The sequence below is a fragment of the Corynebacterium sp. 20-84 genome, from assembly GCF_053479455.1.
Genome location: NZ_JBRBCB010000009.1, coordinates 1 through 112,480, shown reverse-complemented (window position 1 = coordinate 112,480; position 112,480 = coordinate 1). Strand labels below are relative to the sequence as shown.

At 63.6% G+C, this 112,480-nt stretch carries 108 protein-coding genes, 6 tRNA genes and 3 pseudogenes (1 of these 117 cut by a window edge); 81 read left to right on the top strand and 36 right to left on the bottom strand.

Annotated features, from left to right (window positions below; genetic code table 11):
* The 5 genes from ACUY2Y_RS08375 to ACUY2Y_RS08355 form a co-directional block, all read left to right on the top strand.
* A protein-coding gene (locus ACUY2Y_RS08375; RefSeq protein ID WP_448325670.1) for a CshA/CshB family fibrillar adhesin-related protein crosses the window boundary here: on the top strand, positions 1-2,489 show its end. Its footprint begins 3,706 nt before the window's first position; 2,489 of the gene's 6,195 nt are visible here — the last part of the coding sequence; its start codon lies off the left edge, out of view; the stop codon is at positions 2,487-2,489.
* A gap of 228 nt (positions 2,490-2,717) precedes the next feature.
* Positions 2,718-4,229 (top strand): SpaH/EbpB family LPXTG-anchored major pilin, encoded by a 1,512-nt coding sequence (locus ACUY2Y_RS08370; protein ID WP_448325668.1) that lies wholly within the window; start codon positions 2,718-2,720, stop codon positions 4,227-4,229.
* 103 nt (positions 4,230-4,332) lie between these two features.
* Positions 4,333-5,856, top strand: coding sequence for an LPXTG cell wall anchor domain-containing protein (locus ACUY2Y_RS08365; RefSeq protein ID WP_448325666.1), 1,524 nt, complete (start codon positions 4,333-4,335; stop codon positions 5,854-5,856).
* 30 nt (positions 5,857-5,886) lie between these two features.
* Positions 5,887-6,801 carry a class C sortase gene (locus ACUY2Y_RS08360; RefSeq protein ID WP_448325664.1) on the top strand — a complete coding sequence of 305 codons (915 nt, stop codon included), beginning with the start codon at positions 5,887-5,889 and terminating at the stop codon, positions 6,799-6,801.
* Between the two features lie 301 nt (positions 6,802-7,102).
* Entirely contained in the window at positions 7,103-8,020 is a 918-nt protein-coding gene (locus ACUY2Y_RS08355) for a hypothetical protein (protein ID WP_448325662.1), read from the top strand.
* Positions 8,021-8,135: 115 nt separating this feature from the next.
* Here ACUY2Y_RS08355 and ACUY2Y_RS08350 read toward each other — a convergent pair whose 3' ends face one another.
* Both ACUY2Y_RS08350 and ACUY2Y_RS08345 read right to left on the bottom strand, forming a co-directional pair.
* Positions 8,136-8,624, bottom strand: a complete 489-nt coding sequence (locus tag ACUY2Y_RS08350) for a MarR family winged helix-turn-helix transcriptional regulator (RefSeq protein WP_448325660.1) — start codon at positions 8,622-8,624, stop codon at positions 8,136-8,138.
* A 117-nt stretch (positions 8,625-8,741) separates the two neighbouring features.
* Positions 8,742-9,032, bottom strand: coding sequence for a rhodanese-like domain-containing protein (locus ACUY2Y_RS08345; protein WP_448325658.1), 291 nt, complete (start codon positions 9,030-9,032; stop codon positions 8,742-8,744).
* A gap of 32 nt (positions 9,033-9,064) precedes the next feature.
* Between ACUY2Y_RS08345 and ACUY2Y_RS08340 the strand changes: the two genes are divergently transcribed.
* From ACUY2Y_RS08340 to ACUY2Y_RS08320, 5 genes are all read left to right on the top strand, one after another.
* Positions 9,065-9,877: a hypothetical protein gene (locus ACUY2Y_RS08340; RefSeq protein ID WP_448325657.1), complete on the top strand. Its 813-nt coding sequence runs from the start codon at positions 9,065-9,067 to the stop codon at positions 9,875-9,877.
* A gap of 439 nt (positions 9,878-10,316) precedes the next feature.
* Positions 10,317-11,786, top strand: a complete 1,470-nt coding sequence (locus ACUY2Y_RS08335) for a SpaH/EbpB family LPXTG-anchored major pilin (protein ID WP_448325656.1) — start codon at positions 10,317-10,319, stop codon at positions 11,784-11,786.
* A gap of 172 nt (positions 11,787-11,958) precedes the next feature.
* The gene (locus ACUY2Y_RS08330; protein ID WP_448325689.1) at positions 11,959-12,894 is read left to right on the top strand and encodes a class C sortase; all 936 of its coding nucleotides are present in this window, start codon (positions 11,959-11,961) and stop codon (positions 12,892-12,894) included.
* The gene (locus ACUY2Y_RS08325; RefSeq protein WP_448325655.1) at positions 12,887-13,723 is read left to right on the top strand and encodes a SpaA isopeptide-forming pilin-related protein; all 837 of its coding nucleotides are present in this window, start codon (positions 12,887-12,889) and stop codon (positions 13,721-13,723) included. Before ACUY2Y_RS08330 ends, ACUY2Y_RS08325 begins: the two co-directional genes overlap by 8 nt.
* Positions 13,724-13,750: 27 nt before the next feature.
* Complete coding sequence (locus ACUY2Y_RS08320) at positions 13,751-16,858, top strand: DUF6923 family protein (protein ID WP_448325653.1); 3,108 nt, start codon at positions 13,751-13,753, stop codon at positions 16,856-16,858.
* A 165-nt stretch (positions 16,859-17,023) separates the two neighbouring features.
* Here the strand turns inward: ACUY2Y_RS08320 and ACUY2Y_RS08315 are convergent, their stop codons facing one another.
* Entirely contained in the window at positions 17,024-17,560 is a 537-nt protein-coding gene (locus tag ACUY2Y_RS08315) for an inorganic diphosphatase (RefSeq protein WP_448325651.1), read from the bottom strand.
* Positions 17,561-17,755: 195 nt separating this feature from the next.
* Positions 17,756-18,984, bottom strand: a protein-coding gene (locus ACUY2Y_RS08310; RefSeq protein WP_448325649.1) for an IS3 family transposase whose coding sequence is annotated in 2 segments (ribosomal slippage) — positions 17,756-18,708 and positions 18,708-18,984 — 1,230 coding nt in all. Because the reading frame shifts where the segments join, the coding sequence is not laid out codon by codon here.
* Positions 18,985-19,296: 312 nt separating this feature from the next.
* Between ACUY2Y_RS08310 and ACUY2Y_RS08305 the strand changes: the two genes are divergently transcribed.
* The 5 genes from ACUY2Y_RS08305 (at position 19,297) to ACUY2Y_RS08285 (ending at position 23,670) form a co-directional block, all read left to right on the top strand.
* Complete coding sequence (locus ACUY2Y_RS08305; protein ID WP_259797545.1) at positions 19,297-19,605, top strand: BrnA antitoxin family protein; 309 nt, start codon at positions 19,297-19,299, stop codon at positions 19,603-19,605.
* A 365-nt stretch (positions 19,606-19,970) separates the two neighbouring features.
* On the top strand, positions 19,971-21,227 hold the full coding sequence (gene dacB, locus ACUY2Y_RS08300; RefSeq protein WP_448325647.1) for a D-alanyl-D-alanine carboxypeptidase/D-alanyl-D-alanine endopeptidase: 1,257 nt from the start codon (positions 19,971-19,973) through the stop codon (positions 21,225-21,227).
* A 5-nt stretch (positions 21,228-21,232) separates the two neighbouring features.
* Positions 21,233-22,159: a tRNA lysidine(34) synthetase TilS gene (gene tilS, locus ACUY2Y_RS08295; protein WP_448325645.1), complete on the top strand. Its 927-nt coding sequence runs from the start codon at positions 21,233-21,235 to the stop codon at positions 22,157-22,159.
* A 97-nt stretch (positions 22,160-22,256) separates the two neighbouring features.
* Complete coding sequence (locus ACUY2Y_RS08290; protein WP_448325643.1) at positions 22,257-22,808, top strand: type IV toxin-antitoxin system AbiEi family antitoxin domain-containing protein; 552 nt, start codon at positions 22,257-22,259, stop codon at positions 22,806-22,808.
* Entirely contained in the window at positions 22,801-23,670 is an 870-nt protein-coding gene (locus ACUY2Y_RS08285) for a nucleotidyl transferase AbiEii/AbiGii toxin family protein (RefSeq protein WP_448325641.1), read from the top strand. Before ACUY2Y_RS08290 ends, ACUY2Y_RS08285 begins: the two co-directional genes overlap by 8 nt.
* 107 nt (positions 23,671-23,777) lie before the next feature.
* On the opposite strand, the gene ACUY2Y_RS08280 is transcribed toward ACUY2Y_RS08285, so the two are convergent.
* Positions 23,778-24,701, bottom strand: coding sequence for a hypothetical protein (locus tag ACUY2Y_RS08280; protein WP_448325639.1), 924 nt, complete (start codon positions 24,699-24,701; stop codon positions 23,778-23,780).
* Between the two features lie 198 nt (positions 24,702-24,899).
* Here ACUY2Y_RS08280 and ACUY2Y_RS08275 point away from each other — a divergent pair, with 198 nt between their 5' ends.
* From ACUY2Y_RS08275 to ACUY2Y_RS08190, 18 genes are all read left to right on the top strand, one after another.
* Positions 24,900-25,133 (top strand): antitoxin, encoded by a 234-nt coding sequence (locus ACUY2Y_RS08275; protein WP_448325637.1) that lies wholly within the window; start codon positions 24,900-24,902, stop codon positions 25,131-25,133.
* Positions 25,120-25,470 carry a type II toxin-antitoxin system PemK/MazF family toxin gene (locus ACUY2Y_RS08270; RefSeq protein ID WP_448325635.1) on the top strand — a complete coding sequence of 117 codons (351 nt, stop codon included), beginning with the start codon at positions 25,120-25,122 and terminating at the stop codon, positions 25,468-25,470. The genes ACUY2Y_RS08275 and ACUY2Y_RS08270 overlap by 14 nt, the downstream gene beginning before the upstream one ends.
* Before the next feature lie 54 nt (positions 25,471-25,524).
* Positions 25,525-26,184: a hypoxanthine phosphoribosyltransferase gene (gene hpt, locus ACUY2Y_RS08265; RefSeq protein WP_448325633.1), complete on the top strand. Its 660-nt coding sequence runs from the start codon at positions 25,525-25,527 to the stop codon at positions 26,182-26,184.
* A 101-nt stretch (positions 26,185-26,285) separates the two neighbouring features.
* Positions 26,286-28,844: an ATP-dependent zinc metalloprotease FtsH gene (gene ftsH / locus ACUY2Y_RS08260; RefSeq protein WP_448325631.1), complete on the top strand. Its 2,559-nt coding sequence runs from the start codon at positions 26,286-26,288 to the stop codon at positions 28,842-28,844.
* Positions 28,837-29,427: a GTP cyclohydrolase I FolE gene (gene folE, locus ACUY2Y_RS08255; protein ID WP_210575984.1), complete on the top strand. Its 591-nt coding sequence runs from the start codon at positions 28,837-28,839 to the stop codon at positions 29,425-29,427. The genes ftsH and folE overlap by 8 nt, the downstream gene beginning before the upstream one ends.
* A 2-nt stretch (positions 29,428-29,429) precedes the next feature.
* Complete coding sequence (gene folP, locus ACUY2Y_RS08250; RefSeq protein ID WP_448325630.1) at positions 29,430-30,290, top strand: dihydropteroate synthase; 861 nt, start codon at positions 29,430-29,432, stop codon at positions 30,288-30,290.
* Entirely contained in the window at positions 30,291-30,686 is a 396-nt protein-coding gene (gene folB / locus ACUY2Y_RS08245; RefSeq protein ID WP_448325629.1) for a dihydroneopterin aldolase, read from the top strand. It begins immediately after the preceding gene.
* Positions 30,687-30,694: 8 nt separating this feature from the next.
* The gene (gene folK / locus ACUY2Y_RS08240; RefSeq protein ID WP_448325627.1) at positions 30,695-31,165 is read left to right on the top strand and encodes a 2-amino-4-hydroxy-6-hydroxymethyldihydropteridine diphosphokinase; all 471 of its coding nucleotides are present in this window, start codon (positions 30,695-30,697) and stop codon (positions 31,163-31,165) included.
* On the top strand, positions 31,162-31,629 hold the full coding sequence (locus ACUY2Y_RS08235; RefSeq protein ID WP_448325626.1) for a DUF3180 domain-containing protein: 468 nt from the start codon (positions 31,162-31,164) through the stop codon (positions 31,627-31,629). The genes folK and ACUY2Y_RS08235 overlap by 4 nt, the downstream gene beginning before the upstream one ends.
* Before the next feature lie 10 nt (positions 31,630-31,639).
* On the top strand, positions 31,640-32,962 hold the full coding sequence (locus tag ACUY2Y_RS08230; RefSeq protein ID WP_448325624.1) for a DUF6779 domain-containing protein: 1,323 nt from the start codon (positions 31,640-31,642) through the stop codon (positions 32,960-32,962).
* Positions 32,962-33,612 (top strand): hypothetical protein, encoded by a 651-nt coding sequence (locus ACUY2Y_RS08225; RefSeq protein ID WP_448325622.1) that lies wholly within the window; start codon positions 32,962-32,964, stop codon positions 33,610-33,612. The genes ACUY2Y_RS08230 and ACUY2Y_RS08225 overlap by 1 nt, the downstream gene beginning before the upstream one ends.
* A 4-nt stretch (positions 33,613-33,616) precedes the next feature.
* Complete coding sequence (locus ACUY2Y_RS08220) at positions 33,617-34,420, top strand: pantoate--beta-alanine ligase (protein ID WP_448325621.1); 804 nt, start codon at positions 33,617-33,619, stop codon at positions 34,418-34,420.
* A gap of 71 nt (positions 34,421-34,491) precedes the next feature.
* Entirely contained in the window at positions 34,492-35,712 is a 1,221-nt protein-coding gene (locus ACUY2Y_RS08215; RefSeq protein WP_448325620.1) for a hypothetical protein, read from the top strand.
* Positions 35,705-36,298 carry a hypothetical protein gene (locus tag ACUY2Y_RS08210; protein WP_448325619.1) on the top strand — a complete coding sequence of 198 codons (594 nt, stop codon included), beginning with the start codon at positions 35,705-35,707 and terminating at the stop codon, positions 36,296-36,298. Before ACUY2Y_RS08215 ends, ACUY2Y_RS08210 begins: the two co-directional genes overlap by 8 nt.
* Before the next feature lie 25 nt (positions 36,299-36,323).
* Positions 36,324-37,862, top strand: a complete 1,539-nt coding sequence (gene lysS / locus ACUY2Y_RS08205) for a lysine--tRNA ligase (RefSeq protein WP_448325618.1) — start codon at positions 36,324-36,326, stop codon at positions 37,860-37,862.
* A gap of 92 nt (positions 37,863-37,954) precedes the next feature.
* Complete coding sequence (locus ACUY2Y_RS08200) at positions 37,955-38,422, top strand: NINE protein (RefSeq protein ID WP_448325617.1); 468 nt, start codon at positions 37,955-37,957, stop codon at positions 38,420-38,422.
* A 109-nt stretch (positions 38,423-38,531) separates the two neighbouring features.
* Positions 38,532-40,226, top strand: a complete 1,695-nt coding sequence (gene ptsP, locus ACUY2Y_RS08195) for a phosphoenolpyruvate--protein phosphotransferase (protein WP_448325615.1) — start codon at positions 38,532-38,534, stop codon at positions 40,224-40,226.
* Positions 40,227-40,318: 92 nt separating this feature from the next.
* Positions 40,319-41,389, top strand: coding sequence for an HNH endonuclease signature motif containing protein (locus tag ACUY2Y_RS08190; protein WP_448325613.1), 1,071 nt, complete (start codon positions 40,319-40,321; stop codon positions 41,387-41,389).
* Positions 41,390-41,533: 144 nt separating this feature from the next.
* Here the strand turns inward: ACUY2Y_RS08190 and ACUY2Y_RS08185 are convergent, their stop codons facing one another.
* Together ACUY2Y_RS08185 and argF are read right to left on the bottom strand one after the other, a co-directional pair.
* Positions 41,534-42,067: a hypothetical protein gene (locus tag ACUY2Y_RS08185; RefSeq protein ID WP_448325611.1), complete on the bottom strand. Its 534-nt coding sequence runs from the start codon at positions 42,065-42,067 to the stop codon at positions 41,534-41,536.
* Positions 42,068-42,207: 140 nt separating this feature from the next.
* Complete coding sequence (gene argF / locus ACUY2Y_RS08180) at positions 42,208-43,197, bottom strand: ornithine carbamoyltransferase (protein WP_448325609.1); 990 nt, start codon at positions 43,195-43,197, stop codon at positions 42,208-42,210.
* A 206-nt stretch (positions 43,198-43,403) separates the two neighbouring features.
* On the opposite strand from argF, the gene ACUY2Y_RS08175 reads away from it, so the two are divergent.
* Positions 43,404-46,232: an ATP-dependent Clp protease ATP-binding subunit gene (locus ACUY2Y_RS08175; protein WP_448325608.1), complete on the top strand. Its 2,829-nt coding sequence runs from the start codon at positions 43,404-43,406 to the stop codon at positions 46,230-46,232.
* Between the two features lie 48 nt (positions 46,233-46,280).
* Here the strand turns inward: ACUY2Y_RS08175 and ACUY2Y_RS08170 are convergent, their stop codons facing one another.
* Both ACUY2Y_RS08170 and ACUY2Y_RS08165 read right to left on the bottom strand, forming a co-directional pair.
* The gene (locus ACUY2Y_RS08170; protein WP_448325606.1) at positions 46,281-47,597 is read right to left on the bottom strand and encodes an alpha/beta fold hydrolase; all 1,317 of its coding nucleotides are present in this window, start codon (positions 47,595-47,597) and stop codon (positions 46,281-46,283) included.
* 37 nt (positions 47,598-47,634) lie between these two features.
* Positions 47,635-49,074 carry a lipase family protein gene (locus ACUY2Y_RS08165; RefSeq protein ID WP_448325604.1) on the bottom strand — a complete coding sequence of 480 codons (1,440 nt, stop codon included), beginning with the start codon at positions 49,072-49,074 and terminating at the stop codon, positions 47,635-47,637.
* 93 nt (positions 49,075-49,167) lie between these two features.
* Between ACUY2Y_RS08165 and ACUY2Y_RS08160 the strand changes: the two genes are divergently transcribed.
* Complete coding sequence (locus ACUY2Y_RS08160) at positions 49,168-49,338, top strand: DUF4236 domain-containing protein (protein WP_210574312.1); 171 nt, start codon at positions 49,168-49,170, stop codon at positions 49,336-49,338.
* A 34-nt stretch (positions 49,339-49,372) separates the two neighbouring features.
* On the opposite strand, the gene ACUY2Y_RS08155 is transcribed toward ACUY2Y_RS08160, so the two are convergent.
* Positions 49,373-50,257: an A/G-specific adenine glycosylase gene (locus ACUY2Y_RS08155; RefSeq protein WP_448325602.1), complete on the bottom strand. Its 885-nt coding sequence runs from the start codon at positions 50,255-50,257 to the stop codon at positions 49,373-49,375.
* Between the two features lie 22 nt (positions 50,258-50,279).
* On the opposite strand from ACUY2Y_RS08155, the gene ACUY2Y_RS08150 reads away from it, so the two are divergent.
* Positions 50,280-50,894 carry a carbonic anhydrase gene (locus ACUY2Y_RS08150; protein WP_448325601.1) on the top strand — a complete coding sequence of 205 codons (615 nt, stop codon included), beginning with the start codon at positions 50,280-50,282 and terminating at the stop codon, positions 50,892-50,894.
* 9 nt (positions 50,895-50,903) lie between these two features.
* On the top strand, positions 50,904-51,773 hold the full coding sequence (locus tag ACUY2Y_RS08145; RefSeq protein ID WP_448325600.1) for a hypothetical protein: 870 nt from the start codon (positions 50,904-50,906) through the stop codon (positions 51,771-51,773).
* A 34-nt stretch (positions 51,774-51,807) separates the two neighbouring features.
* Here ACUY2Y_RS08145 and disA read toward each other — a convergent pair whose 3' ends face one another.
* Genes disA through ACUY2Y_RS08130 form a run of 3 tightly spaced genes read right to left on the bottom strand, consistent with a single transcriptional unit; the run spans position 51,808 to position 54,881 of the window.
* The gene (disA, locus tag ACUY2Y_RS08140) at positions 51,808-52,848 is read right to left on the bottom strand and encodes a DNA integrity scanning diadenylate cyclase DisA (protein WP_448325599.1); all 1,041 of its coding nucleotides are present in this window, start codon (positions 52,846-52,848) and stop codon (positions 51,808-51,810) included.
* Positions 52,849-52,860: 12 nt separating this feature from the next.
* Complete coding sequence (radA, locus tag ACUY2Y_RS08135; RefSeq protein ID WP_448325598.1) at positions 52,861-54,285, bottom strand: DNA repair protein RadA; 1,425 nt, start codon at positions 54,283-54,285, stop codon at positions 52,861-52,863.
* A 29-nt stretch (positions 54,286-54,314) separates the two neighbouring features.
* On the bottom strand, positions 54,315-54,881 hold the full coding sequence (locus tag ACUY2Y_RS08130) for a hypothetical protein (protein WP_448325596.1): 567 nt from the start codon (positions 54,879-54,881) through the stop codon (positions 54,315-54,317).
* A 240-nt stretch (positions 54,882-55,121) separates the two neighbouring features.
* Here ACUY2Y_RS08130 and ACUY2Y_RS08125 point away from each other — a divergent pair, with 240 nt between their 5' ends.
* Together ACUY2Y_RS08125 and ispD are read left to right on the top strand one after the other, a co-directional pair.
* A complete protein-coding gene (locus tag ACUY2Y_RS08125) occupies positions 55,122-55,715 on the top strand; it encodes a CarD family transcriptional regulator (protein WP_210574324.1) in 594 nt (197 codons plus the stop codon).
* Positions 55,699-56,487, top strand: coding sequence for a 2-C-methyl-D-erythritol 4-phosphate cytidylyltransferase (gene ispD / locus ACUY2Y_RS08120; RefSeq protein WP_448325594.1), 789 nt, complete (start codon positions 55,699-55,701; stop codon positions 56,485-56,487). Before ACUY2Y_RS08125 ends, ispD begins: the two co-directional genes overlap by 17 nt.
* Before the next feature lie 70 nt (positions 56,488-56,557).
* On the opposite strand, the gene ACUY2Y_RS08115 is transcribed toward ispD, so the two are convergent.
* Both ACUY2Y_RS08115 and ACUY2Y_RS08110 read right to left on the bottom strand, forming a co-directional pair.
* The gene (locus ACUY2Y_RS08115; protein ID WP_448325593.1) at positions 56,558-57,289 is read right to left on the bottom strand and encodes a Fic/DOC family protein; all 732 of its coding nucleotides are present in this window, start codon (positions 57,287-57,289) and stop codon (positions 56,558-56,560) included.
* A 3-nt stretch (positions 57,290-57,292) separates the two neighbouring features.
* A complete protein-coding gene (locus ACUY2Y_RS08110; protein ID WP_448325591.1) occupies positions 57,293-57,556 on the bottom strand; it encodes an antitoxin VbhA family protein in 264 nt (87 codons plus the stop codon).
* 86 nt (positions 57,557-57,642) lie between these two features.
* Here ACUY2Y_RS08110 and ispF point away from each other — a divergent pair, with 86 nt between their 5' ends.
* The 6 genes from ispF to rlmB all read left to right on the top strand — a co-directional run bounded on the left by ispF (position 57,643) and on the right by rlmB (position 63,004).
* On the top strand, positions 57,643-58,125 hold the full coding sequence (gene ispF, locus ACUY2Y_RS08105; protein WP_448325589.1) for a 2-C-methyl-D-erythritol 2,4-cyclodiphosphate synthase: 483 nt from the start codon (positions 57,643-57,645) through the stop codon (positions 58,123-58,125).
* 74 nt (positions 58,126-58,199) lie between these two features.
* Positions 58,200-59,450 (top strand): hypothetical protein, encoded by a 1,251-nt coding sequence (locus ACUY2Y_RS08100; protein WP_448325588.1) that lies wholly within the window; start codon positions 58,200-58,202, stop codon positions 59,448-59,450.
* A 26-nt stretch (positions 59,451-59,476) separates the two neighbouring features.
* A complete protein-coding gene (locus tag ACUY2Y_RS08095; RefSeq protein WP_448325587.1) occupies positions 59,477-60,034 on the top strand; it encodes a hypothetical protein in 558 nt (185 codons plus the stop codon).
* On the top strand, positions 60,035-60,625 hold the full coding sequence (locus tag ACUY2Y_RS08090) for a hypothetical protein (protein ID WP_448325585.1): 591 nt from the start codon (positions 60,035-60,037) through the stop codon (positions 60,623-60,625).
* Positions 60,626-60,634: 9 nt separating this feature from the next.
* Positions 60,635-62,059, top strand: coding sequence for a cysteine--tRNA ligase (cysS, locus tag ACUY2Y_RS08085; protein ID WP_448325583.1), 1,425 nt, complete (start codon positions 60,635-60,637; stop codon positions 62,057-62,059).
* 3 nt (positions 62,060-62,062) lie between these two features.
* On the top strand, positions 62,063-63,004 hold the full coding sequence (gene rlmB / locus ACUY2Y_RS08080; RefSeq protein WP_448325581.1) for a 23S rRNA (guanosine(2251)-2'-O)-methyltransferase RlmB: 942 nt from the start codon (positions 62,063-62,065) through the stop codon (positions 63,002-63,004).
* On the opposite strand, the gene ACUY2Y_RS08075 is transcribed toward rlmB, so the two are convergent.
* A complete protein-coding gene (locus ACUY2Y_RS08075; protein ID WP_448325580.1) occupies positions 63,001-63,837 on the bottom strand; it encodes an alpha/beta hydrolase family esterase in 837 nt (278 codons plus the stop codon). The two genes, rlmB and ACUY2Y_RS08075, sit on opposite strands and share 4 nt — an antisense overlap.
* An 18-nt stretch (positions 63,838-63,855) precedes the next feature.
* Between ACUY2Y_RS08075 and ACUY2Y_RS08070 the strand changes: the two genes are divergently transcribed.
* Positions 63,856-64,959: a LacI family DNA-binding transcriptional regulator gene (locus ACUY2Y_RS08070; RefSeq protein ID WP_448325578.1), complete on the top strand. Its 1,104-nt coding sequence runs from the start codon at positions 63,856-63,858 to the stop codon at positions 64,957-64,959.
* Here ACUY2Y_RS08070 and otsB read toward each other — a convergent pair.
* The 5 genes from otsB to thrE are packed head-to-tail and all read right to left on the bottom strand — an operon-like array spanning position 64,919 to position 69,536.
* A complete protein-coding gene (gene otsB / locus ACUY2Y_RS08065) occupies positions 64,919-65,695 on the bottom strand; it encodes a trehalose-phosphatase (RefSeq protein ID WP_448325575.1) in 777 nt (258 codons plus the stop codon). The genes ACUY2Y_RS08070 and otsB overlap by 41 nt on opposite strands.
* Entirely contained in the window at positions 65,692-66,129 is a 438-nt protein-coding gene (locus ACUY2Y_RS08060; RefSeq protein WP_448325573.1) for a hypothetical protein, read from the bottom strand. Before ACUY2Y_RS08060 ends, otsB begins: the two co-directional genes overlap by 4 nt.
* Positions 66,126-67,448: an alpha,alpha-trehalose-phosphate synthase (UDP-forming) gene (locus tag ACUY2Y_RS08055; protein ID WP_448325571.1), complete on the bottom strand. Its 1,323-nt coding sequence runs from the start codon at positions 67,446-67,448 to the stop codon at positions 66,126-66,128. The genes ACUY2Y_RS08060 and ACUY2Y_RS08055 overlap by 4 nt, the downstream gene beginning before the upstream one ends.
* On the bottom strand, positions 67,438-67,866 hold the full coding sequence (locus tag ACUY2Y_RS08050) for a histone (RefSeq protein WP_448325569.1): 429 nt from the start codon (positions 67,864-67,866) through the stop codon (positions 67,438-67,440). Before ACUY2Y_RS08050 ends, ACUY2Y_RS08055 begins: the two co-directional genes overlap by 11 nt.
* Before the next feature lie 47 nt (positions 67,867-67,913).
* The gene (gene thrE, locus ACUY2Y_RS08045) at positions 67,914-69,536 is read right to left on the bottom strand and encodes a threonine/serine exporter ThrE (RefSeq protein WP_448325688.1); all 1,623 of its coding nucleotides are present in this window, start codon (positions 69,534-69,536) and stop codon (positions 67,914-67,916) included.
* Between the two features lie 121 nt (positions 69,537-69,657).
* On the opposite strand from thrE, the gene ACUY2Y_RS08040 reads away from it, so the two are divergent.
* The 3 genes from ACUY2Y_RS08040 (at position 69,658) to ACUY2Y_RS08030 (ending at position 72,140) form a co-directional block, all read left to right on the top strand.
* Positions 69,658-69,730 (top strand) — tRNA-Thr (locus tag ACUY2Y_RS08040).
* A 224-nt stretch (positions 69,731-69,954) separates the two neighbouring features.
* Positions 69,955-70,668: a response regulator transcription factor gene (locus ACUY2Y_RS08035; RefSeq protein WP_448325567.1), complete on the top strand. Its 714-nt coding sequence runs from the start codon at positions 69,955-69,957 to the stop codon at positions 70,666-70,668.
* 44 nt (positions 70,669-70,712) lie between these two features.
* Positions 70,713-72,140 carry a sensor histidine kinase gene (locus tag ACUY2Y_RS08030; protein WP_448325565.1) on the top strand — a complete coding sequence of 476 codons (1,428 nt, stop codon included), beginning with the start codon at positions 70,713-70,715 and terminating at the stop codon, positions 72,138-72,140.
* Here ACUY2Y_RS08030 and ACUY2Y_RS08025 read toward each other — a convergent pair.
* On the bottom strand, positions 72,137-72,562 hold the full coding sequence (locus tag ACUY2Y_RS08025) for an HIT family protein (protein ID WP_296149292.1): 426 nt from the start codon (positions 72,560-72,562) through the stop codon (positions 72,137-72,139). The genes ACUY2Y_RS08030 and ACUY2Y_RS08025 overlap by 4 nt on opposite strands.
* Before the next feature lie 31 nt (positions 72,563-72,593).
* On the opposite strand from ACUY2Y_RS08025, the gene purD reads away from it, so the two are divergent.
* Positions 72,594-73,886, top strand: coding sequence for a phosphoribosylamine--glycine ligase (purD, locus tag ACUY2Y_RS08020; protein ID WP_448325563.1), 1,293 nt, complete (start codon positions 72,594-72,596; stop codon positions 73,884-73,886).
* Positions 73,887-74,083: 197 nt separating this feature from the next.
* A complete protein-coding gene (gene purB, locus ACUY2Y_RS08015; RefSeq protein WP_448325562.1) occupies positions 74,084-75,526 on the top strand; it encodes an adenylosuccinate lyase in 1,443 nt (480 codons plus the stop codon).
* A gap of 61 nt (positions 75,527-75,587) precedes the next feature.
* On the opposite strand, the gene ACUY2Y_RS08010 is transcribed toward purB, so the two are convergent.
* Positions 75,588-76,334, bottom strand: a complete 747-nt coding sequence (locus ACUY2Y_RS08010; protein WP_448325560.1) for a hypothetical protein — start codon at positions 76,332-76,334, stop codon at positions 75,588-75,590.
* 91 nt (positions 76,335-76,425) lie between these two features.
* Here ACUY2Y_RS08010 and ACUY2Y_RS08005 point away from each other — a divergent pair, with 91 nt between their 5' ends.
* The 3 genes from ACUY2Y_RS08005 to ACUY2Y_RS07995 are packed head-to-tail and all read left to right on the top strand — an operon-like array spanning position 76,426 to position 80,180.
* Entirely contained in the window at positions 76,426-77,301 is an 876-nt protein-coding gene (locus ACUY2Y_RS08005) for a phosphoribosylaminoimidazolesuccinocarboxamide synthase (RefSeq protein WP_296148223.1), read from the top strand.
* Positions 77,302-77,327: 26 nt separating this feature from the next.
* Positions 77,328-79,463: a S9 family peptidase gene (locus ACUY2Y_RS08000; protein ID WP_448325558.1), complete on the top strand. Its 2,136-nt coding sequence runs from the start codon at positions 77,328-77,330 to the stop codon at positions 79,461-79,463.
* A gap of 42 nt (positions 79,464-79,505) precedes the next feature.
* Positions 79,506-80,180: a DUF2334 domain-containing protein gene (locus ACUY2Y_RS07995; protein WP_448325556.1), complete on the top strand. Its 675-nt coding sequence runs from the start codon at positions 79,506-79,508 to the stop codon at positions 80,178-80,180.
* Between the two features lie 103 nt (positions 80,181-80,283).
* On the opposite strand, the gene ACUY2Y_RS07990 is transcribed toward ACUY2Y_RS07995, so the two are convergent.
* The 4 genes and pseudogenes from ACUY2Y_RS07990 to ACUY2Y_RS07975 form a co-directional block, all read right to left on the bottom strand.
* On the bottom strand, positions 80,284-80,502 hold the full coding sequence (locus tag ACUY2Y_RS07990; RefSeq protein WP_108871150.1) for a hypothetical protein: 219 nt from the start codon (positions 80,500-80,502) through the stop codon (positions 80,284-80,286).
* A gap of 162 nt (positions 80,503-80,664) precedes the next feature.
* Positions 80,665-81,069 (bottom strand): annotated as a pseudogene (locus ACUY2Y_RS07985) (ATP-binding cassette domain-containing protein); the annotation flags it as partial.
* Positions 81,070-81,077: 8 nt separating this feature from the next.
* Positions 81,078-81,209: pseudogene (locus ACUY2Y_RS07980) on the bottom strand (metal ABC transporter permease); the annotation flags it as partial.
* Entirely contained in the window at positions 81,172-81,705 is a 534-nt protein-coding gene (locus tag ACUY2Y_RS07975; RefSeq protein ID WP_259902641.1) for a metal ABC transporter solute-binding protein, Zn/Mn family, read from the bottom strand. The pseudogene ACUY2Y_RS07980 and the gene ACUY2Y_RS07975, both read right to left, overlap by 38 nt.
* Positions 81,706-81,896: 191 nt before the next feature.
* Here ACUY2Y_RS07975 and purS point away from each other — a divergent pair, with 191 nt between their 5' ends.
* The 3 genes from purS to purL are packed head-to-tail and all read left to right on the top strand — an operon-like array spanning position 81,897 to position 85,177.
* Positions 81,897-82,139, top strand: coding sequence for a phosphoribosylformylglycinamidine synthase subunit PurS (purS, locus tag ACUY2Y_RS07970; protein ID WP_210574370.1), 243 nt, complete (start codon positions 81,897-81,899; stop codon positions 82,137-82,139).
* 3 nt (positions 82,140-82,142) lie between these two features.
* Positions 82,143-82,823, top strand: a complete 681-nt coding sequence (gene purQ, locus ACUY2Y_RS07965; RefSeq protein WP_448325553.1) for a phosphoribosylformylglycinamidine synthase subunit PurQ — start codon at positions 82,143-82,145, stop codon at positions 82,821-82,823.
* Positions 82,820-85,177, top strand: coding sequence for a phosphoribosylformylglycinamidine synthase subunit PurL (gene purL / locus ACUY2Y_RS07960; protein WP_448325551.1), 2,358 nt, complete (start codon positions 82,820-82,822; stop codon positions 85,175-85,177). Before purQ ends, purL begins: the two co-directional genes overlap by 4 nt.
* A gap of 82 nt (positions 85,178-85,259) precedes the next feature.
* Here purL and ACUY2Y_RS07955 read toward each other — a convergent pair whose 3' ends face one another.
* Positions 85,260-86,267: an acyl-CoA thioesterase gene (locus tag ACUY2Y_RS07955; RefSeq protein ID WP_210574374.1), complete on the bottom strand. Its 1,008-nt coding sequence runs from the start codon at positions 86,265-86,267 to the stop codon at positions 85,260-85,262.
* A 30-nt stretch (positions 86,268-86,297) separates the two neighbouring features.
* Between ACUY2Y_RS07955 and ACUY2Y_RS07950 the strand changes: the two genes are divergently transcribed.
* The 4 genes from ACUY2Y_RS07950 to ACUY2Y_RS07935 all read left to right on the top strand — a co-directional run bounded on the left by ACUY2Y_RS07950 (position 86,298) and on the right by ACUY2Y_RS07935 (position 89,750).
* The gene (locus ACUY2Y_RS07950) at positions 86,298-86,681 is read left to right on the top strand and encodes a sterol carrier family protein (RefSeq protein ID WP_448325549.1); all 384 of its coding nucleotides are present in this window, start codon (positions 86,298-86,300) and stop codon (positions 86,679-86,681) included.
* A gap of 105 nt (positions 86,682-86,786) precedes the next feature.
* Positions 86,787-88,253: an amidophosphoribosyltransferase gene (gene purF, locus ACUY2Y_RS07945; protein WP_448325687.1), complete on the top strand. Its 1,467-nt coding sequence runs from the start codon at positions 86,787-86,789 to the stop codon at positions 88,251-88,253.
* A 5-nt stretch (positions 88,254-88,258) separates the two neighbouring features.
* Entirely contained in the window at positions 88,259-89,362 is a 1,104-nt protein-coding gene (gene purM / locus ACUY2Y_RS07940; RefSeq protein WP_448325547.1) for a phosphoribosylformylglycinamidine cyclo-ligase, read from the top strand.
* A 169-nt stretch (positions 89,363-89,531) separates the two neighbouring features.
* Positions 89,532-89,750, top strand: a complete 219-nt coding sequence (locus tag ACUY2Y_RS07935; RefSeq protein WP_210574380.1) for a DUF3073 domain-containing protein — start codon at positions 89,532-89,534, stop codon at positions 89,748-89,750.
* A gap of 3 nt (positions 89,751-89,753) precedes the next feature.
* Here the strand turns inward: ACUY2Y_RS07935 and ygfZ are convergent, their stop codons facing one another.
* Positions 89,754-90,914 carry a CAF17-like 4Fe-4S cluster assembly/insertion protein YgfZ gene (ygfZ, locus tag ACUY2Y_RS07930; protein ID WP_448325685.1) on the bottom strand — a complete coding sequence of 387 codons (1,161 nt, stop codon included), beginning with the start codon at positions 90,912-90,914 and terminating at the stop codon, positions 89,754-89,756.
* Here ygfZ and ACUY2Y_RS07925 point away from each other — a divergent pair.
* Positions 90,913-91,812 carry an aminodeoxychorismate lyase gene (locus tag ACUY2Y_RS07925; RefSeq protein WP_448325545.1) on the top strand — a complete coding sequence of 300 codons (900 nt, stop codon included), beginning with the start codon at positions 90,913-90,915 and terminating at the stop codon, positions 91,810-91,812. The two genes, ygfZ and ACUY2Y_RS07925, sit on opposite strands and share 2 nt — an antisense overlap.
* Here ACUY2Y_RS07925 and ACUY2Y_RS07920 read toward each other — a convergent pair.
* Both ACUY2Y_RS07920 and ACUY2Y_RS07915 read right to left on the bottom strand, forming a co-directional pair.
* The gene (locus tag ACUY2Y_RS07920) at positions 91,809-92,504 is read right to left on the bottom strand and encodes an FABP family protein (RefSeq protein WP_448325543.1); all 696 of its coding nucleotides are present in this window, start codon (positions 92,502-92,504) and stop codon (positions 91,809-91,811) included. The two genes, ACUY2Y_RS07925 and ACUY2Y_RS07920, sit on opposite strands and share 4 nt — an antisense overlap.
* Before the next feature lie 15 nt (positions 92,505-92,519).
* Entirely contained in the window at positions 92,520-93,260 is a 741-nt protein-coding gene (locus ACUY2Y_RS07915; RefSeq protein ID WP_448325541.1) for an LmeA family phospholipid-binding protein, read from the bottom strand.
* Positions 93,261-93,282: 22 nt separating this feature from the next.
* Between ACUY2Y_RS07915 and mshD the strand changes: the two genes are divergently transcribed.
* The 5 genes from mshD to pstB all read left to right on the top strand — a co-directional run bounded on the left by mshD (position 93,283) and on the right by pstB (position 98,717).
* On the top strand, positions 93,283-94,257 hold the full coding sequence (gene mshD / locus ACUY2Y_RS07910) for a mycothiol synthase (RefSeq protein WP_448325539.1): 975 nt from the start codon (positions 93,283-93,285) through the stop codon (positions 94,255-94,257).
* A 205-nt stretch (positions 94,258-94,462) separates the two neighbouring features.
* Complete coding sequence (gene pstS, locus ACUY2Y_RS07905) at positions 94,463-95,608, top strand: phosphate ABC transporter substrate-binding protein PstS (protein WP_448325537.1); 1,146 nt, start codon at positions 94,463-94,465, stop codon at positions 95,606-95,608.
* A 202-nt stretch (positions 95,609-95,810) separates the two neighbouring features.
* Positions 95,811-96,875, top strand: coding sequence for a phosphate ABC transporter permease subunit PstC (gene pstC, locus ACUY2Y_RS07900; protein ID WP_448325536.1), 1,065 nt, complete (start codon positions 95,811-95,813; stop codon positions 96,873-96,875).
* Positions 96,876-97,064: 189 nt separating this feature from the next.
* The gene (gene pstA, locus ACUY2Y_RS07895) at positions 97,065-97,904 is read left to right on the top strand and encodes a phosphate ABC transporter permease PstA (RefSeq protein ID WP_448325683.1); all 840 of its coding nucleotides are present in this window, start codon (positions 97,065-97,067) and stop codon (positions 97,902-97,904) included.
* A gap of 36 nt (positions 97,905-97,940) precedes the next feature.
* Positions 97,941-98,717, top strand: a complete 777-nt coding sequence (gene pstB, locus ACUY2Y_RS07890) for a phosphate ABC transporter ATP-binding protein PstB (RefSeq protein WP_448325535.1) — start codon at positions 97,941-97,943, stop codon at positions 98,715-98,717.
* Between the two features lie 76 nt (positions 98,718-98,793).
* Here the strand turns inward: pstB and ACUY2Y_RS07885 are convergent, their stop codons facing one another.
* Both ACUY2Y_RS07885 and dusB read right to left on the bottom strand, forming a co-directional pair.
* Positions 98,794-99,528, bottom strand: a complete 735-nt coding sequence (locus tag ACUY2Y_RS07885; RefSeq protein ID WP_448325534.1) for a phosphate signaling complex PhoU family protein — start codon at positions 99,526-99,528, stop codon at positions 98,794-98,796.
* A gap of 15 nt (positions 99,529-99,543) precedes the next feature.
* A complete protein-coding gene (dusB, locus tag ACUY2Y_RS07880) occupies positions 99,544-100,713 on the bottom strand; it encodes a tRNA dihydrouridine synthase DusB (RefSeq protein ID WP_448325533.1) in 1,170 nt (389 codons plus the stop codon).
* A 102-nt stretch (positions 100,714-100,815) separates the two neighbouring features.
* Between dusB and ACUY2Y_RS07875 the strand changes: the two genes are divergently transcribed.
* Positions 100,816-100,888 (top strand) — tRNA-Lys (locus ACUY2Y_RS07875).
* 80 nt (positions 100,889-100,968) lie between these two features.
* On the top strand, positions 100,969-102,702 hold the full coding sequence (locus ACUY2Y_RS07870) for a long-chain-fatty-acid--CoA ligase (protein WP_448325532.1): 1,734 nt from the start codon (positions 100,969-100,971) through the stop codon (positions 102,700-102,702).
* On the opposite strand, the gene ACUY2Y_RS07865 is transcribed toward ACUY2Y_RS07870, so the two are convergent.
* Positions 102,699-103,280 (bottom strand): CG0192 family protein, encoded by a 582-nt coding sequence (locus tag ACUY2Y_RS07865; protein WP_448325531.1) that lies wholly within the window; start codon positions 103,278-103,280, stop codon positions 102,699-102,701. The genes ACUY2Y_RS07870 and ACUY2Y_RS07865 overlap by 4 nt on opposite strands.
* Before the next feature lie 23 nt (positions 103,281-103,303).
* Between ACUY2Y_RS07865 and zupT the strand changes: the two are divergent.
* The 10 genes and pseudogenes from zupT to ACUY2Y_RS07815 all read left to right on the top strand — a co-directional run bounded on the left by zupT (position 103,304) and on the right by ACUY2Y_RS07815 (position 108,197).
* Positions 103,304-104,072 (top strand): annotated as a pseudogene (gene zupT / locus ACUY2Y_RS07860) (zinc transporter ZupT).
* Between the two features lie 9 nt (positions 104,073-104,081).
* Positions 104,082-104,930, top strand: a complete 849-nt coding sequence (locus tag ACUY2Y_RS07855) for an SDR family oxidoreductase (protein ID WP_448325530.1) — start codon at positions 104,082-104,084, stop codon at positions 104,928-104,930.
* Positions 104,931-104,951: 21 nt separating this feature from the next.
* Positions 104,952-105,368, top strand: coding sequence for a YccF domain-containing protein (locus tag ACUY2Y_RS07850; protein WP_210574403.1), 417 nt, complete (start codon positions 104,952-104,954; stop codon positions 105,366-105,368).
* 9 nt (positions 105,369-105,377) lie between these two features.
* On the top strand, positions 105,378-106,064 hold the full coding sequence (locus tag ACUY2Y_RS07845) for a DUF1345 domain-containing protein (RefSeq protein WP_448325529.1): 687 nt from the start codon (positions 105,378-105,380) through the stop codon (positions 106,062-106,064).
* A gap of 62 nt (positions 106,065-106,126) precedes the next feature.
* Positions 106,127-106,202 (top strand) — tRNA-Glu (locus ACUY2Y_RS07840).
* 1 nt (position 106,203) lies between these two features.
* Positions 106,204-106,280 (top strand) — tRNA-Asp (locus tag ACUY2Y_RS07835).
* Between the two features lie 98 nt (positions 106,281-106,378).
* Positions 106,379-107,449, top strand: a complete 1,071-nt coding sequence (locus ACUY2Y_RS07830) for an HNH endonuclease signature motif containing protein (RefSeq protein WP_448325528.1) — start codon at positions 106,379-106,381, stop codon at positions 107,447-107,449.
* A 153-nt stretch (positions 107,450-107,602) separates the two neighbouring features.
* Positions 107,603-107,676, top strand: a tRNA-Asp gene (locus ACUY2Y_RS07825).
* A 41-nt stretch (positions 107,677-107,717) separates the two neighbouring features.
* Positions 107,718-107,790 (top strand) — tRNA-Phe (locus tag ACUY2Y_RS07820).
* 116 nt (positions 107,791-107,906) lie between these two features.
* Positions 107,907-108,197: a GNAT family N-acetyltransferase gene (locus ACUY2Y_RS07815; RefSeq protein WP_448325527.1), complete on the top strand. Its 291-nt coding sequence runs from the start codon at positions 107,907-107,909 to the stop codon at positions 108,195-108,197.
* Positions 108,198-108,205: 8 nt separating this feature from the next.
* On the opposite strand, the gene epsC is transcribed toward ACUY2Y_RS07815, so the two are convergent.
* The gene (epsC, locus tag ACUY2Y_RS07810) at positions 108,206-108,796 is read right to left on the bottom strand and encodes a serine O-acetyltransferase EpsC (RefSeq protein ID WP_448325526.1); all 591 of its coding nucleotides are present in this window, start codon (positions 108,794-108,796) and stop codon (positions 108,206-108,208) included.
* Positions 108,797-108,887: 91 nt separating this feature from the next.
* Positions 108,888-109,832: a cysteine synthase A gene (gene cysK, locus ACUY2Y_RS07805; protein ID WP_448325525.1), complete on the bottom strand. Its 945-nt coding sequence runs from the start codon at positions 109,830-109,832 to the stop codon at positions 108,888-108,890.
* Between the two features lie 361 nt (positions 109,833-110,193).
* On the opposite strand from cysK, the gene ramA reads away from it, so the two are divergent.
* Positions 110,194-111,033, top strand: a complete 840-nt coding sequence (ramA, locus tag ACUY2Y_RS07800) for an acetate metabolism transcriptional regulator RamA (protein ID WP_259902664.1) — start codon at positions 110,194-110,196, stop codon at positions 111,031-111,033.
* Between the two features lie 31 nt (positions 111,034-111,064).
* Positions 111,065-112,318: a UDP-N-acetylglucosamine 1-carboxyvinyltransferase gene (gene murA / locus ACUY2Y_RS07795; RefSeq protein ID WP_448325524.1), complete on the top strand. Its 1,254-nt coding sequence runs from the start codon at positions 111,065-111,067 to the stop codon at positions 112,316-112,318.
* The last annotated feature ends 162 nt before the right edge of the window (positions 112,319-112,480 follow it).

The window sequence follows — 112,480 nt, the reverse complement described above, 5'->3', positions numbered from 1 at the left end:
TCTTCAATAACTCCTACACCCGTCGCACCACCGAGATGACGGTGAAGAAGATCGCCGACCTGCCTGGCTCCATTCGCGAGAAGGTTAGCGCCGAAGAGCTGCAGAGCAAGCTCCACGACCACACCATCACTATGGTGTGCCGCGACCCAGAGGCCCGGGACAGCGAGGGCAATGAGGTGCCGTTGTTCGAAGCGCCGAACGGCTCCATTCACGGTGAAGGCGAGCACACCTTCACTAATGTTCCGGTCGGATCTGATTGCGAGTTCACCGGCGATAATTTCGGATCCCTGAAACTTGAAGCGAATGGCTTGTCGGCGTACCTGCGCCCGCAGCACGTCAGCTGGAGCGCACTGGGTTCCGGTGGTGACGTGACTGCTGATAGCGAGCTCAAGAATGAAGTCGCGTCATCGCCACTGTTCACCAGCGTGGACGACGCGAAACGCAACGTGGTCGGCCTGGAAAACCACTACCGCTACGAGATGGCCCCTGTGACCCTGACCAAGGATGTGGTGGGCGAGCAGGCGGATATTGAGACGCTGACGAAGGATCAAACGAAGTTCAACTTCGCGATGTCGTGCCGCGCACTCGGTTACGAGTCCAGCACCATCGGCGGCCAGCGCAACTCGATCGGTTATGGCTACAACAACGACAGTGGCGAACCGTATGTCCTGCCGCGCACCGTGGTGTGGGGCACCGGCGAGGGCCGGTTCACCCGCCAAGAGGACCAGAACGGAATGCAGGTCTGGCGCTTCACATCAGATGAGGCTTATGTTCCGGCGGGGTCCGATTGCTCCTTCACCGAGCTCAGTCCTGAAGGGGTCGACCCGGTGCTGAGCTTTGAGCCGCGCGAGAAGGATGTGCAGAAGGCTGTCGCCGCCCCGGCGGCACCACCGGAGCAACCGGCGGCGACTGATCTGGCGTTCACCAACGATGTCGACCGCCGCACCGCGACCGTTCGCTTCGTCGCCTACGAGTCGGGCTATGTCGAGGGCGAGGCCAGCCCGTACACCGCCGAGGTCAAGTGCACCTTCGGCACTGAGACCAAGGCACACAGGACCTACACCGTCAACATCGAGCGTGGTGCTGTCTCGGTGGGCTCCTTGCCTACATCTGATCTTGCGCCCGCCGGTGGCGTGGAATTGGAGCTTCCCGCTGGCGGCGACTGCTCGATCGATTACGGTGATTCGCCTTCGCTGCAGGCCCGCCCAGTCATCGATGTCACCGGCATCGGCGACAGCAAGAACCGCCGCCCGTACACCCAGTTCGCGACCTGGACCGACGGCACCCGTGAGGGGCCGACCACGAGTTTGGCCGCGACGGACCTGGAGACCATCGGGGAGAAGAATTACGCCCATTCCTTCACCGTCCCGCAGTCCAGTGATGCTCAGACTGGCATCCGCCAGGTCATCGGTGTCGAGGCCTTCCACCCGCGCGCTCGCGTGGACGTGGAGGTGAACAAGACTGCCGCGGGCGGTGACAGTGCCAATGCGACCTTCAAGTTCAACCAGTCCTGCACCAGTAGTAACCAGGACTTCACGCTGAAAAACGGTGGTAAGCACATCATCGAAAATGTCTACGTGGGCAACAGCTGCCTGATCACGGAGTCTAATGACGGAGACGGCGAAATCTCATCGATCCTGGATGTCACCGGGCAGGGCTCCCGCATCTCCGACCTTGCCGTTTCAGAAGGCTCAGCTAGTGCCGGCGAAGAATCGGCGATCGTCCACCAGGACGTTCGTTTCACCGCGCTACCGGTGGCGGACGCGAGCGATTTCCGAATCCGCGATTCCCGCCTGTGGCGCCTGGATCTGCGGAACCGCTTCCCGTCGCTGAAGGTGACCAAGTCCATCGACGGCACTCCGCTCGGCGACGCCACCGGTGCTCTCACCGGCGTGACCCTTTTGCCCAGCGACGCGAAGTCCATGCGCGTGACCTACACCGCGAAAAATGACGGCGCCTTCCCGCTTTCGGGCATGACGCTTAACGACGCTTCCCTGGCCGGCCGCACCCTCACCCCCGTAAAGGACGGCGCTCAGGCCGGCGACCCAGTGACGGTGGGCGAGGACGGGACAATCCCGGCTGGAGTCTGCACTCCGCCTGCGACCCTTCCGGCAGGCGAGGAGTACGCATGCACCTTCGACGTGGACATTTCCGACAAGTCCTACGAAGAGGATTACCGCTATCCCGACGATGGTGGTGAAGCTCCAGTGACGGTCACCGCCACGATGGAGGGCGCCAACGGACAGAAGGTCACGGCCACCGATAGTCAGGGCGCACTGCGTCCGTCCGGCTTGCTGGGCTTCCTGCTGCCGGAAACCGGCATGCAGACTCTTGTCTGGTTCCTCATTCTCGGCCTGATCCTCTTCGGTATCGGCGCGTGGCGAGTCCTGCGCCGTGACGATGACGACGACGAAGACATTCACAACGGCAACGGTCCATCCGATGGAGGACCCGCACGTGGAGAGGAGGCCACGGTGCCTGCGCCGTAGATCAATGTGGCGGCGCCGCTACCGCGCTAGGTAGTCGCTCCGCCACGTGAACCCCCTGTCCACCCATCCGCGCGGTAGAGCAGTGAAGCGGTCTAGCAAGCCCGCCTCACGCGGGCACTGCCGCACCGCAACCGAGACACAATTCGAATCGCTGACACGTCACTACCTCGCAGGCGTGCGAGACACCCTCAAGCGCCGCGAACTACCACTTCATAGAGAGGAAGAACAATGTCCCGTCTCGCACACAAAACCCTGGCCATTGCAACGGCCGCAGCTATCTCCATCGCAGGCCCGGTCGGCGCGTCCATGACGCTCTCCCCGGTCGCCCAGGCACAGGAGCAGAACGCCCCCATCAACCTCGATGCGAAAACCACCCTGACCATCGCCAAGCAGGAGGGCGTTCCTGGCGACGCCACCCCAGCTAAGGAAGGGTTCAAGTTCAAAGCAGAGAAGATCACCACGAAGCCGCTGAACACCTCCGAGGGCTGGGCTGAAGTCCGCGACATCATGGCCAAGGGCGCCGAGAATGCCCCTGTGGACACCTCTTTCAATGCCGTGGAGAAGACCACCGACGCATCCGGCAAGGCTGTCTTCGACACCCTTGGTGTCGGCCTGTTCCGCATCACGGAGCTCCGTAACGGTAACTACACCGTTGCCCGCCCGTTCCTGGTCACCCTCCCGCTGACCCAGGATGGTGCGTACAATTACGAACCGACGGTGTCCCCGAAGAACCAGCTCATCGAGCCGACCAAGGAAGCGGATGACACGGGCGTGACCGTGGGCAAGAACATCCACTACACCATTGAGGCACCGGTTCCGGTAGCCGAGAAGACCGTCGAGGGCACCAACGATCTGACCAAGTTCACCATCACCGATAACCTCCCGGACGAGCTGAACTACGACTCGAACGCCGCAGTGAAGATCGGCAACGTCGGCACCGACGGCGCGTTCACCGAGGTGAGCAACGACATTGCCTCTGGCACTGATTACACCCTGACTGCTGAAGGCAAGCAGGTGAAGGTCGTGTTCACTGAGTCCGGACTGAAGAAGCTCCAGGAACTTCGTGATGAGAACCCGAACTTGAACGTGCAGCTCGCTTTCGATGCCAAGGTCGTGAAGATTCCGGCCGACGGCAAGATCGAGAACACCGCTCAGATCGGCACCCCGAACTCCGAAGAAGACATTGACACCAAGCCGAAGAACCCGAGTGAGGGTGATAACGAAGGCCCGAAGGTGACCCAGTTCGCCAACGTGGAGATCACCAAGACCGTCTCCGGCGGTGCTGAGGATGCCACCGGTAACGGCGCCCAGTTCCAGGTGTTCAAGTGCACCCAGGACGGCGATAAGTGGAAGGTCGAGGGCGAGTCCCTGCCGTTCACCAACGAGGAGGGCACCGAAGCTCTGACCGACAAGAACATCACCGCTGAAGGCGGCGCTGCCGGAACCAACGCGGTGGCTAAGGGCTTCGGCTTCCAGGTCGACCAGGGTGCCGAGTACTGCGCAGTGGAGACCAAGGCACCGGCCGGCTTCGTGGCCAACCCGGATCCGTTCCACCTGACGGTCACTCCGGCTGCGGAAAACACCCGTGCCGTGTACAAGGGCCAGATCGACAACGTGAAGGACAGCATCTGGGGCAACCTGCCTGCTACCGGTGAGCGCACCATGCTCATCCTGCTCGGCCTGGGTGCTCTGCTGTTCGCCAGCGGCGCCGCTTACCAGCTGAACCGCCGCAACGCCTAAGGGCATTGACGCCGCCGCAGGAGGTCTACTCCGCGGCGGCACCCCACACCACCCCCACCGAAATGGAACCCCGTTAGGGGTTCGTCGAGATCAGGAGACACACGTGAACGTCAAACGAAGTGCTGCGGGCGCACTTGCCGCCGTCGCCTTCACGGTCGGTGCGGCTGTCGCGCCAGTGGTGTCCCCTGCACTGCACCCGGTGCCTGCCTACGCGCAAGCGACGGCGGGGAATGTTTCAGTGAACCTCGTTGAGTCGGTGGGGAAAGAGTGGTTCGACAGGATCGGCGACCGCACAGTCACCCTCGAACGGGTCGCTGACGTCGACCCGAATGATCCCAAGCAGTTGAAGGACCTGGATATCCCGAAGCTGAAGAACGAGGACCCCGGGAAGTTCACGGAGGCTGCGTCGGGTCGCACCTCTGGGGGTTCGGTGACGCTCAATGCGGATCCGGGCGTGTACCTGCTCACCGTCGCCGACGATACAAACGTCACCGGGGACGACGCGGATCGTCGGGTGTTCTACTCGCCGATTGTCGTGGTGGTCCCCTCAGGCGGCGGAAGCCAGACCGTCACGCCGAAAGCTCAGGTGTTGGGCATCAAAGTGGACCCGTTGACCGCGTGCGAAACACCTCAGTGGAGTGAGGCGGCCGCGCCGGGAACGTATCTCGAGTACGACTTCACCGCATCTGTGCCGAACCTCAGCACAGATGGAACCATCGGTTCTTATTCTCTCGACGTGACTTTGTCCCCCGGCCACACTGTTCTGTGGGAAGCGGGGGACCCAGCGACGGAGCTCACCGCGGCTGGCCCGACCCGACCCAAGGTGCAGGCAGCGCCGCCCGCTGGTGGGGAAGGGGAAGTAAGGGTATTCACGGCCGTCGATAAGCGAAATGTTTTCGTGCTCGCTGCGGACCGAGCGAAGGAACCCGTGAACAAACTTGAAGCGCCCAAGGTGTTTGTGCGTGGCGCGGGGGAGACCCTTGAGCTCGAACTGAAGCGTGATTACACGCTGAAGAAATCCGGTGCTGATTCCGCGACCGTCACGCTGACCGACGGAGGGCTAAAGGAGCTTGCGCGACTGCGCGCCGCCGACGCTGGGACGCAGGTGGATGTGTGGATGCCGGTTCGTGCCAATGAGAAGGGGCCCTGGGGAGGCGGGCCCGTGCGCGACGTCGTGCTCGGCGATCTCGCGGCTACCGTGCGTCTGACCACCGACGGCATGGACCACAACCGCGCGCCCGTCACTGTCGAGCACGTGAATCACGTGAATGTGGTCAAACGTGAAGCCTGCTTCAAAGCGGGTGCATCTCCGTCCACGACCCCGACCGAGAAGTCGCCGTCGACTCCCGGTTCCGGTGACGGACCTACCTCCACAGTGACAACGACCGTCCAGGCTCCCGGAGGGTCAACCGTGGGCGAGCCAGGTGCGCCCGGCAGCGATTCGGGCAAGAAAGGCGAGTCCGGATCATCGAACGGATCGCAGGACACACCCCGAGGTCTCGCATCGACCGGTGCGGCAGTCATAGGAGTGTCCCTCGCCGGCGCCCTGTTCATTCTTCTAGGTCTGTTCATGCAGCGTCGACGCCGCGAAGAGGACGAGGAAAAGGAACTTAAACAGCGCGATTAGAACGCAGACAAGCATCAAGGATTCAACCTAGTGGGCACACCCAAATCTGAGCGACGGAAAAAGACGAACAATATCGTCTCCATCATCATCCTCATCCTTGGTGCGTTGCTGCTGCTCTATCCAGTCGCGTCGACCTTGTCGTACCAGTACCGAACCGTCAAGCAGAACGAGGCGTACGCAACGGATATCGAGGCTTTGGACGCCGGCGCGAAGGCCGAGCAATTACGCAAAGCCCACGAATACAACGACCGTCTCCTCGCGGCCGGACCGCATGCACGCGCGCCTATCGACGGCGACCCCGGCTTCGCCGACTACATGACTCAGCTGACCCTGCCGGAGCAGTACCACATCATGGCCCGCATCAGGGTGCCCGCGATCAATGTGGACCTGCCGGTGTACCACACCACCCAACCCAAGGTGCTTTACGACGGAGCCGGCCACATGTACGGCTCCACCCTCCCCGTTGGCGGGATGGGCACGAACGCGGTGATTTCCGCCCACACTGGCATGGTCAACGCCGCCATGTTCGACCAGCTGCCCATGCTCAAAGAGGGCGATGACATCTTCATCGAGGTCATGGGGGAGACGCTGCGCTACAAAATGACATCCCGTGAAGTAGTCAAACCTGACCGCTACGACGCTGTCACGTATGAGCCGAATCTCGACCAAGTCACCCTCATTACTTGCACTCCCTACGGCCTGAACACCGACCGTCTTCTAGTCCACGCCGTGCGCGTACCTCTCGAACCGGGGCAGGAGATCCCCGAAGCCGGCATCGGCTGGTCCTGGTGGATGATCGTGGTGGTACTTGTCGTTTTCATTGTGCTCCTCCTGATTTGGTGGAAGCGCCGCCGCGACCGGAAGCGTCGCCGTGCCCGCGAGGCTCGTCGAGGCGCCAAAATGACAGCCGGGGCCGACGAGGCCGCGCATGTTGAAAATATTTAAAGATTTGCGCAGGTGACAGTGCGCAAAATCGGGCGTTCGAACAGCCGCTGCTGGAATCGTTGTTGAACTGGCAAGTTTGAGATGCTATTCGAACGCTAAGCGGTTTTTCCGCCATTTTCGCAGCGTATGGGGCGCGATAAAGATGGTGTGTTGCCTGTGTTGTTCTTGTGATTAGTGTGACTCTCGCCTACAGTGAGGTCTAACCCTGAAGTACGGGTCGAGACTTGTCGCTTGGCTGCGCGGTCCATCACCTTGCTTTTGGGACTCTTTTCCTTTTCCTACTTCCCCAAGGAGAGAATCTATGAAGCGCTTCAACAAGACCGCGATTGCCATTGCGCTGTCCGGTGCCCTCGCACTCGGCGTTGCACCGACCGCAGACGCTCAGGAGGCTCCGGCTGCCACCGTCAACCATGAGGGTGCTACCTGGTACCTGCACAGCAACGGCCAGTTCTACGTCAACGACGCAGCACTCGTCTTCACCCCGGCCGACCAGATCAAGGACGATGCGAAGATCGGCCTCGATGCTGTTAACGCCGAGGGCGAAGAGGCTGCCCCGGCTGCTGACGAGCAGGGGCTGCCGCTGCCGGCCGAGATCACCATCGACGGCGCGACCTGGTACCTGCACAACGACAAGATCCACTACGTCAAGAATCGCGACCAGTGGAACACCCCGGTCGCCGAGATCGCTGAAGGCGACAAGATTGCCATCGGCGACATCGACGCTGCTGGCGAGATCGCAGGCGACCAGACCCAGGGCGACCCCAACCAGGGCGGCAACCAGGGTGACAACCCTCAGGGCGACAGCTCCTCGAGCGACACTGAGCTGACCCCGGGCCAGATCGCCGGCATCGTTGCTGGCGTGCTGGCTGGCACCCTGGTCATCGGTGGCGTCGTGTACAAGCTGGTCATGGACAAGAACGGCAAGCCGGTCTACGTGCCGGAAGACAAGGCTGGCAAGGAGCCGTCCGCCGAGGATAAGGCTGCTTCCGACAAGCTGATCTCCGAGAACGCTGACGAGATCAAGCGCCAGACCGCTACCGCCGAGAAGATGGGCGAAGAGGTTGTGAAGGTCGGGGGCGACGCTGCTGGCGCCGACTCCGAGCGTGGCGTCAACGCCGAGACCGGTAACAACACCATCGCGAAGGGCCTGGTTGGCCTGCTGATCGCATCCATCATGGGTGCTGCAATCTTCGCGTTCGGCCGTCGTCGCCTGGTCTAAGGCACTGGCTTAAACTCCCAATAGGCCTAAAACTCCCCATCCGCTGCTGGCAACTGGCCGGCGGCAGGTGGGGAGTTTTGTCGTTTGGATCCAGATTGCGTAGACCGAAGACCGACTACTTGGAATCCGACTCCGAACCGCTGCCTGCATCTGAGTCGGACTGGCCCTGCGGAGAAGACATGATCGCCTGGGACAGTTTCCGGAGCTGCTTGAGCTGCTTGGTGGTGGTGGCGTCGAGGGCGCGGTCTTCAGCTTCTCCGACGGCGGTGGCGAGCTGGGCCTGAGCCTTGGAACCCTTCTTGGTGGGGATGATGATCTGGCGGCGGCGGTCCTTGGGGTCGCGTTCGCGGGTGACCCAGCCGTGGGATTCGAGGGAGTCGACGAGGCGCACCATGTCGGAGGCGTCGATAGCGAGGAGCTCAGAGAGCTGGGTCTGGCTCGCGGCGTGCTCGAGGGTGCAGGTGAGGACCCAGAATTCGCGCATGGTGGTGCCCAGCTTGGACAGGGCTTTTTCGACCTCGTCTTTGGTGGCGCGGCGGACGCGCTCGATCTGGAACGAGGGGGATTGGGTTAGCGCGGTGGGGTGTTCCAAGGATTCAGCCATGGGCATCAATGTATCAGCCGTGGGGGAATCCTATGGTTGGGTGTTAGTGAAGGTTTGATGCCCCATGCGCAGTCTGCGGGGTGAGCTGGGGCAAAGGGGGATAATTGGGAGCGTCAACTACTCCGTCGGCAGTCCGGCATTCACCCACGCTTGGGTGCCGCCTTCAACATTGATGGCTTCAGTGCCACGGACAGTCTCGAGGAACTGGGAAGCTTCGGCGGAGCGGCCGCCGGATTTGCAGATGACGTAGATGGGCTGCTCGTAATCGATCTTCTCGGAAAGAGCTGCGAAGTTGGACAGGGGAAGGTTCACAGCGTTCTTTGCGTGGACTTCGGAGAATTCGTCGGGCTCGCGGACGTCGATAAGCTGGGCGTTTTCGGGCACTTCGTTGACCTGTACTGACTTCATGGCGCCAGTCTAGATGAACTATTGTTTTTGCTATGGCTGGCGACGACGCACGCGGGTACACACCGCGGACAACACCGCAGGTGCCGCGCTCGACGCGCGACGCTTATCGACGTCCCCCCGCCCCGCGCCCCGCCGGCCCGCCGCGCCGGTTCAAACGGCAGCCGCCGTGGGTATACAAAATGCGCCGCACGGTGGCCGTGCTGCTGATGATCGTGCTCGTCGTGGGGTTCATCCGCGCCTGCGTGCCCAGCGAACACGACCGCGAGATGAAGGCGTGGAAGGAGCAGGCGAACCAGGCGGTGGAGCAACCCCTGGATGTCGGTGAGGCGGACATCCCGCCGTCGCGCCCAGTGGAGATGCGCATCCCCGGCCTGGACCTCACGGCCCCCTTCGAGGAGGGCGACTGCCGTTTCAAAGACGGCGCGATCGACCCCGACACGTTGAGCGAGGCCTGCGCGTTCACCGCCAAGGACAAGCCGTACGTCCTGCCCGGCACCACGAGCGAGGACATCGTTGTCATCTCCGGTCACGCGGCCGCCGGCGTACCGGCCGTCTTCGACAAGCTTTACGACGTCAAAGAACAGCGCCACACCGTCAAAACCGGCGATGTCATGTACCTGAAAACCCAGGAATCGGGCGACCGCTGGCTCAAATACCAGGCCACCGACCTGCACGAGCCCGACAAGAAAGGCCTGTCCCAGTCCGCCGAGATCTGGGGCAACGTCCCCATGCCCGGTCGCCTTTTGACCATCTCCTGCATCCAGCCCGCCAACCCCTTCGAAGACGCCGTGCGCAACGCCGTCATCGGGTGGCAGCTGCAGGGGGTTGTGGATCAGCCGGAGTAGGGCAACAGCAACGCCCCGGGGGATCGCTGGGCGCGACGGTTGGCCACACGATTCAGACCGTGAGCAATTTATACCGTGTCCTCGCGTGAGCGAGCGCCTGTGTTTGGGCCTAAAACGGGGGTGCTTTGGGCCCACATTCCGAAAATGTAATCTAACTCACAACTCATTTTGTATCACGCGCTTGTCACATTCTATTTCGCGGGGGGGGGGGCAAATCCCCAGCTTGTATATACAGCGAACGCACAGAATGGGCGTGAACCTATATTTCTTCACTTTCAGCTCCTAATACTCCCGTTTTACTGAATTTTTTAAGGCATTTTCAGGTTGCTTGCCATCGAACCTGCGCCTTTAATCAGGGGTATCCGCAGGCTGCAGGGCCTTTCAAATTGGCAACTCGGCCCAGCGGTTCGAGCCCCAATCCCCTTTGAAAGGAACTCCAATGGCCAACGCCATCAAGAAGACCGCAGCTATTGCGCTGGCTGCGGGACTGTCTTTCGCCGGCTCTGCTGGCTTCGCTGCACAGGATGCATTTGCGCAGGACCCTGCGACCCCTGTTGTTCATGAGCAGGGATCCAACTTCTCGCTGACCGTCCAGAAGCGTGAAGGTGCATGGAAGCAGAACGACAACTACGAGGGTGGCGAACTTGCAACACCTCCGGGCGAGGCGCTCGCAGCTGGGTTCAAGTTCAAGATCGAGCAGGTAACCCCGGCCGCCGATGACATCAACAATGCTTCCAAGGCGACACCGGTTCAGGGTGGCGCCACTAAGGAAGGCGAAACCGACGCGTCCGGTTCCATCAAGTTCGATAACCTCCCTGAGGGCGTGTACCGCGTAACGGAGACTGGCGTTCCGGAAGGCAGCAACTATGTTCCTGGCCCGGCTTTCTTGGTTACTGTCCCGGTAACCAAGAAGGACGGCACCGGAGTCATCAATGACGTCGTTGTCTACCCGAAGAACACCGAGACCACCGTTGAGAAGTCCGTCAAGGATGCTGATAAGAACTCGGGCGACACCGTCGAGTACACCATTAGCGCAAATGCCCCGGTCGTGCCGGAGGGCAATGTTCTGACCTCTTTTGAGGTGCAGGATGCGTTCAAGAAGAGCGAGCTCACTGGCGTCAAGGTCACCAAGGTTGAGGTTGACGGCGTTGCTCTGGACGCTTCTTCCGACTACAAGGTTGTTGATGGCGAGATCACCGATGGCCCGGCTGATGCTGACACGACCAAGACTGTCGAGTTCACCGAAGCAGGCCTGCAGAAGATCAGTAAGCAGCAGGGCGCCAAGGTCAAGGTCTACCTCACCGCAACTCTGGAGCAGGTTGGCGACGGCGAGGTTGTGAACAACGCTCGCACCATCGTTCGTGGTCCGAACTCCAAGTCGACTGATGAGCCGAAGGAAACCCCGTGGGACGAGGTTAAGACCTACCTCGGCAAGCTGCGTCTGCTGAAGACCGATGGTGGCGAGCAGAAGCTTGCTGGCGCCACCTTCGACCTGTTCCGCTGTGATGCTGATGGCAACAAGCAGGGCGATGCCATTGAGACCGGTGTTGTTTCCGGTCAGGACGGTCTGGTCAACTTCAACAAGTCTCTCCACGTTACCGACTACGAAGACGACGCTGAGGTAGCAGAAGTCACCAAGCGTTACTGCGCAGTCGAGACCAAGGCGCCGGAGGGCTACCAGAAGCTGAGCAAGCCGATCGTCATTGAGTTCACTCGTGCAGACCGCACTGAGAACCTGACCGTCGGCGACGTTACTTACGAGAAGGTCCAGAAGACCGAGACCGTCGTCAACACCAAGCCGCTGCTGCCGTCCACCGGTGGCATGGGTATCTTGATCGTCGCCCTTGCTGGCCTCGCGATCATCGGTGGCGGTGCTTACGCAGCACGCCGCAACTCCCAGTCCGCGTAAGTGGATAACTCCACAGTGCTAGCTAGCACTGCTGGGTAGGGGCACCAGGGGCTAGACCGGCCCTGGGTGACAACGCCTGCCGGCGGGAAGGCGTAAAATTCCCGCCCCAGTTTTCAATAAGTAGGCCCGTAAGTAACCGGGCCACGTTCGAGAGGATCGCGCAGTGACCACGGTGGCATCAGCGAAGCACCGGCGACAGCCGCAGCCACGGCAGAAGTCTGTGTTCCAGCGTGTTGTCCTGCCGGTCCTCATCATTTTGGTCGGTATTGCCGTGCTCATGTACCCGGTCGTTGCCACGCAGGTGAACAACCGAGTCCAAGAGCAAGCAGCAAAGCAGTACGAAGATGATTTGTCCGCCATGACATCTGAGCAGGTGAACACGGCATACGAAGCGGCACTCACGTACAACCGGTCGCACACGGACGGGCCGATTCTTGACCCGTGGCTTGCGCGCATCAGCGAGGACAACGCCGAATACAAACTGTACGAAAGCCATCTCTCAGGTGTTGCTGCAATGTCGCAGCTAGTGATTCCATCGATTGATGTGCGCCTGCCGGTTTACCACGGCACGCGCGAGGACACCCTGCAGAAAGGGCTCGGGCACCTGTACGGATCCGCGCTGCCGACAGGCGGGGAGGGCTTCCACTCCGTCATTACCGGGCACACAGGACTGACCACAGCAACGCTTTTCGACGACCTTGTCGACGTCAAGGAAGGCGATGCCATCTACATCTCCACCTTCGGCAAGAGGATGAAGTACGAGGTGTACGACATCGAAGTGGTCCTTCCTGACCAGACCGAGAGTTTGGCCGCTCAGGAGGGGAAGGACCTTCTCACCCTGATCACGTGTACGCCGTACGGGATCAACACCCACCGCCTGCTGGTTCACGCGGAGCGCGTGCCGATGGATCCGGATGAAGGAGGCGTTCTCGATGAATCGACCTCCACGATTCAGTGGTGGATGTGGTTGCTCGGAGGCCTGTCCCTGCTGATCCTCCTGGCGCTCATCTGGTGGGTCCTGCGTGAACGGAAGAAAGACCAGAAGGAAGCTGAAGCGGCGGAAAACGCAGCAGATGCAGCAGAAGAGGAGCTCGCAGACAATGCGTAAGAGTTACAGGTTCGCAGCACTGGTCGCCGCATCGTTGATGCTCGGCTCCAGCTTTAGTGCTGGTCTCGCGGACGCAAAGGTCATCAGTGGCAACGACTCGAGGTTGGCTGCGGAGGACGTCGATACGCAACGCCTCATGACTCTTACTGTGCGTAAGGTACAGAAGAACCCATACGACGAAGTCCCCGCGGGCCAGAAACCCGCCGCTATCGCTGGCGCTGAGTTCACCCTGTCACGCGTGAACGGAGTCGACGTGACCACCAGTGCTGGGCGCAAGGAAGCGAAAGAATTCACACTTGAGAAAGCGCGCGAGAACGGCCTGACTCAAGTGGCGAAACAGACCACTGATAAGCAAGGCGTCGCTGAATTTACCGACCTGAAGCCAGGGCTGTACCTCCTCGAGGAATCTGCTCCAAACGGCGATTACGACTACCACTTGTCCAGCCCCAAGTTGATCATTATGCCGCTTGGCAATGTGACCGGAGAGGAATTCGATTACGAGAACGTCATCGTGACTAAGCCGGATAATCAGGTGCCACCGCCGGACACACCGCCGACGACATCAACAACGTCGACGACGACTACCACGACGACGTCGCCCAATACGCCTCCGCCCCCGGGTGGAAACCCGCCCCCGACGACAACGTCGGTGCCACCGGAGACCACCTCTGCCACTCCGCCGCCGGGGGACACTCCGGCCGATGGGGGCTCACGCTCACCGTTGGCATCTACTGGTGCCAACGTCCTCTGGGCGCTCGGGTTGGGCGGACTTTTGATCATCGCCGGATTCTTCCTGGCGCGACGCAACAACGGAAAACAGACGCAGTAAACGGAACGGATAGAGAAAGAGAACACAATGCGAAACTTTTTCAAGCCGACGACACGGGGCGACAGCACTCGCTCCCGCCGGCCGCTGCGCGGTGTTGCTGCTGCCGTTGCGTCCGTTGCTCTCGTTGCGGGGCTCGGCTCGTACCCAGGAGATGCTGTCGCGCAGGAGACCACCACCTCGACCACTACTGAAGTAACTGCGACGGAAACAACGTCTGAGCAGGTCACACCGACACCTAAGGTTATGACCTCTCAGCCGGTGACCGTTGATCGTTCCGGTAACGTCGACCACATCGTCGTCGACGATACTGACGTCAATGTGTGGGACAGTGGCCGAAAAGCCTCGGACGAAGACATCATTGCGCTGAAGCGGACTGGTGGCGGCACTATTGAGGAGATCATCAAGATCGTTGCTGACGGCAAGGTTCTCGATCCGCAAAACTACGGGTTTGTCAACGATGAAAATGGCGGTTATATCGCCGTCGACCTGGATGGGTTGAACGTCACCCCGCCCATGCACATCGAATACGACGTTCGTACTACTAAGTCCGCTGACTACGACGTCGCCGAAAGCGGCGAGGTACCGACCGCTCGGGAGCTCTCCGCATCCGGCTTTGGCAAGACGGAGAACGCCGGGGCGACCGTGGACCCTGATGGTGTGGGGACGGTCCGCGCGGCCCCGCCTGGGGACATTTATGAGCTTCCGGGCTGGAAGGACCAGGAACTCAACGTTTCAAAACCATCCCTGACCACTGTCAACAACAACCCCGAACTCAAGTTCACGGTGAACGAGTCTGGCGATTGGCAGATGACTCGATTCGCAATCAAAAAAGACCAAAATTCGTCGAATACGAGACCGATTACCGGGCCTGTACGAGTGCGAGTCATTCGCAACGGCAAGACTGTAGTCGACCGAAAGATCGAAGAATTGAATGAATACACGTGGGGAAACAACGGTGCGCCCCACAATGTCTCCAACAACACGGAATTTCAGCTCGTGCCGACAACCACGGATCTGTATTTCAAAGGCGGAGACACCATTATTCTCAACCCACAAGGTCCGCCGAATGGTACCTACCAAGTCCAATTGTGGGGCAGAACGGGTGAGACGAAGCCTGGGTGCGGTAGCGAAAGCGCGATTCAGACGCCTTTGCCACCGCGTGAGATTTCTGAGGCCGAAAAAGCTAGTGGCACCCGAAAATTTGTTTCCACCTCTGAAGACGCATCTGGCGGCACCGGTGATCGTGGGAAGATGGTTCGCACAGTTCTGAATCTCCAAGATCAAGGTTTGGGATCTTTTCGACAATTGGGCAAAAGTAACTGGATATACAATGCTCTCGCATACAACCCGGACGACAATTGGCTTTACGCTGTCAGTCAGTTTCGCGGGGACCAGCCAGGTTGCTATCCGTCGGCGCACCTACTCCAAATTGATCCGACTAACGGATCGGTTCGTAACCTCGGTCCTCTGACGGGTGTCACGCTTCCAAGGGAATCGGAAACTAGGAATAACGATCGTGATCTGCTCAACAGCGGCGTGATTCATAACGGCACTCTCTACGTGTCTAACTCAGCTACGTCGGGAACCCGCCAAATGTACAAAATCCCTCTGCCTGGATCGGCCGGTTTCCAGACGGGTCTTCCGAGCATTGAGAAGATGACATTCAATGGAAGCCCGACGTTGGCGCGCTCCGAAGACTACGCGCAGATCCGCGCCGATGAGAAATACGCATGGGGATTGGTCAGTAAATACGCTTTCGACCCAGCGTGGAAATTGGATGGCGCGAAGGATATCGTCATGGAGAGAATCAATCTCGAGACGGGTGAAACTGCTTATTACATCATCAAAGGCGCAAGAGCTACCGCAGTCAATGGCCAGAAGCTTGAACAGCAGACAACCTGGGGTAAAGCATGGACCTACGGAAACGGAAACTTAGGCTTCGGTGTTGGCGGCCAATCGAGTGCAGGCTACTCTACGGTGCAAATCAGCATCGTTAATCCCGACAACCCGGTCATCAGGGTAGAGCAGCTCCTACCCAAAGCGCCATTTTCTTACAATACTGACGCGGCAAGTGACGGTCTCCGAAATCCGGTGCCGAAGAGCGACTTGAAGATCACAAAGAAAACGATCACCCCGGACGATCCGGATTGGGCGCAGCTGAGCCAATTGCGAGACTTCAACGAATATTCCACTTATTGGAAAGTCGTGATGAAAAACGGCAACTCGTTCAACTCCGGTAGCACGCTCCGAGAGTACTTGCCCGCCACCTATGATCCTGACTCTTTCCAGCTGGTGGGAACATCTGCCTCACCGGGACAAAGCCAGGAGATTTATAACCCAAAGAATTACAGCAGAAATGACAATGGCTCTGTTTTTCAGATTGGTATGCCGGTGATGCCGGCCAACTCGACCCTGACCACGTACTGGCGAGCGAAGGCTTACACGCCCAACGCATTTGATCCAAATAGGCAATTTGCGGCACAAGGGTGTGCTTCAAACGGCGTGGAGTTGATCAACAATGACGAAGAGGGAAACCCTGGCGACAACAGTTCGGAAGCGGGTTGTCCTCTTGATTTCGGGATCAATAAGGTCGACGCCTCCGGTGGAAAGACTCCACTGACCGGCGCCGAATTCGTTCTTTTCAACGTGGGGTCAGAAACGGGCGAGGTTGCTCCTGCGGGAGAAAATGACCTTGACCGCGGTACATGGGAAAACAATAAAAAGGTTATTCAGCTAGCTGAAGGGACTGGGAATGCGAAGGGCACGTACAAGCCAGTCAAGCAGCTCGAGCCAGGAACTCCGTACCGTCTCTACGAAACTAGGTCACCGCTAGGCGCGGACGGACGTCGATACAGATTGCTGCTCGCACCGGTTGTTTTCCGTGTGAAGGCAGAGCAGGGCCCGAAGTACTCTTTAGAGTTTTACGACGAGGAGAAAAAGACTTGGTCCGCCAATACACCAGTCGAGGTAGCTGGCATCGACATCGTTGGAAACAAGGTCACCATGAGCGTAGCCAACGTCCTCCAAGGCGACCTCCCCAAGACCGGCGGCCGCGGCGTGGGCGTAACCACGGCGATAGGGCTGTTGATCGCGGCGGCTGGTGCGCTAATGGCCAATAACCGCCGACGCGTCTAGACGTTCGACTGAAACCGGGTGTTCACGGGTAAACCGTGGGGCCCGGTTTTGCTTTGTGCGGAGTGCAGCGCCGGGTAGTGATCTAGTGCTGCACGCACAGCAACGCCCCGGGGCGCACCGGTGGTTGAGGGTGCGCGCGGGGCGTCGTCGATAAGCGGGAAAGCTTTAGTTCTCGGTCTTGGCGTCCTTGGTCTCTTCGAGGTTCTCGCGGGAGTTCTCCTCGCCCTGGGCGTTGAAGTTCTTCAGGGAGTCCTCGAGGATCTTCTCGGCCTCGGCCTTGTCGCCCCAGCCCGAACCGGAGACTTCCTTGTTGGGCTCGAGGTCCTTGTAGTGGACGAAGAAGTGCTCGATCTCGTCTTTGACGAAGTCGGAAACATCGTCGATGTCCTGGTAGGACTCGTAGCGGACGTCATCGAGGACGCAGAGGAGCTTGTCGTCGCCGCCGGCCTCATCGGTCATCTTGAACACTCCGATCGGGCGAGCAATGACCGTCACGCCCGGGAAGACCGGCTCCGGGGTGATCACGAGGGCGTCCAGCGGGTCGCCATCGTCAGCGAGCGTGTTGTCGATGAAGCCGTAATCCGCCGGGTACGCCATCGGCGTGAACAGGTAACGGTCCAGGAAGACGCGGCCGGACTCGTGGTCGACCTCGTACTTGTTGCGGGAACCCTTCGGGATCTCAATGATGACCTCAATAGCCATGTGGCGCTCCTTTTCTGTAGCGGTGTCAGTCTGGGCACCATCGTAGCCTGCGGGCTGGGGCGGTGGGTTCGCCTGGGGTTTCGGGGCGGTTTCTGGGGGTTGCGGGGTGGTTTCGGGTCTGCCCGCTTGGTCCGGTTAGTCCCGTTTGAATTTCGAATCCCACCAGAAACTGAAGCGTCCTGGTTTTCGTTCCGCTTATTTAACGCCCAGCGTTTGAGCGCCTGATCGTTGATAGTAGGCGTCCTCCATCTCCTGTGGAGTGATATATCCCAGGGATTGATGAAGTCGCTGGTTGTTCCACCAATGCACCCAGCGAAGGGTGGCGATCTCGACTTCACCGACCGATGCCCACGGCCGGTGGGGATAAATCAGCTCTGTTTTGTAGAGCCCGTTGACCGTTTCAGCCAACGCGTTGTCATAGGAGTCGCCAACGGTGCCGACAGACGGATCGATACCCGCCTGGGCGAGCGCTTCACCGTAACGGATCGACACATACTGCGAGCCGCGGTCACTGTGGTGGACAAGCCCTTCTGAACGAAGATCACCAGCGTGATACAGGGCGTGCTCAAAGGCCTCTAACGGCAGTTCATCGGTACGCATGCTCGCCCGAGTCGCCACACCGACGATCTTCCTGGAGTACACATCGGTGATAAACGCGGTGTAGGCAAAACCAGACAAGGTGCGCACATAGGTGATGTCAGCGACCCACAACCGGTGCGGCGCGGGGGCAGTGAAGTCACGGTTGACCAGGTCAGGGCGGCAATCCGGCACGTTGGCCCGAAGCGTTGTCATCGGTGTGCGGCCACGCCTGCGGCCGTGAATACCAGCTTGCTTCATCATACGTGCGGTCTGATCACGACCGATGTTCCAGCCGGCGCGCTGCATAGCCTTCCACATCTTGCGGACCCCGTAGACGCTGAAGTTGTCCTCGTAGACCCTCACCAATTCAGGAATGAGCAGCGCATCCGACAAACTCCTCGCCGACGGCGCGCGTGTTTTCGCTGCTCGGTAGCCACGAGAGGTGATGAACCCACATTCTGTCTCTTTCAATGTGCGACAGATAGCCTCGACCCCGAAGCGATCGCGATACGCATCGATGTATTCGATCATCTTCTGGTGGGACGGTCGAGTTCCGCCGCGAAAAAAGCTGACGCGGTTTTCAAGATCTCATTAGCCCTGCGTAGCTCCTTAATCTCTTTCCGGAGCCGCTTCAGCTCGTCAGCCGTTGACTCGCCGGCGCCAACCTCAACATCGGACGAGACCATATTCGGCTTCAACCAATCGTTAAGCGTGTGCGCTGGAATGCCGAGCTTTTCACCGATCTCTACGGCTGCACCCCATTTCGAGCACCCTTCGAGCTCAACGAGGTCCTCAGCCAAACGCACTGCCTTGGCCTTGAACTCGTCACTGTACTTCCTTGGCATGATTCCAATCCTTCTCTAGAAATGATCGGAACTAAACCCAGGACACTTCAAACATGTGCAACATTTCACCTGCGGTTTTGCAAGGCGGTTCCAAACGCGACTAACCGGGGGTGGAGCAAGCAGCCGGGCGGAGGGGGTCCAACACCGGGGAGGCGTGTACGATACGTACACAAGGGGGCGGGGATGTGAAGAATGTTGAACTGAAATGGACCGATTCGGAGGACGGACGAAAATTTGTCGTCACGTCGTGGGATATGACGGTGAAAGAAGCCCGCACATTCAAGGCGAGAATATAGGGGGAAGCGAACAGCTATGCACAGCGAGGATGTTTCGAAGTTGCGCGATTTCTACGACAACACCGACACCTCAGAGTTTGTCGAGCGTGCGACGCCGGCAGATTTCGGTGACCGGTCAGGTGCGGACGCGATGAGTGCTTTCACTGTGCGTCTGCCCACGGCGGTGCTGGAGGCGGTGCGCGAGATTGCGCGCGAGGAAAACGTGGCTACCGGCGTCGTGCTCCGACGCTTCATCGAAGCGGGGGTTGCCGAGACGGTTGCCGATGACGCGGTCATCCGAGTCCGGGATGTACGCAGTCTGATTGCCGGTGCCCGGGGAGCTTAGCGGTGTTTCCCGTGCGAGATATTCTTTTGCGAGGTGTCCGCTTGACGTATGCGAGAAAAGATTCGCTCTTGGGAGGTCGAATCCCAGTGCGCTCGTAAAAGTTTTGTGGAAGTGGCTCGCCAGTCTGCTCGCTAGCTTTGACCGCAAGTTTGGCCCACTCCCGTCGTCTATCTTCCTTGGTCATTTTCGAAGTCATCGTCGTCCCTCCTCTCTCTGCCACCATTATCCCCGCTGATTTCCTTGATGGAGTTCTCCGAAACGGTGACCAGGCACGATCAGAAACAATGATTGATCATTATTCCTGATTGCCGATTGTGGCTCGTTGGCGAAGGTGTCTTGAATCGCCCAAGGTACCCTTAACCCTGATGAGTAAACGAGTGTGGACGTGGGCCGTGGGCGCCGTGGCGGTAGTGGCTGTCGCGGGTGCCGCGGGCACCGGCGTGATGGTGCAAAAAGAGCTGGGTGAGCTGAACCATGCGCCGGCGTACGCGATGGAGGAGCCGGAACCGCTGGCGGTGGAGCCGGCGTCGGCGGAACCGATCGACGAAGCGAAGCTGAAAGAAGCGCTCGGGGCGCAGGCGGCGAATCCGGCGTTCGGGAAATTGCACGTGCGGGTGAGCAACGGCACGACGGGGGCGACGGTCTTCGAGCAGGCAGCGGGCGATCCGTTGCAGCCGGCGAGTTCGACGAAGTTGCTCACCGCGGCGGCCGCGCTGTACACGCTCGAGCCGGACGCGACGCTGAAAACCGAGGTCGTGCGAAAAGGCGACGCGGTGACCATCAAAGCCGCGGGGGATGTGTGGCTGACGCCGTCGCTTATCGACGACCTCGCCGCCCAAGTCGGCGATGCCTCCGCCGTGCACATCGACACGTCGGTGTGGCCTGAAGAGACCCAGATGCCGGGCTGGGATCCGCTGGATATTGACGGCGGGTTCATCGCCCCCATGGAACCCGCGATGATCAACGGCGCGCGTCTCGGCGGTGAGCCCAGCGGCGATGTGCCGCGTTCGCACACCCCGGCGTTGGACGTGGCGCAGGCACTCGCAGACAAGGTCGGTGCGCAGACCGTCGGTTTCGGGCCCGCGCCGGAAGACGGCGAGGTCGTTGCCAGCGTCGAGTCGCCACCGCTGACCGAGCGTATGCGCGAGATGGTCAAGGAATCTGACAATGTCATGGCGGAAGCCATCGGCCGTGAGGTCGCGCGCGCCCGCGGCGGCACATCGCCGCAGTCCACGCTGGATACGCTCACCGAGCACGGCTTCGACATCAGCGGAGTGACATTGGCGGACAGCAGCGGGCTGTCGCGCTTCGACCTCATCCCGCCGCGCCTTCTCGACGACATCATGCTCCGCGCCACCTCCACCGACGAGCTCCGCGACCTGCTGCCCACGCTGGCGATCGCGGGCGGCGACGGCACGCTTTATGACCGATACGGTGATCTCCCCGGCAAGGCCTGGGTCCGCGCGAAGACGGGCACGCTGACGGGGACGTCGGCGCTCGTCGGCACGGTCACGTCCGAGGTCGGCAACGTCTACACCTTCGCCATGATCAGCAACGACAGCGATATCCTCACCGCGCGCCGCCTCATGGACGAATTCACGTCGACGCTCCGCCAGTACTAGTGCCCATGTCGCACGCTCCGTTCTGGCCGCGCCAGTCACCGCATTTTCTCGCTTGTCGACGCGCCGTCCGCCCCTTCACTTCCCCCGCCCTCATCGGACTCTCCGGCGGCCCCGACTCACTGGCTCTCGTCGCCGCAGCTGCCGCTGAGGGCAAAGACGTCCGCGCTCTCGTTGTTGACCACGGTCTGCAGCCGGGCTCAGCTGATGTGGCCGCCCGCGCTGTCGCCCACGCTTCTAGTCTCGGCGTTCCTGTCGATATCGTCCGCGTGTCCGTCGGCGCCGCGCCGGGTGAGAGCGTCGAGGCCGCTGCGCGCACTGCCCGCTACGCCGCGCTTTCAGGCGCCGCCAGCGATGACAGCCGCGATATCTGGGTCGCCCACACCCTCGACGACCAGGCCGAAACACTCCTGCTCGGTGCCTTGCGCGGCAACCCCGCCGGCATGGCGCCGGTCTCTGCCTTAGACGCCGGCCCGCGCCTCGTCCGACCCTTTCTGTCCGTCCGCCGCGCAGATACCGTCGGCGCCTGCGACGAGCTCGGCCTGGACCCCTGGCACGACCCGATGAATGATGATCCCGCCTACCGCCGCGTTGCCGTGCGCACGTCAGTCATTCCGGGGCTGAGTGATCTCATCGGCGGCGATGCCGTGCCCGCGCTCGCCCGCGCTGCTGAGCGCGTCGCCGCAGATCAGGCTCTCCTCGCGTCATTAGCTGACCTGAGTCCGACTAACGACTGCGCGGTCTTAGCCGCCGATCCCGCACCTGTCCGCCAGCGCCGGATTCTCGCCTGGCTGCGCAGTGAAGGGCAGAGTGCCACCGGCTCCCAGCTCGCGGATATTGAGCGCCTCTGCACCGACTGGCACGGCCAGGGCCCGGTGACGATCGGCGGTGGCCACAGCGTTGCCCGCATCGACGGTAGGCTCACGCTGACCTAGAGCAGGGGTGCGGAGCAGGTACTTTTCTGGATCGATTTCGGGCGATCATTCGTGAACGCCGAGGCTTAAACCGTACTGAAAATGGTACGGTTTAAGTATGTGGAGAGATGGCTCTGGTACATACCGCGAAGCGCTGCGTTACGCAGCCGGGGAGAATCACGGTTACCTCACACCGGAACTGGCTGAGCACTATGGAGTGCCGAAAGTCGAATTAAGGAAGCTTGCAAGCCGGGGGGCCTTCGTGAAAATCGCGCGTGGCGTCTATAGGGACCCGTTTTTCCCGGCAGGAGAGCATGATCAGCTCAGGGAGCTGTTGCTCATGGTTGGGGAGGGGGCGTACTTGGCGGGAGACTCCGTGTTGGCCCTGCTTGAGTTGGCTGACGTGAATCCGCAGAAAGTCACTATTGCTTCCCCTCGCCGTCACCAGCGTGAGTTTCCAGCTGTGCTGGACGTGATTAAAGCCCAGCCTGGCGACGAGCCGCGCTTGTACCACGGCTTGCTCTGTCAGTCGGTGGCCCAGGCGATCAGACTTTCCGCGCCCGGATTAATGCGCGAGCGCGTTGAAGAAGCAATCTTTGATGCCCGGGAAAACGGCTATCTTCTACGTAGAGAGCATAACGCGCTTCTTGAGGAATTTGCTCATGTCTAAAGGTGTGAAGAAGTACGAGAACCCGCCTAGCAACAAAGCATCGCTAGAACAACGGGTGCGAAATCTAAACCGTACGGATGAAAAAGCTTCAGCACGTCAATCTTTCTTCATCGCCATGACTGTGGTTGCGCAAATGCTTCCTCCGGGTGTTGTGAAAGGCGGCGGTGGGATGATCTTTCGCTATGGGCCCGGCGTGCGAACAACAAAGGATCTCGACGCAGCCAGACGGAACTCTGAGGAAAGTTACCTCGAAGAGTTTGAGGAGAGGTTAGCTGCTGGGTGGTCCGGATTCACGGGCGTGCTAAAGGAAAAGAAGTCGCCTCAGCCGAAGGATGTACCCGAGCAATACGTGGCAAAAAGACTGAAAGTCAGCTTGTCTTACAAAGGCGAGCTTTGGCGATCAGTGCAGATTGATCTAGCGCACAATGAAATCGGCATTGCGGACGAGTATGTGGAGGAATTGTCTGCAGATCTTGCGGATTATGTGACAGCTGTTGGGCTGCCGACTCCGCGGCCGATTCCCCTTGTCGTTGTCGAGTATCAGATCGCGCAGAAAATACACGCTCTGACTTTGCCTGGAGCAGACAGGAGTCACGATCTCATCGATCTTCAATTGCTCATGGCGGAGGACTGCGCAAATCTAGGCTGGGTCAACGAGCTGTGCCGTCGGATCTTTGCTTTTCGGAATGCCCATGCGTGGCCCCCGGTTCTTGTGGCTGGCGAAAATTGGGCAGAAAAGTACGACAAAGCAAAGAATGAATTGGACGAGGCTGCGGGAGTGCGCGATTTCGAAGAGGCGCTCGTGTGGGGGCGGGAGTTGATCGAAAGGATCGATAGAGCTCGCATTGGGACTGAGGGGTAACGGCGAGACCACAGCTCTCGTTGAAACAAGAGAGAACGGGGCGTCAGGCTCACGCTTGCACGGGAAAAGGAGCGCGGGGGTGCCGCGCTCCTTCAGGTGCTGGAAGCCTAGATCAGGCCCAGCTGACGTGCGATGCTCGCCACCACGCCGAGCAGGCTGAGAATGCCGAAGACGATTCCGATGATGTTGTTGATGTCCTCGCTGGAGCCACCGAGTCCAGTGCTGATACCTGCCGAATCACCCGGAACCTTCTTCACCGGACCCGGAGTGCCCTGCTTCACGCCGGTCGGATTTTCACCCGGTTTGGCGGGGCGGTAGAGCCATGCACGCTGCATGCCCGTGGCCATGGGTGCGCTGTTGCCCGGGGTCTCGCTCGTGGCCGCAGCCGTGTAGGTACCCCACTTTGTGCCGGGGAGGAAGACCTCGCCGAAGCCGTAGTACTTGTTCTTCGGGTTGATCATCATGTGAAGGTGGCCGTTGCCGGGAGCGTATGCTCCGCGGTTGCTATTCAATTTAGCTAGTTCGCCGTGGCCCCAGCCCTGCATGATGGAATACTCCAGGGAGGCTCCTCCGCCCAAGGACTCCGCCCAGGTCTGCTGGCCGTCCACCTTTGCGCCCCAGAGAAGCGATCCGTCCGGGCGCTGGTGGTTCAATTCCCCGTACTGTTCGCCGGCGCGCTGGATGGCGATGCGGGTCAGGCCGTCGTCGATGGCAACGGCGTTGACGTACGCCCCTTTAGTCTCAAGGCCGTGCTGACGTGCGACGTCCTGCAGGCGTGTGGAGCCGGGCTGCGAAGAGTCGTTGAAATACGGGTTGAGATCCCATATCTGGCCGCGCAGCTTCCTCAGGGCCGGCAGACCCGTTTCGCGGGCGGCACCGTAGTCGAAGGTGGCATCGACGGCGACGGAGTTTGCAACCGTGGTGTTCAGCTCAACACCGGTGAGCGGAGAGGGTGCGGCGTCGGCGACAGCGGGGGCGAGGGACAGTGCAAGCGAGGCCGCGACGGCGGCCGTGAGGAGGCGGTGACGCATGGGGCTTCTTTCTATCGAAGGGTGGAGGGAGAGGAACTTCCACACATATAAACTCTCGACCATTCAGTTTTGTTACAGCTTATGCCAAGGCTCCTTTAATTCGGGGGTAGGGGAAGTTTCAAGCGGGCTCGGAACCTTCTGACGTGTGGAGAAGTTTAAGTAGTAGTAAGAATAAGCGGCTTCGGTAGCATTGGAGGTATGAAAATTAGTATCAGCGTCGAGGAGAAAGACCTGGACTTTCTCGATAAGTACGCGAGCGACCACAGTCTGGGGACGAGGTCGGCAGCCATACGAAAGGCTATTGATGCGCTGCGCAAAGAAGAGCTTGCGTGGCAATACGAGCAGGCTTTCTCTGAATGGGAAGGCAGTGAGGGTCAGGAATTCTGGGAACGGTTCAGCGGCGACGGGATTGATGGCGATGAGACGTGGTGAAATTCGGCTTGTCGAGCTAGATCCGGTGGTTGGGGCCGAGGCGAAAAAACGGCGACCAGCTGTCATTGTCAGTAACGATCAAGCCGTGCGCCAAGTAGCTGTATTGAACAGAGGTGTAGTGGCCGTTGTGCCGCTCACCAGCAACACGGAAAAGGTCTATCTTTTTCAAACTCTGTTGCCGAAGGACCGAACTGGCTTGAACAGGGATTCAAAAGCTCAGTCGGAGCAGATTCGTGCTGTCGATGTGAGCCGGATTGGGCCGCACCTGGGCATCGTCCCGCCGGATCTTTTGAGAGAGATGGACGAAACGCTTCGACTGCACCTTGGATTGGGGTGAGAAATGAGGGGGCGGGGGAGTCGTCGATAAGCGATCTTCTGGCAAGATAGCGGTATGGCTGAAGGAACGAGGCTGAGCGAAAGCAAAGATTTCGATGTCCCCGCGCACCGCTACGGCGATGACGTGGAAGCGATCCTCATCCCGGAGGACGAGCTGAAAGACCGCATCCAGGAGATGGCGGACAAAGTCTCCGAGCTCTACCGCGACGCGGGCGACGACCTCATCCTCGTGTGCGTGCTCAAGGGCGCGGTGTACTTCCTCACGGACTTCGCGCGTGCGCTGTCCATCCCGTCCGAGGTCGAGTTCATGGCGGTGTCCAGCTACGGCAACTCGACGACGAGCTCCGGCGTCGTGCGCATTATGAAGGACCTGGACAAGGAGATCTCCGGCCGCGACGTGCTCGTCGTGGAGGACATCATCGACTCGGGTCTGACGCTGTCGTGGCTGCTGAAGAACCTGTCCGGCCGCCAGCCGAAGAGCCTGAATGTGATCACGCTGCTGCGCAAGCCGGAGGTGCAGACGGCGAAGATCGACCTGCTCGACGTGGGCTTCGACATCCCCAACGAGTTCGTCATCGGCTACGGCCTCGACTACGCCGAGCGCTATCGCGACCTGCCGTACGTGGGCACGCTGCACCCGCGGGTGTATTCCGATGTCGGTGAGGGGCAACCGGTGCCGTCGCGCGACGAGGGGCCGGAAACCGTCGAAATCTAGGCCGCGCGGTTAGGATGCGCCCCGCCGCTGGGGCGCAACTTGCCACGGTGAGTAGGCTGTAAGAACTACAACTTCCGGCTAATCACCCATTACAGGACTAGATGAATAACAAGACTGTCGCGCGCTACGGCATCATCGGTGCCGTCCTGCTGATTCTGCTGTACCTGCTCACGCTGATCGGCGATGATTCGCGCAATTTCGCCGAGGTGGATACCTCGGTCGCCCTGCAACAGCTCGCCGACAAGAATGTCGAAGAAGCGCAGATCGACGACCGCGAGCAGCGCGTCCGCCTCACACTGCGCGAGCCGATCACCGTCGAGGAACGCGAAGGGATCGAAGAGATCCAGGCGCAGTACCCGGCACGCACCACTCCGGACATTTTCAACGCGGTCAAAGGCGCGGAAGCAGATAAGTACACCACGAACGTGACGCAGGAGTCCTTCCTGCTGTCCATGCTGGGCTTCATGCTGCCGATGCTGTTGGTCTTCGGCCTGATCTTCTTCTTCATGTCCCGCATGCAGTCCGGTGGCGGCATGTTCGGCATCGGCGGGTCGCGGGCGAAGAAGCTGACCAAGGACATGCCGACGAATACATTCGCGGATGTCGCCGGCGCCGACGAAGCAGTCGACGAGCTGCAGGAGATCAAGGATTTCTTGCAGGACCCGGAGATCTACGAGCAGCTGGGCGCGAAGATTCCGCGCGGCGTGCTGCTTTACGGCCCGCCGGGCACCGGTAAGACCTTGCTCGCCCGCGCCGTGGCCGGCGAGGCAGGTGTGCCGTTCTACTCCATCTCGGGCTCCGACTTTGTGGAGATGTTCGTCGGTGTGGGTGCATCCCGCGTCCGCGACCTGTTCAAGCAGGCGCGCGAGAACAGCCCGTGCATCATCTTCGTCGACGAGATCGACGCGGTCGGCCGTCAGCGCGGCTCCGGCACCGGCGGCGGTCACGACGAGCGCGAGCAGACCCTCAACCAGCTGCTCGTGGAGATGGACGGCTTTGGCGACCGCGAGGGCGTCATCCTCATTGCCGCGACCAACCGCCCGGACATTCTGGACCCGGCGCTTTTGCGCCCGGGCCGTTTCGACCGTCAGATCCCGGTGACCAACCCGGATCTCGCCGGCCGCGAGATGATCCTCAACGTGCACGCCAAGGGCAAGCCGTTGGGCCCCGATGTCGACCTGAAGTCGCTGGCCAAGCGCACCGCCGGCATGTCGGGCGCGGATCTCGCGAACGTGCTCAACGAGGCTGCGCTGCTCACCGCCCGCATCGGCGGCAACGTGATCACGGCCGATGCGCTCGAGGAAGCGTCCGACCGCGTCATCGGCGGCCCGCGCCGCTCGTCGAAGATCATCTCCGAAAAGGAGAAGAAGGTCACTGCGTACCACGAGGGCGGCCACACGCTCGCCGCGTGGGCGCTCAAAGACATCGAGCGCGTGTACAAGGTCACCATCCTCGCGCGCGGGCGCACCGGCGGCCACGCCATGACCGCCGCCGAGGACGACAAGGGCATGTACAACCGCGACGAGCTCTTCGCCCGCCTCGTCTTCGCCATGGGCGGCCGCGCGGCCGAGGAACTCGTCTTCGGCGAGCCCACCACGGGCGCATCCGCCGACATCGAGCAGGCCACCAAGATCGCGCGCGGCATGGTCATGGAATACGGCATGAGTTCCGTGCTCGGCACCGTCAAGTACGGCGACGAGGACGGCGACCCGTTCGCGCGCGCAATGGGCGGCGGCAGCCTCGACTATTCGCCCGCTGTCGCCGAGACGATCGACCGCGAGGTGCATGAGCTTATCGACGTCGCCCACCAGCGCGCCTACTCCATCCTCGCCGAAAATCGCGACTACCTCGACACACTCGCCTCCAAGCTGCTGGAGAAGGAGACGCTGCGCCGCGGCGACCTCGAGGCGATCTTCGACGGCATCGAACCGGCCGGCTCCGGCCTTGAGCTTGTCGACGCCCGCTTCCCCCGCCAAGCCAACCGCGAACCCGTCAAGACCCCGGTCGAGTTGGCCGAGGAACGCGGCGAAGAACCGCCGAAGAAATTCTCCCTGCTCGAGGCATCCCAGCAGGCCCGCGCCCGCCGCCAGGCCCAGCGCGAGGCCGAACTGAACCAGCGCTGGATGCCGCAGGACCAGCCCGGCGCCCCCGCCAACGGCTCCACCCGCTGGCAGCCAGGCCAGCCTGTTCCGCCCGCGCAGGTTCCGCCGCAGGTGCAGGGCCAGAACCAGCCGCGTTACGACGGCCCTCAGCCGCCCGCCGACTGGTCCTTTACCGGCGACGGTCACATCCAGCAGCAGCCCGCGCAGCCGCAGCCACAGCCGCACCCGCAGCACCCGAACCAGCATCCGGGCCAGGCGCAGTACCCGGTGAACCCGGCGCAGCAGCCAGCCCCGCAGCAGGCACCACCGACCGAGGTGATCGGTTTCCGCCTGCCGGAAAACGAGCAGCCGGACCATGTTTGGGACGACCGTGCCGAGGACATGAAAAAGTCCGGCGAGAAGGTGACGGGCCAGCAGGATTCAGGTGAGCAGGCACCGCGCGCGGATGCGGCCGGTGTCGCGGAACCGACACTGCGAGAGGGATCCGAACCGACGGAACAGCTCCCGCGCCCGGATGCCGATCACGACGCGCGACACAGGAGGCCCGAGCATGAGTGAGACCGCTAGCGACCGTCCGACATTCGACCGCGAGCGCGCGGAAGCCGCCGTGCGCGAACTGCTCTTGGCGGTAGGGGAGAACCCGGATCGGGAGGGACTGCTGGACACCCCGGCGCGTGTTGCGCGGGCCTACGAGGAAGTCTTCGCGGGCCTGCACACGGACCCGACGACGGTGCTGGAGAAGACCTTCGCGGAAAACCACGAAGAGCTCGTGCTGGTGCGAGACGTACCGATCTACTCCACCTGCGAACACCACCTCGTGCCCTTCTACGGGGTGGCGCACATCGGGTATATCCCCGGTGAGGACGGCCACGTTACCGGTCTGTCCAAGCTAGCGCGGCTGGCGGATATGTACGCCAAGCGGCCGCAGGTGCAGGAAAGGTTGACGAGTCAGATCGCGGATGCGCTCGTCGATAAGCTTCATGCGCAATCTGTGATTGTCGTGATCGAATGCGAGCACCTGTGCATGGCGATGCGGGGCATCCGCAAGCCGGGCGCGACCACGACGACATCGGCCGTGCGCGGCGGATTCAAACGCAATGCCGCCTCCCGCGCGGAGGTATTGAGCCTGATCAGGGGGTAGAAATGGTCACCGTTTCTGATTTGACTGCGCCCGGCCGCACGATGGTCATGGGCATCCTCAACGTCACCGAAGACAGCTTTTCCGACGGTGGAAAGTGGCTCGACCGCGATGACGCCATCGCGCACGCAAAGGAACTCGTGGCCCAGGGCGCGGACATGATCGACGTCGGCGCGGAATCCACGCGACCAGGCGCAACGCGTGTCGACCCAGCCTTAGAGGTCGAGCGCGTCCGCCCCGTCATCGAAGCGCTGCACGCGGAAGGAATCCGCACGTCGGTGGACACGATGCGCGCGGCGACCGCACGCGCCGCAGCCGAGGCCGGCGTGGACATGATCAACGACGTCTCCGGCGGACTCGCCGACCCGGACATGTACGCCGTCATGGCGGAGACCGGACTGCCGGTATGCCTCATGCACTGGCGGACCGTTGAATTCGGCGATGCCGCTGGCTCCGCAGACCACGGCGGCGATGTCGTCGCCGATGTCCGCGACACCTTAAAACGCCTGACCGACAACGCCGTCGCCGCGGGAGTGGAGCACTCGCAGATCGTGCTGGACCCGGGCCTCGGGTTCGCGAAGACCGCCGCCGACAACTGGGCGCTGCTGCACGCTTTGCCGGAATTCATCTCTGGCGACCTGCCTGTTCTCGTCGGCGCGTCTCGCAAGCGCTTCCTCACTGAGATCCGCGCGAACCGCGGACTGGAGGCGAACCCGTCGCTCGCGGACCCCGCTACGGCCGCTGTCACCGCGGTCAGCGCGCACCTCGGCGCGTGGGGCGTGCGCGTCCACGAGGTCGACGTCTCCCGCGATGCCGTCGATGTTGCCGCGGCATGGCATCGCGGCGCCGATTATGGAGGCGCGTAGATGGCCGATCGCATTCAGCTCACCGGCATCCGCGTCCACGCGGACCACGGCGTCCTTCCGCACGAGGCGGAGTACGGCCAGCCGTTCATCGTGGATATCACCGCTTGGCTCGACTTCGCCGATGCTGCGCGCGATGACGACCTCACGAAAACGGTCAACTACGCGGAGTTGGCGCAGCTCGCCGCGGACACGGTCACAGGCACGCGCCGCGCGCTCGTGGAAACCGTGGCCACGCAGATCGCCGAAGAAGCAATGACCACATTTGCGCAGCTCCACGCCGTCGAGGTCACCGTGCACAAGCCGCATGCGCCAGTGGGGCTCGTGCTTGACGACGTCGCCGTCACCGCCCGCCGCTCCCGCAAATCCCCCGGCCTGCGCGCCGCGGACGGAAAGTAGGCCCCCGCATGCGTGCTGTGCTGTCGACCGGATCGAATATGGAGGACTCCCGCGCGCATCTCGCCTCCGTCGAAACCGATTTCGCTGACGAGCTCGTCGCCGCGTCCCGCATCTACCGCACCGCGCCGTGGGGCGGGGTGGAACAGCCTGACTTCTACAACCAGATCCTCATCGTCGACGTCGCACAATCCCCGCACGAGCTCCTCACGCGCTGCCAACGCCTCGAACACAACGCCCACCGCGTCCGCGACATTCGCTGGGGTCCGCGCACCCTCGACGTCGACATCATCGCGCTTTACGACGGCACCGGTGCCGAACTCACCCTCGACACCCCCGATCTGACCGTCCCGCACCCACGCGCCCACGGACGCGCCTTCGTCCTCGTCCCGTGGCTCGAGGTGGATGGGAAGGCACGGTTGGGTGGACGGGGCGTCGATAAGCTTGCTTTGACGCTTGACGACGAGGTGACCCCCGCATGACCCGCACCAACGTGACCGCCCTAGTCGGTGCCGCCGGCTTCTTCGCCGCCGCCACCCTGATTTTGGCCCGGCGGTTCTACGGCGCGTGGCAAACCATCTCCCCACTGTGGTCTCTGCCCGTCTGGGGTGTTGCCGCGCTGTGCGTCTTTTTGATCGTGATGGTGCGCCGCCGCCGCGAGGAAGGCCGCATTGGTCTCGACCGCTCCCAAATCAACCCCATGATGATGGCTAATTTCATGGTCATCGGCAAAGCTAGCGCCTGGTCCGGTGCCATTCTCGGTGGAATCTTCCTCGGCCTCGCAGTCTGGGTGCTTCCCCGCCTGAGCACCCTCAGCGCCGCGCAAGCCGACCTTCCCGGCGTGATCTCCGGCGCCCTCGCTACCGTCGCCTTGGCCGTTGCTGGTGTGATTCTTGAACGCTCCTGCGAAGTGTCGCCACCCGCCGAAGGCGAACCAGCGGGTTAGAGTATTGGACATGACTGCGGAAAACCGGTCGCGCGACGGCGGCAATGTGTGGATGATCGTCCTGATCGCTCTGGCACTCATCGCCACAGTGATCATGCTGTTCAGCGATTCCGCCGTGTGGCTACAAATCGCCCTCCTGGCCGCCCTGTGGGCCGCCATCTGCGGCTTCCTCCTCGTCACCCGCACCCGCAACGACCGTGACCGCGCCCGCGCCGAACTCGACGCCCGCGAACGCGAATACCGCGCCGAACTCGATGCCCTCCGCGCACGCAACGTCGCCGACCGCAACGCCCTCGAAGCCGCCCGCGCCGGCGAAGGCCTCCCGCCCGCCGTCGACACCGAGGTCCTCCGCGAGATCCGCGCCGAACTCGCCACCCTCCGCGCCCAGCTCGAAGACCTCTCCGGCCGCGAATTCGGCTACGAGCCCGCCGCCCTCCAAGCCGAGGCCCGCCGCGTCAAGGAGATCGAGGCCCGCGCCAGCCGCGTCGCCCCGCAGCCTGAGCCGCAGGCACCGCAGCCGCAACCGGCCCAGCCCGCTCACCAGCTGCAGCATGAGCAGCAGGCACCGCAGCCACAGCCGCAGCAGCGACCCCAGCAGCCGGCGCAGCCTGCACAGCCTGCACAGCCTGCCCCGGAGCCGACCCGCCAGCAGCAGCCGCAGCCGCAGCAAGCTCAGCCGCAGCCGGCCCCGGCACCCGAGTGGCCGAAGCAGTGGCCCGAGCAGCCGCAGCACGGCGAGTCCACGCGTTGGGGCGCGCCCAACGAGAACGAAGTCACCTCCCGCATCACGCCGGTGCGCGACGCTGATGAGAAGCAAGCGATCAACGCGCTGACCAAGCAGCCCGGCCAGCAGCAGCCGACACCGCAGCCGCAGCAGGAACCGGCGCCGCACGTCCACCGCGGCCCGTCGTCGGACGCAGTCGCAGGTCGCGTCGGCTCGCACCGCGCGCCGGAGGGACGCAACCCGCTGACGGATCTCATCCGCGAGCGCCAGGAAGAGCTCGACCGCGAGCGTGCCGAGCGCGAGCTCCAGCAGCGCCAGGAGCAGGAAGCGCAGCAGCGCCGCGAACGTGAAGCACGCGAACGCGCGGAGCGTGAGCGCCGCGAGGAAGAAGCTCGTCGCGCAGAGGAAGCCCGCATTGCGGAGCAGGAGCGCCGGGAGCAGGAGCGCCGGGAGCAAGAGCGCTGGGAGCAAGAGCGCCGGGAGGAAGAGGCCCGCCGTCGCGAGGCGGAGTTGGAGGCCGAATCCCGCGGCCGCCGCCGCGCGGATGAGAACCGCGACGGTGCGCTGACGGTCGCTGAGCTGCTCGCACGCAGCAAGAAGGGACGCTAGTGGGGGGACCGCGGCTGCGGGTGTGGGCGTCGGAAAGCGGAAAACTCGCGAGCGAACTCGCGCGCGTCGGGCATACGGTCACCGTCGACACGCCCGTTTCGGAGGCGGCGAACAACGATCTTTTGCTTATCGACGCCACCCCCTCCCTCATTTCCTCCCTCGAACCCCACGTCCGCCACGGGCAGATGGTGCTGCACACCTCGCTGCGTGACGGTGTGCAGGTGCTCGACCCGCTGGAGGTCCGTGGCGCGGTGGTGATGGCTGCGCACCACATTTTCGACGATTTCTGGGTCACCGCCGCCGCCGACGAACTTGGCGACGCAACCGTGAACCTGCTCATCAGTGAGATCGGCGGCTCGCCTGTCCCGGTCGCCGACGAGCAGCGGCCCACGCTCATGGCTGTGCAGCGCCTGCGCGCGCTCGAGTACGAAGTGCGCCTCGACGCCTATAACCTGCTGCGCGGCGTGATTCCCGGCCTTGCGGTGAAGGCCGATGATTTCATTCACGGAGCAGACCGCCCCTACGCGTACCCCGAAGATGCCGCGACGCTGGAGACGATCCGCGCCGCCATCGCGGATCCGGCGGCGCGGGAGCTGTACGAGGGGTTGGAGGGGCGTCGTCGAGCGCGAACCGGTCGGCCGTACCCTTGAAGATATGAGTTTTGAACCTGGTAAAGCTGTCGTGGTCGACGACCCCGCGCAGCTGGCGACATACGGCCGCGCGTTCCGCAAGACCGGCAAGCGCGTGGTGCTCGTGCCGCTCGGCACAGGCCTGCACGCAGGCCACATCGCGCTGATCCGCGCCGCGAAATCGCTGCTCGGTGGCGTCGTCATGGTGACCTACAGCGGCGACGAGGTCCCCGATGACTTCGCCCGCGAGGGCGTCGATGTCGTCTTCCACGGCGACCTGCCCACCGACGTCCGCGTCGTTCCGCAGCTTGACCACCTCGAAGACCCGGCGATTATCGCGCGGGCTGTCACGCGCACGATCGCCGCGATCAACGCCACCCACGCCACTGATGTCGTGGTGGGGGAGAAGGACTTCGAAGAGCTCGTCGCCCTCCAGCAAGCAGTCAGTGGCCTGCGCATGGAGGTGCTGCTGCATAGCCTGCCGACCGTGCGCGCGGCGGGCGGCGTGGCCATGTCGCTGCGCAACGCCGACGTGCCCGAGCAATTCCAGGACGACGCCCTCGCCCTGTCCGCCGCGCTCACCGCCGGCGCGCACGCCGCCGAGCGCGGCCCCGACGCTGTTCTCGAAACTGCCCGCGGCGTCCTTGAAGCCGCCGGCATCACCCCCGACTACCTCGCGCTGCGCTCCCTGTCGTTCGGTAACGCGCCCGCCGTCGGCGATGCACGCCTCCTCGCTGCCGCACGCTTCGGCGACGTGCGACTCATCGACAACGTCGGGGTGCCCGTCGGGGTCGGTTTCAAGCACATCGGCGAGCAGCTTGAGCCTTAAAATAAACCGCGCGATATGTTTAATACAGCAGATATTCCGTCATTTCCCGGCCATGCTTAAGGACCCCCGCTTTGGCACACCACAATTTCTACGACTCGCTCGGACTCGACCGCGGCAAGGACGCGGAAACGCTGGGCAAAATCATCGACGAGCGCCTCAATTCGCAATCGCTTAACGACGCCACCCGCGACGAACTCCAACTCGCCCGCCTCATCCTCGGTGACACCGGCCGCCGGAAAACCTACGACACGCGTCTCGACGACCCCACCGCCCCCACCATCGACGTCCCCGCCCTCCGGGAGATGGCCGCCGCCCCGTCATCGGCCTCTTCCTCAGACTCTTCGCCGAAGCCTTCCTCGCAGTTCGGCTCGGCTGCAGCAGGCTCCACTTCTATTGCCGGTTCCGCTTCCAAGGCCGCGGCCGCTTCGAAACGCAACAAGCCGAAGCAGTATTTCCCGGACACGGACCCGGAGGCTGAGGCGGTGCGTCCCGGTCAGACTGAGCAGTCCCAGTCCACTCCGGGCGCGGCCCCGAACTGGAGCTCCTTCCCGACGACGACCAACATCCCCCTTTACCAGGGTCCGAACACGGGATCGTTCCCGGGGCAGTACGGTTTTCAAAGCCAGAGCCAGCCGCAGTACGGCTACCCGGGGCAGGCCCAACAGCCCCAGCAAGTCCAGCAGGGTCAGGTCCAGCCCGCGCAGCAGCCGACGCAACAGCCCGTGCAGCAGCCGGTGCAGCCCGCAGAACCCGCGCAGCCAGCGCAGGACACGCAGTCCGAGGTAGCGACGAAGGCCGAGAAGAAGGGCGCATCGCCGTGGCTCGTCGGGGCGATCGTGCTGGTGCTCCTCGCGATCGCAGCGGGCGGCTGGTGGCTGTGGAGCAACAGCGGCGAGGACTGGAACGCCACGGAAGAAAAGATGGCGGATACCTTCCCGCAGATCATCTCCGAAAAGAGCGGCCAAAAGGGCTGGCTGGGCATGAAGTGCAAGTCGATGACGCCGAATAGCGGCGAGGACGCGCGTATTCGTTGCTCGGATAAGAGTCTCGGAGTGAGCATCATCGACTACGGCACGGAGGCGAACCGCGACGCGCAGCTGCCGGAGGGAGACGCGGAGGTCATCGGCAACAACGTGTGCTCGGCGCGCTCCTACAAGATGGAGGGAGTGACTCCGACGGCGTACCGCATCGCACCGGAAAAGGAGGATGCGCAGTACTTGCTCGTCGTCAATGGCGGCGAGGCGGAGAGCAAGCGCATGTACTTGAACCTCTGCGAGAAGACGCGTGGCTAGAAGCCGGCGCACCGCACTTACCGCGGCGGCGGCAGCGGCGCTGACGCTTGCCGGGTGCTCGCAGAACCTGGAGGAGGCGCAGGGGCCGGTGCTGGAGACGGTGTCGCAAATAAGCGAAAGCCCGGAAAGCGAAACGGCGACGGTGACCACGACACGCGCCGTGGACCGCCCCGTGGACCCGGAGGATTACGAACGCGCGGGCATGAGTATCTTCACCTACCACCTCGGCGCGCACACAGGCACGTGCGCCATCAGCCCGCACGGCGCGACATGCCAAGGCACCACGCCTAACGACGCCCCCACCGTCACCGCCGTCCCCCTGCCCCCGCGCAAAGCCGACGCGATCTACGCGGGTACTGACGGCATGCACTACACCGTGTTCGAAGGCATCGGACCCAGCCAGGGCGACCTGCGCCCCGGCCAATCGATTCGCGTCAACGAGAACCACTGCTCCTACCCGGACGACGACACCTTGCGGTGCGCATCCGGCGACGCGCTGAGCTACACCATCGACAGCGACGGCACGATCACCCCGCACGGACACCTCGACGACCCGCCTGTGTGGACCCTTCCTGACTATTGGTGAGCAGAAGCGACTACGGTAGAGCATCGTGACTACCCAGGACCTTTCAGAGCAGCAACAGATCCGCCGCGCAAAGCGCGAAAAACTCCTCGAGCAGGGCAAGGACGCGTACCCGGTGGAGGTGGACCGGACGACGTCGTTAAGCGAATTGCGCGAGAAATACTCTGTCGTTGAATCTGGCGCTGACGGGGTGACCACCCTGGAAGCTGGCCAGGAGACGCAGGACGAGGTCGCGGTCGCAGGCCGCATCATGTTCCAGCGCAACACAGGCAAGCTGTGCTTTGCGACGCTTCAAGAAGGCGACGGCACCCAACTCCAGGTCATGCTCTCCCTGGCTGAAGTCGGCGAAGAAGCTCTCGCTGACTGGAAGTCCGACACCGACTTGGGCGATATCGTCTCCGTGCGCGGCCGCGTCATCGCGTCTAAGCGCGGCGAGCTGTCCGTCATGGCGAAGTCCTGGCACATGGCCTCCAAGGCGCTGCGGCCGCTGCCCGTCGCGTTCGCCGACATGAACGAAGAGCAGCGTGTGCGCTACCGCTACACCGACCTCATTATGCGCGAGGACGCCCGTAGGAACGCGCTGACCCGCATCAAGGTGATTGCCGCGCTGCGCAAGTACCTCACGGGCCTGGACTTCGTCGAGGTGGAAACCCCGATGCTGCAGACCCTCCACGGCGGTGCCGCCGCGCGCCCGTTCGAGACGCACTCCAACGCCCTCGACATCGACCTGTTCCTGCGCATCGCGCCCGAGCTCTATCTCAAGCGCTGCGTCGTCGGCGGCCTCGAGCGCGTCTTCGAGATCAACCGCAACTTCCGCAACGAAGGCGTCGATTCCTCCCACAGCCCGGAATTCACCATGATGGAGACCTACCAGGCATGGGGCACCTACAAAGAGGGCGCCGAAACCATCAAGGGCGCCGTCCAGTTCTGCGCCCAGGAAGTCTTCGGGTCCACCACCGTCACGCTTGCCGACGGCACCTCCTACGACCTCGGCGGCGAATGGAAAGTCATGGAGATGTACCCGTCCCTCAATGAAGCGCTGGCGCGCAAATTCCCCGGCCAGCCCGAGGTGACCATCGACTCCACCGTCGACGAACTCAAGGCCATCGCCGCCGAAATCGGCCTCAAGGTGCCTGAAAACGCCGGCTGGGGCCACGGCAAACTCGTCGAGGAGATCTGGGAAGAGCTCTGCTCCGACCAGCTCTACGAACCGACCTTCGTGATCAACTTCCCCGTTGAGACCTCCCCGCTCACCCGCGACCACCGTGAAAAGCCGCGCGTGACCGAGAAGTGGGACCTCTACGTCCGCGGCTTCGAGTTGGCCACCGGCTACTCCGAGCTCGTCGACCCGGTCATCCAGCGCGAACGCTTCGAAGACCAAGCCCGCCTCGCCGCGGACGGCGACGACGAAGCCATGGTCCTCGACGAAGACTTCCTCGCCGCCATGGAACAGGGCATGCCGCCCACAGCCGGCACAGGCATGGGCATCGACCGCCTGCTCATGGCCCTGACCGGCCTCGGCATCCGCGAGACCGTTCTCTTCCCGATGGTGCGCCCCGAAGCGTAGCCGCGCAAAAAACATTCCCGCGACCTCGCATTTTTCCTGGCTGCACGATACAGTCTGACTTGTTATTCGAATAGTCGAAAGGACCCACTTCGATGAGCACTTCCTGGCAGGGCAACTCCTACGGCCAGCAGTACGACGGGGACGGCATGCCCGTGAATAATTCCGGTGCAGGTTCCAGCAACTACTACGCGGCGTTTGCACAGCCGGGTCAGCAGCCTGTCCAGCAGCCGCAGCAGCCGGCAGCGGTGCCGGCTCAGTACGCACAGCCGCAGCCGTACAATCAGTACCCGCCGATGATGAACCCGCCGAAGAGTAAGGCCGTTGCGGCTTTGTTGTTCTTCTTCCTGGGCGGTTTCGGTGCCGGTAACTTCTACTTGGGACAGAACAACCTGGGTGTCACGAAGCTGATACTGATGTTCTTTGGTTTCATCACGTCGTTCTTCATCATCGGCCTTTTTGTGATGATGGCGGTCGGCTTGTGGGCGCTGGTGGAGATGATCATGGTGCTCACCGGTGGCGGCGGCTACGACCGTGACGCGAACGGCGTGCCGCTGCAGTAGCTGCAGTCACCACGTTTGAGGACCTGGGCGCTCCTAGCTGAGCGGTGCCCAGGTCTTTTTGTTTGGGCGTAGGCTCGATGGCTAGCTACGTCCACGGAAAGGTTCGCGAATGACTGACAGGGTGGTTTTCCACGGCATCGGTGTCTCGTCGGGGATAGCGTCAGGGCCTGCGGTGGTGGTCGCGTCGGCGGTGGGAATCGACCTGGATGAGCCGGCATCGGCGGACGCGGAGGTCGACGGGCAGCGTGTGCGCGAAGCGCTCGACCAGGTCGCTGCCGGGTTGTCGGAGAGTGCGGCGCATGCAGAGGGCGACGCCAAGGAGATCCTCGAAGCCACCGCCGCATTGGCGAAGGACCGCGGCCTGATCAAGAGCATCGACAAGGAGCTGAAGAACGGCAAAGGCGTCACGGCTGCTGTGCACGCCGCCGTGGAGGTCTACGCGAAGAAGCTGCGCAAGATCGGCGGCTACATGGCCGAGCGTGTGACCGACCTCTACGACATTCGCGATCGCACGACGGCGCGTCTCCGCGGACTGCCGGAGCCCGGCATTCCCGATCTCACGGAGCCCAGCATCATCGTCGCGCACGATCTCGCGCCTGCGGAAACGGCGACGCTCGACCGCAGCAAAGTCCTGGGCATCGTCACGGAAGCGGGCGGCGCGACGTCGCACACGGCGATTCTCGCAGCGCAGCTCGACATTCCAGCCGTCGTCAAGGTCGAAGGAATCACCGAGTCGCTTATCGACGCCACCCCCCTCGCCCTCGATTCCTCCCTCTCCCTCGTCATCCTCGCGCCGACCCCTGAAGACATCGCGGAACTTGAAAAGCGCTTCCGTCGCCGCGCACAAGCCCTCGCCGGTTCTGCCGGTCCGGGTACCACCAAGGACGGTCATCCGGTGAAGCTGCTGGCCAATATCGGCACCGCCGCTGATGCCGTCTCCGCCGCCGACTTGGATCTGGAAGGTTCCGGGCTGTTCCGCACTGAGTTTCTCTTCCTGGGACGCGAGGAAGCACCCACCGTCGAGGAGCAGACAGCGACATACACCGCTGTCCTGGAAGCATTCGGTGACCGTCGCGTTGTCGTCCGCACCCTTGACGCGGGTGCCGACAAGCCGCTTGCCTTCGCCGACCTCGGCCCTGAGAAAAACCCGGCCCTCGGCAAGCGCGGCGTTCGCCTGACCCAGGTCCGGGAAGACCTCATGGACAACCAGCTCGTTGCCCTCGCCGCTGCACAGAAAGCTGTTCCGTCGTCCGACCTGTGGGTCATGGCTCCGATGGTGGGGACGAGGGAGGAGGTCGAGTGGTTCGTCGATAGGTGCCGTTCTGTTGGCTTGCAGAGAGCCGGAATAATGGTGGAAACCCCCGCCGCGGCAATCCGCTCCGCTGATTTGCTCGCGCTTGCCGACTTCGCCTCCATCGGCACCAACGACCTCTCCCAGTACACAATGGCCGCCGACCGACTGCAGGGCGACCTCGCCTCGCTACTGTCCCCGTGGCAGCCCGCCGTTCTCTCCATGATCCGCGAGACGTGCCGCGGCGGCGGCGCGACCGGCAGCGATATCGGCGTGTGCGGTGAAGCCGGCGGCGACCCGCTGCTCGCCCTTGTCCTCGTAGGCCTCGGCGTGTCGTCGTTGTCCATGGCTCCGTCGAAGGTTCCCGCCGTCCGCGTTGCCCTCGCGCTTCACGACCTCGCCACCTGCCGCGAAATCGCCTCCCGAGCCCTCGCCGCCACCACCGCCGATGCCGCTCGCGCCGGTGCCCTTGAACTCGCGGACCCAGTTGTCCGCGACCTTTTCGCCCGTTAGCACCCCCTTGTGACCTGCTTGTTTAGGCGATGTCTACTGAAGTAGACATTGTTTGGTGGATTGCGGGTTGCGGGGCGTTTAACGTTTGTGCTGTGAACGATTTTGACGCGTTTCTAACAACACTCGGCAGTCCGATGGACATCCTGGCCGGTTTCGACCGCCAGGCTGCTCAGGCTGCTGGCGTCAAACCCACCACGTATATCGAGTGGGAAAAAGCCCACGAGACCTACTTCGGCACCACCCGCTCCACCCGCAAGCAAACCCAGGCAGTGCGCATCGCCCGTGAGACGGGGAAGTCGTTGGACCAGATCTTGTTCATCGAACAGCAAGTCCGTCCGTTGGGCTCGGAGAAGGAGAAGTGGAAGATCCGCCTGGCGTTGTTGTCGGTGCGTGGGAACTATGAGACGTTGAAGCGCCGCGCCAAAGACATCGTTCCTGAGGTGGACACACCTGCCCCTGAATCATCGGTCCGGTTCGGTAAGGAGCGGAAAGGTAAGCGCACTTTTAGTGCTACTGGTGATGCGAGTGATATCGCCGCTCTTGAGTACGCGCTGCGCCGAAAACTCGACGCTAATCGTCCTGAGGGTCCGCAGATGTATGAGGCATTCCACGACCTGCTGCACAAGGATGGTGCTGTTGCTGATGCTGTTCCACGCCCGCTGGTGCAGATCCCGCTGGCGGATTGCATCTCGATCCTCGGCGGCGAAGGTGATGACACCATCCTGGGGTTGTCTGATGGCACGACGATGACTGGTGCGGAGTACCTCACTCGGTTCCACGGGTCCGACTTGGAAGTCGCACTGTTCCACCCGCAGGCAGGTCCGGTGAACCTGTACAGCACGAAACGGTTCGCTAATAAGAAACAACGCGACCTTGCCCGGGCAACACTGACGACGTGTCCTGTGCCGGATTGTCGGCATGCTGCTGATAACTGCGAAGTCCACCACATTGAACCCTGGTCCCGCGGTGGACAGACGAATATGAGCAACTTGTCGGTGTTGTGCAGGTATCACAACCGGACCAACGATGATGACCCCGGCAGACACAGCAGGGGTCGAATACAGGTGCGTGATGGGACACCGATATGGGTTTCACCGCGCGGAACACCAGTACCAAACCGGACACACCAATACGGTGCGATGCACCTGTTGTTCGGGAAATAGCGAAAAGGCCGCAGACACAGTCTGATCACGCTCATCGCGTGAGTCAGGCATGTCCACGGCCAGTTCGGCGCGCCCGAAAAACTAGCGCATGAGGTCGCGGCCGTACAAGTGCGCCCGAAGGCCGACCCGAGGATCACTGTTGGTTCAACTCGGAGGCCTTGGGGCCGGCGGGGCTTGGTTTGAGCTCTGATTCGTGATTCGGGCTGGAGTCTCGGCCGGGAAGTTGTCCGCGTCCTGGGTGAGGCGGAGCTTGCGGGGGAGTTTCCCTTTCTTCCACAGGGCATACCCGATGATTCGGCGCAGCAGGAGCGAAAGACCCACCACCGCGAAAACGGTGGAGAAGAGGGCAAGGAGGGAGGAAGACCCGCCGGCACGCAATTCGATCACGATCGGCAGGACGATTCCGGCGACGATGAACGCCACGTCTCCCACGAAGTTCGTCACGCGCAGAAAAAGCAGCGGAAATGACAGCATGAAGACGAACAACAGGGCCACCACCAACGGCACGAAGACAAAATAGGAGTCGAATCCTGCGTCAGTCCCGGTGCCCGAGGTGTCCTCAACTACGGCCGCGATGAGATAAACAAGCGCGACGATCTCCAGCAGGGGCACGATGAGTGCCGGGTAATCCCATAGCCGGGGGACCTGGCGAGCCTTGGGCGGGCGCGAGTTCGTCATGCCTAGAAAGTCTAGATACCTCACCGCGGCTGCGCCGAGCTGAAACTTGGCGGATTCAGCCGGGGCGAGCTGGAGCGATTGCTGTCGGGTGCGCGGTGCAGAATTGGGCGCCCCGCAGCCGAGCCGACGTGGGCAAACGGCTACGAGAGCGTCGCGTACATGATGGCCTTGATGGTGTGCATGCGGTTTTCGGCTTCGTTGAAGACCTTTGACTGGGGGGATTCGAAGACGTCGTTGGTGACTTCCATTTCGGTGATGCCAAATTTTTGGGCGATATCAGCGCCGATTTCGGTGTTGGTGTCGTGGTAGGACGGCAGGCAGTGCATGAAGATGGCGTCGGGGGAGGCTTTGGCCATGACGGCGGAGGTGACGCGGTAGGGCTCGAGAAGCCGGATGCGTTCTTCCCAGATGTCGTCGGGTTCGCCCATGGAGACCCAGATGTCGGTGTAGACGACGTGGGCGCCGGTGACAGCTTCGTCGACGTTATCGGTGAGGGTGATGGGGGCGGAGGTGGGGAGGGCAGAGCAGGCGTCGATAAGCTCTTGCTCTGGCATTTGCTCCTTCGGGCCGCACGCGACGAAATGGATGCCGAGTTTGGCGCAGACGACCATGAGGGAATTGGCGACGTTGTTGCGCGCGTCGCCCATGTAGACGAGCTTGAGGCCGCGCAGACCTTGCGGGAAATTCTCCTCGATGGTGAGCATGTCGGCGATCATTTGGGTGGGGTGGAATTCCGTGGTCAGGCCGTTCCAGACGGGGACGCCGGCGTTTTCGGCGAGCTCCTCGACGATCTCTTGACCGAAACCGCGGTATTCGATGCCGTCGAACATGCGGCCCAAAACGCGCGCGGTGTCGGCGATGGATTCCTTCTTGCCCATCTGCGACGACCCGGGTTCGAGGTACGTGACGCCCATGCCGAGGTCGTGACCAGCGACTTCGAACGAGCAGCGTGTGCGCGTCGACGTTTTCTCGAAGAGAAGCACGATATTTTTGCCCTCGAGGTAGCGGTGCGGCGTGCCGGCGAGCTTGAGGTTCTTGAACTGCCGCGACAGGTCGATGAGATACCGGATTTCATCGGGCGTGAAATCGAGCAGCTTCAGAAAATTGCGGCCGGACAGACTGATAGGCATTGGGTAGCTCCTTTTCGTTTCCATCCAATTTACGCATTTCGCTTAACGACGCCCACCCCCCGTTCGCTACCAGCGAACAGCCCCAGGAGCTGCTGTTTTACGGTGTTTTTCTGATTTGTCCTTTCGAGGCGGGATTGCCTCGTGTACGTGCGCGTTATGGTGGGTGGAACTTAAATTTAGAGACTTAGCCAAAAAGGGGTTGCCACATGTTCGAGCGGTTTACTGACCGTGCACGTCGAGTGATCGTGCTGGCCCAGCAGGAAGCTCGCGACCTGAACCACAATTACATCGGCACCGAGCACATTCTGCTCGGTCTGATTCAGGAGGGCGAGGGCGTTGCTGCCAAGGCTCTAGAGTCGATGGGGATCAACCTCGAGGACGTGCGCCGCGAGGTCATCGACATTATCGGCCGCGGTTCGCAGCCGCACACGGGTCACGTGCCGTTCACGCCGCGCGCGAAGAAGGTGCTGGAGCTCGCTCTGCGCGAAGGACTGCAGATGGGTCACAAGTACATCGGCACCGAATTCCTGCTGCTCGGCCTGATCCGCGAAGGTGAGGGTGTTGCTGCTCAGGTGCTGATCAAGCTCGGCGCGGATCTGCCGCGTGTGCGCCAGCAGGTCATCCAGCTGCTCTCGGGTTACGAGGGCGGCGACGGCCAGAATCCCGAGGTCGCCGAAGGCCAGGGCAGCGGCCCGAGCCTTGCCGGTGCCGGTTCTAGCCAGGGCGGCATGGGCGGCCCGCGCGGTGGCGGCGGCGAGCGTTCCAACTCGCTCGTGCTCGACCAGTTCGGCCGCAACCTGACCGCCGCGGCGAAGGAAGGCAAGCTCGACCCGGTCGTGGGGCGCGACAAGGAGATCGAGCGCATCATGCAGGTTCTCTCGCGCCGCACCAAGAACAACCCGGTGCTGATCGGCGAGCCCGGCGTGGGCAAGACCGCTGTCGTCGAGGGCTTGGCGTTGGACATCGCCAACGGCAAGGTCCCGGAGACGCTGAAGGACAAGCAGGTCTACTCGCTCGACCTGGGCTCCCTCGTCGCCGGTTCCCGTTACCGCGGCGACTTCGAGGAGCGCCTGAAGAAGGTGCTCAAGGAGATCAACCAGCGCGGCGACATCATCCTGTTCATCGACGAGATCCACACCCTCGTCGGTGCCGGCGCTGCCGAGGGCGCCATCGACGCGGCTTCCCTACTGAAGCCGAAGCTGGCCCGCGGCGAGCTCCAGACCATCGGTGCGACCACGCTCGACGAGTACCGCAAGCACATCGAGAAGGACGCCGCCCTCGAGCGCCGCTTCCAGCCCGTGCAGGTCGACGAGCCGAGCATCGACGACACCATCTTGATCCTCAAGGGTTTGCGCGATCGCTACGAGGCGCACCACCGCGTGTCCTACACCGACGACGCGCTGGCTGCTGCCGCGAACCTGTCCGACCGCTACATCAACGATCGCTTCCTGCCGGACAAGGCCGTCGACCTTCTCGACGAGGCCGGTGCCCGCATGCGCATCAAGCGCATGACCGCGCCGAAGGGCCTGCGCGATGTCGACGACCGCATCGCCGACGTCCGCAAGGAAAAGGAAGCGGCGATCGACGCCCAGGACTTCGAGAAGGCTGCTGGCCTGCGCGACACCGAGCGCAAGCTGGGCGAAGAGCGCGCCGAGAAGGAGAAGCAGTGGCGCTCCGGCGAGCTCGAGGACATCGCCGAGGTCGGCGAGGAGCAGATCGCCGACGTGCTGGCCCACTGGACCGGCATTCCGGTGTTCAAGCTCACCGAGTCCGAGTCGTCGCGCCTGCTCAACATGGAAGAAGAGCTGCACAAGCGCATCATCGGCCAGGACGACGCAGTCAAGGCGGTCTCCCGCGCCATCCGCCGCACCCGCGCCGGTCTGAAGGATCCGCGTCGCCCGTCCGGCTCGTTCATCTTCGCCGGTCCGTCCGGTGTGGGTAAGACCGAGCTGTCGAAGGCGCTCGCGGAGTTCCTCTTCGGCGAAGAGGACGCCCTCATCCAGGTCGACATGGGCGAATTCCACGACCGCTTCACCGCCTCCCGCCTGTTCGGCGCGCCTCCGGGGTACGTCGGCTACGAGGAGGGCGGCCAGCTCACCGAGAAGGTGCGTCGCAAGCCGTTCTCCGTCGTGCTTTTCGACGAGATCGAGAAGGCCCACAAGGAGATCTACAACACCCTGTTGCAGGTGCTCGAAGAAGGCCGGCTTACCGACGGCCAGGGTCGCAATGTCGACTTCAAGAACACCGTGTTGATCTTCACCTCCAACCTGGGCACCTCCGACATCTCGAAGGCTGTCGGAATCGGCTTCACCGGCGACAGCTCCACGGATGCCGACGCCCAGTACGAGCGCATGAAGAATAAGGTTCACGACGAGCTGAAGAAGCACTTCCGCCCCGAGTTCTTGAACCGTATCGACGAGATCGTCGTCTTCCACCAGCTCACCCAGGAGCAGATCGTGGAGATGGTCGAGCTGCTCACGCAGCGCCTCGAGAAGAACCTCGCTGCCCAGGACATGGGCATCGAGCTTTCCGACGCCGCCAAGAACCTCCTCGCCGCCCGCGGCTTCGACCCCGTTCTCGGCGCCCGCCCGCTCCGCCGCACCCTGCAGCGCGAAATCGAGGATGTTCTCTCCGAAAAGATCCTCTTCGGCGAGATCGGTGCCGGCGAGATCATCGAGGTCGACGTCACGAACTGGGACGGCAAGACCGACAGCCCGCGTGACTACGAGAAGGCCGAGTTCACCTTCAGCCCGAAGCCGAAGCCTCTGCCTGAGGAGACCTTCGGTGACCTCGACGAGGACGATGTCCGCGACATCGCCCCAGAGGACGGCCAGGAGGACGTGCAGATTCGCGCGACCACTCCGCCGGAATCCACGGACCCGGAGAACGGCCCTGACGCTTCTGGCAGCGACTCCGTCGTTGACGCCGACGCCGACGCCGATGCCGATGCCGACACCGGCGGCGCAGCAGGCACAGACACGCTTGAGCCCCCGCGCGGAGACGAGAGCGACGGCGACGACGGCGAGAAAGCCTAAGCTCTAGCTACGGCGCCCTGCGCACCCGAATCTCGGGTGTGCGGGGCGTTAGTCGTTGAAGCGCTCGTTCATCCAGCGGATGACTTCGCCGGATTGAGTGATCGCGGGGGCGACGTGGCCGAGGCCGGCGCGGGAGGAGGCGTCGGAAAGCGGAATGCTCAGGAAGGTGACGGGGGAGCCGAGGGAGCGGTAGTCGTCGGCAAGCTGTTTGCCCTGGTCGTACGGGACGACGTTGTCTTGCGGCGATTGCGCGATGAGGATTGGAGCTTTGACGGGCACGGTGCCGAGGCGGTTGAGGCGAAGGGTGCGGAGGATGCGGTCGTCGGAAAGCGCGAGCTCGTCCAGTGACGGCGCATCCGGCGCGAGGTCCTCGATCGACGCAGACGAACCCGCGGTCTCAGCGACACAGCTCGCCGCGACAGCCGTGAGATAGCGATTCGCCGCGGCCGTCGTGTGCGCGCCGACCGCCTCCCGGAACTCCGGGTACGAATACGCGTAACTGGCGATCACCATGGCCATCACCGGCTCCAACGTCGCCGGATTACCCTGCTTGAGCATCGTCTCCGGATTCGCCGGCGGCGCGCCCGCGAAAACCCCCACGAGGTGAAGATCCGGCGCGTACTCCGGCTGCAACTCACCAGCTGCCGCTACCGCCCCGCCGCCCTGGCTGTAGCCGTAGAAAAAGACCTTCTCGTCCGGTTCCGCCGCCGCGCGCGCCGCGTCGATGACCGCATGCCCCTGGTCGATCCTGTTCAGATACGTGTGGACTCCCGGCGTACCCAACCCGATGTAATCCGTGACGACGACCTGATACCCCTCGTCCGCCAACCTCTGCGCCACCGGCGCTTCGTAGTTGACGTTCACGGAGGAGCCATCCACGCCGACCAGCATTGATGAGCCTGCCGACGGCGCGCACTGGTCACCCATTCCCCGCGTTCCCGGAGCCAGCACCACTGTGCCCTTGCGCGTGTTCTCGCCGCGCGACTTCGCCGGGTAAATCGCACCCGAGACCGGGACGATCTGACCGCGTTCATTGGTGGACGTGTAGAGAATCCGCTCGTTGCGCGAGCTGCCGACGCGCTCACGTGCCACCAGCTTGCCCGGCTCGTCAGGAAGTGGCTGGTTTGTTTTCAGGGTGGTGGAGCTCAGCTCGGAAGAGCCCTTAGAAGAGCCGCTGCTGCTCGCTGAACTGAGTGTTTCCCCGAGCGCTGAGCTTAAGGGGCCGAACCAAGGCGCGGTGGAACTGGAACTCAGACCCGAAGATTGCGCATGAGCTTCCGGTGCGTCGAGGACGCAGGTGCTGGCAAGGCAGATTGCGATTGCGGCGGGGATGGTGCGGAAAACAGAAGGGGAGAAGCGGGGCATGATCGAAAACCTCAGTTCGGTGGAGTGTTCAGTGGGGTCAGAAAGTGCCGCAGTTGGATTGGGTGGGGACGCCGTCGAAACGGTCTGCCATCCATTTCATGGAGGGAGCCAGATGGGAATAGATGCCGACGCCGTGGTTGACAGCAGTCTTGATGCCGGGGGTGAGGGGAGGAAGGGCACTGTCATAGAAAGTGACGTCGGCGCCGAGAGAGCAGTGATCGCGGGCGAGTTGGGCGACTTGGTCGGAGGGGACGACATCGTCGTGACCTGCAGTAGAAATCATGATGGGGGAGGAGGGGGAGGTGCGGCCGAGCTTTTGGGCGTCGATAAGCGTGCTCATTTCGGAGTTCGTCGTCACTGCTTCGCTGAGCTTCTGCCCGCTCGCCGTGAATGCGCGTGAGTCGCGCAAACCCCAACGGACGGCACTATCCGCAATGCACGTATCGGCCGTGGAAGCCAGGAATTCGCGGCCGCGATCCGTGAACAGCGGCGCGAGCGATTCCTTAAGTCCCGGGTAACGGTCCTGCCAGCCGTTCAGCGCGTAGCCCATGACCGCGGAAATCGTGGAATCGTCGACGCCGTGCATCGACTTCAGCAGATCCGCCGGCGGCGCGCCCGCGAACGTCCCCTTCACGTCCAGCTCCGGCGCGTAGCTCGCCGCCTGTTCGGCTGCCGACGCCGCAGCCCCGCCACCCTGCGAGTACCCCCAGAAACCGACCGGCCCGCCGTTCGGTAGGGCAGCGCGAGCGGCATCGAGCATGGCGTGGCCTTCTTCCTCGTGGAGCATGTACGTGTGCGCGCCCGGCGTGCCGAGGCCGATGTAATCAGTGACCACCACCCGCATACCCAGCAGCGCCGCCGCGTGATAACTCGGCAGCTCATAGTTCGTGCCGAGCGAACCGGTCTGAAGATTGACCTGCCCCATCATCCAGGTTCCCCGCGATGGGGCGCACGCATCGCCGATTCCGCGGGTGCCTGGGCCGAACACCACAGTCGGGCGAGGTCCCTTACCGCGCCATGGGTTCGCCGGCTCCATGATCACGCCGCTGACCGGGACGATATCGCCGTGCACCGTCGTGGAGGTGTAGAGAATGCGCTTCGCGTGGCCGTAGAATTCCGGGCCCAGGATATTCAGCAGGTGCGGCGCGGGCTGGGTTCGCAGGATCTTGCCCGGGCGGTCGAGCTGATCGGCCGGAACCGGGTCGTCGTAAAACGCGTCGTAGCCGTGGACCGGGTCGCCGCCCGGCGTCGTGGCGGCGTGGTGGATGCCGTCGCGGATCTCCTCGACAGTTTGCGCGCTTGCCGACGCCGGCGTGACGACCCCAGCCACAGTGACGGTGGTTATCGCGGCGGTGATGGCAGTGGCGAAGGCGGTAGCGGTAGCGGTGGCGAGGGCAGTTGCAGCCGAACGCAGCGAACGGGGAAAGGTGCAGGAAAAGTGGGCTGCGGGGGAGCGTCGATAAGAGGTGTGGGGCATGCGTTGAATGTTAAGCGAAGTTTTGCGACCTTACGTGTTTTAGAAAGAAAAGTAGGGAGCGCGGTGCGTCGCGTCGCCGTAGAATGAACCGCTATGGGTCTGCTGTACAGGGATAAGAAGAAGGTCGGCAAGAATTCGTGGATCAACGTGTCCAAATCGGGGGCGTCGATGTCGACCAAAATGGGGCCGATGACGGTGAATTCGCGCGGCGGCTTGTGGATCAACCTGCCCGGCGGTCTGACGTACCGCGGGCGCTGGAAGTAGCGCGCGGCAGCCGAGCCGACCTGCGGGCTTAGCGCTAGGGGAGGCGGAATCGCCCGTCGGCGTCTTGGGCTGCGAGGCCGTCCTCAAGGAGCGAGTAGAGGGCGCGTGAACGTTGAGCGTCGTCGGGCCAGACGACGTCGATGGATGATTGGGGAACGGGTGCGTCGGCGTCGCGGAGCACCTTCATGATCTTGCCGCGGACCTGCCGGTCGGTGCCCTCGAATTTTTGGACTTTACGACGAGCCAGCTCTTCCTCTGTCGGCGCCGGGTAGCCGGCCGCGACCCAGGCGCAGTCGTCGAGGAGTGGGCAGGTGTCGCACGCGGGGTTGGTCGCGGTGCAGACGAGGGCGCCGAGTTCCATGAGGCCGGCGGAGAAGACGGCGGAGTCGGCTTCGGCGGCAGAGTCAGACGCAGCCCCGGGCAGCAGCTCCGCAACCCACGCGAGCTCGGCTTTTTGCGGCCGAGCAAGCGGGCGGCCGAGGACGGCGCGGGCGTAGACGCGGCGGACGTTGGTGTCGACGACGGGGACGGCTTTCCCGTAGGCGAAGGCGGCGACGGCGCGGGCTGTGTAGTCGCCGATGCCGGGTAGCGCGAGCAAGGAATCGACGGATCGGGGGACGGCACCGTCCCAGGCGTCGATAAGCGTTTGTGCGCATTCTTTGAGGCGGAGCGCGCGGCGCGGGTAGCCGAGGGTGCCCCATGCGCGGAGGACCTCGTCGGTGGGGGCGGCGGCGAGGTCGGCGGGCGTGGGCCAGCGGGCGATCCATTCTTCCCAGATGGGTGCGACGCGGGCGACGGGGGTTTGGTGGCTCATCACTTCGGACAGCAGGATGCCCCATGGGGTGGTGCCGGGGCGTCGCCAGGGCAGGTCGCGGGCGTTGTCGCGGTACCAGGCGGTGACTTTCGCGGGATCAATCACAATGCATGCAACAATAGTGGCTATGCCTTTCAGGAAGATTCCGCGGGATGCGTGGGCGCACCTTGAAGCGGGTAACGCGAGGTTCGCCAGCGAGCGCCCGGAGCACCCAAACACCAACGCTTATCGACGCGCCGAGCTCCGCTCCGGCCAAGCCCCCTTCGCCGCCGTACTGGCGTGCTCGGATTCGCGGGTGCCCGTTGAGATGCTTTTCGACGTCGGCTTGGGCGACCTTTTCGTCATCCGCACCGCCGGTGGCTGTGTCGACGCGGCAGTGACTGGTTCGCTGGAGTATGCGGTGAAGTCGCTGGGTGTGTCGCTTATCGTGGTGCTGAGCCACGAGAGCTGTGGTGCGATCGGTGCCGCCGCGTCGTCGTTTGAGGAGGGGGATTTGCCGGCGGATCTGACGCGTGTGTTCGTCGAGAAGATCGCCCCGAGTGTTCTTGCCGCTAAGCGCGCGGGTCGCGACGACCGCGCCGGGATCGAGGAAGTCCACGCCGAAGTCACCGCCGAGCACATCATGGCCCGCATCCCAACCCTGGAGAGCAAGGTCGCTGAGGGCAGACTCGGTGTCGTCGCCGCAAGATACAGGCTCGAAGATGGCCGCGTCACAAGCGTTCAGGAGCATTTCGAGGGTTAGGATCACGGTGTGACACACCAACCGCCCCGCCGACCTGACCGCTCCGACTTCGGCTCCAGCCGTGCTGACCGTGCCGACCGTGCAGACCGTGCTGAACGCGCCAGCCACGCTGACGCTAGGCCGCTGCCACAGGAGATCTACACCCGGCGACGCGTCGCCGCAGTCGCGGTGATTCTCGCTGTCGCGGCACTCGTGGTGTGGGCGCTGACGGCGTTCGCTCGCTCCGGCGGAGATGACGAAGCTCCGGAAACCCCGGCCCCTGTGTCGTCGACGTTGGTGACCACCCCGACTGAGCCGAACCCCGAAGGCTCCGACGCCGCGAGCAGCGAAACCGACGCGACCGCAGCCGAGACGACCAGCACCGACGCGAACGCGAAGTCGAGCGATGCTGCCGCGACGGAAGACGGAGAGCCGAGCAAGGGCGCGTCCGAGACTGACAAGCCCGATGCCGAGGCGCTCGCCGCGAAGAAGACATGCGAGCTTGAAGATCTCCAGCTGACCACCGAACTGAACAAGACGGCGTTTGCGCAGGATGATTCCGCGGACAACCGGAAATTCAGCGTCCTGATCCACAACCCGACGGGTGGTGACTGCGTCATCGACACGGACGACAACCAGCTCCGCTTCGCGGCGTTCTCAATCGCCCGCGAGGGGTACCAGCAGATCTGGAGCGACACCGACTGCAACAAGCCGATGATCACCGGCGAGCAAGTCTTCCCGGCGGGCGAGACGAGGAAGTTCACGGCGGCGTGGTCGGGGCTGGATTCGGCACCCGAGCGTTGCGACGCACGCCAGCCCGCCGCCCCCGGCGCCTACGCCGCCGTCGGCTTCCTGGGAGAGAACAGCTCCGCGCCGGTGACTTTCAACGTCACGGGCTAACGGAACCGCAGCTCGGCAGGGCTGCGAGCAACAGCTAGGTGAAGCGCCGCAGCCCTTCCACGATGTGCCGCGCCCACAGCGGCGAGACATTCTCGGCCGCGGCGATCTCGTCGGCGTCGGCGGCGCGAATGGCATCCAGGTCGCCTAGCTCGGCGACGATGCGGTCGATGAGGAATTTCTGCACGCGCGGGATACGGGACAGCGCGCGGTAGCCGCGTGGGGTGACATCCTCCATGAGGTTCTCTTCGGTGGCCGGCAGCCCCAGAATGCTGGCGAGTGCGGGGGTGTTCAGCAGTTCGGAGTCGGGGAGGGCGTCGAGGGCGTCGATGGTGTCGTCGATAAGCGAATTGCTTGGGGCCCCGTCGGCGACGACGTAATCGCACACCAGCATGGCAATGTCGTGGTAAATATTGCCGCGCAGCTCGATGAGCTGGAGGCGCAGTTGGCGCGCATCGGTGCCGAGCTCGAGGATCTGGTCGTCGACGTCGCGCGCCGCGCGGTGCAGCAGAAGCTGGCGTTGGAGAAGGTGCAGGACGTCCTCGACCGTGGCGTAGCGGTTCACCTCGGCGACGTTGAGGCGCTGGTTGGCTTTGTCGACGCGGGAGCGGTACTGCTCCACAGTCGCGATGGCCTGGCGGGCGCGCGTCATCATCACGCCGGGTTCTTCGATCGCGTGGCGCTTGCCGTCGGCGTACACCGTGACGATGCTCATCGACGCCGACACGGACACCACCGGCACCCCTGTGTGCAGCGCCGTGCGCTCGGCCGCGCGGTGGCGGGTGCCCGTTTCCGATGTCGGGAAGGTCGGCGACGGCACCAGCTGCACGTTCGCGCGTGTGATGCGGGTTACGTCGTCGGACAAAATGACGGCGCCGTCCATCTTCGCTAGCTCGCGCAGCAGCGTCGGCGTGAATGGCACGTCGAATTCGATACCGCCGTCGCATACCTCTGCGACTTCTGGGCCGTCGCCAAGCACGATGAGCGCGCCCGTGCGGCCGCGTTTGATGCGCTCAAGCCCGTCACGCAGCTGCGTCCCGGGCGCGAGACGCTGGAGCGTTTCTCGCATGAAGGTCATAAGCAACGCAGTCTAGTTGCGCTTATCGACGCACGCGATTGCCTCCCCCAGCGTTCCCACCTCCGCGATTCGCATGCCGGGGACATCGAGTGCGCCTTGGCCGCTGCCCGCGGGGACGATGGCGCGTTTGTAGCCCAGGCGCGCTGCTTCCGTGAGCCGGCGCTCGAGGTTGGGGACGCGCCGCAGCTCCCCCGCGAGGCCGACCTCTCCGATGACGACGGTTTTCGGCGGCAGCGGCTGGTTGTGCAGGCTCGACCAGGTCGCGAGGGCTACAGCGAGGTCTGTTGCGGTTTCCGTGATGCGCATGCCGCCGACGGTGGCGACGTATGCGTCCTTGTCGTTCGTCCGCTCCCCGCACCGTGCTTGGAGGACGGCGAGGACCATGGGAACGCGGTTGAAATCGAGGCCCGTGACGACGCGGCGCGGTGACTTGTTCACCGGGTCGACCGTGAGCGCCTGGACTTCGGCGAGGATGGGGCGCACGCCGTCCATCGCGACGGTGACCGCCGACCCGTCGGGAGTTTGCCCGCGGTGGGAGAGGAATAGTCCGGAGGGGTCGGAGACTTCGCGGATGCCATCGGCGGTCTGCTCGAAGCAGCCGACCTCATCGGTGGCGCCGAAGCGGTTCTTCATGCCGCGCAGCATCCGTAGGCTGGTTTGGCGGTCGCCTTCGAAGGTGAGGACGACGTCGACAAGATGCTCCAGCACCCGCGGCCCCGCGACGTTGCCGTCCTTCGTCACATGGCCGACGAGAAGAATCGGGAGGTTGGTCGTCTTCGCCAAGGTCGTCAGGGCTGCGGTCACCGCGCGCGATTGCGCGACGCCGCCCGCGACACCCTCGACACCGGGCGCCTGCATCGTTTGCACGGAGTCGACAATGAGCAAGCTTGGCTTAACGACGCCCACGTGCCCCATCACCACATCCAAGTTCGACTCCGAAGCCAGATAGAGGTTGTCGTGGAGTCCACCTGTGCGCTCAGCTCGGCCGCGGACTTGCGCCGCGGATTCCTCGGCGGTGACGTAGAGCGCGGTGCGACCGGATGCGGAGTCGGAGGAGTCGGCGGTGTCGGCGGAGTCGGATGTGGTGTCGGCGGCAGCCCAGCGACTGGCTACCTCGAGCAGCAGCGTGGATTTTCCGACACCGGGCTCACCGGAGAGGAGAACCACTGACCCGGGGACAACGCCGCCACCGAGGACGCGGTCGAGCTCGGAGATGCCGGAGGGGCGTCGATAAGCGGCGTGAGCTGCGATTTTCGTGATCGGCTGAGCGGCGCTCGTGGGCGTAAGACCTGTCGACGAGGGGCGCGCAGCAGACGTGGAAGGCGCGTTGGCTTGCTCTTGGAGCGTGCCCCAGGCACCGCATTCAGGGCAGCGGCCGAGCCATTTCGGCGACGAGTAGCCGCACTCGGAACACGTGTGGACGGTGCGTTTCTTCATCGCGTGCCCGTGCGGGGGCGCTGGAGGGTTTAGTGCTCAGCTTCCGGCTGACGGTGGGACTCGCCGGACTTGGCGGTCGGCGCCGAGATGGTCGCCAGCGTCTCAATTTTTCCGGAGTCGAACGTGAACGTGACCGGCAGGTTGCCGCCGTACGCGAAATCCTCGTTGTCGAGCTCGGTCTCGACGTACTGGATCTTGTCCATGTCAGCTTCCGGCATGTTGCGCAGGCCGTCCGCGGAATCGCCGACGATCACGGTGTTGTACGGCATCACGTCCACGGAGCCGAGCTCCACGGACTGGCCGTCGACCTCCACGGACTGCAGCTTGTGCTCGCGCATGTCGTAGTCCTGGTTGGTGGCGGTGAATTTGAGGGCGGCCTGGCCCGTTTCGTCGAGAAGCACGGTCACGTCGCGGACGGCGACGGAACCGTCCTCGGTCTGGGCGCTGGCACCGTTGACTGCCGCGACCTGAGAAGAGGTCTGGGTGATCTGGCCTGCCGAGCAAGCAGCGAGCAGCAAAGCGGATGCGGCAGCGACCGAAACGGCGCCACCGCGGCGTGCGACCGACTTCAGGGACTTCACGTCGATGTCCTCCATAGAGAGTTCTTTAAGGCGTATCAACGATTCACTTTAGCCTTTCGGCAGCCCCGATACACAGTTTGGGGACCGCGCGGAGATGCGCCCCACGCCAAAACGGGGGTCATCCGGGGGTATCCGGGCGCAAGGGGCGGGAAGGCGAAGGGGGAGCGCAGCCGGGCGCGACGGTGGCCGGGCGGCGGGAAGATCGCAGGTGCTAGAATCGTCACGTTGCTTTGAACCCCCGAAAGAGGAGACTTCATGGATTTCACAGTCGGAGAAGTGGTCGTCTACCCGCACCACGGTGCGGCCCGTATCGCCGACATTGAAAAGCGTGAGATGGGCGGGGAGGAGCTCGACTTCCTGGTCCTGAATATCTTGCAGTCTGATCTTTCGGTGCGTGTGCCGGTGAAGAACGCGGAGCTGGTGGGTGTCCGCGACGTGGTGGGGGAAGATGGCCTGCGGAAGGTCTTCTCGGTGCTGCGTGAGACGGACGTGGAGGAGGCCGGCAACTGGTCCCGCCGCTACAAGGCGAATCAGGAGCGTTTGGCATCGGGCGATATCAATAAGGTCGCTGAGGTGGTGCGCGATCTGTGGCGCCGTGACCAGGGCAAGGGTTTGTCGGCGGGCGAGAAGCGCATGTTGGGCAAGGCGCGCCAGATCCTGGTGGGTGAGTTGGCGCTGGCGGAGCCGGTGGATGAGAAGAAGGCCGACGGCATGGAGAAGGAAATCCAGTCGGTGATTGCGCGGCATGTGGAGCAGGGGCTCGTCGATAAGCCGCGCGATGATTTCGATCCTGAGGATGACGTCGATTTGGACGACCTCAGCTTCGACGACGATGACAGCGAGGACTAGCTCCCCGGTTGTCGCGCTTGTCGCGGCCGCGGGGCGCGGCACGAGGCTCGGCGCGGAGATCCCGAAGGCGTATGTGCAGCTGCGCGGACGTTCGCTGCTGGAGCGCTCGGTCACGGCGATGGAGACATCGGAGATCGTCGACCAGATCGGGGTGATTGTCAGCCCGGACATGGAGCCGCTCGCGCGCAGGCTGCTGCGCGGCCACGACGTCCAGTTCATCCACGGCGCGGGGGAACGCGCGGACTCCGTGTGGGAAGGGCTTAAAGCACTTTCGCTTATCGACGCCACCGTGCTCATCCACGACGCCGCCCGCGCCCTGACCCCGCCCGGAATGATCGCCCGCGTGGCACGCGCGGTCTTAGACGGGGCTCCGGCGGTCGTGCCAGTTGTGCCGGTCGCGGACACCATCAAGCGCGTTTCCGACGACGGCGCGACGGTTCTCGGCACGCCCGACCGCGCCACCCTGCGCGCTGTTCAGACGCCGCAGGGTTTCGACCTAGCCACGTTGCGCGCCGCGAACGAGAAGTATTTCTCGCAGGTCGGCTCGGCTGCGGCGGGCGCAACCTCGGCAGCTCCCGCAGCTTCCGCGGCCGGGCACCCCGGTTTCACTGCCACCGACGACGCGAGCCTCATGGAGTGGTTCGGCGTCCCCGTGACGACGGTGCAGGGCGACCCGATGGCGTTCAAGATCACCACCCCGATCGACCTCGTGCTGGCCGAGCGCATCACGGAGGAGGCGGAGCCGACGGTCTTCGACGTCCCGGACAGCTAGCGTCCCGGGCAGCTAGTCGCGAGCCCCGAGCATTGCGACAGAAAGTCGCGGGGGAGCAATATTGTGCCGATCATTTATTCCACGGTTGGCCGGGGTAGGCGCGTTTGTGCGCCATCATCGCCCGGAAGATGTCGGCCGCGGCACGTGGTTCCCGTTCACCTGCGGTGTCCGCGAGCGTGCCCGCTGCGATTTCGTCCATCGGCGCGACTCCGGGCAGCAGGACCTCGGCGAGGAAAGAGGAGTCTGCTGTGGCCGCCCCGACATAGCGTGCAGCGTGGACTTCATTCGCGTCGATTGCGGTCCAGTCGACACCCCAACCTGCCGAGCGCAGGAGCTGGTCGAAAAAGAAGCGCTGCGTCCGCGAATTCCCGTCGCGGAAAGGATGGACGAGAGTGAGTTCGCACCAGTGGTCGGCGACTGTCGAAACAGCGCCCAGTAGGTTGGTCGCATCACCGGCGTGAGTGGTGTTTCGGAATTCCTCGGCTCCTGAGGCCGGTGGTGTGCGCCGAGCAATGTCGCGCATGACGCGGTCGAGCTCCTGGTCGACGAATTGTGCGCGGCACATCGGCAGCCCCATCGCACCGACTTCTACGGTGCGGATCTGGCCGGCCCAGGGGTAGATGTCTTGGAGAAGATACCGGTGTACCCAGCATAGGTCGGCACGGGTGAAGGTTGTGAGGGGTTCGCCGTGTTCGAGTTCGAATAAGCGGAGGGCGGCGAGTTCGCCAGCGATCTCGTCGAGAGCGCGAGGATCCGAGATGCCGAAGTAGTTTTCTGGCGCTGAGCTCGCCTGATGCGCCATGCCCTATGTGCTGGCAGCGATTCGGCGGCGAAGCTCACGGGCCCGTGGCGTGTCCCCGAGACCGTGGGCTTCGAGAACGTGGAGGACTGCTTGGTCCCCAGAGAGTTCGCCGCGGAGGATTCGCCGGCCTTGGCGTTCAGCGCCGGGGGACAAGGGCTGTCCGGCCATGGTCATGGAAGCATCCACGGCGGCCACCTTCTGGTCTTCGGTGCGATGGTCGTCGGTGCTGCGACCGAAAGCACGACGGTGAGCGTGCGAGTCCTTCACAGGGGTGGCCTCCTTCCTGCGGCAGGTTCGCAGTTGCAAGTAGTGGCCATTCTAGCAGGCTGGAATGCCTAGTAGAGTCGGGGAGCATGACAGATTTGCGCGTCGGAACTGCGTTTGATGCCCACCAGATCGAGGAGGGCAAGCCGTGCTGGATCGCGGGCCTGCTCTTTAAGGACACACCGGGGTGCGAGGGGCACTCGGACGGCGATGTGGTGTCCCACGCGATCGTGGATGCGGTGCTGTCGGCGGCGGGCCTCGGGGACCTGGGCAGCTTCGTGGGTGTGGGCCGCCCGGAATATGAGGGAGTGACGGGGGCGCACCTGCTCAAGGAGCTGCGGACCAAGCTCGAAGCGGAGGGCGTCGAGGTGGTGAATGTGTCGGCTCAGCTGATCGCGCAGACTCCGAAGATGGGGCCCGTGCGCGAGGAGGCGGAGCGGGTGCTGTCGGAGGCGCTCGGCGCGCCGGTGTCCGTGAGCGCGACGACGACGGACCACATGGGCTTCACTGGCTCCGGCGAGGGGCGGGCGGCGGTGGCGACAGCGCTGGTGGAACGAAAGTACCTTCTTTAGGAACTTAAGTCTCCTACCTGCTGTTTAAGGTTCCGTACAGCGAACGCCAGGGTTATGTTGAGGTCATGCGAAAAATGACCATACGGGCCCTGGCGGCCGTGGCGGTGATGGCCGCTGCTACGGCGCAGGCGCCATGTGCCGCGGCTGTACCCGCGATGCCGCAGGGGTACCCGATCGAGAATCTGGACACGAAGTGTGAATCCGGCGTTACCCCGGAGTGGCGGTACGGCGAAACCGCGAGGCGCTATTTGGCGGACGGGACATTCCAGTTCACCAACCGCACCGACCAGACCGTGCCGTACACCGCGACGGTGGAGACAGGCACGAACCACAAGATCGAAGCCAATTCGAAGGCGACTCTCCCGAACGGCTGGGATACCACGGCGAAGGCGGATATCGGCCTGAAGGAATCCAACGGCTGGATCGAGGGCGAGACTTTCGGTCCGATCAAGCTCGGCCCCGGCGAGTCCTTCCGCGTGGACTACGGGGTGCTGGAGAAGGACTTCATCTCGATGTTCGTCACCTGCGACAACGGTGTGCTCCGGAACGGGCCCGGCGCGAACGTGATCCGCGGTACCGGTCCGGCGGAGCGCTACGCGTTCGCGTACATCATCAAGGCGGACGGTTCTGTGTCCAATCTGGCGATGGAGATCCCGTCCCGGGCTGAGGGTGCGAATTCGAAGCCGGCGGGCGACACGTACACGGCGACGTCGGGCCCGAGCTTGGAGAAGATCGCCAGCGAGCGGGACTCGGTGGTCAAGCCCGACGCCAGCTTCCGCCGTGACACTAACTGGCCGACCCTCGGCCAGCAGGCGAAAGGCGGCGACAAGTCGTATTACCCGTACGACATCGAGGCGGTGGCGCCGACGTACCGGAAGCCCGGCTACTCCCAGGACTTCCTGAACTGGTCGAAGGGCGACTACACCTTCCGCCCCGTGACGGACTACGTCGTCGGAGCAGAGAACAACCAGTACCTGAACTGGATGGGCGAGGACGGCCGGTTGCCGGCTGGCTGGCTCACCTCCGTCGGTGCGGTCAAGCGCGCCTACATGCCCGTGGGCACCGCTTTGAAGCCGATCGACTTGAAGCCCGGCGAGCGTGTCCGCGTCGAGTACGGCACCACGATGACCCGGATCAACTACCGGGAGATCTCCGCCGGCCGCGACGGGAAATACTCCCGGGTCACGTCCCACCCCCAGTCCAGCGCCCCGAGCGGGTTCTGGGCCGAGGCGACGGTGACGAGCCCGGACGGCACTAAACGCACGGTCGATGTCACACCGGACGAGTACCGGAATCTTCCCGTGCCGACCCAGACCTACCTCTAAACACAATTCAAGAAAAGGAACCCACCATGAAACGCATCATCGCCGCTATCACCGCTGTGACCCTCGCCTTCGCTCCGGCGGCTAACGCGCTTCCGCAGCGCGACTTCGACGCCACCAACCCGACCACCATCGGTGAGCGTTGCACGAACCCGGGCGACCGCGGCCAGACCGTCAAGATCGTCCGCAGCTACTTCGACGGCTCGGCGGGCACGTGGACGGTGTCCAACTACAACGACGAGCCGCTTCCGCTGACCCGCTCCATCAAGGAAACCAAGACGAAGACGTGGAACGTCACCGCCGGCCTCAGCTTCGATGTGGCCAAGCTGATCCAGTTCACCTTCTCCACCAGCTACACCACTGCGCAGGCGTACGAGGTCGGCGAGCAGGTGGGTCCGTACAACGTCGCGCCGGGCAAGACTGCCGTGATGCAGGCCGGCTGGATCGTCTCTGATTTCGAGGGGCAGGAGACGGTGTGCGGCTCCGATAACACGTGGCAGGCGACAGGCAAGACGTTCACGGCGACGATGCCGAAGGAGCGCCATGTCCGCGTGAGCACCCGCGACAACATGGACTGGGGCGAGTAAATGAGGAAGCTTGCAGCGGCCCTTGCGGGCGCCGCCATTGTGCTGCCGTGCGTTCTGGTACCGGGAGTGCAGGCTGGGGCAGCCGCTTTGCCCAGCGCCGCCGAGTTCGAGCTCCCGCAACGCTGGAACGACGACTTGGCGCCGGGCAGCCACTGCGCCACCCCGGGGCAGACCGACACGTATGTCGAGGCCACGAGGCGCTGGTTCAAGCAGACCGATGCCGCGAGCGTGAGCAACGACACTGACGGCCCGGTGCCTGTTTCCCAGAACGTGAAGGAAAAGCGGGTGGAAACCCTCGAGGTGTCGGGCACGTTCACGCCGAAGGGCGACCTGGTCAAAAATGTCTCCCGCGCGTACGGCTGGAAATACGTCCACGAGGCCAGTTGGACGCTCAACCAGAAGGTCGGTCCGTACACGTTGCCCGCCGGCACGCAGGGGCGCCTGGTGTGGGGATTCACCATGCTCGACGGCGACGCCCAAGATGTGAGGTGTTCGGAGGATCAGGTGTGGGAGGCCGTCGATAAGCGTTATGCGTTCAGCGTTCCTGAGGCGCGCTATGCGGAACTCAAGGTGGATTCCGCGGAACTGTAGACTGCGGTTGTGACTCAACGCATTTTCGACACCGCGACCCGCACTCTCCGCGATTTTGAGCCTGTCCGGAAGGGACATGTCTCGATGTACGTGTGCGGTGCGACGCCGCAGTCTTCGCCGCACATCGGGCACCTGCGGTCGGGCGTGGCGTTCGATATCGTGCGCCGTTGGTTCGAGGCGAACGGGCAGGATGTCGCGTTCGTGCGCAACGTGACGGATATCGACGACAAGATTCTCACCAAGGCCGCCGACAACGGCCGCCCGTGGTGGGAGTGGGTGTCCACGTACGAGCGCGAGTTCACGCGCGCGTACAACACGCTGGGTGTGCTGCCGCCGAGCGTGGAGCCGCGCGCGACGGGGTTCGTGACGCAGATGGTCGACTACATGCAGCGCTTGATGGACAACGGCTTCGCGTACGCGGCGGACGGTTCCGTCTACTTCGACGTCGCCGCGTGGGTCGCGGCGGAGGGGTCGGATTACGGTTCGCTGTCGGGCAACCGCGTCGAGGAGATGGAGCAGGGCGAGACGGACAACCGCGGCAAGCGCGGGGCGCACGATTTCGCGTTGTGGAAAGCGGCGAAGCCGGGTGAGCCGAGCTGGCCGACGCCGTGGGGCGACGGGCGTCCGGGCTGGCACTTGGAGTGCTCGGCGATGTCGACGTGGTACCTCGGGGGGACCTTCGACATTCACGGCGGCGGGCTCGACCTGCAGTTCCCGCACCACGAGAACGAGCAGGCGCAGTCCCACGCCGCGGGCGATGGTTTCGCGCGCTACTGGATGCACAACCACTGGGTGACCATGGCGGGCGAGAAGATGTCGAAGTCGCTGGGCAATGTGCTCAGCATCGACAACATGCTGGAGGACGTCCGCCCGGTCGAGTTGCGCTACTACCTCGGTTCCGCGCATTACCGCAGCGTGCTCGAGTATTCGCCGGCTGCTTTGCAGGAAGCGGCAGTTGCTTATCGACGAATCGAGGACCTCATCACCCGCACCTCCGCCACCGGCCCCGTTGAGCTGGGGCAGTGGACCCCTGCTTTCGAGGCCGCAATGAACGAGGACTTTGGCGTGCCCAAGGCGCTGGCTGAAATCCACACCACTGTCCGCACCGCGAATAAGGCTCTGGCGGACGGTGACGCGGAGCGTGCGCGTGAGCTTGCGGGTTCCGTGCGCGCGATGACGGCGGTGCTGGGCGTCGACCCGGTCGAGTGGGTTACGCGCGGCGGGGTCGGTGCTGGTGGCGAGGGCTCCGCCGATTCCGCCGGCGCGCAGGAAGCCCTCGATGTGCTTGTCCGTGCGGAGCTCGAGCGCCGCGCGCAAGCCCGCGCCGACAAGGACTGGGCCACCGCTGACGAGGTGCGCGACCGTCTCTCTGCCGCAGGCATTGAAGTCACTGACACCGCTGACGGTGCGACGTGGGAGCTGAAGGGAAAATAAATCATGGCTAAGCCGTACGAACGCCCCGATAAGCAGAAGCGGAATAAGAAGGGTTCCACTAAGGGATCGGGTGGTCAGCGCCGCCGCGGTCTCGCCGGTAAAGGTCCGACCCCGAAGGCGGAGGACCGCGTCTACCACTCCGCGCACAAGAAGAAGCTGGAGCGGCAGCGCCGCGACTCTGGCCGTCATGAGCGCGAGCAGGCGGACCTGGTGGTCGGCCGTAACCCGGTGATCGAGTGTCTGCAGGCAAAAGTGCCGGCGGAAGCGCTGATCGTGGCGCAGGGAACGGGCCACGACGACCGTCTCAGCGAAGCGGTCCTCATCGCGAATACCCGGCAGATCCCGGTGCATGAGGTGCCGCGCCGGGAGCTCGACACCATGACCGGCAACGGTCTGCATCAGGGCATCGGCCTGAAGATCCAGCCGTACAAGTACGCGGATGTCTTCGACCTCATCGCATCGGTGACGGAGCGCAACCAGACCGGCATGTTCGTGGTGCTCGACAACATCACGGACCCGCGCAACCTCGGCGCGGTGATCCGCTCGACGGCGGCGTTTGGCGGCCACGGCGTCATCATTCCGGAGCGCCGATCCGCGCAGGTCACAGGTGTCGCATGGCGCACGTCGGCGGGCACCGCTGCGCGCCTTCCGGTCGCCCGCGCGACCAATATCACGCGCACGATCAAGCAGTTCAAGGACAACGGCTACATGGTCGTCGGCTTGGATGCGGGCGGGGAGCACACCCTGGACACCTTCCACGCGGCGACGGACCCGGTGGTCATCGTCGTGGGCTCCGAGGGCAAGGGCATTTCCCGGCTCGTGCGGGAAAATTGCGACGTCATCATGTCTATTCCCACCGAAGACTGGGTGGAGTCGCTCAACGCGTCCGTCGCAGCAGGCGTTGTGCTCAGCGAGTTCGCGCGTCAGCGGCGCGTCGAGAGCTAAAGCCCAAAGAACTTAACGACGAGCTCCGCCCCCACCACCTTGTCCGTCCCCGGCCCGATTTTCTCGTCGAGCTGCTTGGGACTCGGGACGAGGTGACCCATGCCCTCGATGGACCACAGCTCGACGCTCGCGGACTGCGCGGGCGAGCCGGGCACACCAGGACCGAAGCGGTCGACGCGCACACCGTCGCCTGACCCCGAGGTGTGGTGCGCCGGATTCAGCCCGTTGAGCGCGGCGAAAAAGCGCGCGGAATCAATGGCGGAGCGGGCAGTTCCGCGGTTGGCTTTGCCGATGCCGGAATGCCCGCCCTCGTACGGAACGAGGGGATCAGCGGTGCCTTGAACGCACAGGACAGGCACGGGAACCCAGTCGGGAAGAAGCGCAGCCATCTCCGGCAGCAAGTTGTCGTCGGTGGGCCACGCAGACCCGAAGCAGGCGATGCCGTCGAGCATGCCGGGGCGCTCGAGCGCGAGACGTTGAATCATCGCGCCGCCGTTGGAGAATCCGCATCCGATCACGGGGCCGCGGGAGGTGGGGAGGAGGGAGGAGAGGAAGGAGGAGTCGTCGATAAGCAATTGGCGTGCTTTTTCCTGGAAGCCGACGCGGTGGTCGTTGAAATGCCTCTCGACGCCGTCAGGGTAGATCACGATGCAGCCCCAGTCCGCGAGCGCGTCGAATGTGTTGCCCGTGAAGCGGCGCGCGACGCTGCCGGACTGGAGCGAGCCGTGCAGGAAGAGGATCACGGGCGCATCTGGCGCGGGGTCGTCGGGGAGCACTTCGGTGAAGCGGCGCTGCATGCCGTCGTGCTCGATGGTGCGGCGGTTCACAATCACGCTGTATAGGGTAGTCACATGGCGCAAAGACGGGGCACGCTGGCATCGATCGCGGCGGAGGTGGGCGTGTCCCGCACGACAGTGTCGAATGCGTACAACCACCCCGACCAGCTGTCGCCCGAGCTGCGCGAGCGCATTCTGGCGGCGGCGCGGGCGCGTGGCTACGCGGGGCCGGACCCGACGGCGCGCAGCTTGCGCACTCGCCAGGCGGGGGCCGTCGGCGTGATCCTCACTGAGCACCTCGCGTACGCGTTCGAGGACCAGGCATCGATCGACTTCCTCGCGGGTTTGAGCGAGAGTTCCGCTGGCGCGGGCAACGCGCTCACCCTCATCCCGCTCGGCCCCAGCCAAGGCACGGGCATCAGCCCACTTGTCGCGAGCGCGCTTGTCGACGCCTTCGTCGTCTACTCCGTCCCCCAATCCGAACCCCACCTGGATGCTGTCCTCGCCCGCGGCGTGCCCGTCGTGGTGTGCGATCAGCCGTACCCGGCAGACGGCGGCGCGTATGTGGGCATCGACGATGCAGACGCGATCAAGCCTGCGGCGCGTGCCCTGGTCGAGGCGGGGCACCGCCACGTCGGGATCGTGGGCAAGCGACTGTTTTGCGACGAGTCCCGCGAAGGCGCCGTCACCCCGGCCGAAGTCGCCGACGCGGACATGCACGTTCAGCGAGGCCGCATCCAGGGGGCGCTGGAGGTTTTCACGGAGGCGGGGATCGGGAAGGTGCCCATCGTGACGCGTCATTTCAACGACCACGCCTCAGCCGTCGACGCCGCACGCTCGCTTTTCGACGCCTCCCCCCATCTCACCGCCGTCCTCTGCACCACCGACTCCATGGCCCTCGGCGTCCTGGATTACTGCGCTTCCGCTGGCCTGGACGTGCCGGGGGATGTGTCTGTCACCGGTTTCGACGGCGTCGAGCAAGCCCTCGCCCGGGACCTGACCACGGTGGTGCAGCCCAATAAACAAAAGGGCGAGACCGTGGGGCGGGTACTCACCGAGCTGATTGAGGCCGCCGCGCAGGACTCTCATCCGGCTGCGCAGGCCCAACGTGGCCCGCAGGTTCTCCTCCCGACCGAATTCAGGCCTGGGCGGACTGTCGCGCCGCGGCGAGAGCGGTGAGGAAGTTCGCGACCTCTGCAACCGAGCCGAGCTGGTAATTCGCGGCGGTGTCGGTGGGGCTGCTGGGGCGCTGGACTTTGATGCCGATATCAGTGCCAGCAGTGTCGAGCACCGCGAGGGCGGTCTCGTCGGTCACGTCGTCGCCGGCGAAGAGCGTCGCGGTGTAGCGGGTCTTCTCGGCGGCGAGCCAGGTCCCTTTGGTGGTGTCGATGGCGGAGAATTCCACGACATTGTGTCCGGGGGTCACGGGGCGGCCGCCGGTGGGCAGGGTGAGGGCCTGCTGGAGAAGCGAAGCGGCAGTCTCAGGATCGGTTTCGGCGAGGGCAGCGACGTGAAGGACTCGTTGGTAGGGCTTGGATTCGACGAAGGGGGTGGGGTGGGCGTCGATAAGCTGCTCGAGTTCGGCCTGGATTGCGTCGAGGTACGCGCGGTCGTCGGCGCTGAGTGCGGGGCCGCCGCTGGTGGGCTCGGCTCCATGCGAGCCGACGAGCGCGACGGGCGGGCCGAGCGGGCAGACGTGGCGCAGGCCGTCCAGGTGGCGGCCGGAGAGGATGGCGACGCTGGTGCCCGGCAGCCCCGCGAGCGTTTGCAGCGCGTCGATCGCGCGCGGGTCCGGCGTGACGGCGTACGCGTCGGGGCGAAGTTCGCAGATGGTGCCGTCGAAATCCATGCAGATGAGCAGCGTTTCGGCGTGGGCGAGGTACGCGAGCGCGTCATGCGGGTCGGGGAGCGTCATTGCGCGACCAACTTGATGGTGGGACGGTCGAGGGCATCGCTGCGGAGCTTGAGCGTGATCACGTCGTCGGTGAGGTGCGTGACGTCGAATTCGGCACCTTCGGTGAGCAGCGCGGTGAGTTGGTCGTGGACGCGGCGGGAGCCGCCGATGCAGTCTTCGCGGACATCGCCGACGCGCACGCCTTTGAGGCGCACGACGCCGTCGTCGATCGAGGCACCGGCTTGCAGCGGGGCGCATGCGGTGCGCGCGGTGAGCGATTCGGCGCCGAAGACGACGAGCGCGCGTCCGGCGGCGTCAGCTGGCACCGCGCCGGGGACGTTGGGGTCGGTGTAGACGGCGGTGACTTCCCACGTGCGGCCGCCCAAGACATGGTCGGGTTCGGCTGAGCATCCGGCGAGCAGCAGGCACGCGGCGATGGCGAGTGCGCGTTTCATCGTTTGACCTCCCGCAGCGCGTCGAGAAAGGAATCAGCCCAGCGCGTGACGTCGTGTTCCATGACGTGCGCGTGCATAGCCAGCATCGCATCGCGGGCTTCAAGGCTATTTTGCTTATCGACGGCTCCCACGATCGCCCCCTTCACCGCCTCCACGTCGAAGGGGTTGCACAGGTGCGCGCGGTCGAGTTCTTCGGCAACGCCGGCGAATTCGGACAAGACGAGTGCGCCACTGCCGTCGGGGTGGCAGGCGACATATTCTTTGGCCACGAGATTCATGCCGTCCTTGAACGGCGTGACCAGCATGATATCGGCGGCGGAATAGTAGTCCCGCAGTTTCGACTTGGGGACCGAGTGGTGCTCGTAGTGCACGACGGGGTTGCCGAGTGAACCGTAGCGGCCGTTGATGCGCCCGACAGCTTCCTCCACTCCGGCGCGGGTCTTCTTGTAACTGGCGATGCGCTCTCGCGACGGCGTCGCCACCTGGATCATGGCGACGGAGTCGAGTCGGCCCTCCTCGAGGAGCTCCTCGATCGCGGTGAGACGCTGCAGGATGCCTTTGGTGTAGTCGAGGCGGTCCACCCCCAGCATCAGGGTGCGGGGGTTGGCGACAGAGCCGCGGACCTTGTCGATCGCCGCGTCGTCGGAGCGCCCGAACTCGGAGGTGTCGATGGAGATGGGAAAGGTGCCGGTACGGGGCGTCGATAAGCTGCTTGTGGTGGCGATGTCCCGGAAGTTCTGCTCATCGCGTGCGCGCTGAAACCCGATGAGATCGGCGCCTTCGAGTCCGCGTAGCACCTCGTCGCGCCACGGCAACTGGCGGAAGAGATCCGAGCCGGGGAACGGAATGTGCAGGAAGAAGCCGATGGTCACATCGGAGCGCAGCTTATGCAACAGCCCTGGGACGAGCTGGAGCTGGTAGTCCTGCACCCACACCGTCGCGCCAACCGCAGCGACCTTCGCCGCCTCGCGCGCGAATTTCTCGTTCACCGAACGGTACCGCTGCCACCAGTGTCGATGATAAGCCGGCGTGACAATCAGGTCGTGGTACAGCGGCCACAAAGTGGAGTTGGAGAAGCCTTCGTAGAAGAGGTGAAAGTCATCGTCGTCAAGCTGAACTGGGTGGAGCGTGATGCCGTCGTTGTCGAACGGCTCGAAGCTCGCGTTCGGTGCCCCGGGCCAGCCCACCCAGCAGCCCTGGTTCGCCTTGAGTACGGGCGCGAGTGCCGCGACGAGTCCGCCCGGCGATGCCACCCACCGCCCGTCGACGTGATCGACCGGGAGGCGGTTCGCGACGACGACGAACTGGTTATCCCTCATCGCTGGTGGTCTTCTTGGCAGCCTTCTTCGTCGTCTTCTTGGTGGTCTTCTTCGCTGCCTTCTTGGCGGTCTTCTTCGTCGACTTCTTCTTCGCTGCCTTCTTGGCGGTCTTCTTGGTCGACTTCTTCTTCGACGCCTTCTTGGTGGACTTCTTCTTCGTGGCCTTCTTCTTCGCTGCCTTCTTGGCCGTGGAGCCTTCCTCCTCAGCCTCCGCGATCTCCGCCTCGAAGTCCTCAGCGAAGCGCTTGTACACCAAGCCCTGCGGCTCGATGCCGAGCATGCACATGAGCGTCACACCGTCGACAAGATCGTCCGCGTACGTGGCCACGATGCGGCGTGCGCCAGAAGCCGTCTGCTCCTCGACCGTGTGGACGGCTGCATCCGGGTTGGGGCGGCTGTCGGTGATCTTTGGGGGCACGAAAAACCTCCTGGGGTCTTGCCGGGCGGTGAACAGATTTGACCCGTTTATTCTACGCCATCGCCGCCTGTGCTGGGCGGGGTGGCCGGGTTCTGCTTCGGGTGCTTCTTTGCCAGGGGATTTTTGATCGGCATGTGCATCTTGGGCACGGGCTTCTTCGGATGCTTCTTGGCGGGCTTTTGCGGAGCCTGCTTTTTAGCCAGTTCCTTCTTCGCCTGGTTGCGGGCGATCTGCTCGGCGCGGCGACGCATTGCGGCTTGCTCCGCGCGGCGGATCTGCTGGAAGGTGATGCGGCCCGCGGCGCGGAAGGCATTGTAGGGGTTGAACATCTGCGGGCGGCGGATGCGGCGGGCGATCCACTCGCCGAGGACCACTCCGCCGGCGAGCGCCATACACGTGCTCACAGCCGTGAAGATATTGTTCAGACCCAGCACGGTCTGGTCGTTGAGCAGGGCGTACATGCCGCGGTACACGCCGGAACCCGGCAGGAAGGGGGTGACGCCGGCGACTTCCACGATCAAAGGGGCGATCAAGTAGCGGCGGGCAATCAAACCACCGGCGAGACCGACCATGATCGCGCACAGCGCGGTCGCGAGGAGGCGGCCGGAGCCGAAAGGAATCAGAACCGCGTAGTAGGCGAAACCGCCGAAAAAGGCGGTCGCGGCAGTCGCGATGATGGCGGGGACCTCCGCATACACCGCCAGAGCGAAACCAGCTGCGGCGAACACACCGCCGAGGCTGCGCACGATGGCGGAGCCGTACGTCGGGGTCGGTGGCTGCGTCTCAATCGGGGGAAGGCCAGCGCCGAATAAGTCGGCGATCTGAATGCCGCCGGCCACGCCGGCGATGATCGCGCCGGTGAACAACACCGCCTGGAAGAAGCGGCCGCTGGCGGTGACGGGGGAGCCGGTCACACCGTCCTGAAGTGACTGGACCAGCGTCAAACCGGCCAGCAGGACGATAATGCCGGTGGCGATGACCTGGCTGGGCACGATCGTGGTGCCCGCGCGGGATGCCAACGAATAGAACACCGCAGCCGGAACCGTGGCCATGAAGCCGCCGACGACGCAGTGGTAAAAATACGGCAGTTCGTTTTTGCCCATCCACGCGTTGATCACGGTGATCAACGATGCGGTCACGGCGCCCAGAACCGACATGAGCAGGTCGCCGCCGAGCAGAATCGCGATGGACGCACCCATGATCGCCCAACCGGCAATGGACACCCACTTCGGGTACGGCGGGGCGGCAGCATCGAGCTCGTCGAGAATCTTCTCCGCGATTTCCGGCGGCGTCGCACCTGCACGGATGGAGCGGATCAGGCGGTCGACCTCCTGGAGCTTGGAGAAATTTTCCGACATGTCCGTGACCACACGGAACACGTTCAACGGCTGCTTGCGTACGGTGCCGATCACGGAATTGATCGTGATCGTGTTCATCGTGATGTCCACATGGCAGTAGTGCAGACCGTACGAGGACGTGACGGCGTGAATCTGCGCCTTCGCATCCGAACTGGTCGTGCCATTGGCGATGAGGATCTCGCCGACGCGCGCGCCGATCGTCATCACAGCCGCGACCTGGGTGGGGTCTGTCAGATCGACAGGTGCCAGGACTGAAGGCGGCGGAGACGTGCGCGCCTGGTCGATGGTCGCGACCGGGTTATCGGTGCGCATCGACTCACGCATACTCTTGAACAGCGGTGCCACACCGTCACACTATCCGCCCGTGCTGTGTGGTGCGAGGAAAGGCCCCTTTTGTGGACAGGGCAGATCTGCTTGTAGAATCTCGCGCAGTGCTGGAGTGGCGCAATCGGTAGCGCAACGGTCTTGTAAACCGTAGGTTGCGAGTTCAAGTCTCGTCTCCAGCTCAAAGGGAACCCCGGTCAGGCTCGTTGTCTGGCTGGGGTTTTCACGTTCGCGGACGAGGGGGGCGGCGGCGCTAGCCAATGTTGGAGGAACTCCCCCGGCAAGCCGAAACAGAGGTACAGTCGGCATTCAGGAAACGTTCAGTCTCCGCTTGTTAAATAGGTCATTCACGCGTGGTGTGCTTTTTGGAAGCGTGCCACCACATTCAACGAAGAAAGAGACTGCCATGGCTGATACGCCTACTCCGCAAAACGTCAAGGTGCTCGTTGTCGATGATGAGCCGAATATTGTCGAGCTGCTCACGGTGTCCCTGAAGTTCCAGGGTTTCGATGTTGAGGCTGCGGAGTCCGGCCAGGAGGCGCTGAAGATGGCGCGCGAGCTGAAGCCGGACGCCTACATCCTCGATGTGATGATGCCGGGGATGGACGGTTTCGAGCTGCTGGGCAAGCTGCGCGGCGAAGGCCTCGACGCGCCGGTGCTGTTCCTCACCGCGAAGGACGGGGTGGAGGACCGGATCCACGGTCTGACCATCGGCGCGGATGATTATGTGACGAAGCCGTTCTCGCTCGAGGAGGTCATCACGCGTCTGCGCGTCATTCTGCGCCGCGGCAATGTCGCCGAGGGGGAGACGGAAGATGCGACGATCCGTTACGCAGATTTGACGCTTAACGACGAAACGCATGAGGTCACCAAGGCCGGCCAGATCGTCGAGCTGTCGCCGACGGAGTTCAATCTCCTCCGCTACCTGATGCTGAATGCCGAGGTGGTGCTGTCCAAGGCGAAGATTTTGGACAACGTGTGGCACTACGATTTCGGCGGCGACGGCAACGTCGTGGAGTCCTACATCTCGTACCTGCGTCGCAAGGTGGACACGGGTGATACGCCGCTGATTCACACCGTCCGCGGCGTGGGCTACGTGCTGCGTACCCCGCGCCAGTAATGGCGTCGCCGAGATTGGAGCCAGCCCCGGCGAAGCTCAGCCGCTTGGTCAGGAACCGTGTGCCCACGTTGCGCGTGCGCACACGGTTGTTGATCATTCTCATGGTGATCTCGGGGCTGGGACTGACGGGCATGTCGGTCGCGGTGTGGGGTCTCACCCGGGACCAGACGTACGAGCGGGTGGACAAGGACCTCCGCAGAGGCCTGACGACGTGGGCTCTAAGCCCCGAGATCCGCCAATCCTCCCCGGATACGTATTTGCCCAGTCAGTTCATTCTCATGACGGCTGTGCCGGGGCATCCTCCGCGCATCGACAATATCGGCGGGTGCTATCCGCGGCTGTCTGAGCTGGTTTTCGACCGCCGCCCCCGGACCGTCGGCGCGGAGTGCATCATCGACCAGAAGGAAGGCCTGAAATTCCGGGTCATTGCTATTCAGGCTCCTGATGGAACATCGACTGTGGTGGCCAAGTCGCTCGAGCAGGAGAGCGGGATGCTGGAGTCGCTGGCGGCGGTGTTGGCGTCGATAAGCTTGCTTGTTTTGGCGATGATGGGCGTTGCCGGAACCTTCTTTGTGCGCCGTGCGCTGCTGCCGCTGAAGGATCTGGAGTACACCGCTTTGGCGATCGCCGACGGAAATATTGATTCCCGTGCTCCCGCGTGGCCGCGCGACACCGAATTCGGGCGCCTGTCGTACGCGATGAACACGATGGTCAGCCAGCTGCAAGAGACGCTTGATGAATCCCGGGCGAAAGAGGAGCAGATGCGCCGTTTCGTCGGCGACGCGTCCCATGAGCTGCGCACGCCGCTGACCAGTGTCCGCGGCTACACCGAGCTGTACCGCGCTGGCGTGACCGACGACGCTGACATGGTCTTGAGCAAGATCGATGAAGAATCCGCGCGCATGAAACTCCTCGTCGAAGATCTGCTGGCGCTCACTCGCGCCGAAGGCTCCCGCCTTGAGATGCGCACTGTCGATGTTCTCGAACTCGTGCTGTCCGTGAGTAGCTCCGCGCACGCCGCATTTCCCGGGCGGACCCTTGAAGTCGAGAACGCCGCCGCCGATATTCCCGTGGTCTCCGGCGATCCCGACCGCCTCCACCAGGTGCTGATCAACCTGGTCACCAACGCTTTCAAGCATGCCGGTGAGGATGCTGCCGTGCAGATCACCATCCGCGAATACCTCGACAATGTCTACATCGACGTCACCGATAACGGCTGCGGCTTGGCCCCCGAGGACGCCGACCATATCTTCGAGCGCTTCTACCGCGCCGATTCCTCGCGCAATCGCTCGAAGAGTTCCGGCGGCTCTGGGCTGGGCCTTGCGATCACCAAATCCATCGTCGAGCAGCACGGTGGCGCGATCACGGTGCGATCCGTGCTTGGCGAAGGCTCCAAATTCACCGTCAGCCTCCCGCGCCTGGAGAGCGCCGCCGGGAACAGCGGCGCTGAGGAGCCGTCGAGCGAGGCCTAGCTGCGGCGGCCATCTTCGCCGGTGCCGAGCTCCGCGCGGAGCTTTTCGGCGGCGGCGTCCATTTCTGCCGGGTCGGTGTCGTCGACACGCATGATGTTCTGCAGGCTGTAGCCCGACATGTCGTTGGCGGGGAAGACGTGAATGTGCGCGTGCGGGACCTCGAAACCTGCGATGAGGTAGCCGGCGCGCTGCGAACCGAATGCCTTGATCACGGCATTGCCGATCTCCTGCGCGACCTCGTTGGCGTGCAGCCAGATCTCCGGCTCGAGGTCCGTCCACTTGTCCACCTCGGCGACCGGAACCACGAGGGTGTGGCCGTACGCGACTGGCTCGATGGTCAAAAATGCGGCGACGGTCTCGTCGCGGTAGATGAAGCGGCCGGGGATCTCCCCGTTGATGATCTTGGTGAAGACTGTGCTCATGCCCGCCAAGGGTAGCGATACTATGGGCCGCATGCGCATCCTTGTGATCGGTTCGGGCGGCCGCGAACACGCCCTAGTTCATGCACTGAACGGCAATGCTGGTGCTGCTGGCGCTGGCGCGGATGAGCACGAGCTGCACGTCGCGCCGGGCAACGCCGGCATCGCGGGTCTGGCTACGCAGCACGCGCTGGACGTGACCGACGGGGCCGCTACGGTGGCGCTGGCTCGTGAAATCGGGGCGGATCTCGTGGTCATCGGACCGGAGCAGCCGCTCGTCGCAGGCGTCGCCGACGCCCTGCGTGAGGCCGACATCGCCGTGTTCGGCCCGTCGAAGGCGGCTGCGGCGCTCGAGGGATCCAAGGCGTTCGCGAAGGACGTCATGGCTGCGGCTGGTGTGCGCACCGCCGATGCCCGGCAGGTGACGGACGCCGCGGACATCGATGCCGCTCTTGACGCTTTCGGCCCCACGTACGTGGTCAAAGACGACGGTCTGGCCGGCGGCAAGGGCGTCGTGGTCACTCCGGACCGCGCCGCCGCGCGTGAGCACGCGGAGGCGGTATTGGCGGCCGGCAACCCCGTGCTTTTCGAGTCCTTCCTGGAAGGCCCCGAAGTCTCCCTGTTCTGCCTCGTCGACGGTGAGACCGTCGTACCCCTGCTGCCCGCCCAGGACCACAAGCGCGCCTACGACAACGATGAAGGCCCCAACACCGGCGGCATGGGCGCCTATACGCCGCTGCCGTGGCTGCCGGCGGGCGGGGTGCAGCGCATTGTCGACGAAGTCGTCGCGCCCGTCGCCGCCGAGATGGTTCGCCGCGGTACCCCGTATTCCGGTCTGCTGTACGCCGGTCTGGCGTGGGGTGCTAAAGGCCCGGCCGTCGTCGAGTTCAATGCCCGCTTCGGCGACCCGGAGACGCAGGCTGTTCTCGCGCTGCTGGAGATTCCGCTGGCAGAGGTTCTCCACGCCACGGCCACCGGCACCCTGCACGAGCTCGAGCCGCTGGCATGGCGCGACGGTTACGCGGTCACTGTCGTTCTCGCGGCAGACGGCTACCCGGCCAGCCCGCGCAAGGGCGACGCGATCACGGCACCGGGCACGCTTCTCGACGATCCCGCCAACGTCCTCCACGCCGGCACCTCTAGCGAAGGCACCGGCTACGTGTCCGCAGGCGGCCGCGTCCTCAACGTCATCGGTACTGGCGCGAGCCTGGAAGAGGCGGTGACCTTGGCCTACGAGACCATCGGGAAGATCGAACTGGACGGTTCCTTTTACCGCCGCGATATCGCTCGCCCGGCGATCGACGGCCAGATCTCGGTGGGCAGCTAGCTCCGCATCCGGGCCGCGGTCTCAGGCCGACGGCACGTGCACCCGGACCAGGGCAGCGAGGGGTCTGGATTTAGACGACAAATTCACCGCGGCAACAAAAATTGACCTGGGGTTTTGCCGGCGAGAGCGGCGCGAAGTCAATCGATATCCAGCAGCCCCCGGAAGACCCAGCCCCGTCCCCGGGACGACGTGCGATAATGGGGCGCGTGACTGACACGAAACCCCGTAATGCGAATGTCCTGTCCAACCGCTACGCGTCTGCCGAGATGGCGACGTTGTGGAGCGCGGAGCACAAGATCATCCTGGAGCGCCAGCTGTGGATCGCGGTGATGCGGGCGCAGCGTGACTTGGGAATCGATATCCCGGAGGAAGCGATCGCGGCCTACGAGAAGGTCGTGGACCAGGTGGATCTGGACTCCATTGCCGAACGCGAGCGGGTGACCCGCCACGACGTGAAGGCGCGCATTGAGGAGTTCAACGCGCTGGCGGGCCACGAGCACATCCATAAGGGGATGACCAGCCGCGACCTGACCGAGAATGTCGAGCAGCTGCAGATTTACCGCTCGCTGGAGCTGGTGCGCGGGCGCGCGGTGGCGGTGCTCAACGCCATCGGCAACCGGGCAGGCGAGTACCGCTCCCTGGTCATGGCAGGTCGCTCCCACAACGTGGCAGCGCAGGCGACGACACTGGGTAAGCGTTTCGCGTCGGCAGCTGATGAGATTCTGGTGGCGCTCGACCGTGTCGAGGACTTGCTGGGCCGCTACCCGCTGCGCGGCATCAAGGGCCCGATGGGCACGGCGCAGGACATGCTCGACCTAGTCGGCGGGGATGAGGCGAAGCTGAATCAGCTGGAGCAGGCCATCGCGAAGCACTTGGGCTTCCAGCGCATCTTCGACTCCGTGGGGCAGGTCTACCCGCGTTCGTTGGACTTCGATGCCGTCTCCGCGCTGGTGCAGCTGGGCGCCGGCCCGTCGAGCCTCGCCACCACGATCCGCCTGATGGCCGGCAACGAGACCGTGACGGAGGGCTTCAAGGAAGGCCAGGTCGGCTCGTCTGCGATGCCGCACAAGATGAACGCCCGCTCCTGCGAGCGCGTCGGCGGCTTCCAGGTGATTCTGCGTGGCTACCTCACCATGGTGGGAGATCTTTCCGGCCAGCAGTGGAATGAGGGCGACGTGTTCTGCTCGGTGGTGCGCCGTGTCGCGCTGCCGGATGCGTTCTTCGCCATCGACGGCATGATGGAGACATTCCTCACGGTGCTCGCGGAATTCGGTGCGTTCCCGGCGATGATCAACCGCGAACTGGACCGCTACCTGCCGTTCTTGGCCACCACGCGCATCCTCATGGCGAGCGTGCGCGCAGGTGTGGGCCGCGAGACGGCGCACGAGGTGATCAAGGAGCACGCCGTGGCGATGGCCTTGGATATGCGCGAAAACGGTGCCGAACAGAACCTGGTGCAGCGTCTCGCCGGCGACGACCGTCTGCCGCTCGACCAGCAGCAGCTCCAAAAAGCGCTGAAGGACCGCCACGCGTTTATCGGTGCGGCGGAGTCGCAGGTGGACAATGTTCTGGACCGTATCCAGGTGTGGGCAGAGAAATACCCCGAGGCGGCTGGGTACACCCCGGGGGAGATTCTGTAGTTAGGGCACGAGGGGGAAGGGGGAGCTCCTCCTCGTGCCCCCAATCAGGGAGGTAGCAGAGCTACTCGAAGTAGATTTCGTTTTCTGGGTATGCGGAATTTGGTTTGCCGGACACGAGTTTGATGCCGGTGGGGTCGATGCCGCCGTCGCTCTTTTCGGTGAAGCCGATGGCTGCGAGCTTGTATTCCTTGCCTTCCTCCAGGTCCGCAGTGCTTTCAGGAAGTTCCTCGGAGTCGTGGATGCCACAGAGCAACTCTGCGCTGCCGGCGATGTAGTTCGCGTTGCGTCCGCCGTCGCCGATCGGACGCAGCCTCGGAGCAAGTACGACTTCGCGTTCCTCCGCGTCGGGGCCGATGCCGAGGTATTTGAAGGTGGCGGTGAAGCACTTGAATCCGCTGTAGTCGTGGTCGGTTAGCTGTCCAGCGGCGATTTCTTCGATTTCTTCGACGGATTTCTCTTCCGGAGGGGCGACGGTGACTTCGAAGTAGGCCGGAGAATCGGTGGTGTGACTCGGGAGGATAATGCTGGCGGTGTCACCGAGTTTCAGCCGGGAGTCGGCCTTCGTGGGGGAGAAGCCGTCGGGTGCCCCTGGGGTCTCGACGTCGCTGTCAGAAGAATCCGAAGATTCGTCGTCCTTGCCGGCTGAATCACCGGAGGAGTCGGAGCCGTCGGTGGCCACGGTGTTTTCTGCTGCTTCGTCGTTGGAGTCGTTCGACGACGTGTCGGAGCAGGCGCTGAGGGTGAGAGCCGACGCGGTCAGGACGGACAGGAGTGCGGTTGTGTTCAACTTCTGGGTGAATTTGGACATAGTGAGCAGGGTAACTAAAAAGGTGGCGTGTGTCGCGACTTTCAGTGATGGTGCTGAGCCGTGCGAGAGAGTCGGGACTATAGTCTCACGCATGCGTCCAGAGCTTTCTGACTACAACCATCTTTCCGCCGGCAAGGTCCGTGAGATCTACGGGATCGACGACGACACCTTGCTGATGGTGGCCACCGACCGCATTTCCGCATTCGATTACGCACTTGAGCCGGAGATCCCGGACAAGGGCAAGATCCTCACCTACACCAGTGAATTCTTCTTCGATCTGCTCGACGAGTTCCCGAACCACCTCGCGGGCCCACTCGACGATGAGCGGATCCCGGAGGAGGTCCTCGGCTCCGCCTTCGTGGTGAAGAAGCTCGACATGATCCCGTTCGAGTGCGTGGCCCGTGGCTACCTGACAGGCTCGGGCAGGAAGGAATACGACAGCAACGGCGCAGTTTGCGGTGTCACCCTGCCAGAAGGGCTGCGGGAAGCATCGAAGTTGCCGGAGCCGATTTTCACCCCTGCCACGAAGGCGGAGCAGGGGGAGCACGATGAGAATGTGCGGTTTGAGTACGTCGTCAAGCATGTCGGCGAGGAGCTCGCGGAGAAGATGCGCGCAACGACGCTGGAGATCTACTCGCGAGCCGCGGAATACGCGGAGTCGCGCGGGATCATTCTGGCGGACACGAAGCTCGAGTTCGGTCTAGACAAGGACGGCACGCTGGTCCTCGCGGATGAGGTGCTGACGCCGGATTCGTCGCGCTACTGGCCTGCGGATTCGTACGAGGAGGGCAAGAGCCAGCCGAGCTTCGACAAGCAGTTCGTGCGCAATTGGCTCACCGGCCCGAAGTCGGGCTGGGATCCGAAGGAGGGGACGCCGCCGCCGGAGCTTCCGGGCTCTGTCGTGGAGGCCACGCGCGACCGCTACATCGAGGCGTACGAGCGTCTGTCGGGCCGTAAGTTCGCTTAAGCGCGCGGGCGCTACCATCGGTGGGCATGAGTGAAACGCCCACAGCACCTGTAGCAGCGAAGCACCCGATCACGCGCACGTTCCACGGCCGCGAGTTTGTGGATGATTATGAGTGGTTGCGCGATAAAGAGTCGCCGGAAACGCTCGCGTATCTCGAGGCAGAGAATGAGTACACGAAGCAGCAGACGGCGCACCTCGACGGCCTGACGGACGCGATTTACAACGAGATCAAGTCGCGTGTGAAGGAGACGGATATGTCCGTCCCGCAACGCCAGGGCGACTGGTGGTACTACGGCCGCACGGAGGAGGGCAAGAGCTACGGAATCAGCTGCCGCGTGCCCGTCGCGGACGGGAGTGATCCGTGGGTGCCACCGACGCTGCCCGAGGACGGTTCCGGTTTGCCGGGCGAGCAGGTTCTGCTCGATTTCAATGCGCTCGCTAAGGGGCACGAGTTCTTCTCGGTGGGCGCGTCGAGCGTGAGCACGTCGGGCCGCTACCTCGCGTTTTCCACAGATACGCAGGGCGACGAGCGCTTCGATCTCAAGGTCAAGGATCTCGAGACGGAGCAATTGCTTGACGACGAGATCCCCGGCATCTTCTACGGCGCCACCTGGGCCGGTGAGGACCACATCTTCTATATCCGCGTCGACGATGCATGGCGCCCGCACCAGGTGTGGCGCCACAAGCTCGGCACCAATGCCGCGGACGACGTGCTCGTCTACGAAGAGACCGACGAGAAATTCGGCGTTGGCGTGGCGGCGGAGCGTTCCGAGCGCTACGTCCTCATCGTCTCTGCGTCGTCGCTGACCACCGAGTACCGGGTGCTGCCCATGGACGACCCGGAGGGTGAATTCGGGGTGCTCTGGCCCCGTGAGCCGGGCGTGGAGTACAACGTCGACCTTGCCGTCCTCGAGCAGGACGGCAAGGAAGAAGAACGGTGGGTCGTCACCCACAACGCGCACGGCCCGAATTCCTCGGTGGGCGTCTGCGCGGCAGGCGCGGAGCTTCCGCCGTTGCGCGAACTGACGGAGCTCATGCCGCACAGCGACGAGGTGCGCATCGAAGGCACGGATTCCTACCGCGACTTCATTTTCGCAGCTTATCGACGCGGCGGGATCGGCCGCCTCGCCGTCGCCGACCTGACGGGAGGCGAATTCGGCGACTTCCGTGAGCTGGAATTCGACGAGGAGCTCTACACCGCAGGTCTCGCCGGCAACCCGGAGTGGGATGCTCCGGTGGTGCGGATCAGCTACACCTCATTCACCCAGCCGGCGCAGGTGCTCGACTACCGCGTCGCCACCGGCGAGCTCACACTGCTCAAGGAGCAGGAAGTCCGCGGCGGCTACAACCCGCAAGACTACGTCGCCGAGCGCATGTGGGCCATGGCCGATGACGGGACCAAGGTGCCGATGTCGGTGGTCCGGCGGGCAGATGTGGACGTCGATAAGCCTGCTCCTTGCTTGCTCTACGGGTACGGTTCCTACGAAGCGTCGACGGATCCTGGCTTTTCGGTGGCGCGGCTGAGCTTGCTCGACCGCGGCATGGTGTGGGTGTGTGCGCACGTGCGCGGCGGCGGCGAAATGGGGCGCCTGTGGTACGACAACGGCAAGATGCTGACGAAGAAGAATACGTTCAGCGACTTCGTGGCCTGCGCCGATGAGCTTATCGACGCTGGCCTCACCACCCCTTCCATGCTCGTTGCCGAGGGCGGGTCCGCCGGTGGCCTGCTCATGGGAGCTGTGGCGAATCTCGCGCCTGAGAAATTCGCCGGCATCCAGGCGATCGTGCCGTTCGTCGACCCCCTGACCTCGATTTTGAAGCCGGAACTCCCGCTGACTGTCGGCGAATGGGAGGAATGGGGCGACCCGTATCATGACCCTGAGGTCTACGACTACATGGCCACGTACGCGCCGTACGAGAATGTCGAAGCGAAGGATTACCCGAATATTCTCGCGGTGACCAGCATCAACGACACCCGGGTGCTGTACGTGGAGCCGGCGAAGTGGATCGCGAAGCTGCGGGCGACCGCGACCGGCGGGCAGTTCCTGCTCAAGACCGAGATGGCCGCTGGTCACGGCGGTGTTTCCGGCCGCTACGCGAAGTGGAAGCAGACCGCGTTCGAGTACGCGTGGACGCTGGATACAGCGGGCGCGGTGGGGTAGCTCGCCGAGCGGGCGCTATGCCCTAGAAGTAAGATGTAGGCCATGTCCCGTCACTTGCTCGTCTCCGTTTCCTCGATTTTCGATGAGACACGCAAGGATGTGCAGAAGCTCGTGGCCGACCTGGAAAAGGAAGGCATTTCGGTGTCGCTGCTGGTGGCCCCGCACATCGACAAGAAGTGGCACCTGGCTAAGGACGATAAGACCCGTGGCTGGCTTAAGGACCAGATGGATGCTGGCCGTGGTCTCATCCTCAACGGCTTCGACCAGCCTGTTCAGGGCCGCCGCGCAGAATTCGCCAACCTGGAAGCCCACGAGGCGAAGTTGCGTCTCAAGGGCGCGACGCGACAAATGGAAAAGCTCGGCTTCGATCTCGACACGTTCGCCCCGCCGCGCTGGCGCATGTCAGAGGGCACCTTGGAAGCGCTGCGCACATTCGATTTCCGCCTCGCAGCGTCTACCCAGGGCATCCACTTCCTGCGGACCGGTCAGATCGTCTATTCGCGCAACCTCTCCGTCGGCGAGGGCTTCGGCGCCGCAGGGTGGTGGCGCCGGAATATCATCGACGCCGCTGTCCGCAGCGCCAAGCGCGGCAATACCGTCCGTCTTTCCGTCTCCGGTAGGAACCTATCGAAGAAGAAAGTCCGCGATGATTTCATCGCTGCCGCCGTCGCCGCGGCTGGCGAAGGTCTTGAACCGGTGAACTACCGGGACCTCTAGCGCGTTCCGCCCACGCGGCGGCGCTGTAGCCCGCCGATCACGCGGCACACCAGGTAGATACGACCCCCGAGCCTCCGCAGCACCTGACAGAGCAGGATGGAACTCACACGGTGGTGTCGTCGGTGCGCGAGCGCTTTCCGGTGTCGCGGCGCCAGAAGTAGATGACGACGAGTGCGACGATGATGAGGATGCCGGCACCGAGGAGCTGCCGCCAAAGCTCTTCACCGGCGATGCCGAAGAACATGCTGACGACGGCGATGCCGATGACGATGAGAACGACGATCCATGCTGCGTTCTTCGTGGAGTAGGGACTCTTGGCCATGGTCGAACCTTTTGAACGAGGGGAGCGGTACATGCCTGCCGGGATCACATGCCCGAACCGGGCGATACCTGCAATTTCCGTCACGGTCAGATTACACCCGGGCTTTGCGGGCAGCACCGCCGCGAGAGTGAACAGCGGGCGAACTCAACCGGGCGGATCGCTTCATCGATCAGCGCCGGCGTCGGTCGACTCGCTCACCAGCCGACGGTAGAGATCGTTCTCGCGCATGAGTGAATCATGATCCCCGAACGCCCCGACCCGGCCGTCCTCGAGGACGATGCTTCGATCGGCGAGGGTGAACGCGGAAGGACGATGTGCCACCATCACGACCGACATCCGCGTGCTCAGCTCGCGCAGCATGAGGCAGATCGACCGTTCAGCTTCGCTGTCGAGTGCGGCAGTGCTCTCGTCGAGGAGCAAGAGGGATGGTCCTCGAAGCAGGCCCCGCGCAATGGCCAATCGCTGGCGCTGGCCGCCGGACAGCGCACTTCCCCGATACCCCACATCGTCCGCGGGTTCGACGTGCTGATCTTTGAGGCCGACAGCGTCGAGCACCTTCACAAGGGACTCATCGCTTACCTCTTCGGGATCAGTGTGATGAACGCGACGAACACGCTCACCGGTACACCTGGAGCCAGGGAAAGAATCATGCCGCCGACCGCGGAGACCTCAGCGAACACGACTGCCCAGACAACAGCGCGCACTGGGCGGTGCCGCGATCGACTCGGTCATCGCGATGTGCGTGTGCGGTAACGCCGCGAGCTTCTCTTCCACTGCGCCCATTCGCTTATCGACGTCCTCCGTCGATCCCCCGACCTTCTCCTTCACCGCGGCCGCGACTTCCTTCACCTTTTCGGGCGAGAACCAGGCGTGCTCGAGCTCGTTCGGATCGTCGGGGATGCCGTGGGAGTGATCGTGGCCGTGTCCCTCGTGCTCGTGGCCTTCGTGGCCGTGCTCGCCGTGCTCGTGCCCCTCATGATCATGGCCCTCCTCCCCATGCTCATGGGCATGCTTGTGGGCCTCGGCTTCTTCTTTGCTTATGAGGGGGACGGCGTGGATGATGCGGTCTTGCTCGGCGACGGTGTAGAGGCTGGCGTCGTAGGGGCCGCCGTTGGCGACGAGGGTGCCGGCTTCGCGGACGCGGGCAAGGTCCTTGGCGGAAGGCTCGAAGTGGTGGGGGTCGATGTCGGTGCCGTTGATCACGGCTTCGAGGTGGCCGGACGGTGAAGATGACGAGTCTGCATAGAGGACATCTAACCAGTAATGAAAACTGTTTTCAACGCGCAGCAGGGGTCGTGGGCGATGCGCGAAGGTCGCCGCGGGGAGAGGGAGTGGTTGGGCGGTCCGATATACTGACGGGCGTCTTCAGACCGTCAAGACTGTGAAGGATTCTCATGGCACGAGTCGTTGTAAATGTCATGCCCAAGGCCGAAATTCTGGATCCGCAAGGACAGGCTGTGCACCGAGCGCTGGGGCGCATCGGGGTGAACGGGGTGACGGATGTTCGTCAAGGCAAGCGCTTCGAATTGGAGGTCGCCGATTCGGTCACGGACGAGGAGTTGCAGCGCGTCGCTGAGACGCTGCTGACCAACACCGTGATCGAGGACTTCGTCATCGTGCGCGAAGAGGAGGCGTAAAAGATGGCAGCGACCATCGGGGTGATCACATTCCCCGGCACGCTTGACGACGTTGATGCGCTGCGCGCCGTCCGCCTCGCCGGGGCGGAGCCGAAGTTTCTTTGGCATGCGGACGAGGACTTGACCGGCGTTGACGCCGTCATCGTCCCGGGCGGTTTCTCCTACGGCGACTACCTGCGCTCCGGCGCGATTGCGGCGATGGCGCCGATGATGAAGGCCGTCGTGGAAGCCGCTGGCAAGGGCATGCCGGTGCTGGGCATCTGCAACGGCTTCCAGATCCTCACGGAAGCAGGACTGCTGCCGGGTGCGCTGACCCGCAATAAGGGCCTGCACTTTCACTGCACCGACACCTATCTTGAAGTCGCCAACGCTGAGACGGCGTGGACGAGCGAATTCGAGGAAGGGCAGAAGATCCTCGTGCCGGCCAAGCACGGGGAGGGCAGGTTCCAGGCGGAGCAGGGGACCGTCGAGAAGCTTGAAGCGGAAGGCCGCGTGGTCTTCCGTTACACCGATAATTTCAATGGCTCCATGAACGGCATCGCGGGCGTGACCAGCGAGAACCGTCGTGTCGTGGGGCTCATGCCGCACCCGGAGCACGCCATTGACCTGCTCACCGGGCCGTCCACCGATGGTCTGGGGCTGATCCAGTCCGCCATCGCCGAAATCTCGAAGATCGGAGCGTGATTCGCGTGAGCGAACAGGAAAAGAACCCGCTCGTGCACAACGACACCGTCGAGGCTGCGAAGGCGACGCCGGAGCAGGAACAGCCGTATGCCGCGCTGGGCCTGAAGGACGACGAGTACGCCCGAATCCGCGAGATTCTGGGCCGCCGTCCGACGGACGCGGAGCTGACGGTCTACTCGGTGATGTGGTCGGAGCACTGCTCCTACAAGTCCTCGAAGGTGCACCTGCGCTATTTCGGCGAGACCATGACTGAGGAGATGGCCTCGAAGATTCTCGCTGGCATCGGCGAGAATGCCGGCGTGGTGGATATCGGCGGCGGCGACGCGGTGACGTTCCGCGTCGAGTCGCACAACCACCCCTCCTACGTGGAGCCGTACCAGGGCGCGGCGACCGGTGTCGGCGGCATTGTCCGCGACATCATGGCCATGGGCGCGCGCCCGATCGCCGTGATGGACCAGCTGCGCTTCGGTCCGGCTGACGCGGGCGACACCAAGCGCGTGCTGCCCGGCGTCGTCGCGGGCATCGGCGGCTACGGCAACTCGCTCGGTCTGCCGAATATCGGCGGCGAGACCTCGTTCGACGCCACCTACGCGGGCAACCCGCTGGTCAACGCATTGTGCGTGGGCACGCTGAAGGTCGAGGACCTGAAGCTGGCATTCGCCTCCGGCACGGGCAACAAGGTCATGCTCTTCGGCTCCCGCACGGGCCTCGACGGTATCGGCGGCGTGTCCGTCCTGGCGTCGGAGACCTTCGAGGAGGGCGCGGAGCGCAAGCTGCCGGCCGTCCAGGTCGGCGACCCGTTCGCGGAGAAGGTCCTCATCGAATGCTGCCTGGAGCTCTACGGCGCCAATGTGGTCGTCGGCATCCAGGACCTCGGCGGCGCGGGCCTGGCCTGCGCGACCTCCGAGCTCGCCGCAGCGGGCGACGGCGGCATGCGCGTCAACCTCGACGCCGTCCCGCTGCGCGCGGAGAATATGTCCGCCGCGGAGATCCTCGCCTCCGAGTCCCAGGAGCGCATGTGCGCTGTCGTGGCTCCGGAAAACGTCGAGAAATTCAAGGAAATCTGCGCCAAGTGGGACGTCAACTGCGCAGAGATTGGCGAGGTCACCGACGAGAACGACCGTCTGGTCATCGAGCACAATGGCGAAATCGTCCTCGATGCACCGCCGTCGACGATCGCCGACGAAGCACCGGTCTACGAGCGCCCGTGGGAGCGCCCGGAGTGGCAGGACGGGGTGCAGGAAGCGGTGGACGTCGATAAGCCTGCGGATGTCGCTGACGCGTGGCTGAAGCTCGTCGCGTCCCCCGCGCTGTGCTCGCGCGACTGGATCACGGAGCAGTACGACCGCTACGTGCGCGGCAACACCGTCCAAGCGCGCCACGCGGATTCGGGCGTTTTGCGTATCGACGAAACCTCCGGCCGCGGCGTGTCCGTCTCCGCTGACGCATCCGGCCGCTACACGTACCTGGACCCGAATATGGGCGCGCGCCTCGCACTTGCTGAGGCCTACCGCAATGTCGCAGTGACCGGTGCCCGCCCCGTCGCTGTGACCAACTGCCTGAACTTCGGCTCCCCGGAGAACCCCGACGTGATGTGGCAGTTCCGCGAAGCTGTCCACGGGCTTGCCGACGGCTCCCGCGAGCTGAATATCCCCGTCTCCGGCGGCAATGTCTCGTTCTACAACCAGACGGGCGAGACCCCGATTCTGCCCACGCCTGTGGTCGGTGTGCTCGGTGTCATCGACGATGTCGCGCATTCCGTGAGCCACCGCGTGGTCAACAACGAGGACCCTGATGTGCTCGTTCTCCTCGGCGAGACGCGCGACGAATTCGGCGGCTCCGTCTGGCAGGACATCTCCGGCGCTGGGCTTGCGGGCCTTCCGCCGCAGGTGGACCTGGCTAACGAGGCGAAGCTCGCGGACTTCTTCTGCGGCTCGGCAGAGGCACCTGCGGAATCTTCCGGTGCGTCTGCCGGACTCACCGCCGCGCACGACCTGTCTGAGGGCGGCCTCGGCCAGGCGGTGTTCGAGATGCTCAAGGACACTGAGAAGGGCGCTGAACTCGACCTTTCGGCTGTTCACGAGGACGCGTTCACCGCGCTGTTCTCCGAGTCCGCTTCCCGCGTGCTCGTGGCGTGCAGCTCCGACCGCGTCGACCGCGTTGTCGCCGACGCTGTCGAGCTCGGCATCCCGGCTGCCGTCATCGGCACGACGAATATGAGCGGCGAGATCACCTTTGCTGAGGGCACCCCCGGCGCCGGCCAGTCCGTCGGCATGGAGGCGCTGCGCACTGCGTGGGCGGGCACCCTGCCGGGGCTGTTCGCGCACGCCGACGCGCCGAACGCAGCAGTCTAGACACCTGCTTACGCGCAAAGCGCGGGGTACCGCCGTGAAGCGGTCCCCGCGCTTTTTCTGTGCCTTGTGTTAGTTCCGCGGTCTAGTCCGTCCGCTGGGTGGACGGGTTCGGGGAGACGAGCGGCATGGGGCGGTACTCCTCCCGCATCGCCTTGAGCACCTCGGCGTGCTGCCAGAGGGCCTTGTCTTCCTCGGTCTCGGGGACGAATTTGCGGGCCTTCAGCGGGTCGCCGTCCGTGTCGGTGGCGACGTAGGTGAAGGTGGCGTGGATCGCCGTCTGCAAGTTCTCCCGGCCGCCGCGCGGATCGCCGGAACGCACGTGGGTGTCCACGCTCATGGAGCGCTTGCCGGTGCGGGTCAGGCGTGCGTCGACCTCGATGAGGTCACCGATGGAGATCGGGCGGTAGAAGCGGATGCCGCCTGCGTAGACGGCCACAGTCTGCTCGCCGGACCATTCCATCGTGCAGGAGGTACCTGCGGCATCGATCCACTCCATCGCGGTGCCGCCGTGGACCTTGCCGCCCCAGTTGATGTCGGTCGGCTTGGCCATGAAGCGGTGGATGATGCGCGGGGCGCGGGACTCGCCGTCGTAGGTCTGTTCCGCCATCTGCTCTTCGATGTTCTTGCGCAGTTCCATGCGGGACTTCGCGGCCTGCTCGACGCGCTTTTCTTCGTCAGTCTGCGGGACGTACGTGGGCACCTGCATGCCCTTGCCGGTCTCGGGGTCCTTGGCCACGAAGATGACCAGGCAGTCGCAGGCGCGGGTGAACACGCCTTCGCGCGGGTCGGCGGAGAGGACCTCGTTGACGATGTGCATGGAGCTCCGTCCGGTCATGGCGATGCGGGAGCGCACCTCCACGATGTGCCCGGACGGGATGGGGCGGGTGAAGTGAATGTGGCCCACGTATGCGGTGACGCAATAGGTCGAGGACCACTGGACGGCACAGGCGTAGGCGGCTTTGTCGATCCACTCGAGGACGCGTCCGCCGGAAACGCCTTGCGCACCAGCGTGAATGATGTCCGTCGGGGCCGCCATGAAGCGAAGGGTGATGGATGAGGGCTTATCTACAGATTCCGCTGTCTCGGTCATTCCTGTGAGTTTAATACGTAGACTGCGATCATGACTCCTAAGAACGACCCTTCGGCTACCCGCGCCGCGATTGAGGCTGTCAGGGGGTGGATCGAGGATCCGGAAAGCACGCCCGTTCCGGCTCGTGGGCTGATCGCTGACGCTTGTCGACGCTCCGTGCGCGCCCTCGCCGCCGAACTCCCCGGACACACGGTGGAGCTTCGGGTGCCCCCATTTGTGGCTGTTCAGTGTGTTGAGGGGCCGCGTCACACTCGCGGCACCCCTTCCAATGTGGTGGAGATGGCGCCGGAAATCTGGCTGCAATTGGCCACGGGGAAGCTGGATTATGACACCGCCGTTGCCGAGGGTCTGGTGGAAGCCTCGGGTTCCCGCGCCGGGGAGGTCACCGCCGGCTTGCCGGTGATTGCCCTCTAGGTGGGTGAATCCACTAGGGTTGTGCACGTGCAAAGCCTGAATGCTGATGCTGCCGATGCCGCCAACGTCACCGATCATTCGGTGCCTACTGGTATCCCACGGGATATGGAGGCCGAGGAGAACGAGCCGCGCGAGGAGTGCGGTGTCTTCGGCGTATGGGCACCGGGGGAGGATGTGTCCAAGCTGACGTATTTCGGCCTGTTCGCCTTGCAGCACCGCGGCCAGGAAGGCGCCGGCATCGCAGTGGGCGATGAGGGCCGCATCGTGGTGTTCAAGGATAGCGGTCTGGTTTCGCAGGTCTTCGACGAGGCGATTCTGGACGCGCTGCAGGGCGATGTGGCGATCGGCCACACGCGCTATTCCACGGCGGGGTCCGGGAAGTGGGAGAACGTCCAGCCGATGTTCCGGACCTCCCCGAATGGGACCGATGTGTCGCTGGCGCATAACGGCAACCTGGTCAATTTCAAGACACTGGAAGACGAGGCGGTGCGCCGCAAGCTCGTGTCGGCCGAGGGGGTCGAGGGGCAGGGCTCGTCGTCGGATACTGCCGTGGTCTCGGCATTGCTTGCCGACGGCGTCCGCGACGACCGCACCCTCCTCGATTCCGCCCGCGATCTGCTGCCGACGTTGAAGGGTGCTTTCTGCCTCGTTTTCACCGACGGCAACACCTTGTACGCGGCGCGCGACCCGCATGGCGTGCGACCGCTGTCGCTGGGTCGCCTCGAGCAGGGCTGGGTCGTGGCCAGTGAGACTGCCGCGCTGGATATCACCGGTGCGTCCTTCGTCCGCGACATCGACCCCGGCGAGCTCATCGCCATCGACGAATCCGGCATCCACACCGAACGCTTCGCCGACGCCACGCCGAAGACGTGCGTGTTCGAGTACGTCTACATCGCGCGTCCTGATTCCGTGGTGGAAGGCCAAACGGTCAACGCCACCCGCCTGGAGATCGGCCGCCGCCTGTCCCACGTCGCGCCCGTCGACGGCGACATCGTCATGCCTGTACCTGAGTCCGGCACCCCTGCCGCGATCGGTTACGCCGAAGAATCCGGCATTCCGTTCGCGCAAGGCCTGATGAAGAACGCCTATGTCGGCCGCACATTCATCCAACCGTCGGACACCTTGCGCCAGCTGGGTCTGCGCTTGAAGCTCAACCCCGTGCGCGAGATCATCGAGGGCAAGTCCCTCGTCGTTGTCGACGATTCGATCGTGCGCGGCAACACCCAGCGCAAATTGATCCGGATGCTCCGCGAAGCCGGCGCCGCAGAAGTGCACGTGCGCATTGCGTCGCCGCCGGTGAAGTGGCCGTGTTTCTACGGCATCGACTTCGCCAGCCCGGGCGAGCTCATCGCCAATAACGCGGGTGGAGATGAGGAAGCCGTGGCGGAGAATATCTGCCGCGTCATCGGAGCCGATTCGCTGGCGTTCGTGAGCATTGACGACATGATCGCCTCCACGGGCAAGCCCGCCAACAATCTGTGCGCCGCATGCTTCGACGGCCACTATCCGCTCGGATTGCCCGAGCACAATGCCAATGCCGATGCGGTTCGGCGCATTCAGGAAGGGATGTAGCTTTCATGACCACCCCCGACAACCAGCAGCCGGAAAACCCGGACACCCAGGCCGACACTTCCGTCTCCTACGCCGCCGCCGGCGTGGATATCGAGGCCGGCGACAAGGCTGTCGAGCTCTTCGCCCCGCACGCCAAGCGCGCGACGCGCCCGGAGGTCCGCGGCAGCCTTGGCGGCTTCGCCGGACTGTTCGCGCTGGGCAAGTACAAGGAGCCGCTGTTGGCGGCTGGCTCTGACGGTGTGGGCACGAAGCTCGCTGTCGCCCAGGCCATGGACAAGCACGACACGATCGGCATTGACCTGGTGGCCATGTGTGTCGACGACCTCGTGGTCTGCGGCGCAGAGCCGCTGTTCCTCCAGGATTACATCGCGGTGGGCAAGGTCGTGCCGGAGAAGGTCGCGGAGATCGTCGGCGGCATCGCCGAGGGCTGCGTCCAGGCCGGTTGCGCGCTGCTCGGCGGCGAGACCGCGGAGCACCCGGGAGTGATGGGCGAGGATGAATACGACGTCTCCGCCACGGCTGTCGGCGTCGTCGAGGCTGACGAGCTGCTCGGCCCTGACCGTGTGCGCGACGGCGACGTGATCATCGGTATGGCGTCGTCCGGCCTGCACTCCAACGGTTATTCTCTGGCCCGCCACGTCCTGCTTGAGAAAGCAGGGCTGCCGCTCGACGGCCACATCGAGGAATTGGGTCGCACGCTCGGCGAGGAGCTGCTTGAGCCGACCCGCATTTACGCCCTCGACTGCCTGGCGCTGGCGCACGAGTGCGAGGTGCGTACGTTCTGCCACGTCACGGGCGGCGGTCTCGTGGGCAACATGGAGCGCGTCATCCCCGAAGGCAAGGTCGCAGAAATGCACCGCGCGTCGTGGGAGCCGCCGCAGATTTTCCGCACCATCCGCACCGTGGGCAAGGTTCCGGAAGAAGAGATGGAAAAGACATTCAACATGGGTGTCGGCATGGTCGCGGTCGTCGCGCCGGAGGACCGGGACCGCGCGCTGGCGATGCTCACCGCGCGCCACGTGGACTGCTGGGAGCTCGGCGTCGTGCGCACCGCGACGGACGAGGATGCGGGGGCCCGCGCGACGCTCGTCGGCACGCACGTGCACTAGTAGCTTAAGGCGCGCACACCGCGCCCCGAGCGGTTTGTGCTGGTGGTGGAGGTAAGCGACATAATTTGACGCGCACGCTATTATGGCATGCAGGACAAATTTTCAGACGTTTTCAGAAGGGCCGCCGATTAATCGAGCCGCCCTTTAGACACCTCAAGGGGGTCACGCCATGGGTCGCGGACGCGCCAAAGCAAAGCAGACCAAGGTCGCACGCCAGTTGAAGTACAACACGCCCGACATGGATCTTGATTCGCTCCAGCGGGAGCTCGCGGGCAAGGCCCCTTCGAACAACCAGTGGGACGACGACCATGACGAGGACGACGATTACGAGGTCGACCCGCAATACGCCGAGTACGCCGACTGGGACGCTGACGACGATAAGCGCTAAGAACTAGCGCCCGCGCAGCTTATTCACGGCGGCGCGCCCCGCCTTTTCTCCCTCATCCGCCGGCAGGGAATCAATGTCCACAGCGGCGGTGACGGTCATGGTGCCGTTTTCCTCGTCGCCCGCTTCGATGTCCAGGGTGATGCCATCTTCTGGTGCATTGAGTGCGGAGCGTTTCACCAACGCCAGGGCGACCGGCCCGTAATCGCAGTCGTGGACGACAGTGCCGAGTCGTCCCACGGTGCGCCCGCCCACGGTGACCGGCGAACCCGCTTCCGGTTCAGCTGGGGCAGAGCCGTCCAAGTGCACGAGGACCATCAGGCGCGGGGAGCGGCCGAGGTTCTCAACTCGTGCGACGGTCTCCTGGCCGCGGTAGCAGCCCTTATTCAGGTGCACGGCGCCGACGTGGCCGCCGCGGGCAATGAGCGTCGGTGCCTCGTGCGGGATGGATTTCGCGTCGAGGTCCGCGCGTTGTTCTGGTTCTAAGGCCTTGACGCGTTCGGCGGTGAATGCCATCAGGCCTGCCTTTTCCAGACCGGCGTCAGCGCTGGTGAGCGCCCGGTAGGCGTCGGTAAGCTGAGCGCGCGGCACGGCGATGTCGATGCGGCGCGGGCCGGCCCAGTCCACCTCGCGGGAGAAGACGGCGCCGGTGGATTCCGGCACAGCGAACGAGCTGGGAGCGCCGAGCACCGTGATGATGCCCAGGTCAGCCTTATCGACCGTCACCTCCGACCAGAAGATCATCTTGGTCAGATACTCCAGCAGGGATTCACCCAGATACGACGGGGTATCCAGGTAGAACGCGTCACCGGTGCGCGTGATGTCGCCGTGGTGGAGAATGCGCCCTTGTATGTCCAGATCGCAGAATGCGGCGGAATATCCGTCGGGGGCGTCGTCGAGTTTCTGCGACAGGAGGTTGTTCAAAAATTCCGCGGCATCCGTTCCGGCCACGCGGATCACGGCCCGGTGGCTGCGGTCCACGGCGACACCGCCGCGTTGCACGAAACGCTGTTCGCGCAGGGGATCGCCGTAGTGGGAGGGGACGCCAGCGGCGTCGATAAGCGTGCTCGTTGCGTCGGGCAGCTCGGCCGCACCAGTAAAGCTTAAAAGGGGCGAACGGTAGTTATTCACGTCCCCCAATAGTACGCGGGCATAATGGGGAATCATGGGCCCGAACAACGCAGTCATTTACCTCGTCGAGCCGTTCGGCGGTTCCCTGCGGCGGCAAAACGCGAACCTGCCGCACGTGTACTGGGACGACGCGGCGGTCACGCGCGGCGACGGCTGTTTTGAGACCATCCTCGTCACCGCCGGCACCCCCACGAATCTCGACGCGCACCTGAAACGCTTCGCGAATTCCGCGCGCCTGCTCGACCTCCCGGAACCGCCCGCTCAAGCGTGGCGGACCGCGACCGAGATGGCCGTCGCCGATTTCGTGCGCGAATCCGGGCTGGAACCCGCTGATGTGGAGGCGAAATGCCAGTGGACGTATACCCGCGGCCGCGAATCCACCGGTGTGCCCAGCGCGTGGGTGACCGTGCGGTCGATTCCGCGCGAACAACTTGAGCTGCGCAAACGGGGCGCGAAAATCATGACCGCCCCGCGCGGTTACACCCTCGCGGCCACGGAGGAGACCCCGTGGCTGACCGTCGGCGCGAAAACGCTCAACTACGCGGCGGCGATGTCCGCCGTGCGCTGGGCAAAAAGCCGCGGCTTTGACGACGTCATCTACATCGACCCCGCCACCGGGCGCGTGCTTGAGGGAGCGACCTCGTCAGTGATCGTCGTCCGCGGCGACAAGCTGCGCACGCCCACCACCGGCGGCGACGTGCTGCCAGGCACTACCCAAGCCGCGGTCTTCGCGCGCGCGGAAAAGGACGGGTGGCGCTGCAAAGAAAAAGACATCGACGTCGATTACCTGCGCGCTTCCGACCAGGTGTGGCTGGTCAGCTCCGTGCGCGGCGGAGTGCGCGTGACCGCCATCGACGGCAAAGAGCTTCCCGCGCCCAGCAAAAAAGAAGAAGCGAAGGTGCGCAAGCTTATCGACGCCGCCGTCGCCGGCTAGCCCGCGATACGCTTCAACTCAGCCGACATGTAGGGGATGAACGTGATGTCGTCCTGCGTGGAGCCGGCAGCGACACGCTCGTCGACCCAGCCCAAATTGTTGTTCGGCATCAGTCCGTACATGCGCTTGCCCGGGCCGTGGTTGGCAGGGCCCTGTTCCGTCGCGATCGTGGAGGCCGACGTGATCTGCCATGCGCGCTCGTTGACCGGGGAGCCGTAGAGAACCTCCACCAATCCGCGGGAATTAGTCAGCGTCACCTCGATCTCGTCTTTGAGGGAGATGCGCCAGAACCCGGTCTCACGCTGGTCCGCGCCGGTGGGTTCGCCGTTTTCGTCGATGCGCCAGATACGCGAATCGAAACGCAGGTAATTCTCGCCGTCGTGCGAAATGACAAGCTGCTGGCCGAAAGCGTAGTCCTTAGGTTCCTCTTCCGGCGATGCGGGCAGATCTACTGCCTGGCCCTCGCCCTGCCACACGCCCACCAGCGGCAGCAAGCCCAGTAGGCCGTCGTGCAGATTCGGGCCCTTGCGCAAGTTCGCGGTGTCGTCCGGCAGGGGGATCTCATCCAGGCCCAACCCCGGAATATTGCGGTGCGCCGTGCCCTTCGACTGCTCCGCAGCCAGGTTGACAGCGTCGTTGCTGTTCAGCTTCGTATTCGTCGGTTCGTTCTGCGGGTTCTCGTTTTCGCTCATGACACTCAAGGGTAGTCACCGGCCCGCCGGAACCGCGACGGGGGACAGTAGCTCGTCGGTCACGGTCACGTCGTGCTGCTGGGAGGAGAAGAGGATCGACCCGCCCGCCACTTCCACGAGGTCCGCCTGCGCGCCGATCGGGAGGTCGCGGGTATCCAACTCAAGGGTGTACGCGTCGGTGACGGCGGGGGCAAGGGCCGAGGGTACGTCGATAAGCTGTTCGGGTTCCATGCGGAAAGTCGTGCCGTCGAGCCGGAGGGTGACCACCGCCGACGTCTTCTCGTCCGTGCCCGGCACTGTGCCCGTGAGCTGCGCCTCACTCGCGGTTCCGCCCGTCGGCGAAATATCGTACGGATTCGCAATATCGAGGTCCGTCATGCCGAGCAGTTGGCCGAACGCGACACCGTCGAGCGACAGCGTGTGCTCAACGCGCTTGGCATGCGCCCCCGCGAATTCCGCCCTGACGGCCTTGTCCGCGTCGATGTCAATGCCGTAAATATCCGTGCGCGTATTCGCGATTCCCACCCCGTCAACGTGCACATCGAGCGCCTGGAAACTCACGCGCGGAACCTTGCCCGTGAGCGCGACCTGTGCGAAAGGGAGGCCGCCGACGTACGTCTCTGGGTCCGCCGGAAGGGCGTCAGCCTCCCGCGCGTGCGCGGCCAACGCGCGCTCCACATGCGTCGCCACCGCCGCATCCGCGCCGAATGCGAGCGCGACGACACACGCGATCGCCGCAAGCACCTTCACCTTCATGCCTTTACCGTAGCCTGGGGGTATGACACAGGGTTCTTCCGCAGTGCAGCGCGTCGATCTCGGCGCCGAATCCGCGCTGGTCGACGCCGCCCGCACCCTCCTCGACCGCGCGCATGAGGCCGACGGCGTCGAAGCCTTCTCCGAGGGATTCACCAAAGAGCTCGGCCGCGCATCGGACCATGTCTATTGGGCATCGCTTATCGACGACACCCTGTGCTCCCTCGCCGCCTGCGCCCCCGACGGCTCCGCCGAACTGGTCGTGGACCCAGCTTCCCGCCGCAACGGGCACGGCGCCGCACTCGCTGAAACTGTCTTGCAGGCCCGCCCCGACGCTGGTCTGTGGGCCCGCGGTAATCTTCCCGCGGCCCAAGCCCTTGCCTCGAGCTTGTCGCTGCACCCTACCCGCGAACTTCTCGTCATGGCTGTCGACGGCACGGCCCTGCAGCGCATCGGCGGATTCGGTGCCACAGGTGACGCTCTGCCTGCCGGCCTTGAGGAGCTGAGCTTCAGCGAATCCGTTTCGCGCTGGGGCCGCGATGCCGTTGAGCAGGCCTGGCTGGACGTCAACAACGACGCGTTCTCCTGGCACCCCGAGCAAGGCGGCCAGACTGCTGAGGCGCTTCACGATTCCATGGATGCCCCCTGGTTCGACCCTGACGGCGTGCGTTTGCTGTGGGTGGCTGATCGCGTTGAAGCTGACGTGCTGCCTGCTTTGGCCGGCTTCCACTGGACTAAGCGCCACTCGGAAGAAGTGGGGGAGGTCTACGTCGTCGGCCTGTCCTCCGCTTATCGCGGCCGTGGTCTCGGCGACCCCCTCATGCGCGCTGGACTCGAGCACCTCGTCGCAGGCGGTTCGCGCCGAGTCATTCTCTATGTCGAAGCCGACAACGTTCCCGCCGTGCGCAGGTACGAAGCGATGGGCTTTGAGGTGTCGGAGCGTCATGTCGTCTATTCTGCGGGTCCCGCCGACCGCGCCAACGCAGTGCGCGTGGCCTGACGTTTCTCGTGGTCTCAAATGTGACACAGAACGCACCACTAATTCACAGGAGATCCCAAAGTTAACTCATTGTTCACCGTTTAGGGGTCGCATGGTTAACGCGAAACCCGTAGCTTCCCAAATGTGAGCACTCAGGCACGGACATTCCTGCGCCCTGAGACCGATGCTCAGAAGCAATCTGAATTCGCACCGGAAAGGTATCCCCGTGATCCGTAACATCAAGCGCACTGCAGCAGTCGCAGGCATTGCCGCACTGACCTCCATGACCCTCGTCGCTTGCGGCGACTCCAACGAGAACGGCACTGACGACGCCAAGGGCGGCGAGAACAACGCTTCCGAGGGCCAGGACGCTGGCTCCATCGAAGGCCTGTCCGGTCAGACCGGCCAGCTCGTCGCTGAGGGTGCTACCTCCCAGAAGAACGCTATGGAGTACTTCGGCGTCCGCTACTCCGAGGCAGTCCCCGGTGCGAACCTCGCGTACAACGCGACCGGCTCCGGCCAGGGCATCAAGAACTTCACCGGTAACCAGGCTGTCTTCGCTGGCTCCGACTCCCCGCTGAAGGAGGACGAGGGCGAGATCGAGGCTGCCAAGGAGCGTTGCGGCGGCAACGACGCATGGCACCTGCCGATGGTCATCGGCCCGGTCGCTATCGCCTACAACGTTGAGGGCGTTGACGAGCTGAACCTGACCGTCGACAACATCGTCGAGATCTTCAACGGCACCATCAAGAACTGGAACGACCCGAAGATCGCCGAGAACAACGACGGCGTCGAGCTGCCGGACCAGAACATCTCCGTGATCTACCGCTCTGACAAGTCCGGTACCTCCGACAACTTCCAGAAGTTCCTGTCTGCTGCTTCCGACGGCAAGTGGACCGGCGAGGGCAAGGAATTCCCGAAGGAGGTCGGCGTCGGTAAGGATGGCTCCACCTCCGTGGCTGAGGAAGTCAACGCTACCCCGGGTGCTATCACCTACGTCGAGTCTGGCTACGCACGTGACCTCGACCTCGGTGTCGCCAACATCGACTTCGGTGGCGGCCCGGTTGAGCTGTCCGACGAGACCGTCAACAAGGCTCTGGAAACCGTCCAGTTCAAGACCGAGGGCAACGACATGGTCGTGGACTCCAAGGCTCTGTTCGCATCCCACGAGGGTGGCGCATACCCGCTCATCCTGACCACCTACGAGATCGTCTGCTCCAAGGGCTACGACGAGGAGACCAAGAACATGGTCAAGGACTTCCTCACCGTCGTCCTCGAGTCCCAGGACGAGGAGCTCGCTGACGCTGGCTTCATCCCGGTCAAGGGTGAGTTCGCTGAGAAGCTGAAGGCTTCCGTCGACGCTATCTCCTAAGGCCTAAGCGTCACACGTACCCAGCCTCACAGTCTGGGTAAGACAACATGCCCCCTGCCGCAGCTGTGAGCCGGGGGCATGTTCACGTGGTGGGTGCGGTCCGGGAACCTCCAACGGTGTCGTCCGTACGCCCCCGACAAAAGTGGGGGAGCGTCCACGCTCTTCTACACACTGACTTTCACTATTCAAAGGAATCGTCACTATGGCTGACAACGAATTGCCGGATAACGCTCGCGCCGGCTCCGTGACCAGCGCCGACCCCGTCGGTGGCTCGTCGCAGGCGACGCCTGTAGAAACGGACCGGGATGACTCTGCCGCTGTGGGCACCGCAGGTGGCGGTGCTGGCGTGAAGCGTCCGGGCGACCGCGTCTTCGAATCGCTCTCCACCATTTCCGCCGCCCTGATCACCGTCATCATCATCGCGATCGGTCTGTTCCTCCTGATGCAGGCCTTCAACCCGCTGCGCCTGAACAAAGAGAACTTCTTCACCTACGGAGGCGACTGGCAGACCGCGAACCTGGAGGAGATGAAGTTCGGTATTCCGAACCTCTTCTTCACCACGATCACGGTCTCGATCATCGCTCTGATCATCGCCATGCCGATCGCCCTTGGCATTGCGATCTTCCTGTCCAACTACGCGCCGAAGAAGCTGGTGCGTCCGCTTGCAACGCTGGTCGACATGCTCGCGGCTGTCCCGTCGATCGTTTACGGTCTGTGGGGCGCGCAGGTGCTCGGTCCGAAGCTCTCCGGCTTGTACGAGTGGATTCACTCCTGGGGCGGCAACTTCTTCCTGTTCAAGCAGTACCAAAACTCCCCGTCGTTCGCGACGGGCGGCAACATGCTCACCGGTGGCATCGTCTTGGCGATCATGATTCTGCCGATCATCGCGGCGACCACCCGCGAGATCTTCGTACAGACCCCTCCGGGACAGATCGAGTCCGCCCTGGCACTGGGCGCGACCCGCTGGGAAGTGATCCGCATGACTGTTCTTCCGTTCGGTATGTCCGGCTACATCGCCGGCTCCATGCTGGGCCTCGGCCGTGCGATGGGCGAAACCATGGCGCTCTACATGGTCATCCCGACCGGCCCGCAATTCCGAGGTTCGCTTTTCGACGGCGGCTCGACCTTCGCGACCGCCATCGCGAGTGCCTCGGCAGAGTTCAACAACCCGACTTCCGCTGGTGCGTACATTTCCGCGGGTCTGGTGCTGTTCCTGCTGACCTTCATCGTCAACTCGGTCGCACGCGCGATCGTCAACAAGAAGTAGGTGTATGACATGAGCACTGCATACCCCGGTAAGAATTCTGGCGAGTCCAAGAAGGTCACCAAGGTGACAGAGACCGCCCCGGCCGAGACCGCGGCTGGCACCACCGCAGCTACCGCGACCGCGACCCGCGAGAAGGCAACCGCGACCAGCGGCAGCCCATTCACCCACATCTCCTCGTCCCGCAAGACCATGAACTCCTTCATGGGCGGCCTGATGTGGATCGCGATGATCCTCGCCCTGATCCCACTGCTCTGGCTGCTGTTCACGCTGGTGTCCCGCGGCTACGAGGCCATCTTGAACCCGGACTGGTGGACCCAGGACATGATCGGCGTTCGTGCCCGCCGCGAAGGCGGCGGCGCCCTGCACGCCATCGCCGGTACCCTCATGCAGACGCTGGTCGCGTCGCTGTTCTCCATCCCGATCGGTATCTTCACCGCTATCTACCTGGTGGAGTACTCCAATGGCAGCAAGCTGGGCAAGCTGACCACCTTCATGGTGGACATCCTGTCCGGTGTCCCGTCCATCGTTGCCGCTCTGTTCGTCTACGCCCTCTGGATCACCATCCTCGGCCAGCAGCGCTCCGGCTTCGCCGTGTCGCTCTCGCTGATCCTGCTGATGGTCCCTGTTGTGGTGCGCAACACCGAGGAGATGCTCCGCGTTGTCCCGATGGATCTGCGCGAGGCGTCCTACGCTCTCGGCGTCCCGAAGTGGAAGACCATTGCACGCATCGTGTTGCCGACGGCACTGTCCGGCATCGTCACCGGCATCATGCTGGCCATCGCCCGCGTCATGGGTGAGTCCGCTCCGGTGCTGATCCTTGTCGGCTCCACGCCGCAGCTGAACTGGACCCACCTGTTCGGTCAGCCGCAGTCTTCGCTTCCGCTGTTCATGCTCGATATGTGGAAGTCCGGTTCCGCGCAGCCGGTCATGGACCGCCTGTGGGGCGCAGCCCTCACCCTGGTCCTCCTCGTCGTTGTCCTGAACCTCCTGGCACGTTTCGTTGCCGCGAAGTTCTCGGTCAAGAAATAAGTCGCCCCGCCCTTCATTCCCATCTAGGAGAAACTAATGTCTATCAAGCTCCAGCTGAACGACCTCGACATTTACTACGGCGACTTCCACGCCGTCCAGAGCGTCAACATGGATATCCCCGCACAGGCTGTGACCGCATTCATCGGTCCGTCCGGCTGCGGTAAGTCCACCGTGCTTCGCACCCTGAACCGCATGCACGAGGTCATCCCGAACGCGTCCGTCGACGGCGAAGTGCTTCTCGACGGCCACGACATCTACGACAAGAACGTCGACCCGGTGGCTGTCCGTAACACCATCGGCATGGTGTTCCAGAAGGCGAACCCGTTCCCGACCATGTCCATCGAGGACAATGTCGTCGCCGGTCTGAAGCTGTCCGGCGAGAAGAACAAGAAGAAGCTCAAGGAGGTCGCTGAACGCTCCCTGCGTGGCGCGAACCTCTGGGACGAGGTCAAGGACCGTCTGGATAAGCCGGGCGGCGGCCTCTCCGGTGGTCAGCAGCAGCGTCTGTGCATCGCTCGCGCGATCGCAGTCCAGCCGGAGGTCCTGCTCATGGACGAGCCGTGTTCCGCTCTGGACCCGATCTCCACCCTCGCTGTGGAGGATCTGATCCACGAGCTGAAGGACGAGTACACCATCGTCATCGTGACGCACAACATGCAGCAGGCAGCTCGTGTGTCCGACAAGACCGCGTTCTTCTCCCTCGAGGCGACCGGTAAGCCGGGCCACCTCGTCGAATTCAACGACACCAACACGATCTTCGAGAACCCTGAGCGCAAGGAGACCGAGGATTACATCGCTGGCCGCTTCGGCTAAGCCATTTCGCGCAGCAGCCTCCGCTAGGATTCGTTCCTACCGGGGGCTTACGCTTTTCCGCTTATCGACGCCGCGCCTACCGCCCCCGCCCGAAGTACCTTTCCAGTTCCCGGAAGCGTTCGTTCATCTCAACCTCGTGGCCGTCCGCGTCCTTTTTGCGCACGTAGCGCTCGGGCGTGAGTCCGGTGACGAGGTAGACAATGCGAGCGGCCACGTTGACGCAGTGGTCGGCGTAGCGCTCGAAATAGCGCCCGAGCAGCGCCAAGTCGACGGCGGTGCGGCTGGTTCCCTGCCAGTCGTGAGCGGTGACACTGTTGAGCAGGTGTTGGTTGAGCGCGTCGAGCTCGTCGTCGAATTCGCTCATCGCCAGTGCACCGTCGACGTCGGGGGCGATCAGTTGGTCATGGATGAGCTCACCCATGGTGTCCACGAGCCGCGCCAGCTCCACGACGGTAGGTTTCATCGTATCGTCGTAGACGTATTCGGGGTGCCGCAGCCGAGCAATGCTGGCGATATGGCGTCCCAGGGTACCCATCCGGTTGAAGTCCTCCACGATGTAGATGGAGGTGAACACCTGGCGCAAATCGGATGCCACGGGGCTTTCCAACGCCAGCAGAGCCATGCTGCGTTCCTCGCAGCGGACACGAATCTCCTTTAAAGTGTCCGCTTCGGTGAGGGCGGTTTCGGCGTCTTCGAGAGAGCCGTCGATAAGCGCTTTGGATGCGTAACGCATGACGGTGCGCACCGTGTCGCTCATGAACTGCAAGTCCTCAGCGAATGCGTTGAGGTGCTCGCGGTATTCAGTGCGCATGGTGGGGTGTCCTCACTATCCGCCGCTGGAGTCAATCTCTGCTCCGACCGGCACGGTGTCGTCTTCTGGGTCGTCTAACCAGCCGTCGGGGAGCGCCACCTTCGCCGCGGAACCTTGGCGTCCGCGCGCGGAATCGGCAGCCTGAGCTCGCGCGTTCGAGGTGGCGATGGTGGAGAGCTGCTCGTCCAGCTCCGCAAGCGAAGACACGCGTGCGAGCTGGCCGCGGAATTCACCGCCGACTGGAAAGCCTTTGAGGTACCAGCCTACGTGTTTGCGCATGTCTCGGCAGCCTTTGGCCTCGCCTTCGTGGGCGGCGAGAAGCTCCGCGTGGCGCTGCATGATGCGCGCGACCTGGCCGAGAGTCGGCTCTTCGGGCACCTCTTCGCCGCGCAATTGCGCTCCGAGCTGCGCGAATAGCCACGGGCGGCCGAGGCAGCCGCGTCCCACGACGACGCCGGCGCACCCCGTTTCATCCATCATGGCCTGCGCGTCCTGGGGCGCGAAGATATCGCCGTTGCCGAGCACAGGCACACCGGTGCCGTCCATGTGCTCGACCAAGCGCGCGATTTCGCCCCAGTCCGCGTCGCCCGAATAGCGCTGCGCGGCCGTGCGCCCGTGGAGAGTCACGGCGGCGGCACCGGCGTCGGCGGCGATGCGCCCGGCGTCGAGGTGCGTGTGGTGCTCGTCGTCGATGCCGATGCGGAATTTCACGGTCACCGGGATGTCCGTTCCTTCTGTGGCGCGCACGGCTGCGTCGACAATCTGCCCGTACAGCTTGCGCTTGTAGGGGAGTGCGGAGCCGCCGCCGCGGCGCGTCACCTTCGGCACCGGGCAGCCGAAGTTCATGTCCACGTGGTCCGCCATATCGCGCTCGACGATGGTGCGCACCGCCCGGTACGTGTATTCCGGATCGACGGTGTACAGCTGCATCGACCGCGGCGTTTCCTGCGGCGCGAACGTGGTCATGTGCAGGGTCTTCTCGTTGCCTTCCACCAGCGCGCGGGCCGTGATCATCTCGCACACGTACAGCCCGGACGCGGTGCCGGTCAGCTCCTGCTCGATCTCGCGGCACAGCACGCGGAAAGGCATGTTCGTTACGCCGGCCATCGGTGCGAGGATGACCGGCGAAGCAAGGTCCATGCCGCCGATGCGCAGTTGCGGAAGAGTAGAAGTCACGTGCCCCATTGTTCCTTCCCACGTCGCGGTCGCACAAACTGACGTGGGCATTCGCTTATCGACGCCCCGATTTCTCCCCTTGCCCACCTGCCCGCTACCATGTATGCGCACGGGCCTTTAGCTCAGTTGGTAGAGCTACGGACTTTTAATCCGCAGGTCGTGGGTTCGATCCCCACAGGGCCCACTGCATCCGATCCCCGCGGTCCTTTGCCGCGGGGATTTTTCTTCGCCCTAAGGCCATCGTCCCGGCGTAGGGTGGACGGCATGTCCGACGTGAATGAGCCCGCTGACAACAGTGGCGGCAAGCCCTGGCTGAAGTACTACCCGGAGTGGACGGACCATACGCTGGAGTATCCGGAGAAGACGCTCGTCGAGATCTACGACGACAACCTCGCCGCCAACGCCAGCAAGACCGCGACCCATTTCTTCGGCCGCACCATGACGTACGGAGAACTGGACGTGGAGGTTCGCCGCGCTGCCGACGGGCTCAAGCGTATCGGTGTGCAGCAGGGCGACCGCGTCGCCATCATGCTGCCGAATTGTCCGCAGCACGTCGTGGCCTTTTTCGCGGTGCAGAAGTTGGGTGCGATCGTGGTGGAGCATAATCCGCTCTACACGGCGCATGAGCTGCGCCCCCAATTCGCCGACCACGGTGCCCGCGTGGCGATCGTGTGGGACAAGGCGGCGGAGACCGCTACGAAAATCAAGGACGACGACAGCACGGAGCTGGCGATCGTCATCAGCGTCAATATGACCAAGGCGATGCCGTTGCTGCAGCAACTGGTGCTGCAGGTGCCCGTCGGCAAGCTGAAGAAGGCGCGGGAGCAGCTGACCGCTCCGGCCGAAGGGACCTTGCCGTGGGAGAAGGTCCTCGGCGCCCGGAAGGTGATTCCGCCGCGCGTGCGAACCCCGGACAATATCGAGCTGGATGACCCCGCCCTGATTCTCTACACTTCCGGCACGACCGGCGCCCCGAAGGGAGCCGCGCTGACTCACCGCAACCTCCTCGCCAACCCGGTGCAGGGCCGCGCGTGGGTCAAGGAGCTGCAGCAGCCCGGGCAGCGCATGCTCGGCACCTTGCCGTTCTTCCACGCCTACGGTCTGACATTCTCCCTGACGCTGACCTTCTTCATCGGCAGCGAGCTCGTCTTGCTGCCTGCCCCGTCGATGGATCTGATCATGCGCGCGGTGAAGAAGACGCCGCCGACATTCGTGCCGGGCGTGCCCACCGTCTTCGAGCGCATCATCCAGTCGTCCCGCGAGAAGAACGTCGACCTGTCGAAGGTCCAAATCGGGTTCTCCGGCGCTTCGTCGTTGCCGGGCAGCGTCATCGAGGAGTGGGAGGAGGTCACCGGCGGCCGCCTCGTGGAGGGCTATGGCCTAACCGAGACGTCCCCGATCGTGATCGGCAACCCGGAAAGCTCGGATCGCCGTCCCGGATACATCGGTATCCCGTTCCCGGACACCGATGTGCGCATCGCCAACCCGGACGACCTCGATGAAGAGATGCCGTACGGTGAGCCCGGCGAGATCCTGGTGAAGGGCCCGCAGGTCTTCGGCGGCTATCTCAATAACCCGGAGGCTACCGAGAAGGTCTTCCACGACGGCTGGTTCCGTACCGGCGACATGGGCGTGATGGAAGAAGACGGCTTCATCAAACTCGTCTCGCGCATCAAGGAGCTCATCATCACCGGCGGGTTCAACGTGTACCCGGCGGAGGTGGAGGAGACCCTGCGCGGGCACCGAGACGTCGTCGATGTCGCGGTCGTGGGCCGTCCGCGTAGCGACGGTTCAGAGGACGTCGTCGCATGCGTCGTCTTGGACCGCGGCGCGGAGATGAACCCGGAGAGCCTGAAAGAATTCGCGCGCGAGAATCTCACCCGCTACAAGGTGCCGCGCGCCTTCTATCACTTCGAGGATCTGCCGAAGGACCAGATGGGTAAGGTGCGCCGTCGCGAGGTGCGCGACGAGCTGATGGAGCGCCTCGAGCGGGACTAATCCCAGAGGCCGAGGTTCATCAGGATGGCGCCGTCCTCGCGAACGAGAGCAAGGTCGTTTCCGTCGGCGGTTGGCTGGTCGCGGACGATGCGCTGCATCCGCAGCTGGTAGCGCTTTTCCTTGCCGTCGACGGTGAGAGTGCCCACGGAATTGAATTTATCGTGAGTGTCCACCACGACGTTGTCGACGACGACATTGCCCGAGCCCGTCCCACGCACCGCGAAAATCGGCTCGCCTGTGGAGAAATCCGCGCCATTTTCGCCGCACAGAATCAGCTGGACGAACTCCCGGACGGCCACGGGATCCGCGGTCAGCTGCGCGACGGAGCGGGGGCCGAGAACGGAGTGGGAAAGGGGGCAGAAAGCGTCGTCAAGCGCTTCTTTTTCCTCGCGGTAGCTGACGCCGCACTGCGTGAGCGCGCCCTCGGCGTCGCGGCCGACGAGTACTTCGATGCCGACCTTGTCGTCGCGGTCGACGGCGCGGTAGGGGCCTTCAAGTTGCGCGATCGATGAGAAACGCGCGGCGATATCGTCCTTGGTGGGGTCGAGCTCAGCGTCGTAAATTTTCGCGGTAACCATATTTTCTACTGTAGGCTGCGCGCATGACGGCGTTCGCAATTTGCTTATTCGCAGGCTTATCGACGGCCCTTGGCGGCCTCATCGTCGCCCTCCAACGCCACCCAAGCGAACGTTTCCTGGCAGCCTCCCTCGGGTTCTCCGCCGGCGTGATGCTCTATATTTCCCTCGTCGAGCTGCTCCCCGAAGGTGTCGACGGGCTCGAAGAAGCTGGGGTCGCCGCAGCCGGAGTCTGGGGGCCGTTGGCGTTCTTCGGCGGCGTTTTGCTGATCGCGGTGATCGACCGATTCGTGCCCGACGAGATCAACCCCCACGAAGAGCCCAGCCCCGTCGCCGGTAGTGCGCGCATGCGGAAAGTCGGCGTCATGACTGCCATGGCGATCGCGATCCACAATTTCCCCGAAGGCTTCGCCACCTTCTTCGTGGCGTTGCAGGACATGGCGCTCGCGCTGCCGTTGGCCGTCGCTATCGCGATCCACAACGTCCCGGGAGGGCATCGCCGTGGCTGTGCCACTGCGCGAAGCGACCGGCAAGAAATGGCGCGCCGCCGGGTGGGCCGCCTTATCCGGCCTGGCTGAGCCACTCGGCGCCATCATCGGGTACCTGTTCTTGCAGCCCTTCCTCGGGCCTGCAGCGCTCGGTGTCACCTTCGCAGCCATCGCCGGGATCATGGTGTTCGTCAGCCTGGACAATCTTTTGCCTACCGCGATTGCGACGGGCCGCCACCACAGCGCCGTGTACGGCGTCATCGGTGGAATGGCCGTTATGGCAGTGAGCTTAGTTTTGCTTGCCTAAGATTCAGGCATGGGGATCACACGTTTCTTTATCACTCCGCAGCTTCCGGAGGTCGGCGCCGGCAACCTCGCCGTGGTCACCGGCGCTACCTCGGGCATTGGAGAGGCTACAGCTCGGTTACTCGTAAGCGAGGGGTTCCGGGTGGTGGGGACGACGAGGAAACCAGGGGGCGTCGATAAGCGATTGCCTGGCGTGACATACGTCGGCCTCGACCTTGGCGACCCGGCGTCGATCGAGGCGTGTGCGGCCGAGATTCTCGCGATGGGCACCCCTGCTGTGCTGGTGAATAATGCGGGCGAATCGCAGTCGGGCCCCTTCGAGGAATTGCCTCGCGACGCGCTCGAACGGCTCTTCCAGGTCAACGTGATCGGGCATGTGGACCTCACCCAACGCCTCCTGCCCGCCATGCGCGCAGCTGGGCGCGGGCGCGTCGTGATGGTCGGTTCCATGCTGGGCAGCTTCCCGCTCGGATTTCGCTCCTCGTATGTCGCATCGAAAGCTGCCGTCAAAGGCTTCGCCACCGCCGCCCGCCGCGAGACAGCCCCTTTCGGCATTGGCTTTTCGACGCTCGAGCCCGGCGCCATCTCCACCGGCCTCTCCGCCCGACGCACCACCTACGTCGATGAAACTGGCCCGTACGCCGCAGAATTCGCGCGCATGCTGGCGACATTGAACCGAAACGAAGCATCCGGCATCAGCGCCGAACGTGTCGCTCGTGAAATCCTCCGGCCAATCCGCGCTACGCGCCCCAAACCGCACTACGCCATCGGGTCCATGGCACCCGTCGCCTTCGCTCTGGCGCGTGTCGTGCCGCAACAAATCATGCTCAACGTGATTTCCGCGAAGCACGACCTGTAGCACCCCATCTATGCTTTCGGCATGGGACTTATTCGACTGATTCTCAACATCATCTGGCTTGTCACAGCCGGGATCTGGCTCTTCCTGGGGTACGTGCTGGCTGGCATCGTGGCGTGCCTGCTCATCGTGACCATTCCGTTCGGCCTCGCCGCGTTCCGCATCGCCGGCTTTGTTCTCTGGCCGTTCGGACGTGAAGTCGTCGAGACCTCCAGCAGCGGGGGACTGAGCGTGCTCGGCAACGTCATCTGGTTCGTCGTCGCCGGCCTGTGGCTTGCTCTCGGGCACGTCGTCACCGCGGTCGCGCAGGCCATCACCATCATCGGTCTGCCGCTCGCGTGGGCCAACCTCAAGCTGATCCCGGTCACGTGCTTCCCGTTCGGCAAGACCGTGGTCAACTCGCGCGACGACCGCGCCCGGATGGTTCCCGTCGCCCGGTAATTTTCCGCGATGCATTCTGAAGTCACCCGGTACGGAGTATCCACGGTCAGCGCCGCGATACTCGCGTTGCTGACGATTTTCCTTTTCCTGCGCGATGTTATCGCCGAAGGACAAGGCATCTTGCTGATCGTCTTCTACCTCGTGTACTGGGTGCTCTACGTGCTCATTTTCTGTTGGTGGACAGCGCGGCAACTGTCCAAGCGGCAGCCGGACGAGCTGGCCTCCTATGCCGTCGCGGAACATCAGTTGCGGCAACGGCGCTGGGTGCGCTGGCTCGGCGTTAAAGGGGCAGCGAACCTTGCCAGCATCGGTGCGTTCGCCGCCATCAGCGTGGCTATTGTTCTCAGTCGCATCGACTATTTCCGCGAAGACTGGCGGTGGCTCGCTCTCGCTGGAGTGGCAGTGGTCGGGTCCTGGGCTTTCATGGTGCTTGCCTACGCTACGGAGTACCTCGAGTTGGACTACGCGGCCCGCGCTCCGCTATTCCGGTTCGAGCACACAGATTCCCCGCTTTTCGAGGACTACCTCACCCTCGCCCTCATGACGTCCGTCATGGGTGCCACCCTGCCTGCTACTCCCACCAACCGGCTCGCATGGCGAAAGCTGCGGGTGAACACTGCCTTTGCTTTCACCTTCAACACGATGATCTTCGCGATGGTTGTCTCCGTCTTAAGCACCTCGCTTTCGGCCGGATAACCAGCTCATTTGGAGGTAAGACGAGGGGAGGCTTACGATAGGCGAGCTGTCTAACAGCGTGTGCCCCCATCGTCTAGAGGCCTAGGACTCCGCCCTTTCACGGCGGCAACACGGGTTCGAATCCCGTTGGGGGTACCAAGGCCCTGTGGCGCAGTTGGTTAGCGCGCCGCCCTGTCACGGCGGAGGTCGCGGGTTCAAGTCCCGTCAGGGTCGCCAATCGGGTCCGAGCAAATGCTCGGGCCCTTTTCGCATTGTCTACTGAAGTAGACATTGTTTGGTGGATCTCGGGTTGCGATCGGTTTAACGTTTGTGTCGTGAACGATTTCGAGGCGTTTATCGCCGCTGCTGCGCGACCAATGGATATCCTGGCTGGTTTCAACCGCCAGGCCGTTGTCGATGCCGGAATGAAATCGACTCTCGCCGCCGACGGCGAGAAAGCCCGCGAGGTGTATTTCGGGCCCACGAAGTTCTCCCGCAAGCAGGCCCACGCGGTACGCATCGCCCGTGAGACGGGTAAGACGTTGGACCAGATCTTGTTCATCGAACAACAAGTGCGTCCGTTGGGGACTGAGAAGGAGAAGTGGAAGATCCGCCTGGCGTTGCTGTCTGTGCGCGGGAACTACGAGACGTTGAAGCGCCGCGCGAAAGACATCGTTCCTGAGGTGGATACTCCTGCTCCTGAGTCGGCGGTGCGGTTCGGTAAGGAGCGGAAAGGCAAGCGCACCTTCAGCGCTACAGGTGATGCGCGGGATATCGCTGCCCTTGAGTACGCGCTGCGCCAAAAACTCGATGCCAACCGTCCTGAGGGCCCGCAGATGTACGAGGCATTCCACGACCTGCTGCACAACGACGGTGCTGTTGCTGATGCTGTCCCACGCCCGCTGGTCCAGATCCCGCTTCCGGATTACATCTCGATCCTCGGCGGCCAGGGTGATGACACCATTCTGGGCTTGTCTGATGGCACCACGATGACCGGTGCGGAGTATCTGATGCACCATCATTCCAAAGACCTTGAAGTGGCACTGTTCCACCCGCAGGCAGGTCCGGTGAATCTGTACAACACGAAACGGTTCGCGAATAAGAAGCAACGTGACCTCGCCCGAGCAACACTGACCACCTGCCCAGTACCGGATTGTCGGCATGCTGCCGATAACTGCGAGGTCCACCACATCGAACCGTGGGCACGGGGTGGGCCGACGAACATGAGCAACTTGTCGGTGTTGTGCAGGTATCACAACCGCACCAACGATGATGACCCCGATAGGCACAACAGGGGTCGAATACAGGTGCGCGATGGGACACCAACATGGGTTTCACCGCGCGGAATACCAGTACCGAACAGCACACACCAATACGGTGCGATGCACCTACTGTTCGGAACCTAGCCGAGGGGCCACCACGCCCCACGGCCACTTCCGCACGCCTGAAAACCTGCGGTGTAATGCTGGTTTGTAATGTTTCACGACCTCTGTGTAAGGTATCAATTCGTGCAAGACGCGGAAAACAATTAGCCGCGGAAGTGCGAAATAAAAGAATAAGGCCCTGTGGCGCAGTTGGTTAGCGCGCCGCCCTGTCACGGCGGAGGTCGCGGGTTCAAGTCCCGTCAGGGTCGCTGAACTGTTGTTGCGTATTGACTGCGCGGCGCACGGTTCCGGCCAGATAGCTCAGTTGGTAGAGCACACGCCTGAAAAGTGTGGGGTCGCCAGTTCGATCCTGGCTCTGGCCACAACCATGAAGTCCTCCTGCGAAAGCGGGAGGACTTTTTGCATATGGTGGGTGCTTCCGAACTGATACGAACTGACACGAAAAGTGGCGGTCGACAGCGCTTCGTAGGAGGGCACCATGGCAGATCAGAACGTGAGCATTGAGCACGATGCAGCGGCGAAACGCTACGTCATCACGGTTGACGGGGAGCAGGCCGGGTTCGCGGATTACAGCGATGCGGATGATGCCACGCGCGATTTCAACCACACGGTCATCGACCCGAAATTTCGGGGACAGGGGCTGTCGGGGAAGCTCGTGAAAGCAGCTCTCGACGATACTCGCGCTGCCGGCAAGAAGATCATCCCGACATGCTCCGCCGTGGAGCACTTCGTGGAGAAGAACGCTGACTACAAGGATCTGGTCGCGTAAGCGCCGAACTAAATGACGTAGTTATTGTCCTCGGCGACATAGGAGTCGGGGTCGACGAGGTGCTTTCGCTCGTCGGACTTGCGCGGGCGGCACTTGGCCGGGATGCCGATCGCGATGCAGTTCGCGGGGACATCCTTCGTCACAACGGCGTTGGCGCCGACGGCGGAACCCTCACCGATGGTGATGGGGCCCAGCACTTTTGCGCCGGCACCGATGGTGACGTTGTCCTCGATGGTGGGGTGGCGCTTGGTTTGAGTGAGCACCTGACCGCCGAGGGTGACGCCGTGATAAAGCATGACACCGTCGCCGATCTCGGCGGTCTCGCCGATGACGATGCCCATGCCGTGGTCGATGAAGAAACGGCGCCCAATGGTGGCACCAGGGTGAATCTCGACGCCAGTGAGGAAGCGAGTGATCTGGGCGAGGATGCGAGCCGGGCCTTTGAAGTCGCGGACCCACAGGGCGTGGCTGATGCGGTGCATCCAAATGGCGTGAAGGCCGGAGTAGACGAGGGCGTTCTCGAGATCGCCGCGCGCGGCTGGGTCGTGGTCGCGGGCGTTAGCGAGGTCCTCACGTATGGTCCTGATCACCTTCAGCATGGGGCGTAGTGTAGCAGCGCCAATAGCAGAGCCCCCTCGCGCTGAAGGATTGGATTCAGGGAGGGGGCGGGGCGTCGATAAGCGATAGTGCTTAGTCGCGGATGTCCTCGTAGAGGATGGTGGAGATGTAGCGCTCGCCGAAGTCGCAGATCACGGTGGCGATCGTCTTGCCTGCGTTCTCCGAGCGGGAAGCGACCTCGAGGGCGGCCTTGACATTCGCGCCGGAGGAAATGCCGCCGAGGACGGCGTCCTTGCGGGCGAGCTCGCGGGAGGTGGCGACGGCGTCTTCGTTGGAGACGGCGATGACCTCATCGACGATCTCGCGGTTCAGGGTGCCCGGGACGAAGTTGGCGCCCAGACCCTGGATCTTGTGCGGGCCGGCCTGGCCTTCGGATAGCAGCGGGGAAGCAGCGGGCTCGACGGCGATGAGCTTGATGTCCGGGTTCTGCTCCTTCAGGTACTTGCCGGCGCCGGAGATGGTGCCGCCGGTGCCGACGCCTGCGACGAGAATGTCGATCTTGCCGTCGGTGTCGTTCCACAGCTCGGGGCCGGTGGTCTCGTAGTGGACCTTCGGGTTGGCCTCGTTCTCGAACTGGCGGGCGAGGATAGCGTTGTCGGTCTGCTCGACGATCTCGTTGGCCTTGTCCACAGCGCCCTTCATGCCGGCTGCACCCGGGGTGAGCTCGATCTGCGCGCCGTAAGCGCGGAGGATGACGCGGCGCTCGACGGACATCGTCTCGGGCATGGTCAGGATGACCTTGTAGCCTCGAGCTGCGCCGACGAGTGCGAGGGCAATGCCGGTGTTGCCGGAGGTCGCTTCGACGATGGTGCCGCCAGGCTTGAGGTCGCCGGACGCTTCGGCTGCGTCGATAATGGCGCGGCCGATGCGGTCCTTGACGGAGTTGGCGGGGTTGTAAAACTCGAGCTTGCCCAGCACGGTCGCGTTGGCTGCGTCGGTGCCTTCGGTGATGCCCTTGAGTTCGACGAGCGGGGTGCCGCCGATGGTGTCAAGGATGTTGCTGTAAACGTTTCCCATTGTCGCTCCTTTGTTTTGTCCCCGGTTGGCGGGGCGTCGTGTTCACGGCGGAAGTCGGTTCACTCCCGCGGACGGACCCAATGGTACACGATCAAACCGGAAAATATAGACAGAGCGGTCCAAAACGAATGAACTGCCCGGTTTAGCGTGATGGCGTGCGGTTGCTCCAGTTTCTGTGGAGCGGGGGTAGCTAGATGTTCGGGGTCGGGGGCGATCGGGCGCGAGTGGGTGCGGTTGTGTGGCTTGCAGGTCATTTTGCTACCCCCATAGGCGGGTTAGTATGGTTCTACCTGTACCGCAGAGACCGAATTACGCCCGCCGGCGGGGACACTCTAATGGGGGCTTCCTGTAAGGAGTTTGAATGGATTCGCAACGGGTCAAGGACGACGATGATGCTATCCGCGCTTCGCTCACGTCACTGAAGACCGCGACGGGAATCCCTGTGGCGATGTACGGCACCCTGCTTGCCGATAACCGCCTGCAGATCACTCAGTGGATCGGGCTGCGTACGCCGGCGCTGCAGAATTTGGTGATCGAGCCGAATCATGGTGTCGGCGGTCGCGTCGTGAGCACACGGCGCGCGGTGGGCGTGTCTGATTACACACGCGCGAATGTCATTTCGCACGAGCACGACGCCGCGATCCAGGACGAGGGTCTGCATTCTGTGGTCGCTGTCCCGGTGATCGTGCAGCGCGAGATCCGTGGCGTGCTCTACGTCGGCGTCCATTCGCCGGTGCGTTTGGGCGACAAGGTGATCGAGGAGGTCACCATGACGGCACGCACGTTGGAGCAGGATCTCGCGGTCAATTCCGCTTTACGACGAGTCGAGGGCGGCAAGGGCACCGCCAAGGCCGGCCGCGTAATGAACGGTGCCGAGTGGGAACAGATCCGTGCGACGCACTCGAAGCTGCGCATGCTGGCGAATCGGGTGGAGGAAGAAGAGCTCCGCAAGGAGCTGGAGCAGTTGTGCGACCAGATGGTGTCGCCGGTCCGCGTGAAACAGTCGACGAAGTTGTCGGCACGTGAGATCGACGTGTTGTCGTGCGTCGCCCTCGGCCACACGAATGTAGAGGCTGCCGAGGAAATGGGCATCGGCGCGGAGACGGTGAAGTCGTACTTGCGCAGCGTGATGCGCAAGCTCGGCGCGCACACGCGCTACGAAGCGGTGAACGCGGCGCGGCGCATTGGCGCGCTGCCGTAGGCGCCGCGGAATTTTCATTACCCTAGGGGGCGTGAAAGAGCGTTTTCTGGTTCAAGGTGGAGCACGTCTGCAGGGTGCCGTCCGGGTGGCGGGAGCCAAGAACAGTGTGCTCAAGCTGATGGCGGCGTCGTTGCTCGCGGAGGGCACGACGACGCTGAACAATTGCCCGGAGATTCTCGATGTTCCGTTGATGCAGAAGGTCTTAGAAGGGCTGGGCTGCAAGGTGGAGATCGAGGGGACGGTCGTGCGGATTCATACGCCGGCGACGGTGTCTTCGCACGCGGATTTCGATGCGGTGCGGCAGTTCCGCGCGTCGGTCGCGGTGCTTGGTCCGCTGACTGCGCGCTGCGGCGAGGCGATTGTGGCGCTGCCGGGCGGTGACGCGATCGGTTCGCGTCCGCTGGATATGCACCAGTCGGGGCTGGAGAAGCTCGGCGCGAGTACGCACATAGAGCACGGCGCAGTTGTGGCGCGCGCGGGGCAGTTGCGCGGCGCCAACATCAACTTGGATTTCCCGTCGGTGGGTGCGACGGAGAACATTCTCACCGCGGCAGTGCTGGCGGAAGGTCGCACGGTCCTGGATAACGCGGCGCGCGAGCCGGAGATCGTGGATCTGTGCGAGATGCTCAATTCGATGGGTGCGCGGATTCAGGGGGCGGGAACGTCGACGGTGACGATCGACGGCGTCGATAAGCTGCATCCCACGGAACACACGGTGGTCGGCGATCGTATTGTCGCTGGTACGTGGGCGTATGCGGCGGCGATGACCGGCGGTGATGTGACGGTGGGCGGGATCGCGCCGCGCCACCTTCATCTCGCGTTGGCGAAGTTGAAGAATGCTGGCGCGACGGTGGAGACCTACGAGCAGGGCTTCCGCGTGCGTATGGACGGCCGCCCGCAGGCTGTCGATTATCAGACGCTGCCGTTTCCTGGCTTCCCGACTGATCTGCAGCCGATGGCGATCGGGCTCGCCGCGATTGCGGAGGGTACGTCGGTGATCACTGAGAACGTGTTCGAATCCCGATTCAGGTTTGTGGACGAGATGCTCCGTCTCGGCGCTGATGCGACGGTGGATGGGCACCATGTGGTGCTGCGCGGCGTCGATAAGCTTTCTTCGACGGATGTCTGGTCTTCCGATATTCGCGCTGGTGCTGGTCTCGTGTTGGCGGGCTTGGTCGCGGACGGGGAGACGGTCGTGCACGATGTGGAGCACATCGACCGAGGTTATCCGCACTTTGTTGAGCAGCTGAACCAGCTTGGAGCGTCCGTTGCGCGTATTGCGTAAATAAACGCTTATCGACGTCCCGTTTACCCCTTCTCACCTGCTGGTTTGTGTTGTTGGTTGGGTGTGTGTAGCTTTATGTGAGTCAGCGTGACCGACAACGCCCCGCCGGATAGTGATTCTGGTGAGATGGCGGTAGGAAAACAATCGCTGGTAGATCCTTTC

Coding starts and splice junctions, on each gene's coding strand:
- ACUY2Y_RS08370 (WP_448325668.1), top strand. CDS start 2,718: ATGTCCCGTCTCGCACACAAAACCCTGGCCATTGCAACGGCCGCAGCT.
- ACUY2Y_RS08355 (WP_448325662.1), top strand. CDS start 7,103: ATGAAGCGCTTCAACAAGACCGCGATTGCCATTGCGCTGTCCGGTGCC.
- ACUY2Y_RS08350 (WP_448325660.1), bottom strand. CDS start 8,624: ATGGCTGAATCCTTGGAACACCCCACCGCGCTAACCCAATCCCCCTCG.
- ACUY2Y_RS08345 (WP_448325658.1), bottom strand. CDS start 9,032: ATGAAGTCAGTACAGGTCAACGAAGTGCCCGAAAACGCCCAGCTTATC.
- ACUY2Y_RS08340 (WP_448325657.1), top strand. CDS start 9,065: ATGGCTGGCGACGACGCACGCGGGTACACACCGCGGACAACACCGCAG.
- ACUY2Y_RS08335 (WP_448325656.1), top strand. CDS start 10,317: ATGGCCAACGCCATCAAGAAGACCGCAGCTATTGCGCTGGCTGCGGGA.
- ACUY2Y_RS08325 (WP_448325655.1), top strand. CDS start 12,887: ATGCGTAAGAGTTACAGGTTCGCAGCACTGGTCGCCGCATCGTTGATG.
- ACUY2Y_RS08320 (WP_448325653.1), top strand. CDS start 13,751: ATGCGAAACTTTTTCAAGCCGACGACACGGGGCGACAGCACTCGCTCC.
- ACUY2Y_RS08315 (WP_448325651.1), bottom strand. CDS start 17,560: ATGGCTATTGAGGTCATCATTGAGATCCCGAAGGGTTCCCGCAACAAG.
- ACUY2Y_RS08305 (WP_259797545.1), top strand. CDS start 19,297: ATGCACAGCGAGGATGTTTCGAAGTTGCGCGATTTCTACGACAACACC.
- dacB (WP_448325647.1), top strand. CDS start 19,971: ATGAGTAAACGAGTGTGGACGTGGGCCGTGGGCGCCGTGGCGGTAGTG.
- tilS (WP_448325645.1), top strand. CDS start 21,233: ATGTCGCACGCTCCGTTCTGGCCGCGCCAGTCACCGCATTTTCTCGCT.
- ACUY2Y_RS08290 (WP_448325643.1), top strand. CDS start 22,257: ATGTGGAGAGATGGCTCTGGTACATACCGCGAAGCGCTGCGTTACGCA.
- ACUY2Y_RS08285 (WP_448325641.1), top strand. CDS start 22,801: ATGTCTAAAGGTGTGAAGAAGTACGAGAACCCGCCTAGCAACAAAGCA.
- ACUY2Y_RS08280 (WP_448325639.1), bottom strand. CDS start 24,701: ATGCGTCACCGCCTCCTCACGGCCGCCGTCGCGGCCTCGCTTGCACTG.
- ACUY2Y_RS08275 (WP_448325637.1), top strand. CDS start 24,900: ATGAAAATTAGTATCAGCGTCGAGGAGAAAGACCTGGACTTTCTCGAT.
- ACUY2Y_RS08270 (WP_448325635.1), top strand. CDS start 25,120: ATGAGACGTGGTGAAATTCGGCTTGTCGAGCTAGATCCGGTGGTTGGG.
- hpt (WP_448325633.1), top strand. CDS start 25,525: ATGGCTGAAGGAACGAGGCTGAGCGAAAGCAAAGATTTCGATGTCCCC.
- ftsH (WP_448325631.1), top strand. CDS start 26,286: ATGAATAACAAGACTGTCGCGCGCTACGGCATCATCGGTGCCGTCCTG.
- folE (WP_210575984.1), top strand. CDS start 28,837: ATGAGTGAGACCGCTAGCGACCGTCCGACATTCGACCGCGAGCGCGCG.
- folP (WP_448325630.1), top strand. CDS start 29,430: ATGGTCACCGTTTCTGATTTGACTGCGCCCGGCCGCACGATGGTCATG.
- folB (WP_448325629.1), top strand. CDS start 30,291: ATGGCCGATCGCATTCAGCTCACCGGCATCCGCGTCCACGCGGACCAC.
- folK (WP_448325627.1), top strand. CDS start 30,695: ATGCGTGCTGTGCTGTCGACCGGATCGAATATGGAGGACTCCCGCGCG.
- ACUY2Y_RS08235 (WP_448325626.1), top strand. CDS start 31,162: ATGACCCGCACCAACGTGACCGCCCTAGTCGGTGCCGCCGGCTTCTTC.
- ACUY2Y_RS08230 (WP_448325624.1), top strand. CDS start 31,640: ATGACTGCGGAAAACCGGTCGCGCGACGGCGGCAATGTGTGGATGATC.
- ACUY2Y_RS08220 (WP_448325621.1), top strand. CDS start 33,617: ATGAGTTTTGAACCTGGTAAAGCTGTCGTGGTCGACGACCCCGCGCAG.
- ACUY2Y_RS08200 (WP_448325617.1), top strand. CDS start 37,955: ATGAGCACTTCCTGGCAGGGCAACTCCTACGGCCAGCAGTACGACGGG.
- ptsP (WP_448325615.1), top strand. CDS start 38,532: ATGACTGACAGGGTGGTTTTCCACGGCATCGGTGTCTCGTCGGGGATA.
- ACUY2Y_RS08185 (WP_448325611.1), bottom strand. CDS start 42,067: ATGACGAACTCGCGCCCGCCCAAGGCTCGCCAGGTCCCCCGGCTATGG.
- argF (WP_448325609.1), bottom strand. CDS start 43,197: ATGCCTATCAGTCTGTCCGGCCGCAATTTTCTGAAGCTGCTCGATTTC.
- ACUY2Y_RS08175 (WP_448325608.1), top strand. CDS start 43,404: ATGTTCGAGCGGTTTACTGACCGTGCACGTCGAGTGATCGTGCTGGCC.
- ACUY2Y_RS08170 (WP_448325606.1), bottom strand. CDS start 47,597: ATGCCCCGCTTCTCCCCTTCTGTTTTCCGCACCATCCCCGCCGCAATC.
- ACUY2Y_RS08165 (WP_448325604.1), bottom strand. CDS start 49,074: ATGCCCCACACCTCTTATCGACGCTCCCCCGCAGCCCACTTTTCCTGC.
- ACUY2Y_RS08160 (WP_210574312.1), top strand. CDS start 49,168: ATGGGTCTGCTGTACAGGGATAAGAAGAAGGTCGGCAAGAATTCGTGG.
- ACUY2Y_RS08150 (WP_448325601.1), top strand. CDS start 50,280: ATGCCTTTCAGGAAGATTCCGCGGGATGCGTGGGCGCACCTTGAAGCG.
- disA (WP_448325599.1), bottom strand. CDS start 52,848: ATGACCTTCATGCGAGAAACGCTCCAGCGTCTCGCGCCCGGGACGCAG.
- radA (WP_448325598.1), bottom strand. CDS start 54,285: ATGAAGAAACGCACCGTCCACACGTGTTCCGAGTGCGGCTACTCGTCG.
- ACUY2Y_RS08130 (WP_448325596.1), bottom strand. CDS start 54,881: ATGGAGGACATCGACGTGAAGTCCCTGAAGTCGGTCGCACGCCGCGGT.
- ACUY2Y_RS08125 (WP_210574324.1), top strand. CDS start 55,122: ATGGATTTCACAGTCGGAGAAGTGGTCGTCTACCCGCACCACGGTGCG.
- ispD (WP_448325594.1), top strand. CDS start 55,699: ATGACAGCGAGGACTAGCTCCCCGGTTGTCGCGCTTGTCGCGGCCGCG.
- ACUY2Y_RS08115 (WP_448325593.1), bottom strand. CDS start 57,289: ATGGCGCATCAGGCGAGCTCAGCGCCAGAAAACTACTTCGGCATCTCG.
- ispF (WP_448325589.1), top strand. CDS start 57,643: ATGACAGATTTGCGCGTCGGAACTGCGTTTGATGCCCACCAGATCGAG.
- ACUY2Y_RS08100 (WP_448325588.1), top strand. CDS start 58,200: ATGACCATACGGGCCCTGGCGGCCGTGGCGGTGATGGCCGCTGCTACG.
- ACUY2Y_RS08095 (WP_448325587.1), top strand. CDS start 59,477: ATGAAACGCATCATCGCCGCTATCACCGCTGTGACCCTCGCCTTCGCT.
- ACUY2Y_RS08090 (WP_448325585.1), top strand. CDS start 60,035: ATGAGGAAGCTTGCAGCGGCCCTTGCGGGCGCCGCCATTGTGCTGCCG.
- rlmB (WP_448325581.1), top strand. CDS start 62,063: ATGGCTAAGCCGTACGAACGCCCCGATAAGCAGAAGCGGAATAAGAAG.
- ACUY2Y_RS08070 (WP_448325578.1), top strand. CDS start 63,856: ATGGCGCAAAGACGGGGCACGCTGGCATCGATCGCGGCGGAGGTGGGC.
- otsB (WP_448325575.1), bottom strand. CDS start 65,695: ATGACGCTCCCCGACCCGCATGACGCGCTCGCGTACCTCGCCCACGCC.
- ACUY2Y_RS08060 (WP_448325573.1), bottom strand. CDS start 66,129: ATGAAACGCGCACTCGCCATCGCCGCGTGCCTGCTGCTCGCCGGATGC.
- ACUY2Y_RS08055 (WP_448325571.1), bottom strand. CDS start 67,448: ATGAGGGATAACCAGTTCGTCGTCGTCGCGAACCGCCTCCCGGTCGAT.
- thrE (WP_448325688.1), bottom strand. CDS start 69,536: ATGCGCACCGATAACCCGGTCGCGACCATCGACCAGGCGCGCACGTCT.
- ACUY2Y_RS08035 (WP_448325567.1), top strand. CDS start 69,955: ATGGCTGATACGCCTACTCCGCAAAACGTCAAGGTGCTCGTTGTCGAT.
- ACUY2Y_RS08025 (WP_296149292.1), bottom strand. CDS start 72,562: ATGAGCACAGTCTTCACCAAGATCATCAACGGGGAGATCCCCGGCCGC.
- purD (WP_448325563.1), top strand. CDS start 72,594: ATGCGCATCCTTGTGATCGGTTCGGGCGGCCGCGAACACGCCCTAGTT.
- purB (WP_448325562.1), top strand. CDS start 74,084: ATGGGGCGCGTGACTGACACGAAACCCCGTAATGCGAATGTCCTGTCC.
- ACUY2Y_RS08010 (WP_448325560.1), bottom strand. CDS start 76,334: ATGTCCAAATTCACCCAGAAGTTGAACACAACCGCACTCCTGTCCGTC.
- ACUY2Y_RS08005 (WP_296148223.1), top strand. CDS start 76,426: ATGCGTCCAGAGCTTTCTGACTACAACCATCTTTCCGCCGGCAAGGTC.
- ACUY2Y_RS08000 (WP_448325558.1), top strand. CDS start 77,328: ATGAGTGAAACGCCCACAGCACCTGTAGCAGCGAAGCACCCGATCACG.
- ACUY2Y_RS07995 (WP_448325556.1), top strand. CDS start 79,506: ATGTCCCGTCACTTGCTCGTCTCCGTTTCCTCGATTTTCGATGAGACA.
- ACUY2Y_RS07990 (WP_108871150.1), bottom strand. CDS start 80,502: ATGGCCAAGAGTCCCTACTCCACGAAGAACGCAGCATGGATCGTCGTT.
- purS (WP_210574370.1), top strand. CDS start 81,897: ATGGCACGAGTCGTTGTAAATGTCATGCCCAAGGCCGAAATTCTGGAT.
- purQ (WP_448325553.1), top strand. CDS start 82,143: ATGGCAGCGACCATCGGGGTGATCACATTCCCCGGCACGCTTGACGAC.
- ACUY2Y_RS07955 (WP_210574374.1), bottom strand. CDS start 86,267: ATGACCGAGACAGCGGAATCTGTAGATAAGCCCTCATCCATCACCCTT.
- ACUY2Y_RS07950 (WP_448325549.1), top strand. CDS start 86,298: ATGACTCCTAAGAACGACCCTTCGGCTACCCGCGCCGCGATTGAGGCT.
- purF (WP_448325687.1), top strand. CDS start 86,787: ATGGAGGCCGAGGAGAACGAGCCGCGCGAGGAGTGCGGTGTCTTCGGC.
- purM (WP_448325547.1), top strand. CDS start 88,259: ATGACCACCCCCGACAACCAGCAGCCGGAAAACCCGGACACCCAGGCC.
- ACUY2Y_RS07935 (WP_210574380.1), top strand. CDS start 89,532: ATGGGTCGCGGACGCGCCAAAGCAAAGCAGACCAAGGTCGCACGCCAG.
- ACUY2Y_RS07925 (WP_448325545.1), top strand. CDS start 90,913: ATGGGCCCGAACAACGCAGTCATTTACCTCGTCGAGCCGTTCGGCGGT.
- ygfZ (WP_448325685.1), bottom strand. CDS start 90,914: ATGATTCCCCATTATGCCCGCGTACTATTGGGGGACGTGAATAACTAC.
- ACUY2Y_RS07920 (WP_448325543.1), bottom strand. CDS start 92,504: ATGAGCGAAAACGAGAACCCGCAGAACGAACCGACGAATACGAAGCTG.
- ACUY2Y_RS07915 (WP_448325541.1), bottom strand. CDS start 93,260: ATGAAGGTGAAGGTGCTTGCGGCGATCGCGTGTGTCGTCGCGCTCGCA.
- mshD (WP_448325539.1), top strand. CDS start 93,283: ATGACACAGGGTTCTTCCGCAGTGCAGCGCGTCGATCTCGGCGCCGAA.
- pstC (WP_448325536.1), top strand. CDS start 95,811: ATGGCTGACAACGAATTGCCGGATAACGCTCGCGCCGGCTCCGTGACC.
- pstA (WP_448325683.1), top strand. CDS start 97,065: ATGAACTCCTTCATGGGCGGCCTGATGTGGATCGCGATGATCCTCGCC.
- pstB (WP_448325535.1), top strand. CDS start 97,941: ATGTCTATCAAGCTCCAGCTGAACGACCTCGACATTTACTACGGCGAC.
- ACUY2Y_RS07885 (WP_448325534.1), bottom strand. CDS start 99,528: ATGCGCACTGAATACCGCGAGCACCTCAACGCATTCGCTGAGGACTTG.
- dusB (WP_448325533.1), bottom strand. CDS start 100,713: ATGGGGCACGTGACTTCTACTCTTCCGCAACTGCGCATCGGCGGCATG.
- ACUY2Y_RS07870 (WP_448325532.1), top strand. CDS start 100,969: ATGTCCGACGTGAATGAGCCCGCTGACAACAGTGGCGGCAAGCCCTGG.
- ACUY2Y_RS07865 (WP_448325531.1), bottom strand. CDS start 103,280: ATGGTTACCGCGAAAATTTACGACGCTGAGCTCGACCCCACCAAGGAC.
- ACUY2Y_RS07855 (WP_448325530.1), top strand. CDS start 104,082: ATGGGGATCACACGTTTCTTTATCACTCCGCAGCTTCCGGAGGTCGGC.
- ACUY2Y_RS07850 (WP_210574403.1), top strand. CDS start 104,952: ATGGGACTTATTCGACTGATTCTCAACATCATCTGGCTTGTCACAGCC.
- ACUY2Y_RS07845 (WP_448325529.1), top strand. CDS start 105,378: ATGCATTCTGAAGTCACCCGGTACGGAGTATCCACGGTCAGCGCCGCG.
- ACUY2Y_RS07815 (WP_448325527.1), top strand. CDS start 107,907: ATGGCAGATCAGAACGTGAGCATTGAGCACGATGCAGCGGCGAAACGC.
- epsC (WP_448325526.1), bottom strand. CDS start 108,796: ATGCTGAAGGTGATCAGGACCATACGTGAGGACCTCGCTAACGCCCGC.
- cysK (WP_448325525.1), bottom strand. CDS start 109,832: ATGGGAAACGTTTACAGCAACATCCTTGACACCATCGGCGGCACCCCG.
- ramA (WP_259902664.1), top strand. CDS start 110,194: ATGGATTCGCAACGGGTCAAGGACGACGATGATGCTATCCGCGCTTCG.